General features: G+C 65.5%; 96 protein-coding genes and 4 tRNA genes (1 of these 100 running past the window's edge). 39 read left to right on the forward strand and 61 right to left on the reverse strand.

From position 1 onward, the window contains the following. Together H6A21_RS01560 and arcA are read right to left on the reverse strand one after the other, a co-directional pair. Positions 1-678, reverse strand: a 678-nt coding sequence (locus H6A21_RS01560) for an ornithine carbamoyltransferase (RefSeq protein WP_204559839.1), incomplete at its 3' end; no start/stop codon positions are given. A 105-nt stretch (positions 679-783) separates the two neighbouring features. After that, complete coding sequence (arcA, locus tag H6A21_RS01565) at positions 784-2,025, reverse strand: arginine deiminase (protein WP_204559840.1); 1,242 nt, start codon at positions 2,023-2,025, stop codon at positions 784-786. Positions 2,026-2,666: 641 nt separating this feature from the next. Between arcA and ppk1 the strand changes: the two genes are divergently transcribed. The 7 genes from ppk1 (at position 2,667) to H6A21_RS01600 (ending at position 12,172) form a co-directional block, all read left to right on the forward strand. Next, positions 2,667-5,279, forward strand: coding sequence for a polyphosphate kinase 1 (ppk1, locus tag H6A21_RS01570; protein WP_204559841.1), 2,613 nt, complete (start codon positions 2,667-2,669; stop codon positions 5,277-5,279). 1,012 nt (positions 5,280-6,291) lie between these two features. Then, positions 6,292-6,606, forward strand: coding sequence for a hypothetical protein (locus H6A21_RS01575; RefSeq protein ID WP_204559842.1), 315 nt, complete (start codon positions 6,292-6,294; stop codon positions 6,604-6,606). A 291-nt stretch (positions 6,607-6,897) separates the two neighbouring features. Continuing rightward, entirely contained in the window at positions 6,898-8,211 is a 1,314-nt protein-coding gene (rlmD, locus tag H6A21_RS01580) for a 23S rRNA (uracil(1939)-C(5))-methyltransferase RlmD (protein ID WP_204559843.1), read from the forward strand. A 217-nt stretch (positions 8,212-8,428) separates the two neighbouring features. Next, positions 8,429-8,974 (forward strand): DJ-1 family glyoxalase III, encoded by a 546-nt coding sequence (locus tag H6A21_RS01585; RefSeq protein ID WP_204559844.1) that lies wholly within the window; start codon positions 8,429-8,431, stop codon positions 8,972-8,974. A gap of 11 nt (positions 8,975-8,985) precedes the next feature. Next, the gene (locus tag H6A21_RS01590; protein ID WP_204559845.1) at positions 8,986-9,573 is read left to right on the forward strand and encodes a Maf family protein; all 588 of its coding nucleotides are present in this window, start codon (positions 8,986-8,988) and stop codon (positions 9,571-9,573) included. 41 nt (positions 9,574-9,614) lie between these two features. Then, positions 9,615-10,613, forward strand: coding sequence for a P1 family peptidase (locus H6A21_RS01595; protein WP_204559846.1), 999 nt, complete (start codon positions 9,615-9,617; stop codon positions 10,611-10,613). A gap of 92 nt (positions 10,614-10,705) precedes the next feature. Next, positions 10,706-12,172 carry a basic amino acid/polyamine antiporter gene (locus H6A21_RS01600; protein ID WP_204559847.1) on the forward strand — a complete coding sequence of 489 codons (1,467 nt, stop codon included), beginning with the start codon at positions 10,706-10,708 and terminating at the stop codon, positions 12,170-12,172. Between the two features lie 167 nt (positions 12,173-12,339). Here H6A21_RS01600 and hydF read toward each other — a convergent pair whose 3' ends face one another. From hydF to glf, 6 genes are all read right to left on the reverse strand, one after another. Further along, positions 12,340-13,581 (reverse strand): [FeFe] hydrogenase H-cluster maturation GTPase HydF, encoded by a 1,242-nt coding sequence (hydF, locus tag H6A21_RS01605; protein WP_204559848.1) that lies wholly within the window; start codon positions 13,579-13,581, stop codon positions 12,340-12,342. Between the two features lie 131 nt (positions 13,582-13,712). Next, positions 13,713-15,161, reverse strand: coding sequence for a [FeFe] hydrogenase H-cluster radical SAM maturase HydG (gene hydG, locus H6A21_RS01610; RefSeq protein ID WP_204559849.1), 1,449 nt, complete (start codon positions 15,159-15,161; stop codon positions 13,713-13,715). A 62-nt stretch (positions 15,162-15,223) separates the two neighbouring features. Continuing rightward, entirely contained in the window at positions 15,224-16,330 is a 1,107-nt protein-coding gene (gene hydE / locus H6A21_RS01615; protein ID WP_342636026.1) for a [FeFe] hydrogenase H-cluster radical SAM maturase HydE, read from the reverse strand. Beyond that, positions 16,317-16,592 carry a TM1266 family iron-only hydrogenase system putative regulator gene (locus tag H6A21_RS01620; RefSeq protein WP_239462566.1) on the reverse strand — a complete coding sequence of 92 codons (276 nt, stop codon included), beginning with the start codon at positions 16,590-16,592 and terminating at the stop codon, positions 16,317-16,319. Before H6A21_RS01620 ends, hydE begins: the two co-directional genes overlap by 14 nt. 129 nt (positions 16,593-16,721) lie before the next feature. Next, on the reverse strand, positions 16,722-17,768 hold the full coding sequence (locus H6A21_RS01625; protein WP_204559851.1) for a glycosyltransferase family 2 protein: 1,047 nt from the start codon (positions 17,766-17,768) through the stop codon (positions 16,722-16,724). Continuing rightward, positions 17,761-18,963, reverse strand: coding sequence for a UDP-galactopyranose mutase (gene glf / locus H6A21_RS01630; protein WP_204559852.1), 1,203 nt, complete (start codon positions 18,961-18,963; stop codon positions 17,761-17,763). The genes H6A21_RS01625 and glf overlap by 8 nt, the downstream gene beginning before the upstream one ends. A 158-nt stretch (positions 18,964-19,121) precedes the next feature. Between glf and pta the strand changes: the two genes are divergently transcribed. Continuing rightward, positions 19,122-20,108: a phosphate acetyltransferase gene (pta, locus tag H6A21_RS01635; protein WP_204559853.1), complete on the forward strand. Its 987-nt coding sequence runs from the start codon at positions 19,122-19,124 to the stop codon at positions 20,106-20,108. 152 nt (positions 20,109-20,260) lie between these two features. Here the strand turns inward: pta and H6A21_RS11270 are convergent, their stop codons facing one another. The 7 genes from H6A21_RS11270 to xseA all read right to left on the reverse strand — a co-directional run bounded on the left by H6A21_RS11270 (position 20,261) and on the right by xseA (position 26,413). Next, positions 20,261-20,545: a HepT-like ribonuclease domain-containing protein gene (locus H6A21_RS11270; RefSeq protein ID WP_204559854.1), complete on the reverse strand. Its 285-nt coding sequence runs from the start codon at positions 20,543-20,545 to the stop codon at positions 20,261-20,263. A 73-nt stretch (positions 20,546-20,618) separates the two neighbouring features. Then, positions 20,619-20,918: a nucleotidyltransferase domain-containing protein gene (locus H6A21_RS01645; protein WP_204559855.1), complete on the reverse strand. Its 300-nt coding sequence runs from the start codon at positions 20,916-20,918 to the stop codon at positions 20,619-20,621. 70 nt (positions 20,919-20,988) lie between these two features. Then, positions 20,989-22,470, reverse strand: a complete 1,482-nt coding sequence (malQ, locus tag H6A21_RS01650) for a 4-alpha-glucanotransferase (protein WP_204559856.1) — start codon at positions 22,468-22,470, stop codon at positions 20,989-20,991. A 212-nt stretch (positions 22,471-22,682) separates the two neighbouring features. Then, positions 22,683-23,852, reverse strand: coding sequence for an acetate/propionate family kinase (locus H6A21_RS01655; protein ID WP_204559857.1), 1,170 nt, complete (start codon positions 23,850-23,852; stop codon positions 22,683-22,685). Between the two features lie 181 nt (positions 23,853-24,033). Beyond that, on the reverse strand, positions 24,034-24,369 hold the full coding sequence (locus H6A21_RS01660) for a histidine triad nucleotide-binding protein (protein ID WP_204559858.1): 336 nt from the start codon (positions 24,367-24,369) through the stop codon (positions 24,034-24,036). Between the two features lie 295 nt (positions 24,370-24,664). Then, positions 24,665-24,934, reverse strand: a complete 270-nt coding sequence (gene xseB / locus H6A21_RS01665; protein WP_204559859.1) for an exodeoxyribonuclease VII small subunit — start codon at positions 24,932-24,934, stop codon at positions 24,665-24,667. Positions 24,935-24,949: 15 nt separating this feature from the next. Continuing rightward, complete coding sequence (xseA, locus tag H6A21_RS01670) at positions 24,950-26,413, reverse strand: exodeoxyribonuclease VII large subunit (protein ID WP_204559860.1); 1,464 nt, start codon at positions 26,411-26,413, stop codon at positions 24,950-24,952. Between the two features lie 262 nt (positions 26,414-26,675). Between xseA and H6A21_RS01675 the strand changes: the two genes are divergently transcribed. Continuing rightward, positions 26,676-26,840, forward strand: coding sequence for a hypothetical protein (locus H6A21_RS01675; RefSeq protein WP_204559861.1), 165 nt, complete (start codon positions 26,676-26,678; stop codon positions 26,838-26,840). Positions 26,841-27,122: 282 nt separating this feature from the next. Here H6A21_RS01675 and H6A21_RS01680 read toward each other — a convergent pair whose 3' ends face one another. Both H6A21_RS01680 and rnd read right to left on the reverse strand, forming a co-directional pair. After that, positions 27,123-27,836: a zinc metallopeptidase gene (locus H6A21_RS01680; protein WP_204559862.1), complete on the reverse strand. Its 714-nt coding sequence runs from the start codon at positions 27,834-27,836 to the stop codon at positions 27,123-27,125. A gap of 88 nt (positions 27,837-27,924) precedes the next feature. Further along, entirely contained in the window at positions 27,925-29,058 is a 1,134-nt protein-coding gene (rnd, locus tag H6A21_RS01685; protein ID WP_204559863.1) for a ribonuclease D, read from the reverse strand. Positions 29,059-29,150: 92 nt separating this feature from the next. On the opposite strand from rnd, the gene H6A21_RS01690 reads away from it, so the two are divergent. The 5 genes from H6A21_RS01690 to H6A21_RS01710 all read left to right on the forward strand — a co-directional run bounded on the left by H6A21_RS01690 (position 29,151) and on the right by H6A21_RS01710 (position 34,699). Further along, positions 29,151-30,068 (forward strand): diacylglycerol/lipid kinase family protein, encoded by a 918-nt coding sequence (locus H6A21_RS01690; RefSeq protein ID WP_204559864.1) that lies wholly within the window; start codon positions 29,151-29,153, stop codon positions 30,066-30,068. A 399-nt stretch (positions 30,069-30,467) separates the two neighbouring features. After that, positions 30,468-31,037 carry a hypothetical protein gene (locus tag H6A21_RS01695; RefSeq protein ID WP_204559865.1) on the forward strand — a complete coding sequence of 190 codons (570 nt, stop codon included), beginning with the start codon at positions 30,468-30,470 and terminating at the stop codon, positions 31,035-31,037. An 81-nt stretch (positions 31,038-31,118) separates the two neighbouring features. Then, the gene (locus H6A21_RS01700; protein WP_204559866.1) at positions 31,119-32,876 is read left to right on the forward strand and encodes an ABC transporter ATP-binding protein; all 1,758 of its coding nucleotides are present in this window, start codon (positions 31,119-31,121) and stop codon (positions 32,874-32,876) included. Beyond that, positions 32,869-33,615 carry a CbiQ family ECF transporter T component gene (locus tag H6A21_RS01705; protein WP_204559867.1) on the forward strand — a complete coding sequence of 249 codons (747 nt, stop codon included), beginning with the start codon at positions 32,869-32,871 and terminating at the stop codon, positions 33,613-33,615. Before H6A21_RS01700 ends, H6A21_RS01705 begins: the two co-directional genes overlap by 8 nt. 136 nt (positions 33,616-33,751) lie before the next feature. Beyond that, entirely contained in the window at positions 33,752-34,699 is a 948-nt protein-coding gene (locus tag H6A21_RS01710) for an RsmB/NOP family class I SAM-dependent RNA methyltransferase (protein WP_204559868.1), read from the forward strand. A gap of 268 nt (positions 34,700-34,967) precedes the next feature. Here the strand turns inward: H6A21_RS01710 and H6A21_RS01715 are convergent, their stop codons facing one another. Continuing rightward, positions 34,968-35,144: a hypothetical protein gene (locus tag H6A21_RS01715; RefSeq protein ID WP_204559869.1), complete on the reverse strand. Its 177-nt coding sequence runs from the start codon at positions 35,142-35,144 to the stop codon at positions 34,968-34,970. 334 nt (positions 35,145-35,478) lie between these two features. On the opposite strand from H6A21_RS01715, the gene H6A21_RS01720 reads away from it, so the two are divergent. After that, on the forward strand, positions 35,479-36,498 hold the full coding sequence (locus H6A21_RS01720; protein WP_239462568.1) for a hypothetical protein: 1,020 nt from the start codon (positions 35,479-35,481) through the stop codon (positions 36,496-36,498). Positions 36,499-36,610: 112 nt separating this feature from the next. Here H6A21_RS01720 and H6A21_RS01725 read toward each other — a convergent pair whose 3' ends face one another. Together H6A21_RS01725 and H6A21_RS01730 are read right to left on the reverse strand one after the other, a co-directional pair. Beyond that, positions 36,611-37,498 (reverse strand): DegV family protein, encoded by an 888-nt coding sequence (locus H6A21_RS01725; protein ID WP_204559870.1) that lies wholly within the window; start codon positions 37,496-37,498, stop codon positions 36,611-36,613. 92 nt (positions 37,499-37,590) lie between these two features. Continuing rightward, positions 37,591-38,037 carry an RrF2 family transcriptional regulator gene (locus tag H6A21_RS01730; RefSeq protein ID WP_204559871.1) on the reverse strand — a complete coding sequence of 149 codons (447 nt, stop codon included), beginning with the start codon at positions 38,035-38,037 and terminating at the stop codon, positions 37,591-37,593. Between the two features lie 230 nt (positions 38,038-38,267). Here H6A21_RS01730 and sufC point away from each other — a divergent pair, with 230 nt between their 5' ends. Genes sufC through sufU form a run of 5 tightly spaced genes read left to right on the forward strand, consistent with a single transcriptional unit; the run spans position 38,268 to position 43,469 of the window. Next, on the forward strand, positions 38,268-39,041 hold the full coding sequence (sufC, locus tag H6A21_RS01735; protein ID WP_204559872.1) for a Fe-S cluster assembly ATPase SufC: 774 nt from the start codon (positions 38,268-38,270) through the stop codon (positions 39,039-39,041). Between the two features lie 9 nt (positions 39,042-39,050). Beyond that, the gene (gene sufB, locus H6A21_RS01740) at positions 39,051-40,463 is read left to right on the forward strand and encodes a Fe-S cluster assembly protein SufB (protein ID WP_204559873.1); all 1,413 of its coding nucleotides are present in this window, start codon (positions 39,051-39,053) and stop codon (positions 40,461-40,463) included. Then, positions 40,463-41,737 carry a SufB/SufD family protein gene (locus H6A21_RS01745; RefSeq protein WP_204559874.1) on the forward strand — a complete coding sequence of 425 codons (1,275 nt, stop codon included), beginning with the start codon at positions 40,463-40,465 and terminating at the stop codon, positions 41,735-41,737. Before sufB ends, H6A21_RS01745 begins: the two co-directional genes overlap by 1 nt. After that, positions 41,734-42,990, forward strand: a complete 1,257-nt coding sequence (locus H6A21_RS01750) for an aminotransferase class V-fold PLP-dependent enzyme (RefSeq protein WP_204559875.1) — start codon at positions 41,734-41,736, stop codon at positions 42,988-42,990. Before H6A21_RS01745 ends, H6A21_RS01750 begins: the two co-directional genes overlap by 4 nt. A gap of 44 nt (positions 42,991-43,034) precedes the next feature. Further along, a complete protein-coding gene (sufU, locus tag H6A21_RS01755; RefSeq protein WP_204559876.1) occupies positions 43,035-43,469 on the forward strand; it encodes a Fe-S cluster assembly sulfur transfer protein SufU in 435 nt (144 codons plus the stop codon). A gap of 192 nt (positions 43,470-43,661) precedes the next feature. Here the strand turns inward: sufU and brxL are convergent, their stop codons facing one another. Genes brxL through H6A21_RS01805 form a run of 10 tightly spaced genes read right to left on the reverse strand, consistent with a single transcriptional unit; the run spans position 43,662 to position 60,427 of the window. Continuing rightward, a complete protein-coding gene (gene brxL, locus H6A21_RS01760; RefSeq protein ID WP_204559877.1) occupies positions 43,662-45,764 on the reverse strand; it encodes a BREX system Lon protease-like protein BrxL in 2,103 nt (700 codons plus the stop codon). A 9-nt stretch (positions 45,765-45,773) separates the two neighbouring features. Beyond that, positions 45,774-48,305, reverse strand: a complete 2,532-nt coding sequence (pglZ, locus tag H6A21_RS01765; protein WP_204559878.1) for a BREX-1 system phosphatase PglZ type A — start codon at positions 48,303-48,305, stop codon at positions 45,774-45,776. Positions 48,306-48,308: 3 nt separating this feature from the next. Next, positions 48,309-49,937: an RNA-binding domain-containing protein gene (locus tag H6A21_RS01770; protein ID WP_204559879.1), complete on the reverse strand. Its 1,629-nt coding sequence runs from the start codon at positions 49,935-49,937 to the stop codon at positions 48,309-48,311. Between the two features lie 15 nt (positions 49,938-49,952). After that, a complete protein-coding gene (locus H6A21_RS01775; protein ID WP_204559880.1) occupies positions 49,953-51,002 on the reverse strand; it encodes a Shedu anti-phage system protein SduA domain-containing protein in 1,050 nt (349 codons plus the stop codon). An 8-nt stretch (positions 51,003-51,010) separates the two neighbouring features. Beyond that, positions 51,011-54,424: a BREX-1 system adenine-specific DNA-methyltransferase PglX gene (gene pglX, locus H6A21_RS01780; protein ID WP_204559881.1), complete on the reverse strand. Its 3,414-nt coding sequence runs from the start codon at positions 54,422-54,424 to the stop codon at positions 51,011-51,013. A gap of 54 nt (positions 54,425-54,478) precedes the next feature. Next, the gene (locus H6A21_RS01785) at positions 54,479-55,486 is read right to left on the reverse strand and encodes an Abi family protein (protein WP_204559882.1); all 1,008 of its coding nucleotides are present in this window, start codon (positions 55,484-55,486) and stop codon (positions 54,479-54,481) included. Between the two features lie 15 nt (positions 55,487-55,501). Beyond that, positions 55,502-59,017 carry a BREX system P-loop protein BrxC gene (gene brxC / locus H6A21_RS01790; protein WP_204559883.1) on the reverse strand — a complete coding sequence of 1,172 codons (3,516 nt, stop codon included), beginning with the start codon at positions 59,015-59,017 and terminating at the stop codon, positions 55,502-55,504. Between the two features lie 12 nt (positions 59,018-59,029). Then, the gene (locus H6A21_RS10865; RefSeq protein WP_204559884.1) at positions 59,030-59,623 is read right to left on the reverse strand and encodes a BREX protein BrxB domain-containing protein; all 594 of its coding nucleotides are present in this window, start codon (positions 59,621-59,623) and stop codon (positions 59,030-59,032) included. A 2-nt stretch (positions 59,624-59,625) separates the two neighbouring features. Continuing rightward, positions 59,626-60,210 (reverse strand): BrxA family protein, encoded by a 585-nt coding sequence (locus H6A21_RS01800; RefSeq protein ID WP_204559885.1) that lies wholly within the window; start codon positions 60,208-60,210, stop codon positions 59,626-59,628. After that, the gene (locus tag H6A21_RS01805) at positions 60,203-60,427 is read right to left on the reverse strand and encodes a hypothetical protein (RefSeq protein ID WP_204559886.1); all 225 of its coding nucleotides are present in this window, start codon (positions 60,425-60,427) and stop codon (positions 60,203-60,205) included. Before H6A21_RS01805 ends, H6A21_RS01800 begins: the two co-directional genes overlap by 8 nt. A gap of 434 nt (positions 60,428-60,861) precedes the next feature. On the opposite strand from H6A21_RS01805, the gene H6A21_RS01810 reads away from it, so the two are divergent. Continuing rightward, positions 60,862-62,208 (forward strand): lysylphosphatidylglycerol synthase transmembrane domain-containing protein, encoded by a 1,347-nt coding sequence (locus H6A21_RS01810; protein ID WP_204559887.1) that lies wholly within the window; start codon positions 60,862-60,864, stop codon positions 62,206-62,208. Here H6A21_RS01810 and H6A21_RS01815 read toward each other — a convergent pair. From H6A21_RS01815 to H6A21_RS01825, 3 genes are all read right to left on the reverse strand, one after another. Then, positions 62,205-62,618, reverse strand: a complete 414-nt coding sequence (locus tag H6A21_RS01815) for a hypothetical protein (protein ID WP_204559888.1) — start codon at positions 62,616-62,618, stop codon at positions 62,205-62,207. The genes H6A21_RS01810 and H6A21_RS01815 overlap by 4 nt on opposite strands. A gap of 565 nt (positions 62,619-63,183) precedes the next feature. Further along, positions 63,184-64,188, reverse strand: a complete 1,005-nt coding sequence (locus H6A21_RS01820; RefSeq protein ID WP_204559889.1) for a GGGtGRT protein — start codon at positions 64,186-64,188, stop codon at positions 63,184-63,186. An 18-nt stretch (positions 64,189-64,206) separates the two neighbouring features. Then, positions 64,207-64,941: an iron-sulfur cluster assembly scaffold protein gene (locus H6A21_RS01825; protein ID WP_204559890.1), complete on the reverse strand. Its 735-nt coding sequence runs from the start codon at positions 64,939-64,941 to the stop codon at positions 64,207-64,209. Between the two features lie 292 nt (positions 64,942-65,233). Here H6A21_RS01825 and H6A21_RS01830 point away from each other — a divergent pair, with 292 nt between their 5' ends. After that, on the forward strand, positions 65,234-66,790 hold the full coding sequence (locus tag H6A21_RS01830) for an FAD-dependent oxidoreductase (protein ID WP_204559891.1): 1,557 nt from the start codon (positions 65,234-65,236) through the stop codon (positions 66,788-66,790). 111 nt (positions 66,791-66,901) lie between these two features. Here H6A21_RS01830 and H6A21_RS01835 read toward each other — a convergent pair. The 3 genes from H6A21_RS01835 to H6A21_RS01845 form a co-directional block, all read right to left on the reverse strand. Beyond that, a tRNA-Lys gene (locus H6A21_RS01835) sits at positions 66,902-66,978 on the reverse strand. A gap of 31 nt (positions 66,979-67,009) precedes the next feature. Further along, positions 67,010-67,086, reverse strand: a tRNA-Lys gene (locus H6A21_RS01840). Between the two features lie 27 nt (positions 67,087-67,113). Continuing rightward, positions 67,114-67,190, reverse strand: a tRNA-His gene (locus H6A21_RS01845). Positions 67,191-67,710: 520 nt separating this feature from the next. On the opposite strand from H6A21_RS01845, the gene H6A21_RS01850 reads away from it, so the two are divergent. Continuing rightward, on the forward strand, positions 67,711-69,204 hold the full coding sequence (locus H6A21_RS01850) for an S-layer homology domain-containing protein (RefSeq protein WP_204559892.1): 1,494 nt from the start codon (positions 67,711-67,713) through the stop codon (positions 69,202-69,204). A gap of 145 nt (positions 69,205-69,349) precedes the next feature. Here the strand turns inward: H6A21_RS01850 and H6A21_RS01855 are convergent, their stop codons facing one another. Beyond that, positions 69,350-69,823 (reverse strand): VanZ family protein, encoded by a 474-nt coding sequence (locus H6A21_RS01855; RefSeq protein ID WP_239462569.1) that lies wholly within the window; start codon positions 69,821-69,823, stop codon positions 69,350-69,352. Positions 69,824-69,829: 6 nt separating this feature from the next. Then, positions 69,830-71,221, reverse strand: coding sequence for a hypothetical protein (locus H6A21_RS01860; protein ID WP_204559893.1), 1,392 nt, complete (start codon positions 71,219-71,221; stop codon positions 69,830-69,832). A gap of 325 nt (positions 71,222-71,546) precedes the next feature. On the opposite strand from H6A21_RS01860, the gene H6A21_RS01865 reads away from it, so the two are divergent. Next, positions 71,547-72,323, forward strand: coding sequence for an SDR family NAD(P)-dependent oxidoreductase (locus H6A21_RS01865; protein ID WP_204559894.1), 777 nt, complete (start codon positions 71,547-71,549; stop codon positions 72,321-72,323). A gap of 223 nt (positions 72,324-72,546) precedes the next feature. On the opposite strand, the gene rho is transcribed toward H6A21_RS01865, so the two are convergent. From rho to argS, 3 genes are all read right to left on the reverse strand, one after another. Further along, positions 72,547-74,934, reverse strand: coding sequence for a transcription termination factor Rho (gene rho / locus H6A21_RS01870; protein ID WP_342636027.1), 2,388 nt, complete (start codon positions 74,932-74,934; stop codon positions 72,547-72,549). Continuing rightward, on the reverse strand, positions 74,934-75,617 hold the full coding sequence (locus H6A21_RS01875) for a transaldolase family protein (protein ID WP_204559895.1): 684 nt from the start codon (positions 75,615-75,617) through the stop codon (positions 74,934-74,936). The genes rho and H6A21_RS01875 overlap by 1 nt, the downstream gene beginning before the upstream one ends. Before the next feature lie 328 nt (positions 75,618-75,945). After that, positions 75,946-77,790, reverse strand: coding sequence for an arginine--tRNA ligase (gene argS / locus H6A21_RS01880; protein WP_204559896.1), 1,845 nt, complete (start codon positions 77,788-77,790; stop codon positions 75,946-75,948). A gap of 419 nt (positions 77,791-78,209) precedes the next feature. On the opposite strand from argS, the gene H6A21_RS01885 reads away from it, so the two are divergent. Together H6A21_RS01885 and H6A21_RS01890 are read left to right on the forward strand one after the other, a co-directional pair. Further along, on the forward strand, positions 78,210-78,713 hold the full coding sequence (locus H6A21_RS01885; RefSeq protein ID WP_204559897.1) for a CarD family transcriptional regulator: 504 nt from the start codon (positions 78,210-78,212) through the stop codon (positions 78,711-78,713). A 285-nt stretch (positions 78,714-78,998) separates the two neighbouring features. Further along, complete coding sequence (locus H6A21_RS01890) at positions 78,999-79,601, forward strand: HD domain-containing protein (protein WP_204559898.1); 603 nt, start codon at positions 78,999-79,001, stop codon at positions 79,599-79,601. A gap of 96 nt (positions 79,602-79,697) precedes the next feature. Here H6A21_RS01890 and H6A21_RS01895 read toward each other — a convergent pair whose 3' ends face one another. Together H6A21_RS01895 and H6A21_RS01900 are read right to left on the reverse strand one after the other, a co-directional pair. Next, a complete protein-coding gene (locus H6A21_RS01895) occupies positions 79,698-80,651 on the reverse strand; it encodes a carbohydrate kinase family protein (RefSeq protein WP_204559899.1) in 954 nt (317 codons plus the stop codon). 226 nt (positions 80,652-80,877) lie between these two features. After that, entirely contained in the window at positions 80,878-82,164 is a 1,287-nt protein-coding gene (locus H6A21_RS01900) for a glutamate-5-semialdehyde dehydrogenase (protein WP_204559900.1), read from the reverse strand. A gap of 329 nt (positions 82,165-82,493) precedes the next feature. Between H6A21_RS01900 and H6A21_RS01905 the strand changes: the two genes are divergently transcribed. Together H6A21_RS01905 and H6A21_RS01910 are read left to right on the forward strand one after the other, a co-directional pair. Continuing rightward, positions 82,494-83,387, forward strand: a complete 894-nt coding sequence (locus tag H6A21_RS01905; protein WP_204559901.1) for a Fic family protein — start codon at positions 82,494-82,496, stop codon at positions 83,385-83,387. Between the two features lie 405 nt (positions 83,388-83,792). Further along, positions 83,793-85,211: an alpha/beta fold hydrolase gene (locus tag H6A21_RS01910; RefSeq protein WP_204559902.1), complete on the forward strand. Its 1,419-nt coding sequence runs from the start codon at positions 83,793-83,795 to the stop codon at positions 85,209-85,211. A 261-nt stretch (positions 85,212-85,472) separates the two neighbouring features. Here H6A21_RS01910 and proB read toward each other — a convergent pair whose 3' ends face one another. The 4 genes from proB to H6A21_RS01930 form a co-directional block, all read right to left on the reverse strand. Then, entirely contained in the window at positions 85,473-86,597 is a 1,125-nt protein-coding gene (gene proB / locus H6A21_RS01915) for a glutamate 5-kinase (RefSeq protein WP_204559903.1), read from the reverse strand. A gap of 210 nt (positions 86,598-86,807) precedes the next feature. Continuing rightward, positions 86,808-88,319 carry a nicotinate phosphoribosyltransferase gene (locus tag H6A21_RS01920; protein WP_204559904.1) on the reverse strand — a complete coding sequence of 504 codons (1,512 nt, stop codon included), beginning with the start codon at positions 88,317-88,319 and terminating at the stop codon, positions 86,808-86,810. A 77-nt stretch (positions 88,320-88,396) separates the two neighbouring features. Then, on the reverse strand, positions 88,397-88,813 hold the full coding sequence (locus H6A21_RS01925; protein WP_204559905.1) for a hypothetical protein: 417 nt from the start codon (positions 88,811-88,813) through the stop codon (positions 88,397-88,399). A gap of 457 nt (positions 88,814-89,270) precedes the next feature. Beyond that, positions 89,271-89,346, reverse strand: a tRNA-Ala gene (locus H6A21_RS01930). Positions 89,347-89,714: 368 nt separating this feature from the next. Between H6A21_RS01930 and H6A21_RS01935 the strand changes: the two genes are divergently transcribed. After that, complete coding sequence (locus tag H6A21_RS01935) at positions 89,715-91,241, forward strand: GNAT family N-acetyltransferase (RefSeq protein WP_204559906.1); 1,527 nt, start codon at positions 89,715-89,717, stop codon at positions 91,239-91,241. Positions 91,242-91,373: 132 nt separating this feature from the next. Here the strand turns inward: H6A21_RS01935 and H6A21_RS01940 are convergent, their stop codons facing one another. From H6A21_RS01940 to tgt, 6 genes are all read right to left on the reverse strand, one after another. Further along, complete coding sequence (locus tag H6A21_RS01940) at positions 91,374-92,183, reverse strand: Cof-type HAD-IIB family hydrolase (protein ID WP_204559907.1); 810 nt, start codon at positions 92,181-92,183, stop codon at positions 91,374-91,376. 78 nt (positions 92,184-92,261) lie between these two features. Then, positions 92,262-92,957, reverse strand: coding sequence for a YczE/YyaS/YitT family protein (locus H6A21_RS01945; protein WP_204559908.1), 696 nt, complete (start codon positions 92,955-92,957; stop codon positions 92,262-92,264). After that, positions 92,958-93,404 (reverse strand): MarR family winged helix-turn-helix transcriptional regulator, encoded by a 447-nt coding sequence (locus tag H6A21_RS01950; protein WP_239462570.1) that lies wholly within the window; start codon positions 93,402-93,404, stop codon positions 92,958-92,960. It lies immediately after the preceding gene. A 289-nt stretch (positions 93,405-93,693) separates the two neighbouring features. Next, positions 93,694-94,476, reverse strand: coding sequence for a TIGR00730 family Rossman fold protein (locus H6A21_RS01955; protein WP_342589612.1), 783 nt, complete (start codon positions 94,474-94,476; stop codon positions 93,694-93,696). 65 nt (positions 94,477-94,541) lie between these two features. Continuing rightward, a complete protein-coding gene (locus H6A21_RS01960; protein ID WP_204559911.1) occupies positions 94,542-95,969 on the reverse strand; it encodes a glutamate synthase-related protein in 1,428 nt (475 codons plus the stop codon). 215 nt (positions 95,970-96,184) lie between these two features. After that, positions 96,185-97,324: a tRNA guanosine(34) transglycosylase Tgt gene (tgt, locus tag H6A21_RS01965; RefSeq protein ID WP_204559912.1), complete on the reverse strand. Its 1,140-nt coding sequence runs from the start codon at positions 97,322-97,324 to the stop codon at positions 96,185-96,187. A gap of 376 nt (positions 97,325-97,700) precedes the next feature. On the opposite strand from tgt, the gene H6A21_RS01970 reads away from it, so the two are divergent. After that, positions 97,701-98,297 carry a helix-turn-helix domain-containing protein gene (locus H6A21_RS01970; RefSeq protein ID WP_204559913.1) on the forward strand — a complete coding sequence of 199 codons (597 nt, stop codon included), beginning with the start codon at positions 97,701-97,703 and terminating at the stop codon, positions 98,295-98,297. Positions 98,298-98,400: 103 nt separating this feature from the next. Further along, positions 98,401-98,622 (forward strand): DUF6440 family protein, encoded by a 222-nt coding sequence (locus H6A21_RS01975; RefSeq protein WP_204559914.1) that lies wholly within the window; start codon positions 98,401-98,403, stop codon positions 98,620-98,622. Between the two features lie 367 nt (positions 98,623-98,989). Here the strand turns inward: H6A21_RS01975 and H6A21_RS01980 are convergent, their stop codons facing one another. Next, positions 98,990-100,126, reverse strand: a complete 1,137-nt coding sequence (locus H6A21_RS01980) for an aldo/keto reductase (protein WP_204559915.1) — start codon at positions 100,124-100,126, stop codon at positions 98,990-98,992. Between the two features lie 278 nt (positions 100,127-100,404). On the opposite strand from H6A21_RS01980, the gene H6A21_RS01985 reads away from it, so the two are divergent. The 4 genes from H6A21_RS01985 to H6A21_RS02000 all read left to right on the forward strand — a co-directional run bounded on the left by H6A21_RS01985 (position 100,405) and on the right by H6A21_RS02000 (position 104,965). Further along, the gene (locus H6A21_RS01985) at positions 100,405-102,162 is read left to right on the forward strand and encodes a hypothetical protein (protein ID WP_204559916.1); all 1,758 of its coding nucleotides are present in this window, start codon (positions 100,405-100,407) and stop codon (positions 102,160-102,162) included. Positions 102,163-102,244: 82 nt separating this feature from the next. Further along, positions 102,245-103,570 (forward strand): coproporphyrinogen III oxidase family protein, encoded by a 1,326-nt coding sequence (locus tag H6A21_RS01990; protein WP_204559917.1) that lies wholly within the window; start codon positions 102,245-102,247, stop codon positions 103,568-103,570. A 37-nt stretch (positions 103,571-103,607) separates the two neighbouring features. After that, positions 103,608-104,537 (forward strand): N-acetylglucosamine kinase, encoded by a 930-nt coding sequence (locus tag H6A21_RS01995; RefSeq protein ID WP_204559918.1) that lies wholly within the window; start codon positions 103,608-103,610, stop codon positions 104,535-104,537. A 101-nt stretch (positions 104,538-104,638) separates the two neighbouring features. Next, the gene (locus tag H6A21_RS02000; protein ID WP_204559919.1) at positions 104,639-104,965 is read left to right on the forward strand and encodes a putative heavy metal-binding protein; all 327 of its coding nucleotides are present in this window, start codon (positions 104,639-104,641) and stop codon (positions 104,963-104,965) included. A gap of 495 nt (positions 104,966-105,460) precedes the next feature. On the opposite strand, the gene H6A21_RS02005 is transcribed toward H6A21_RS02000, so the two are convergent. From H6A21_RS02005 to H6A21_RS02020, 4 genes are all read right to left on the reverse strand, one after another. Then, a complete protein-coding gene (locus H6A21_RS02005) occupies positions 105,461-107,374 on the reverse strand; it encodes a Tat pathway signal sequence (RefSeq protein WP_239462571.1) in 1,914 nt (637 codons plus the stop codon). Between the two features lie 67 nt (positions 107,375-107,441). Next, positions 107,442-108,626 (reverse strand): aldo/keto reductase, encoded by a 1,185-nt coding sequence (locus tag H6A21_RS02010; protein WP_204559920.1) that lies wholly within the window; start codon positions 108,624-108,626, stop codon positions 107,442-107,444. Between the two features lie 177 nt (positions 108,627-108,803). Next, positions 108,804-109,022 carry a DUF1450 domain-containing protein gene (locus tag H6A21_RS02015; protein WP_204559921.1) on the reverse strand — a complete coding sequence of 73 codons (219 nt, stop codon included), beginning with the start codon at positions 109,020-109,022 and terminating at the stop codon, positions 108,804-108,806. 117 nt (positions 109,023-109,139) lie between these two features. Next, complete coding sequence (locus H6A21_RS02020; protein ID WP_204559922.1) at positions 109,140-109,307, reverse strand: hypothetical protein; 168 nt, start codon at positions 109,305-109,307, stop codon at positions 109,140-109,142. A gap of 189 nt (positions 109,308-109,496) precedes the next feature. Here H6A21_RS02020 and H6A21_RS02025 point away from each other — a divergent pair, with 189 nt between their 5' ends. The 3 genes from H6A21_RS02025 (at position 109,497) to H6A21_RS02035 (ending at position 111,021) form a co-directional block, all read left to right on the forward strand. Then, positions 109,497-109,934 (forward strand): acylphosphatase, encoded by a 438-nt coding sequence (locus H6A21_RS02025; protein WP_239462572.1) that lies wholly within the window; start codon positions 109,497-109,499, stop codon positions 109,932-109,934. A gap of 37 nt (positions 109,935-109,971) precedes the next feature. After that, positions 109,972-110,460, forward strand: a complete 489-nt coding sequence (rnhA, locus tag H6A21_RS02030) for a ribonuclease HI (protein WP_204559923.1) — start codon at positions 109,972-109,974, stop codon at positions 110,458-110,460. 165 nt (positions 110,461-110,625) lie between these two features. Further along, positions 110,626-111,021 carry a transcriptional repressor gene (locus H6A21_RS02035; protein WP_204559924.1) on the forward strand — a complete coding sequence of 132 codons (396 nt, stop codon included), beginning with the start codon at positions 110,626-110,628 and terminating at the stop codon, positions 111,019-111,021. Positions 111,022-111,071: 50 nt separating this feature from the next. On the opposite strand, the gene H6A21_RS02040 is transcribed toward H6A21_RS02035, so the two are convergent. The 3 genes from H6A21_RS02040 to pckA form a co-directional block, all read right to left on the reverse strand. Beyond that, a complete protein-coding gene (locus H6A21_RS02040) occupies positions 111,072-111,521 on the reverse strand; it encodes a MarR family winged helix-turn-helix transcriptional regulator (RefSeq protein WP_204559925.1) in 450 nt (149 codons plus the stop codon). A gap of 84 nt (positions 111,522-111,605) precedes the next feature. Then, a complete protein-coding gene (locus tag H6A21_RS02045; RefSeq protein WP_204559926.1) occupies positions 111,606-112,334 on the reverse strand; it encodes a B3/B4 domain-containing protein in 729 nt (242 codons plus the stop codon). A 198-nt stretch (positions 112,335-112,532) separates the two neighbouring features. Further along, positions 112,533-114,122 (reverse strand): phosphoenolpyruvate carboxykinase (ATP), encoded by a 1,590-nt coding sequence (gene pckA, locus H6A21_RS02050; RefSeq protein WP_204559927.1) that lies wholly within the window; start codon positions 114,120-114,122, stop codon positions 112,533-112,535. A 459-nt stretch (positions 114,123-114,581) separates the two neighbouring features. Between pckA and H6A21_RS02055 the strand changes: the two genes are divergently transcribed. After that, positions 114,582-115,343, forward strand: partial view of a lipopolysaccharide biosynthesis protein gene (locus H6A21_RS02055; protein WP_204559928.1) — the 5' portion only. 747 nt of this gene lie beyond the right edge of the window; 762 of the gene's 1,509 nt are visible here — the first part of the coding sequence; its start codon is at positions 114,582-114,584; its stop codon lies beyond the right edge, outside the window.

Genomic DNA, 115,343 nt, shown 5'->3' on the forward strand with positions numbered 1-115,343 from the left:
GGCGCCGGTGCAGGCGGCCTTCGGGTCCTCGGTCAGGGTGATGGTGCAGCCGTTGGCCTCGGCGATGGGCTTGCAGGCCTCGATGACGTCGTCGGTGGGCATGCACTCGGCCGGGCCGCAGGCCACGAAGTTCATGCCGAGCTTGGCGCACACGACCATGAGGGAGCGGGCCACGTTGTTCTTGGCGTCGCCCATGAACACGAGGGTCTTGCCCTTGATGTCGTAGTTGAAGTTCTCCTGGACGGTCAGGATGTCGGCGAGCATCTGGGTGGGATGCCACATGTCGGTCAGGCCGTTCCACACGGGCACGCCGGACTTCGCGGCGAGCTCCTCGACGTCGGACTGAGCGAAGCCGCGGAACTCGATGCCGTCGTACATGCGGCCGAGCACGCGGGCGGTGTCCTCGATGGACTCCTTCTTGCCCATCTGGGAGCTGCCCGGGTCGAGGTAGGTCACGCCCATGCCGAGGTCCATGGCGCCGACCTCGAACGCGCAGCGGGTGCGCGTGGAGGTCTTCTGGAACAGCAGGACGATGTTCTTGCCCTCGAGGTACTTGTGCGGGGTGCCGGTGCGCTTGAGGTCCTTGAAATTCTTGGAGAGCTTGAGCAGGTACTCGATCTCCTCGGTCGTGAAGTCGAGCAGACGCAGGAAGCTGCGGCCGGAAAGGTTAACGCCCATTGATGGTTCCTTTCGGTAGAAAATCAATCGGATGCCGAGTCGAAAACGGACCCAGCGGACAAGTATGACGGCGCGCCGAAGCGCGACGCACCGTCATCGTAAGATTTAAAGATCCTCGCGCCAGAACGGCATGCTCATGCAGCGCGGGCCGCCACGGCCGCGGGAGAGCTCAGCCGAGGGCACGACGAGCAGCTCCATGCCTTCCTTGTACAGCACGTCGTTGGTGACGGTGTTGCGCTGGTAGACGCAGATCTTGCCGGGGGCGACGGCCAGGGTGTTGGAGCCGTCGTTCCACTGCTCGCGCGCCGCCGCGATCGGGTCGCCGCCGCCGCAGGGGATGAGCTTCACGGCGTCGATGCCGAGGGCCTTGGCCAGGATGTGCTCGAGGGTGTCGTTGATCTCCACGATCTCGACCTCGCCGGGGTTGGAGCCCGGGGTCAGCTTGTAGACGGTCAGCGTGCCCATGATGGCCGGATGGATGGTGAACTTGTCGACGTCGATCTGGGTGAACACGGTGTCGAGGTGCATGAACGCGCGGGACACCGGGATGTCGAACGCCAGGATGGTGTCGATCTTGGAATCGGAGTTCCAGAACATGTTCTGAGCCATGACGTCGATGGCGGCAGCCTGGGTGCGCTGCGAGATGCCGACGGCGATGGTGTGCTCGTTGATGTTCAGGACGTCGCCGCCCTCGGTATGGAAGGTGCTGTCGCGACGGTAGTACAGCGACACGTCCTTGTAGTCGGGGTGATACTTGAAGATGTACTTGCCGTAGATGGTCTCGCGGTTGCGCGTCACGGAGTACATGCGGTTCAGGTTCACGCCGGTGCCGACGACCGCGAACGGGTCGCGGGTGAAATAGAGGTTGGGCATCGGGTCGACGAGCAGGTCGCTTTCGGACTCGGTGTTCACCAGGGAGTCGAGCGTGACGGAGCTGGTCAGCGGCAGGTCGATCTCGGCCTTGGTGATGCCGGCCATCGTCTTCTTGACGAACTCGAGGTTGTCGGTGATGGAATCCAGCTTCTCGCGAACGGCAGCCGGGGCGATCTTGCCCTTGATACCGGCCTCGGCGAGCCACTGCTCGAGGAACTCCGCGCGCGCCTCGGGCACGGCGTCGAACGCCTCGGCGACGAGCTTCTCGAGGTACAGGACCTCGACGCCCTGCTCGCGCAGGATCTCGGCGAAGCGGTCGTGCTCCTGCTGGGCGACCTCAAGGAACGGAACGTCGTCGAACAGAAGGCGCTCGAGCTCATCGGGCGGCAGATTGAGGAGCTCCTCGCCCGGGCGATGCAGGCAAACCTTCTTCAGCTGCCCAATCTCACTCGTGACATGCAGTCCCTTCGTCATAGCCTCCTACCTTTCTCTATCGGGGCCGCCGGTGCGACCCGCCTATCTCAGCGCCCCTCGTGCTTGGGCGCTAACCACTGACAGTAATAGTTCTATCCAAATCCAAACATGAATTGCATGAGGCCCCCAAGCGGTATCAATGGAGGGATAAACGGTATATTTCTAGAATATCTGCATGTCATACTCTTATGAAATAAAGTGCACCGCTATACCATATCTGCAGTTCATAGTGGATTTTTTGTCTGTAAACAAATCACATCCTTACACTTCAAGATGCATATTTTTACCTTACTTACGTATATTCATTTGTATTCGACATGTGGCAGTTCTCGCCTCATCCGATTCATGAATTGCCGAAATTTATTCAGACTTTTTCTGAAATGAGCCGCTTACCGGACATATGATACCGCTCACCTCCGCCCACACGCCGCCCGCCCGCACTCCCCGGTCATCCCCATACATACCCATGCCGCACCCGTCGTGTAAGCATCCGGACAAGCTTTGCGAATCCCGGTACAAATGCGATGCGAATACGCCTATATTGGAAGTTCCCAGCAGGGGTCTTCGCGCCCTCGGAGCACGCAAGCCGACCTGCGCGGACGAGCACATCGACGAGCAACGAGTACAAAAAGGGATGGACCATGGCAGTCAAGGACAAAGACCGCAAGAAGAGCGAGAAGCGCAAGGGCGGAGATGCCGACGCCTCCGCCGAGCGCCACGACTTCAGCTATACGCAAAACCGCGAGCTGTCATGGCTGCGCTTTGACGACCGCGTGCTCACCGAGGCGTACGACGAGACGGTGCCCCTGTTCGAGCGCCTGAAGTTCGTCGCGATCTTCGAGAGCAACCTCGACGAGTTCTTCATGGTCCGCATCGGAGGCCTTTCCGACCTGGCGACCCTCAAGCACCAGCCGCGCGACAACAAGAGCAACCTGACGCCCGCCGAGCAGATCGACCGCGTCTTCGAGGCCCTGCCGACGCTCTACACGCGCCAGCAGACCGTGTTCCACAGGCTGGAGGACGAGCTCGCCAAGCGCGGCATGATCCGCATGGAGCCCGCCACGCTGGTGGGCGACGAGCGTATGTTCGTCGAGAACTACTTCAAGGCCTACATTTCCCCCATCATCTCCCCGCTCGTCATCGATCCGCGCCACCCGTTCCCCAACCTGCGCAACGAGGGCCTGTACCTCGTGTGCGGCCTTGAGGGCGCCCCCGACTCCGACGAGAGCGGCCTGCTCGGCCTCATCGAGGTGCCGCCCGCGCTACCCCGTGTCATCCAGATTCCGTGCGGGGCGGCCGAGTACCACTACATCCTCGTCGAGGACATCATCATGGCCTGCATCGACCGCTGCTTCGGCACCTACGTCCCGCTCGACCGCGCCGTCATCCGCGTCATCCGCAACGCCGATATCGACCCGGACGGCGAGGGTGTCGAGGAGGACGAGGACTACCGCCAGCACATGAAGCGCATCCTGAAGAAGCGCCTGCGCCTGCAGCCGGTCTATCTCTATATCCGCGGGGCGCTCGAGCGCAGCACGGTGAAGTTCATCCGCCGCGCGCTGGAGCTATCCGGCCGCGCCACCGCCACCGTCGACATCCCGCTCGATCTGGGATATGTGTACTCGCTTGAATCGCACATCCCCGAGGCCGCCAAGAAGGAGCTTCTGTTCGAGCCCTTCCAACCCCAGCCAAGCCCCGTGTTCGACCTTTCGCGCAGCATGCGCGAGCAGGTCATCGAGGGCGACAAGCTGCTGTTCTACCCCTACGAAGCCATGACGCCGTTTTTGAACCTCGTGCACGAGGCGGCCTACGACGACGAGTGCATCTCCATCCGCATCACGCTCTACCGCGTGGCCAAGCAGTCGCGCCTGTGCGAGTCGCTGATCACGGCCGCCGAGAACGGCAAGGAAGTCACCGTCTTGATGGAGCTGCGTGCTCGCTTCGATGAGGAGAACAACATCGAGTGGGCGGAGCGTCTGGAGGAGGCCGGCTGCACGGTCATCTACGGCTCCGAAGGCTTCAAGTGCCACTCCAAGATCTGCCAGCTCACCTATCGCGAGGGCATGGCGGTCACGCGCCTGACGCTGCTCGGCACCGGCAACTTCAACGAGAAGACCGCCAAGCTCTACTCCGACTTCATGCTCATGACCGCGCACCCCGGCATCGGCGAGGACGCGAACTCGTTCTTCCGCAACCTGTCGCTCGGCAACCTGCGCGGCGACTACCGCTACCTGGGCGTGGCGCCGGCGGGTCTGAAGCCGCTCATCATGACCGGTCTCAACCGCGAGATCGATCGTGCCCAGGCGGGGCTGCCCGCACGTGTCTTCTTGAAGATGAACTCGCTGACCGACCGCGAGGTCATCGACAAGATCTCCGAGGCGAGCTGCGCGGGCGTCCATGTCGAGATGATCATCCGCGGCATCTCCTGCCTGCTGCCGGGCATCCCGGACAAGACCGAGAACGTGCACATCCGCTCTATCGTGGGCCGCTTCCTCGAGCATGCGCGCGTCTACGCCTTCGGCGAGGACGCCGATACCGTCTACCTGTCCAGCGCCGACATGATGACGCGCAACACCGAGCACCGCGTGGAGATCGCCTTCCCCGTGCTCGATGCCGATATCCGCGCGCAGGTCATTGAATACATGGACATCCAGCTCGCCGACAACGTCAAGGCTCGCGAGCTGACAAGCGCCGGCACCTGGGCGCCTGTCGAGGTGGAGGCTGACGCCGCGCCCTTCATCGCGCAGGAGCGCCTGATGGAACTTGCGACCGAGCGTGCGAGCAAGGCGGAAAAGGCGCGGGCCAAGCGGGCGGTCGCACGCCCGTCGGTCCCCATGGGCACGCCTCCCGCCACGGCCGTCGAGGCAGGCGGCGATGACGCTGCCGCGGCCGCTCCGGCACCTGCCCCGGCAACGTCCTCGGCACCGACGCCGCAGGCGCCGACGCCGGCCGCATCTCCGATGCCCGCGCCCGCCGCGCATATGGCCGCCCCGAAGCCCGAGACCGCGCACGCCGCCCCCGCGCACGCCGCAGCGACAGCACCCGAGACAGCAGCGGCACGCACTCCCCAGCCCCAGCCGACCCACCTCAAAGCGACCCTCATCGAGCCCGAGCCGCCCCGCAAGTCGACCGCATCCGACGAGAACACCGTCGTCGTGCGCCGCCATGGCCGCGTGGGGACGGGCATCGCCCTCGTTGGCCTCGGCCTGAAGACGCTGCTGTTCGGCTCCAAGAAAGACAAGAAGCGCAGGTAGTGCTGCGCGTCGCGCTCGCCGCGCCTCGCCACCGCTACCTTTTCGGGCCGCGCCCTTCGGGACGCGGCCCTTTTCGTGTTTGTGCTTCCTGCTCCTCGGCAGGCTGATCTCCCCTGCGCTTCCTTCGTCTGCACGCGCCGCCCCAACAGCCAAAACCCTCATGGAGCTCGCTAATCTTCGCCCCACAGCCCGCCCGCCGTTTTCCCAGATAGCGCACTCCGCCGTGTTCGAAACATCATGATGTTCCGAACACTCGTCCACGTAACCGCCGCCCCTAGCAGGCAACGCTCCACGCGCTGTTTGTGCAGTGAAAGCAATATGCAAGTTTGCAAGGCTAAATTTTCGCATTGCCCCTGATATCCAAGAGGGGTGCGCTGCCCTGTCCGCATGGATTGGGTGATTTGCGACATACAGGCATTGCGGTTCTGGCTCGGACCCCAGAAGGTCACGAGGACCTTCTCGCATGGCGCGCGCTGCTCGCAGGTGAGCAACATGGGTGCGTCGAGCAAGCTCCCCATCGCCGACCTCCGCCGTCTGGGCTTCACAGAGACCCCGACGCACCTCCTCGTTCCCGAGCAGCGCTCCCATCGCTTCTCGACGCGCGTCGTCACGCACGTATGGAAACTGCCCTATCCGCCCGAGACGTTCGTCCGACTGGCACCGAACACCTACGTGCTCTCGCCCATCGCGTGCCTTGCGCGTCTGGCGCCCTCTTTGGGTATCGCCAAGACGCTCCAATACGGATACCGCCTCCTCGGTACGTATCGCCTGGACGACGAGGGCATCCACGAGCGGCCGGCACTCGCCACGAAAGACGACGTCGATCGCTACGTACAGGCCGCCTCAGGCATCCGGGGAATTAAGCAGCTGCGCCTGATGGCAACCTATCTCGTCGAGGGCGCGGCATCGCCCGAAGAGACGAACCTCACCATCATGTTCGTCATGCCCCAGCGGCTTGGCGGCTACGGCCTTCCGCTGCCGGTGCTCAACAAGCCGATCAACATCCCGGTCGGTGACGGCGTCGAGGAGCGCCGTCCCGACATCATGCGCAGAAGACACCGGCATCATCGCCGAGCACCTCGGCAATCAGCACCACAATCGCCCGGAGCGCTTCGGTCAGGACGCCGCTCGCAAGACCCATCTGCAGGGCGCGGGCTTCACCGTGATCGACGTGACGAGGCTGCAGACTGCAAGCAAGCGCGAGCTCGACGCGATCGCCGCGCTCATCCGCACGCGCCTGGGCCTCGCGCCCCTGCAGCAGGATGCGATGTTCGCCAAACGCGACGAGAAGCTGCGGGCGGAGCTGTTCGATACGCCCACAGCGTGAGGCTGTGGAACCCAACCTTGGCGCACGCGGGCGGCCGCGCCCGCCTTGCTCCCCCCGCGCATGCGCGCACAGGGGTGTCGTTCCCGCTTTCAGCACGCACCCTCCACCGGAAAGGGTGACGCACTTTGGAACATCATGATGTTTCGACAGCGCATTCGGCATTCTCCCAGATAAACTCGTTTATCACGCACGGAACATCATGATGTTCCGAAGACGCCGGGGGCATCGGGGGCGCCGGGGCGCCCCCGACCGTTACACTTGAGCCCTATGTACACGACCTGAGGGGACGATATGAGACTCACGATCGACAGCATGACCTATGGACCGGACGGATTCGCCCGCACCGAAGACGGCAAGGCCGTCTTCGTGGCAGGAGGCGTCGTGGGCGATACGGTCGAGGCCGACATCGTGAGCACGGGCGCCTCCTTCGACCGCGCCGTCGCGCGCGAGGTCGTCGAACCCTCCCGCGACCGCGTCCAGACCCCGTGTCCCTTCGTGGGCATCTGTGGCGGGTGCCCCTGGGGCGTCCTGTCCGAATCGGCACAGCGCTCCGCCAAGGAGGAGAACCTCCGCTCGACGCTGAAGCGCATCGGGCACTTCACGGAGGAGGAGATCGCGCGCATCGTGCAGCCGATCCGCCACGCGAAGGACGCATGGGGCTATCGCAACAAGATCGAACTCGCTCCGGTGCACGACGGCGGGCGCTTCCGCCTCGGCATGCACGGCACCGACCCCGACCAGATCATCCGCGTGGATGCGTGTCCCCTGTTCGACAAGAAGTACCCGAAGGCCGTGAAGTCGGTCGTGGGCGCCCTCTCCTACCTCGGGAACTCTCGCGACCTCGGCATCGAGCGCGTCGGCATCCGCGCAAGCCGCCGCACGAAGGCTCTCGAGGTCGCCCTGTGGACCCCCACCGGGCCCTTCCCGCGCGCCCAGGTCGCGCGCGTGCTCACCGACGCCGTGAAGCCGACGAGCGTCGTGCGCGTCATGTCGAAGGGCGACCGCCGGGCGCGCTGCGTGGCGGGCGTCGAAGCGCTTTCCGGCGAGGGCTCGTGGACCGAGCTGATCGCGGGCGAGACGATGCGCTTGTCGGCACCGTCGTTTTTCCAGGTGAACACCGCCGCCGCGGAGATCTTGATCGAGCTGGTGCTCGAGGCGCTCAAGCCCTCCGAGGACGAAGTGGGCATCGACCTGTACTGCGGGGCGGGAACGTTCACGCTGCCGCTCGCGCGCCGCATGGACTTCGTCTACGCCGTCGAGGCCTACGGTCCCGCCATCCGCGACCTGCGCCGCAACCTCGAGAGCGCGAACCTCACGAACGTCGACGCCATCGGCGGCGACGCCGTGCGCGAGTTCCCCGACGACGATGCGGACGTGCTCGTGGTCGACCCGCCGCGCGCGGGTCTCGACGAGGGCGCCATCTCGCTCATTGCATCGACTTCCGCCCGCGACGTCGCCTACGTCTCCTGCGACCCGGCGACCCTCGCGCGCGACCTGCGCCGATTCGCCGACGAGGGGACGTTCAAGGTGGTGTCCGCCACCCCGGTCGACCTCTTCCCCCAGACGTTCCACTGCGAGACGGTCGCCCATCTGACACGCGCCTAGGGAAGCGCCTCTGTTGGCCATCTCGCCAGGGGGCGTGCAAACAGGGCGGAAGCGCACGAGGAAAAAGAATGCTGCCGTGGCGCCGTGCCGATACGGCGCGCCCGCCGCGCAAACCGTCCGCCAGCGCCTCCCCAGCGTTTAAGTTCCCCAGGGCATGCGCCTGAAAAACTGGGTATAACAGCCAAAACCGACTACTCCGACCATGAAAGGACCCACTATGCCCGCCGTTGCCGTGCTTTGTGCCGATGGATTCGAAACCATTGAATGCCTGACCGTCGTCGACGTGCTGCGGAGGGGCGGCGTGCGCGTCTCGCTCGTCTCCGTGATGTCCACGCGCGACGTCGTGAGCGCCCAGCAGATCTCGGTGACCTGCGACTGCACGCTCGACGAGATCGACATCAACGACTACGAATACGTCGTCTTGCCGGGCGGTATGCCGGGCACGAAGCATCTGCGCGCCGACGAGCGCGTCTGCGACATCGTCCGCACGTTCGCGGCGACCAAGCACGTGGCCGCCATCTGCGCCGCCCCGTCCATCCTGGGCGAGCTGGGCGTGCTCGAAGGCCACCGCGCGACCTGCTTCCCCGGCTTCGAGGAAACCCTTCCCGAAGGTGCCTATGCCGGCCCCAAGACCGTCGTGGTGGACGGCAACATCATCACGGCGTCGGCCATGGGCCAGGCCCTGCCCTTCGCGCTCACCGTGCTGGGCGACATCGCCGGCGACGTGGCGGTCAAGAAGGTCCGCGAGGGCATCCAGCTCTAGGGGCCGCGCACATGATTCTCGCTTCGCAATCGCCCCGCCGCATCGAGCTCATGCGCGAGGCGGGCTACGATTTCCGCGTTATCCCTGCCGATATCGATGAGACGCCACGGGACGGTGAGGGACCGATCGAGCTCGTGGGCAGGCTGGCCCGCGCCAAGGCGCTCGCCGTCGCGAACCAGCACGGCGAGGCCGGCGAGCTCGTGGTGGCGGCCGACACCATCGTCGCCCATGACGATGAGGTGCTCGGCAAGCCCCGCGACGCCGCAGACGCACGCCGCATGCTGCGCGAGCTCTCCGGCCGTACGCACCAGGTGGCGACGGGCGTCTGCCTGACCATCGCAGGCGAGGACGCCACCCGCGCCGTCTCGTTCGTCGACGTCACCGACGTCACGTTCTACCCGCTCGCCGATGCGAAAATCGATGCCTATGTGGCGAGCGGAGAGCCGCTCGACAAGGCGGGCGCCTACGGCATCCAGGGCGTCGGCGGCCGCATGCTCGTCAAAAAGATCGACGGAGACTTCTACACCGTCGTCGGCCTGCCGATCGCCCGCGTCGCGCGCGCCATCGAGGAGCTCGAGCGAACCCGCACCGCACACTAGCGGAGACCGTCACCATCCATCGTCATCCGAAGGGACCAACCATGCCCTCACGTCTCACCCCTATCCCCACGACCGAGCTTACCGATTTCCGTTTCGGCCACTGGACCGACCGCGCAGGCGCCACCGGCTGCACGGTCATCGTCGCGCCCGCAGGTGCCGCCGCAGGCGTCGACGTGCGCGGCGGCGCGCCCGCATCGCGCGAGACCGACCTGCTGCGCCCCGAGAACACCGTCGACGCCATCCACGCCGTCTGCCTGTCCGGCGGCTCGGCCTTCGGCCTTGAGGCCGCCTCCGGCGTCGCCCGCGAGCTCGAGGCCCGCGGCATCGGTCTCGACGTGGGGCCCACCGTCGTACCCATCGTGTGCTCCAGTTGCCTGTTCGACCTCGCCTTCGGCGACGCGCACGCCCGGCCGGGCGTGGAGGCGGGCATCGCCGCCACCCGCACCGCGCTGGACGAAGAGTCCGCGCCGCTCGCCGAGGGCACCGTGGGCGCGGGCACCGGCGCCACTGTGGGCAAGCTGACAGGGGCCGAAACCGCCATGAAAGGCGGTCTCGGCGCACGCGCCCTAGCGCTCGGCGGCCTCAAGGTCGCAGCGATATCCGCCGTCAACGCCTGCGGCAACGTCGTCGACCCCGCGACGGGAGCGGTAATCGCCGGCATGCGCAGCGAGCCCGACGCGTACACCATCGTGAGCATGGAGGACGCCATGATCGCCAGCGCGGACACCATGGCCATGCCGCTCGACCGCACCAACACGACCATCTCCTGCATCGTCACGAACGCGCGGCTCACGAAGGCGCAGGCGACCAAGGTCGCCCAGATGGCGGCAGACGCCTACGCCCACACCATCCGCCCCACCCACACCACGAACGACGGCGACACAATCTATGTCATGGCCTCCGGCACGGCAGAGAGCGACTACCCGCTCGATCTGGTGGGCCTGGTGGCGACGCGCGCGCTTGAAGCGGCCATCTGCGAGGGATGTCGTGCCGCAGACGGAATTTGCGGCCTTCCCGCATACAGGGACCTTGCGCACTAGGCTAGTATTTCACGAGGTATAAGCTGCCCGCCGGTATCGCGGTATGCGTGCCGGCGGGCGTTCTATTCATCCTCGTTCATAGGAGCCCTCCCATGGATTCCGGAACCCCTGAGACCGCATCCGCCGCGACCCCGAGCTCCAAGCGGGGCATCGGCCTGTTCGGCCTGATCGCCCTCGTCGTGAGCTCGTCGATCGGTTCGGGAATCTTCGCCCTCTCGACCGACATCTCCGCCGCAGCGGCGCCCGGCCCCGCGCTCATCGCCTGGTTCATCAGCGGCATCGGCTTCATGGCGCTCGCCACCTCCTTCGGCCGTCTCTCCCTCGTACGGCCGGACCTCAACGGCATCGTCGCCTATGCGAAGGAGGGCTTCGGCCCGTTCGCCGGGTTCGTGTCGGGCTGGGGCTACTGGCTTTCCATCTGGATCGGCAACGTGGCGTTCGGCGTCATGCTGACCACCGCCATCGGCTACTTCTTCCCACCGTTTTCCGGCGGGCTCACCATCGGCTCCGTCGCGTTCATCTCGGTGCTCAACTGGGTCATCGTGGCGGTGGTGAACCACGGCGTCGAGGAGGCGTCCATCCTGAACGCCATCGTCATGACGTGCAAGCTCGTCCCCATCTTCATCTTCATCGCCACGATGCTGCTCGTGTTCGACCTCGGCGTATTCACCGCCGACTTCTGGGGCAACCTCGCCAACAACCTGGGCGGCGCGAGCGCCCCGGGCAGCGTGGGCACCCAGATCGTCAACTGCTTCATGGTCATGATGTGGGTGTTCGTGGGCATGGAGGGCGCGAGCGTCCTCGGGCACCGCGCCCGCAACAAGGGCGACGTCAGCCGCGCGACGATCCTCGGCTGCATGGCGCTCGTGATCATCTACATCGCCGCGTCGATCCTGCCCTACGGGTACCTGTCGCGCGAGGAGCTCATGACCATCGGGTCGCCGTCGATGCCCTACATCTTCCAGCACGTCGTGGGCCCCTGGGGCGGTGCGTTCATCTCCGCCGGCCTCATCATCTCGATCTTCGGCGCCTGGCTCTCCTACACCATCCTCGCCTCCGAGGCGATGCACGAGATGGCCCGCATGGAGCTTCTGCCCCGCACCTTCGCGAAGCTGAACACCTACAGCGCGCCGACGTCGTGCCTCATCGCCACCGGGGCCATGATCCAGCTGCTCTCCATCGTGATGCTGCTCTCCGAGGAGGCCTACCAGTTCGCCTACTCGCTGTGCACCGCGGCGATCGTCATCGCATGGGGTCTGGCCGCCGCCTATATGGTGCGCTACGCCTGGCCGCGGCGCCACGAGGGGATGATGGGGTCGTTGGTGCTGGGCGCCTTCGCCACGGCCTTCCTCGTCATCGCCATCACGCTATCGGGCCTCCACCAGCTCATGCTCTGCTGCATCGCGTTCGTGCCCGGCATCCTGTTCTACATCCGCGCGCGCCATGAGTACGGCGAGGCAACCGTCCTCAGCGGCCGCGAGAAGGTCCTCGCCGCCGTGATCATCGTCGCCGCCATCGCCGCGATCGCCATGCTCGCCGCGGGCGTCATCACGATCTAGAAACCGCTGGCCGCACGTCTTCGTTGCCGGGAATGCGGAAAGCTCTGCGAGCGCAAGCGAAAGGCGCACCGCGGCGCCACGCCGGCCCACCATGCGGTAAGCAGGCGCCTCGGCACGGCGGCATCGGGTGCCGCACCGAAGCGCGACCGCGCGCCCTCACGCGGCACCTACCTGTCGCCGTCGAGTGCGGAAAGCGCCGCGGGGATCGGCGCGAGGCTTCGGCGCAAGATGCCGTGCATGTGCGCGATCGCGACCCCGTAGTTCGTCATGGGCACACCCGCCTCGGCAGCTGTAGCCTGGCGGCTGCGCATCTCGCGCGCGTTGAGCATGCAGCCGCCGCAATGGATGACAGCCGCGTATCCGGACAGGTCGCAGGGAAACTCCACGCCGCTCGTGAACGAGAACTCGAGGTCAGCCCCCGTGTGCTCGGCGAGCCAATGCGGAATCTTCACCGTACCGATATCGCCGCACTGGCGATGATGCGTGCAGCCCTCGCTGATGAGCACGCGGTCTCCGTCGCGCAGGCCATCGAGCGCCGCCGCGCCGCGCACCGCCTCGATAAGGTCCGCCTTGTAGCGCAGCATGAGGATGGAAAACGACGTGAGCGGCACGCTTTCGGGCACGATACGCGCCACCTGGCCGAACACCTGCGAGTCGGTCACCACGAGCGCGGGCGGCGCCTGGAGCGCCCGAAGCGCGCCGGCGAGCTCGGTCTCGCGGCAGACCACGGGCACGCATCCCCCGTCGAGCAGGTCGCGGATGGTCATCTGCTGCGGCATGATCAGGCGGCCCTTGGGCGCCGAGGCATCGATCGGACATACGAGCACGACGGTGCTGCCGGGCTCCACCAGGTCGGCGACCACGCGTCGCGGGCGCGCATCGGGCGCGGCAAGGCCGGCCAGGCGCTCCTTCAGCTCATGGACCCCCTTGCCGGTGCGCGCGCTGACGGACAGCGCATGGCTCGCGATATTCGGATCGGCTCCGTAGAGCTCCGTCAACATGCGCGTCGCGCCCGCATCGTCGCACTTGTTCCACGCGATGAGATAAGGCACCTGCCGCACGGAGAACTCGCCGATCAGCCCGCGGTCCGCTTCGCTCAGACCGCGCGTGCCATCGACCACGAGCACCGCGATGTCGCAGCTCGCGAGCATGCGGCGCGCACGCTCGACGCGTTTGACGCCGAGCTCCCCCTCATCGTCGATACCGGGCGTGTCGATAATCACGACCGGGCCCATCGGTAACAGCTCCATGGCCTTTTTGACCGGGTCGGTCGTCGTACCGCGCACATCGGACACGACGGCGAGCTCCTGGCCGGTGACGGCGTTCACCACGCTCGACTTGCCGGCGTTGCGCACGCCGAAAAACCCGATATGGACGCGCTCGCCCGAGGCGGTATCGTTCAGACTCATGGTATGGCCCCTTCCGCGTCTCGACACGCAGCCGCCGTGCCGCCCCTCGTTTGCGAGCAGGCGACGCGGCGATATCGATTGAATCAGCCCCCTGTCATGATTATGACACTAAGGAGACTACATTTGTCGTGCTAAAAGCGAAAATCGCGGCGATTGGAGGTGCGGATGTCCGCGATGCGCTCCGTCGCGAGCGCGCGCGTCCGCTCCTTCGGGATGCGGGCGAGCTCGCGCTCGATAAGCGGCCAACCCACCTCGGCCGTGGCGGGCGAAGCGTAGTCGACCAGGTACTCGGCGAGCGTCATAAGGGCGTTCGGATGGCAGCAGTTCAGAATCTGGCCGCTCTTGCACAGGCTCATGAAGCGGTCGCCCGTGCGGCCCTCGCGATAGCACGCCGTGCAGAAGCTCGGGATATGGTCGAGCTGCATGAGCCAGCGGACCACCTCGTCAAGCGAGCGCTGGTCGGACACGTCAAACTGCTCGGAGTCGTGCGGGCGCACCTCCTCCTCGTAGCCGCCCACGCTCGTGCGCGAACCGCCCGAGATCTGCGAGATGCCGAGCTCGAGCGCCCGGGCGCGCACGGCCTCGTTCTCGCGCGTGGAGATGATCATGCCCGTGTAGGGCACCGCGATGCGGATGCAGGCGATGATCTTGGCGAAGGTGTCGTCGTCGATGCCGTTGTCAAACGCATCGGGGTCGATGTCGTCGGCGCGCTTCAGGCGCGGCACGCTGATGGTATGCGGGCCCACGCCATGCACCGCCTCGAGATGCTCGGCGTGCATGAGCAGGCCGGCGAACTCGTAGCGGTACTTCTCGAGGCCGAACAGCACGCCCAGGCCCACATCGTCGATGCCGCCGTCCATCGCGCGGTCCATCGCCTCGGTGTGGTAGTCGTAGTCGTGCTTGGGTCCGGTCGGGTGCAGCTCGAGGTAGCCCTTCTTGTCGTAGGTCTCCTGGAACAGGATGTAGGTGCCGATGCCCGCATCCTTCAGCATGCGGTACTCCTCCACCGTCGTGGCGGCGATGTTCACGTTCACGCGGCGGATAGCCCCGTTTTCGTGCTTGATGGAGTAGATGGTGTCGATGCACTCCAGGATGTACTCGATGGGGTTCATCTTGGGGTCCTCGCCCGCCTCGATGGCCAGGCGCTTGTGCCCCATGTCCTGCAGGGCGATGACCTCGCGGCGCACCTCGTCCTGGGTGAGCTTCTTGCGCGCGATGTGCTTGTTCTTGGCGTGATACGGGCAGTACGTGCAGCCGTTCACGCAATAGTTCGACAGGTAGAGCGGCGCGAACATCACGATGCGGTTGCCGTAGTAGGCGAGCTTGATCTGACGCGCAAGCTCGAAGATCCGCTCGTTCAGCTCGGGTATGTCGCACGCGAGCAGGACGGACGCCTCGCGGTGCGAAAGCCCCGCGCAGTGGTAGCCGCCGCCACGGCTGACCGGCTTCGCCTTTTCGAGCAGGTTCTCGATCAGCCGCCGGTTGCGCTTGTTCGCCTCGGCGTAGTCGAGGGTCTCGCGAATCTCCTCGTCGTTGATGAAGTCCTCGGCGAAGCGGGACCTCGGGTCATAGATCGCCATATGTTCCTCCCCTTCGCGGTCAGGCGGGTGCCTTTCCCCTCAGTTGCGAGCACGGGTCGCCCCTATGCTCGGGCTCGTTTCGGGTCACCGCGGGCGATAACGACGCGGTGCCCGATCTTCTCCATGCGCCGCCGCAACTCGGCGAGCCCCTCGGCTGCCTCGCTGCCGGCGCAGGCCTTATTATCGTACAGTTCGTATTTTTGTCGAACGTCGGCCGGCGAGAGGTTCGGCATCACGACGTTCGCCCCGGACAGCATGGCGCGCTCGCGCCCGTGCGCATCGATCGTGCCGAGGGCGGTCGTCGCCGGCAGCAGCACCGCCGCGTCGATGAGGCGCACGAGGCTCAGCAGGTAGCATGTCTCCTCGAGCGCACCGGCGCGCCTGCGCGCAAACGGCGTCGCGTGATGCGGGATGAACGGACCGATACCCACCATGTCGGGCCCGAAGCCCTCGATGAACTTGAGGTCCTCCGCGAGCGCGGCGGCCGTCTGGTAGGGCGAGCCCACCATGAAGCCGCAGCCCACCTGGTAGCCGATCTCCTGCAAATCTCGCAGGCAGGCTATCCGATGCTCCCATGACATCTCGGATGGGTGCAGGCGCGCATAGTGGACGGGATCGGCCGTCTCGTGGCGCAGCAGATAGCGGTCGGCGCCGGCGTCGAACAGCGCCTGATAGCTCGCGCGGCCCCGCTCTCCGAGCGACAGCGTGACCGCGCAATCGGGGTGCGCGCGCTTGATGGCGGAAACGGTATCGCACACGACCTCGTCGGTGAGCGCCGCATCCTCGCCGCCCTGGAGCACGAAGGTGCGAAAGCCCAGCGCATAGCCGACCTCGCATGAGGCGAGAATCTGCTCGCGGGTCAGCCGGTAGCGCTCCGCAGTCGCGTTCGAGCGGCGCAGGCCGCAATAGAGGCAGTCGTTCTTGCAGAAACTCGAGACCTCGATAAGCCCGCGGATGAAGACGTCGTCACCATAGACCGCGCGGCGCAGTGCAACGGCGCGCGCCGCCGCGAACGCTGCCACCCCAGGCGTGCGTCCGCGCACGAGTTCCTCGTATTCGCCGAGGTCAAGGGTATGCTCGCAGGCCAGTCGATCGATAAGCTCCCGCATGCGCGCGGGCACGGCGGCACCCTCGCCCGCGCCGGGCGCGCCCTCGCTACCCAACCTCACCGTCATCCTCTCCGATGACGTTCGAGTACAGCGTCTTCACGCTCACGCCGGAAAGCGATCCCACCTTGCCGGCGAGCGCCGACGTCACATCCTGCGGCGCGTCGAGCGCCACCGAGATCACGCTCACGCGACGCTGGCGATACGGCACGCCCATGCGCCCGATGATCCACGTCCGATACTCGTGCAGAAGCTCGTTCAGCCCCTCCACCGCATCGGGGTTCTCGACGATGATGCCCATGATGGCGACACGTGTCTGAGCCATCTGATCTCCCCTCTCTTGCGGGGCGACGCCCGCCGCGCACGCCCCAGCGGTATGAAAACGGAGCGCTGCGCGCATGCGCACGGCGCTCCGCAAACCTATCACACAGATGCCCTCCCGGGGCCATCTGGCCTAGTTGAACTTGAAGATCTTGCTCGCCAGATGATAGGCGCCGACGGTGAACTTGTTGCCCACGCGAGTCGGCAGGTTCGTGCTCACACCGAGCACGCCGTAGCGCGCGTGGCGGTACATCCGCTCGTCGTAGGTCTTGAGGTCACGCCACAGGTCGCGAGTCCACACCTTCGCCTCGGGATTGTCCGAGAGCTTCGAGAACACCGTGCAGATCGTCATCATCATCGTGAAGTAATGCATCATGTAGGAGCGCAGGCGCGTCGGCTCGACCTCATCGTAGAGGTGGTAGGCCTCCATCATGATGCGCGTGATGCGGAACTGCTGGTCGAGCCGCTTGACCATGGTCTGCTCGTTCACGCTTTGGCCCTCGCGCCCGATGAAATAGCGGTAGAGGTCGATATCTGCGTAGTAGAGCGTCTTGCAGCGCGGCAGCGGCACGTACGCGTAGATGTTGTCGACGTAGAACGTGTGCGCGGGTAGCGGCAGGTCGGCCGCGCGCAGCACGTCGGTGCGGTAGCACAGGCTGTGCATAAGCAGGTTCTGGTCGGGCCGGAAGTGGCCGACCTCCTCCCACCCGAAGATCTTCTTGCGCGGCAGGGCGCTGCGGTAGCCGATCGTCTGATGGGTGCCCTCGTGGACCTTCTCGTACACGTAGTTCGAGATGAACAGGTCGACGCGCAACCCGCGCTCCTCGAACCCGCGCAGGATGGTGAGCATGGTCGAGAGCGCGGAGGCGTCGAGCCAGTCGTCGGAGTCGACGACCTTGTAGTAGGTGCCCTGGGCCTCACGCAGGCCGGAGAGGACGGCGATGCCGTGACCGCCGTTCTCCTGATGCACCGCGCGGATGATGCCCGGGTAGCGCGCCTCCCACTCGTCCGCCTTCGCCGGTGTCTCGTCGACGCTTCCGTCATCGACGATGATGATCTCGATGTCGGGCGCATAGCCCGACCCCTCGAGGATCGACGTGATGCAGTGGTCCATGTCGGCCGCGGCGTTGTAGGACGGGATGCCGAACGTGACGACCTTGTGGGTCTCGTGGCTACGCATGGCAGGCGATGATCTCATCCGACAGCGTGAGGGCGGAATCCGTCACGGCGTCCATGTCGTAATAGCGGTACTCGGCAAGGCGACCCACCGGATGGAAGTTCGTGAGGTTCACCACGCGGTCGAGATAGCGCTCGTACAGGGCGCGGTTCTCGGGGTCGAGGATCGCGTAGTACGGGGTCTGGCCGCTGCCGGGCTCGTAGGCGTGGCTGTACTCCTTCATGATGGTGGTCTTGCCGGGCAGGACCTGACCGGTCATGTTCTTGAACTCGGTGATGCGCGTGTAGTCCTCGCTCGTGGTGTAGTTCACGGTGCCGACCGGCTGGAACTGGTCGACGTCGAGCGTCTCGAACTTCATGTCGAGCGTGCGGTAGGGCAGCGCGCCGAGGTCAAGGCCGAACAGCTCGTCGAGCGGGCCGGTGTAGACGATCTCGCCGCCGTAGACCTTGCCGCACACGCTGACGCTGGTCTCGCCGATCTCGAAGATATCGCGAGCGTCGACGTTCACGAACACGTCGATCAGGTCATGGTCGAGCATGTTCTCGAACAGGGCCGTGTAGCCCTTGGCCGGCATGCCCTGATAGGGAGCCTGCGGGAAGTAACGGTCGTCGTCGCCGATGAAGATGGGGACGCGGCCGGTGACGGACGGATCGATCTGATCTGGGGTCTGACCCCACTGCTTCATCGTGTAGTAGAGGAAGACGTTCTCGTACACGTAGTCGGCGATCTCGACGAGCTCGGGGTCATTCTTGGAGCGCAGCTCCATGATGGGGACCTTCTTGTCCTCGCCGAACGTGTCGACGAGCTTGCGGTAGAGCTGCTCGCCGCGCTCCTCGCCGAAGGCGAGCTTCATGCTCTTGTGGTTGAAGGGCACGGGCATGAGGGTGCCGTGGATGTTGGCGAGCACCTTGTGCTGATAGTCCGTCCACTCGGTGAAGCGGGACAGGAAGCTATGGACGCGCTCATTGAAGGTATGGTAGATGTGCGGACCATACATATGGACGAGAATGCCGGCGTCATCCAGACAATCGTAGGCGTTACCAGCGATGTGGTTCCTGCGCTCCAACACGGCGACACGGAATCCCGAGGTCTCCGCCAGACGACGGGCGCACACCGCGCCCGCATAGCCTGCGCCGACGACGATCATGTCGTACGAATCGGGATTGAAGTCTTGCGGTAGTCCAGACGTGACCTGCATCACAACTCCTTGTGCTATTCCCAATACCAAAAAACATCAGCGGCGCACGCGCACGCAAATTGTTTTCAGGATTATAGCGCTCAAATCATATAATGTTCATTGCCACACAAGGAAAGCTCAACACCTGTATTGTGCTGGGCCAAGATGCAAGGAGAATCATGAGCGATTTCCTTAACCGTATGAAGGCTGCCGCCAAGGCCGACCTGAAGACCATCGTGCTTCCCGAGGGCGAGGATCCCCGCACCATCGAGGCCGCCAAGAAGATCGTCGAGGAGGGCCTGGCGAAGCTCGTCATCCTGGGTAAGCCCGAGGATATCGACGTCGAGGGCGTCACGGTCATCGACCCGACGAGCCCCGATGCCCCCAACCACGAGGCCTATGCGCAGAAGTTCGCCGAGCTTCGCGCCAAGAAGGGCGTGACCATCGAGCAGGCCCGCGCCCAGATCATGGACGCCACCTACTACGGCACCATGATGGTCAAGATGGGTGACGCCGACGGCCTCGTCTCCGGCGCCTGCCACTCAACCGCCAACACCTTGCGTCCCGCGCTGCAGATCCTGAAGACGGCCCCGGGCACCAAGCTCGTCTCCGCCTTCATGGTCATGTGCACGAAGACCCCTGAGTTCGGCGCCGACGGCACGCTCGTGTTCGCCGACTGCGGTCTGAACATCGACCCGACCTCCGACGAGCTCTCCGAGATCGCCATCGCCTCGGCGAACTCCTTCAAGACCTTCATGGGCGATATCGAGCCCAAGGTCGCCATGCTCTCCTACTCCACCATGGGTTCCGCCGGCGGCGACACCGCCAAGAAGGTCCAGGAGGCCACCGCGTTCGCCAAGGAGAAGGCTCCCGAGCTCGCCATCGACGGCGACCTGCAGCTCGACGCCGCCATCGTCCCCACCGTCGCGCAGCTGAAGGCCCCCGAGTCCACCGTTGCCGGCCACGCCAACGTGCTCGTGTTCCCGAACCTCGAGTGCGGCAACATCGGCTACAAGCTGGTCCAGCGCTTCGGCCAGGCCGAGGCCTACGGCCCGATCCTGCAGGGCATCGCCAAGCCGGTGAACGACCTGTCCCGCGGCTGCTCCGCCGACGACATCGTGGGCGTCGTGGCCATCACCGCCGTCCAGGCGCAGATGGCTGAGTAACCCTCAACTCATCTGATTTGGCAGAAGGCCTCCGGGTTCGTCCGGAGGCCTTCTTTTTTGCTTCGAAGCTGTTGGCGTTCGGGTGACGCTGTTTATGCCAAATCCCTCATTGATAGGATGCTCGATATTCATCGATGACACTCACGATAAAACTAATCGTTGTCAGTGGAAATCAAGTCGCTCGGAGAAGCTGCAAGGGAAGGAATATCTTCGATAACAACCTTCCAAGCTATGGCGCGATCGATTTCCGCATATCCATGCGCCACGAAATTCCTGAAACCCCTGATGTTCTTCCATGCCACCGAAGGGCATGCATCTTGAACTCTATCCGAAAGGTGAATTGCGTCCTCAGCAACCCGATATACAGGATTCATCACGGCGTCGTACGCAAGCTCACCTTCAAACGAGCGATCATCGCAAAACGATTCCCTTGTCATTGCGAAGTATTCGATACGTTACCTGATGATGTTTGCATCGTCGATTATTCGAAGCATGATATCCATGTCGCGATCAGCTGGCAGCATAAAGCAACACCTCATCTTGCTTTATACGATCATAGAATCGCGGGCGCATCTGCGACGGAGGGGCGGTCACGATATCGAGCCGCACGCCAAGGCGATGCTCGAGCGCCACTCGTATATCATCCAGGTCCCCAAACGTGATGGTATCGCCACACAGAAACCGCAGGTCGAGATCGCTTCGATCCGATTGATCGCCACGAGCGTAAGATCCGAACAGATACGCCTCTTTAACGTCATAGTGTTCCAGCTCTTCTGAAAGGGCACGCTGAACATCCTCTCGCGTCGGCACGGGTCCTCCTCTCATCCTATTTCGCAGTATACCCATCAACAATGCACTGGCCTCTCAAGCTTAGACCCCATCAGATGCGGTAATACAGCTCCATGTTACGGCGGACGCGAGCGGCCAGCTCATCGCTGTCGAAACCGGGCACGGCGCGCCAGCACCAGTTGCCGCCTGTCGTCGAGGGCACGTTGATGCGCGCCTCGCTACCCAGCTCCAGCAGGTCTTGCATCTGGACGATGGCGAGGTCGGCGGGGCTCGCCCAGATGGCGCGCATGAAGCCCCAGCCCTCCCCTTCTGCCGGATCGAGGTGCAGATAGGCGCGCGCATGGGCGACATCGTCCGGAAGCGCCGTCACGAGCCATCCCAGGGCCGTGTCGTTGTCATGGGTACCCACATAGGCCACGCAGTTGGTGGGATAGGAGAAGGGCAGGTAGGATGCCCCGCCACCGTCGCGCGAATCGAAGGCGAACTCCAAGATTTTCATGCCGGGAAACCCGGTATCGGCCAGCAGGGCGCGCACCGAGGGCGTGAGGTAGCCCAGGTCCTCGGCAACGATATCCACGGCCCCGAGCTCCTCCTTCAGCGCACGGAAGAACTCGATGCCCGGCCCCGGGCGCCAGCGGCCGCCTGCCGCGGTCGTGCTGCCCGCCGGGATGGCGAAGTATGAATCGAATCCGCGGAAGTGATCGATGCGCACGATATCGTAGAGCGCGAACTGGGCGCGGACCCGGTCGAACCACCACCGGTAGCCGTCTTCGCGCATGCGCTCCCAATCGAACAGCGGGTTGCCCCATACCTGGCCGATCTCGGAGAACGCATCGGGCGGAACGCCGGCGATCTCATGGGGTCGCAGCTGCCCGTCGAGCTCGAACTGCTCGGGGCGCGACCACACGTCGGCGCTGTCGCCGGCCACATAGAACGGCAAGTCGCCCATGATGCGCACCCCTGCAGCCCCAGCATAGGCGTGCAGCGCCTCCCATTGGCGGAAGAACAGGTACTGGACGGCTTTCCAGAGCTGGATGTCGTCCGCATGGTCTTCCCGAGCGCGTGCGATCGCATCCGGCTGACGCCTGCGCAGACCGTCTTCCCATCGGTCCCACGGAGCGCCGCCGTGCGCGTCCTTCAGCGCCATGAACAGGGCGTAATCATCGAGCCAGGCAGCCTCGCGAACGCAAAACGCATCGAGGCCCGAGCATCCGGCCGCAAGCAGGCGGCCGGTGGCACAGCGGAGCACGTCGAAGCGCTCGCGATAGAGCGCACCGTAGTCCACCCGCTCCGGGTCGTCGCCCCACGGGCGCTCCGCGTACTCGCTGGGCTCGAGCAGGCCCTGCGCGGCCAGGTCGTCCAAATCGATCAGATAGGGATTGCCGGCAAACGTCGAGAAGCTCTGGTACGGGGAGTCGCCGAAGCCCGAAGGCACGACGGGCAGCACCTGCCACACCGACATCCCCGCCGCAGCGAGGAAGTCGACAAACCGCCGTGCCGCAGCGCCCAGGGTGCCAACGCCCCACGGCGACGGCAGCGATGTCACCGGCATCAAGATTCCCGCAGCCCTCATATGAACCTCCCGCGCGACAGATGGGTCGTATCCGTTATAGCATGCGCGCCGGAAGATAGTCAGCGGCAACGACCCCGGAAAACCCGCCGCGCGTCGCCGGCGCGATCGTGCGTGCCGGGCGCACCGCAGCCCGCTCCGATACGAACGAAGCCCCGCACATTCCGGCGGGGCTTCGAGCACATGCGACTATCGGCTGGATTCGCGCAGACCGCTTACTTGCCGAGCAGCGCCTCGACGTCGAGGGCGATCATGAGCTCCTCGTTGGTGGGGACCACGAGGACGGTGATCTTCGAATCCGGCGTGGAGATGACGCGCGGCTCGTCGGAGCGGATCTTGTTGAGCTCAGGGTCGATCTTGACGCCCATCCACTCGAGGCGCTTGGCGACACCGGCGCGCATGGTGACGGAGTTCTCGCCGATGCCCGCGGTGTAGGCCATGGTGTCGACGCCCTCCATGGAAGCGGCCATCTCGCAGAACAGCTGGGAGGTGCGGTAGTAGAACATCTCCATGGCCATCTTGCAGTTCTCGTCGCCGTTGTTCATGCCCTCCTCGATATCGCGGGAGTCGGAGGACTTGCCGGAGACGGCCAGCAGGCCAGACTTCTTGTTCATCATGGTATCGATGTCATCGATGCTCATGTTGGCGACGCGGTTGAGATAGAAGACGGTCGCCGGGTCGACGGTGCCGCAGCGGGTGCCCATGATCAGGCCGTCGAGCGGGGTGAGGCCCATGGTGGTGTCCATGCACTGACCGTCCTCGATGGCGCACAACGAAGCGCCGGAGCCGAGGTGGCAGGAAACGAGCTTGTGGGTCTTGTCGCCCATCATCTCGTGCACGGTGCGCCAGATGAAGCGGTGGCTCGTGCCGTGAGCACCGTACTTGCGCACGTGGTACTTGTCGACGATGTCGCGCGGGATGGCGTAGCGCCAGGCCTGCTCGGGCATGTTGTAGTGGAACGCGGTGTCCGGAACGATGACGTTGCCGAGCTCGGGGAACATGTCGCGGCAGATCTCGATGACGTCGGCCTCGGCGTAGTTGTGCAGCGGGGCAAGCGGCGCGACCTCGCGGACCCAACCCAGGGTCTCGTCGGTCACGACAGCGGACTCGGGGAAGTACCAACCGCCCTGAACGACGCGGTGGCCGATGCCCTCGATGGGCTGATCGACGGTCTTCAGGATCTCGAAGACATGGGAGATGGCCGTCTTGTGGTCGGGCATATCGACCTCGAGCTTGCCCTTGACGCCGTTCTCCTCGTGGCCGATGAAGGAGCCGTCGATACCGATGCGCTCGCAGTTGCCCTTGGCGAAGACCTCGCCGGTCTCCGTGTTGAGCAGCTGGTACTTAAGGCTGGAGCTGCCTGCGTTGATAACGAGAACGTTCATGTATCTCCCATCTCAATCAAACGGTACCGCCGACAGACGCCGACGGACTCACAACGTTCTTATGATACGCCCAAAAGCGCGGCGGGTGGTCAAAAGAAGCAACATGAGGACACTTCAGGTACAGCTACCATGCGCTTTTGCGCTTGCACCCGATACGTCCGCCCATGCTGCGCGCGATGTCCTACAGCAGGTTCTCGCCGAGGTCCGTGCCACCGAGCACGTGCATGTGGAAATGCATGACCGTCTGCCCGGCAGCCGCGCCCGTGTTGGCGATCACGCGGAAACCGTCTTCGAGCCCCTTCGCGCGCGCCACCTCGGAGATCGCGTGCGTCATGGCGGCGAGCACCTCGCCCGGCACGCCGTCGACGATGTTCGCGTAGTGCTGCTTCGGGATGACGAGCGTATGCACCGGCGCCTGGGGATTCAGATCGTCGAACGCCATGACGAGGTCGTCCTCGTACACGACGGTCGAGGGAATCTCGTGAGCAGCGATTTTGCAGAAGATGCAGTCGTCCATGGATGGTCCTTCTCTCTATCGGCGAAATGCGCGTCGGGAGCGCACCTCCGTGCGCCCGGCCGACGCCTGTTCCCTATTGTCGCATGACGGCCGCGGGTGCGCAGGGGAAATGCCGACGGCTGCGCGCGCACTCGCGGCACCGTCGCCAAGACGCAACCGCTTCGCTCTCGAATACGTCCCGCATACGCAGGGCCGACCAGCGCGAACGCCGCCGCGATGCGGACCGCTATCTCCGCGCGCCCCGCAGCATCCCCGCTGCGCACCCGAGACGGCAGGCGCGCGGCGGGAGCGTTCCTTAGAACGACAGGGTATCGCTCGTATCGGCCGCCTCCGCGGGCACAAGCGTGTCGGTGCCGTCGACGTCGGCAAGCAGCACGCTCACCTTCTGCTCGGCATCGGCAAGGCGCGCGCGCAGGCTGCGCAGCAGCTCCACGCCGCGCGTATAGCTCGCCAGCGAATCCTCGAGCTCCATATCGCCGGACTCGAGGTTGCGGATGATGAGCTCGAGCTCCGTGGAAGCCTCCTTGTAGGTGAGCTCCTCGACCTTCTTGTGCGAATCTGCCATGGTATGTCTCCTCATCTATCGTGTGGGCGCGTCGGCGCCCACATGGCGCTCGACCGACCCGACCTGTGCAAACACGTCGCCGTCGACGAGCCCGATGCGGACCTCGTCGCCCGGCGCGACATCACCGGCGTGCGTGACGACGCCCGCCGGACCGTACGTGATGGAATACCCACGCGCGAGCACCTTGAGCGGCGAGAGCGCGTCGAGCGAGGCGGCGGCCGCCGCAAGGTCCGCCGCGCGCGCGGCGGTGACGGCGCGCCCCTCATGCGCCAGGCGCGACGCGGCGAGGTCCAAGGCATGCCGGTGCGCCGTGAGTTCAGAGGTCGTCGCCACCAGGCGTGGAGCCGCCCCGGCGAGACCCACGGCGAAGCGCTCCTGCGAGCGGGTGATGGCGCTCGCGAGCCGGTCTGCCGTCTGCATGAGATCGGCCTCCCGCCGCTCGAGCATCCCCGTGGGACTCGCCAGGCACGGGCGGCGCGCCGCGGCGTCAAGTGCAAGCACCAGGCGCTCGAGACGGGCCGCCATCGCGCGCTCGAGGCGCGAGCGCTGGCCGTCCACATCCCCCGCGACCCCGCGCACCAGAGCCGACATCGACACGCCCAGGCGCCGCTCGCGCGCGTCCAGCACGTCGATCAGGTCGCTCATAGCCGGCGCCACCGATTCAGCCGCCGCCGTGGGAGTGGAACAGCGCCGGTCGCTCACCATGTCGCAGATGGAGGTATCCGGCTCGTGCCCGATACCCGTCACGACGGGCACCGGGCAGGCGGCCACGGCGCGGGCGAGGCCCTCGTCGTTGAACGTCATGAGGTCCTCGAACGAGCCGCCGCCGCGCACGAGCAGGATGCAGTCGGGCGCGGGCTCGATCGCGGCGGCGCGGGCAAGCCCCTCGATCAGCTCGGCCGGGGCGCCCTCGCCTTGGACCTTCGACCCCACGCAGATGAGCTCCACCAGCGGGTTGCGCCGGCGCAGCGTCCGCTTGACGTCGTCGATGACCGCGCCCGAAAGCGACGTGACCACCGCCACGCGCGTGCAGAACACCGGGATGCGGCGCTTGCGGGCGTCGTCCATCAGCCCCTCGCGACGCAGCTTCTCGGCAAGCGCCGCCACCTGCTGGCGAAGCAGTCCCTCGCCGGCCAAGCTGAACGAGCGCGCCACGAAGCTCATGCGGCCCGTCGCCTTGTACAGGTTGAAGTTGCCCGTCAGGTTCACCTGCATGCCGTCGCGCAGATCGAACGTGCGCTTGGCGTACGAGCCGCGCCAGATGATGCAGTCCACCGCGCAGCTGTCGTCTTTGATCTGGAAGTAGCAGTGCCCGCTTCGGGCGTTCGGCCCGCGAAAGCCCGTGACCTCACCGAGCACCGTGAGCTGCGGCAGCGCATCGAGCGCACCCGCGGCCATCTCGACGGCCTGCGACACCGACAGGGCATCGCCGTCCGTATGTCCGGACGAGGCCGTCCCGGTCAGATTCCAACCCGGCATGTCACACTCCCCTCTTCGTTCTCGCCGTGCATCGCAACCAGTCTATCGCATCGCCGGGACATAACAGCACGCCCGTGCGCGCACATCGAATCGGGCGTAGCGCCGTCGCGCATGCTGGCGACGCGCGCGGAGCCACGCCCTCTTCCCCTCATTCACTCCGTCTGGTATTCGCTCATTCCGCACGCGATGAGATCACGGGCGGACGTGCTAGGATTATGCCGCATGATGCCCACCACCCCCGAATCGAAAGAGGGATGTTTCTATGTTCAAGACCAAAAGCCCGGTTCCGTTCATCATCATGATGGTGATCGTCGCGATCATCGCGATCGCGCTCATCTTCGTCGTGCCCGCGCTGCTGGGCGACCCCACCGTCACCACAACGGACGGCGCGACGACCTGGAGCTGGAGCGGAAGCTTCGAGTTCTAGCGACACGCCGGCTGTCCGGCTTTCGCGGCCAGGGACGCGCAGGCGAGACGGGTGCGGGCGAGGATAGCTCCGCGCGCCCGCACCCGTGCAGCGCGCGTCCGCAGGCGCCCGGCACGGGAGCGCCGGGCGCGAGATAATGCATTCAATGGCTCCCGAGGACGTTCCGGCAACAACGGGCTGCGCCCCAGGATGTACACAGCCGAGCTGCGGACATCCTGGGGCGCAGTGCATAATCCGTGACTGTACGCGTCCGCAGGCGCGACGCCACGATGCGCAAGGCGCCTAATCCCGATCGTTACGCGTGCGGCTGAGCAGGTAGAGCAACTGCAGGATGGACGTGAGTGCCGCCGCGACGTAGGTGAGGGCGGCAGCCGTGAGCACCTTTTTCGCTCCGCGAACGTTCACCTCGCTCATGCCGGACTGCTGGATGTAGGCCACCGCGCGACGGCTCGCGTCGATCTCGACGGGAAGCGTCACGAGCTGGAAGATCACCGAGAAGGCGAACAGGCAGATGGCGAGCGTCGTCAGGCCCGCGATGTTCATGATGACGCCTAGGAGGAACACGATCATCCACACGCTCTGCGACAGGTTCACCACCGGCACGAGCGCAGTGCGCACCCGCATCATGAAGAAGCCCTGTGCGCGCTGGGCGGCGTGCCCCGCCTCGTGACAGGCAACCGCCACGCTCGCGACCGACCCGCCGGTCATGTTGTCGTTCGACAGATAGAGGTTGTTGTCGCGCGGGTCGTAGTGGTCGGTCAGGTGGCCGGCGACGCGCCTGATGCCCACGGATTCGCACCCGTTGGCGTCAAGCATCTCGCGCGCCACCTGCTCGCCCGACTCCCCGTCGCTTTTCACCTTCGACCACGTGCGGTACGTCTTGTTGATATAGCTCTGCGTGGCGAGGCCGAGCACGAGCGACACCACCACGAGCACGAGATAGGCCGGGTCGATGTACATCCCGAGCCCGTATCCATAGCCATAATACGGAAACATGTTGACTCCTTCGTCGAACCCCTTCTTGCAGGTCTGTTGGCATCCCTTGTACCCAAAGTGCGCGCATTGCGATGTCTCAGGCCTTCGGCTAGAGCGTCTCGACGCGTCCGTCTTTCACGGTAAGGCCCATGTTGCCCGACAGCAAATCGTCGAGCAGCGACCCGACGAGCTCGAAGCGCCAGCCCTCGCGCAAGGGGCTGCGCTCGGGATGCTCGATATAGCCGCACAGGTCGTCGCGGCTCGCGATGATCGAGGTCGCCACGCCGGAGCGCTCCGACACCAGACGCAGCAGGGCGTACATGAGGTCGCACACGCTGTCGGTCTCGGGAGTGGGCGCATGCCGCGCGTGCCCTGCGCTCGGCAGGTTGTCGACCGGACAGCGCGTACCGTTCCCGATGGCGATCAGCGCCGCCTCGACATCGCGCTCGGAGAGCTGGTCGGTACCGCGCACGCGGCGGAAGTCGCCGACATCGCGGGGGGCGCGCTTCACGAGCGCGACCAGGGTCTCGTCGGACATGACCCACTTGCGGGGGATGTCCTGGCGCTCGGCGCGGCGCTCGCGCCAGGCGGCGAGCTCGCGGGCGATCGCCAGCTGCCGGCGCGTGCAGGAGTTGATGCGCTTGACGCGCTTGTAGGCCTGGCGCGGCTCGACCACGTAGTGCGCGCGATCCGCCAGCGGGCGCATCTCGTCGACGACCCAGCGCATGCGGCCGAGCTCCTCGAGGCGCGCTTTGATATGCCCGTATGCGTCGATGAGGTAGCGCACGTCGTCGAGGGCGTACTCGATCTGCTTGTCGGTGAGCGGCCGGCGCGACCAATCGGTCAGCGACTCGCTTTTCGGCAGCGTCACGCCGCAGAAGGCGTGCACAAGGCCGTTGTAGGATATCTGCATGCGCTCACCGAGGAAGGCCGCGGCGACCTGCGTGTCGAAGATGGGCGCGGGAAGCGCCCCGAGCGCATGGTAGATGACCTCCATATCCTGCGAGCAGGCGTGAAAAACCTTGAGGACGGCCGTGTTCGCCATGAGGTCGGCAAGCGGCGCGAGGTCGTCGAGCACGATGGGGTCGATCGCCACGCACTCGTCGGGGGTTGCCACCTGGACCAGGCACAATTTGGGGTGAAACGTCTTCTCGCGCAAAAACTCGGTATCGATCGCGACGGCCTGGTAGGACGCCGCGCGCGAGCAGAACGATTCCAGCTCCTCGTATGTGGAGATATACATGCCTCACCTGTTGATGTTTTGGTTCAACCTCCAGTCGGAGGTAGGATAACGACATTCATAACTATACTCGGCTTCGATACATCGGGAAACTCATGCGCTGCCTCATCATCCATAACCCAGCATCCGGACCCAGCTCCGATGAGATCTTCGCGTTCGCCCGCGCGCTCGCGACGGGCGGCGATGAGATCTGCATGCGCTTCATCGGGTCGGGCATGGAGGCGGCCGACGCCACCGCCGACGCGCGCGCCTTCGACCGCATCGTCGTCTCCGGCGGCGACGGCACCGTAAGCAACGTCCTCGACTGCCTGCGCGACACCCACGTCCCCATCCTCGTGTTCCCCTCCGGCACGGCGAACCTGTTCTTCAACAACATCGGCAACGCTCCCGAGGCGGCGGCGCTCGCGGCCGCCTGCCGGCGCGGCAAGACGAAAAGCGTCGACATGGGCGAGCTGTTCTGGAGAGACGAGGCGGGCGACATCCAGCGCCACGGCTTCACCATCATCGCCGGCTCGGGCTTCGACGCCGCCATCATGCAGAAGGCGGCGCCGAGCAAAAACGAGATCGGCGAGATCGCCTACGCGCTCGCGGCCCTTGCCACCCCCGAGCCCCCGGTGGCGCACTTCACGATCGAGCACGACGGCGTCGTCGACGAGTACGACGGCATCGGCTGCATGGTGGGAAACACCGCCGTCATCCAAAACGACATCAACCTGTTTCCCGACTGCCGCATGGACGACGGCCTCATCGACGTCACGATCATCCGGCCCGCAAAGACCGTCGAGCTGCTACCGACGCTGCTCGCCGGCGTGTTCGACCCCGCGGGCAAGGGGCTCGGCCGCCCGCAGTTCACGATGTTCCAGACGCGCGAGGTGAGGATCACGGCGTCCCCGTCGCTCGGCATGCAGTTCGATGGCGAGCTCATCCCCAACAACAGCGGCGTGTTCGGCGCCCGCGTGCTGCCGAACTGCCTCGACCTCATCATCGACGACTTCTCGAAGCTGAACGGCTGACGGCAGGCGGCAACCCGCAAAAGGCGGCGGGCTTCGGCTCGGGCGGGCCGAAGCGGTAACAGTGTCGAAATAAAAATGCAGACCGTCTTCCCAGTTGGAACTCTGCTGTGCTATAGTGCCCCCAACGCGGCACACGCTGCACGATCTTCGATTATCCAGAAAGGAGCCACCAGCATGAAGAACCTCTCCTCCGCTCTCAACAACTGGTGGTGGCGTGATGTGGATCCGGTCGGTCGACGGTGAGTCCCTCACGCTCGTCTTTTCGTAGCGCGCATAGGCCTCCGGTCTGACCGGGGGCCTTTTTTCGTGCTCGACCGAACCGCCCGCATCACGCGCCTCCGCCTCGCCCCATCCCCCAACGACGCACCTTTTCCATCTCGCGAAAGAAGGATGATCACCATGACCCAGACCACCACCTCCCAGGCGCGCACCGTCACGACCTCCGACCACGGCAAGCTCGACATCAAGGCCCTCGTTCTGCTCGCGGTGCTGCTCGCCGCCGGCTTCATCCTGAACATGTTCCTCGGCAAGGCCATCGGCGCCATGTCCGCCGGCATGATCAACCCCGAGTTCATCATCTCCGCCTTCTGCCTCACCATCCTCGTCGTACGCCCGAACGCGATCCAGGCGCTCATCATCGGCCTCATCTCCGCTGCGGTCATCCAGCTCACCACGAGCCTGCCCGGCGCCGACTTTGTCGCCGAGGGCGTCGCCGCCGTCCTCATGGCCCTCATCGTCAACGCCGGCATGAAGACCAGCGCCCGCGCCATCATCCCCACGCTCGGCACCTTCGTGACCACGTTCGTCTCCGGCTTCATCTTCATGGTCATCCGCATGGTCCTCATGCAGTTCGACATGGCCATCGCCGCCGCGATGCTGCCGGTCGTGGCCATCACCGCCGTGTTCAACGCCGTGCTCGTGGGCGCTCTCTACGTGCCCATCAAGAAGGCCCTGAAGCTCAACGACTAGCGCCCTTCCGCCCGCCCGAGCACAACCGCCCGGGCGGGCGTCTTCTTGTCTTGCACCTCGACCTGTATCGGAAAGGCAACCATGGCAGCAATCATCGAGATGGACGGCGTGTCGTTCTCATACGGCTCCGATGCCGCCCACGCCCTCGACAACGTCTCGCTCACCGTGGAGGAAGGCGATTTCGTCGGCATCATAGGGCCGTCGGGCGCCGGCAAGTCGACGCTTGCCGCCTGCCTGTCGGGCGCCATCCCCCACCACTACACCGGTGAGCTGTTCGGCAGCACACGCGTGGCGGGATATGACACCTGCGACGTGTCACTCACCGACATCTCGAGAACCGTCGGCTCGGTTGCCCAGGACATCGATGCGCAGATGGTCGCGTCGATCGTTGAGGACGAGATCCTGTTCGGCCTCGAGAACTTCGGCGTGCCCCACGACCAGATCGAGGGGCGCATCGCGCACACGCTCGAGACGGTGGGCATCGCCGATCTGCGCCACCGCGAGATCGCCACGCTTTCGGGCGGCCAGAAGCAAAAGGTCGCCATCGCCGCCATCCTGGCGCTCGAGCCGCGCGTGCTCGTGCTCGACGAGCCCACCGCGGCCCTCGACCCGGTGAGCTCGAGCGTCGTGTTCGAGACGCTGTCCGACATCAACCGCCGTCTCGGCATCACCGTCATCGTCATCGAGCAGAAGGTCGCCCTGCTCTCCAGCCACTGCAGCCGCATCGTCGTCATGGACCGGGGGCGCATCGCGCTCACCGGCACCCCGCACGAGGTCTTCGGCGCATCAGAGCGCCTGCGCGCCATCGGCGTCGACAGCCCGCGCACCGTGCGCATCTCGAACAGCCTCGCCGCCTGCGGCATCGCACCCGACGCCACGCCCTGCCTGAACGTCGACGAGGCCTACCGGCTGATCGCCGGGCTCGTCAAAGACCTGCCGCACGCCGCCTCGACGCCGGCTGACGCGCCCGCGCCCTCCCCCCATGTAAGCGCGCGCCCGCACGCCGAAGGGGCCTCGCCCGTGCTCGAGCTGACCGGTGCGGGCTATAGCTACCCGAACGGCGGCGCCAGCGTGACCGACCTCGCCATGTGCGTGTACCCCGGCGAGCTCGTGGGCATCGTCGGGCAGAACGGCGCGGGCAAGACCACGATCACCAAGCTGCTGAACGGCCTCATCAAGCCCGCGCGCGGCAGCGTCGTCGTGGCCGGGCTCGACACGCGCGAGACCCCGGTGTCGCGCATCGCCGCCCACGTGTCGACGCTCTTCCAGAACCCCGATCGCCAAATCTGCAAGAACACGGTGCTCGACGAGGTCGCCTTCGGCCTCGAGCTCACCGGCGTCGACTCGGCCTCCGCGCGCGAGAGCGCCCGCGACGTCATCGAGCGCTTCGGGCTGCCCGCCACCGAGGCGCCGTTCTCGCTGTCGCGCGGCCAGCGCCAGATGGTGGCACTCGCCGGCGTCGTCGTCATGGAGCCCGAGATCGTGCTGCTCGACGAGCCCACGAGCGGCCTCGATTACCGAGAGTGCATGACCGTCATGGAGACGGTGCGCGACATGGCCGACCACGGGTGCGCCGTCGTGATGGTCTGCCACGACATGGAGGTCGTGAGCGACTTCGCCGAGCGCATCGTCGTCATGGCGAACGGCCGCATCCTCGACCGCGGCCCGGCGCGAGACCTGTTCGCCGACGCCGCCCTCATGGACGAGGCGAGCGTCACGCCGCCGCAGGTCATCGAGCTCGCCGCACGCCTTGCCCGCGACGTCTCGCCCGCCTTCGCCGGCATCACCGAGGTCAGCGATATCGTCCGTACCGTGAAGGAGCTGATGGGCCGTGCTTAACGTCATCGATTACGTCCCCGGCGACACCCTGCTGCATCGCCTGAACCCCGTCACGAAGCTCGCGCTCGCCGCGGCGATCGTGGCCGCGACGTTTCTGGCCGACAGCTACCCGGCGCTCATCGCCCTGCTGGCGCTCACCCTGGCGCTCGCCGCGTACGCCGGCGTGTTCGGACGCCTCGCGCGCCTGCTGAAAGTCCTCGTGCCCATCGCGCTCATCATGCTTGTGCTCCAGACCGCCTTCACGCGCAGCGGCACCCCGCTTATCGGCTTCGTGACCGACGAGGGCCTCATCACGGGCGGCAAGGCCTGCCTGCGCCTGCTCGGCGTCGCGCTGCCGCTCGTCCTCATGCTCATGGTCACGAAGCTGAACGACCTGGCGAACGCATGCGTGGAGAAGCTGCACATCCCCTACCGCTACGCGTTCACGTTCAGCACCGCCCTGCGCTTCGTTCCGGTCTTCTCGCAGGAGATGAACGCCATCATGGAGGCGCAGACCGCCCGCGGCGTGGAGTACGACACGCGCAACCCCTTCAAGAAGCTCAAGCTCATGCTGCCGCTGTGCGTGCCCCTGCTCATCTCCAGCGTGAGCAAGACCGACGCCTGCGCCCTCGCCGCCGAGCAGCGCGGCTTCTATCTGCGCACGCGCGAGAGCTGCTATAGACGCTATCCCTTCGCCGCCCGCGACGCCGTGGCCTTCGCGCTTGCCGTGGCGCTCATCGTCGGCGGCATCCTGCTGTAAGGCCGCCCGCCGCCCGCACGTCGTCCGGTGTGGATAGGCGCGTGCGGGCGGCACGTTTTTGGCGACGTGCGGCACACAGGCGCCCCGGTTGGTTCACAATGGGTGTGAACAGGTACCGCCACCGACAGGAGCACCCATGCCGACAACGCGCGACATCCCGGAATTTCTCGCCCAGCGCCTCGACGACGCCTACGATGCGGACACCGTCGCCCGCATCCGCGACGGCTTTCGCGCGGCATGCGACAGGCCGGTGACGCTGCGGGCGAACACCCTGCGCGCCGGCGCCGACGAGGTCGCCACGGCGCTTTCGGACGCGGGCATCCCCTGGACGCATCTCAGCTGGTACCCCGACGCCTTCATCCTCGACGGCGTGCGCGAGCGGGCTGTCTGGGACCTCGAGATCTACCGCGCGGGCAAGGTCTACCTGCAGAGCCTGTCGTCCATGATGCCGCCGCTCGCCCTCGCCCCGCGCGCCGGCGCGGACATCCTCGACATGTGTGCCGCCCCGGGAGGCAAGACGAGCCAGATCATGGCGCTCGCCGGCGGGCAGGCGCATCTGACGGCCTGCGAGATGAGCCGTCCGCGCGCCGAGAAGCTCGAGTACAACCTGGACAAGCTCGGCTGTGTCAACGTGCAGGTCATGCGCGTCGATGCGCGTCGGCTTGACGAGTTCTTCTCGTTCGACCAGATCCTGCTCGACGCGCCCTGCACCGGCACGGGCACCATCAGCACGGGCGACGAGCGCGCTGAGCGCCGCATCAGCCCCGAGCTCCTCGCCAAGGTCGCAAAATCGCAGCGCGCCCTGCTCGACCGCGCGCTCACCGTGCTGAAGCCCGGCGGCACCCTCATCTACTCAACCTGCTCCATCCTGCCGGAGGAAAACGAGCGGCAGGTCGCAGCGGCGCTCAAGCGCCACCGCGACTGCGAGGTTGCCCCCGTTGCCATCGGGGGTCTCGACCGTGCGGCGGACGACGCCCCGCAGACGCTCCCCTGCGCCCTCGACGGCGCGCTCACCATCTGCCCGACGCGCGACTACGAGGGCTTCTTCATCGCCGCGATCAAGAAGGCAGCGCGCAAGCGCTAGACATCGCCGACGGGCGGCAGGTTACCTGGAACAGACACGTAGTCGTCGCCGCCCCGCCTCATCCGCTCACCCCGGCATCAACCAACTTGTCATACATCTCGCTAAGCGACCCTCTTAGCGAGATGTATGACAAGTTGGTTGTGCTGGCATCCAGCGCGCCGGCATGAAGCCGCTCGTACTCAGAACACACAGCCACGCGTGTCGGCGAGCGGCAACGCTGGCAATCGATTAGATACAGATATAGATATGTATGAGCGATACGCCGCGGCTACCGGCTGTGCTTGCCGCGCCCGGTCCGCTGCCGGTCGCGGGCGCGCAGCGCCTCCTGCTCGCGACGACGCTCGCCACGCTCCTTGATCGCAGAGTAGATGCTATACAGCACCGCGGCAACGATAACCGCCCCGATGCACAGGGCGACTGGAGCGAGTATGTCCATGATGCCCATGCATCCCACCGCCAATCTGGTATCGGGCACCCCGAGCGGGCGCCCCGTCATGTCAGCTAGCTTACCAAAACATCGGTGACCGCACCTGAGACCGGCGGTCTTCACCCAAAAGAACAGGAGGGCACCATGCGCGAAGGGAGTGCGCAAGATCGAGCATCGCGCGCACCCCATGCAGCGCGCGGGATGTCCCCCGTGGCTTTCGGCATCGATGCGGAGCCTTTGCGATGAGGGGCGCCTTGACGTATCATGCAACACCCCGAGGGGTACATTTGGTCTGAACAGACACATTGCCCTGTTGCCCTACACACCTGAACACGATGAATACGAGGCCGCCATGAGCCATGACGATATGGATACCCAGCAGATGCCGACACCCGGACGCGATGGCGGCGAGCCGCCCCTGCGCGTGCCCGCCGAGCTGTCGGAAGACATCGTTGCCGCCGTCGACTTCTCCGAGATCGAGCTCGACCCGGCAATCACCGAATCGCCCCATGTCGTCACACCCGTGGGCGTGCTGCCGCTCGAGCCCTCCCCCATCGAGGGAACCCTGCGCAAGGCCGCGCTGCGCGTGCCGGACGAGATCGAGGAGGCGACCGGCTTCTCGCTGTTCGGCCGACGCATCCGCTCGATGCTCTACTCCACCGACGTCGCCGTCATCCGCAACGCCAACGCCGACGCGGTCTTCGCCGTCTACCCCTTCACCGCGCAGCCGGCCATCACTCAGGCGCTCCTCACGGCCGCCGAGTGCCCCGTGTTCGTGGGCGTCGGCGGCGGCACGACGCAGGGCAAGCGCTCCGTCCAGCTCGCTGCGGTCTCCGAGATGCAGGGCGCGGCGGGCGTCATCGTGAACTCGCCCGCCTCCGCCGAGATGGTCTCGCAGATCGTCGGCATCGTGGACATCCCCGTCATCGCGACCGTCGTGCGCACCGACGACGCGCACGCCAAGGTGCGCGCGGGGGCGAAGATCATCAATGTCGCCGCCGGCCGCGAGACGCCGTCCGTCCTGCGCGCGCTGCGCGAGAGCTACCCCACGCTGCCGCTCATCGCCACGGGCGGCAAGACCCCCGACAGCGTGCTGGAGACCATCCGCGCCGGCGCGAACGCCATCATCTGGACCCCGCCCTCGGCGCAGATGCTGCAGGCCGACATGATGCAGCGCTATCGCGAGCTCAAGGCGGAGGGCGAGGACCCCGTGCCCTCGATCGACCCGATGTCGGCCGGCGAGGTGAACCCGCTCGACGCGCGCCCGGACATCCCCTTCCCCGACGACGTGATCGACAACGTCGCGGTCGAGCCCGAGCCCAAGCCGGGCTTCCCGCGCTTCTTCTTCCGCAACCGCGGACGGCGCTCGTAGCCGCGCGGGACAGAACACGGCGCGATATGGAAAACGACGCGGAGCGATCCGCGTCGTTTTCCATAAAACCGATGTTGTCGAACGGACCGATCGGCCCGCCCCGTCGCGGCGCCTAGTCGACGCGCTCGTCGCCCATGAAGAACAGGGCCACGGTGCCGGGGCCCGTGTGGGCGCCGATGACCGTACCGATGTCGGAAATCTCGACCTTGTCCTTGAGCGCGGGGATGCGCTCGCCGATGAGATCGGCCACGGCAAGGGCGTCCTCCAGGCAATCGGAATGCGAGATCGCGCAGCGGCCGGTGTAGGCGGCGCCGTCCTCCACGTGGTCCATCATGTTGTCGACCACGCGCACGATCGCCTTCTTCTTGGTGCGAATCTTCTCGCGCGGGATGAGCTTGCCCTCATAGTCCACGTTCATGACCGGGCAGATCTTGAGCGCCGTGGCGATGAGCGCGCTCGTCGCGGACACGCGGCCGCCGCGCTTCAGGCAATCGAGGTCGCTCACGAAGAACCAATGGTTCACGTTGAGCTTATGCCCCTCGGTCCACTCCACGAGGTCATCGAAGCCCATGCCCGCATCGCGCTTGTCGGCCATGTACTCGACGAGCAGGCCGAATCCGGCGGAGGCGGCAAGCGAGTCGATGACGCGGATCTTGCGCTCTGGATACTTCGGCGCAAGCGTCTCGGCCGCAAGGCACGCGGAGTTATAGGTGCCCGAGATGCCGGAGGACAGCGACACATGCAGGATGTCGAGTCCCTGCTTGAGATAGGGCTCCCAGAAATCGACGTACTCGCCCGTGCCCACCTGCGACGTCTTTGCCTGGGAGCCGGCCTTGAGCTTGCCGAAGAACTCCTGCGGGGTCGTCGACTGGTAAAGGTCGTCGGTATAGGTCTTGCCGTCCATCTCGTAATGGAAGCACACGTAGCCGATGTTGCGCTGCTCGAAGAACTTACGCGGCATGTCCGCCGTCGACTCGCAGGAAATCAGGTAATCCGCCATACGCACTCCTTCGTGATGTTGCATCAACCCCCGCCGTGCGGGGTCTTCCCTGCCGGTAATCGATTATCGCACGACGAGGGGTGCGACCGGCGCTAAACTTCTACGCCCGACAGGTCGACGTCGAGCTTCAGCTCGGGTACGCGCGCGAGGTCGGCGAGCGTCACGCCGTCGACGTAGGTGTCGATGGCCTCCTCGAGGCCAGCCCAGAACTTGACGGTCGAGCATAGGTCAGAGCGCACGCAGGCGCCCTCGAGGCCCTCGCAGGCGACGGGCGCCGTCGCGCCCTCGGCCGCGCGCAGGATGTCGCCGGCGCGCACCTCGTCGGCGGGCTTGGCGAGCATGTAGCCGCCGCCCTTGCCGCGCACGCTCTTGAGGAGGCCCGCCGCCATCAGGGGACGCACGAGCTGCTCGAGGTACTTGAGCGAGATGCTCTCGCGCTCGGCGACCTCGCGCAGGGCGATCTTGCCCTCCGCATCGCCGAAGGCGGCTATGTAGATCATCAGGCGCAGCGCGTAGCGGCCCTTGGACGAAATCAGCATCGCACCCTTCCTCGTTCGCGACAGAATAGACGGACCGCATGACCATGCGTTTCGGCATGTGCGCGAGTCCTTGGAGCAATCGGCGAAGACCCTTGCGGAAGCGCTCCGTGCGGTCCTCTCATAATCTTAGTGGAATGCTCGGATTACTCCTTGACTATCATCCGGTACATCTTATCCTTAATCCGAGAGAATTCCTAGGGTTTATCCCACAAAGCGAGGAAGGACACCCGATGTCAACAGATGCGCTCCTCAGCGTAGCCGACCTGACTGCCTCGGTCGACGAGAAAACCATCCTCCACGGCGTGAACCTGCAGGTCGCCGCCGGTGAGACCCATGTCATCATGGGTCCGAACGGCGCCGGCAAGTCCACCATGGGCCATGTCATCATGGGCGACCCCGTCTATACCGTCAACAGCGGCTCCATCATCTTCGACGGGGCCGACATCACCGAGCTCTCCTGCGACAAGCGCAGCCGCGCCGGCCTGTTCCTGTCGTTCCAGGCGCCCGTCGAGATCCCCGGCGTGCCGCTGTCGAGCTTTTTGCGCGCGAGCATCGCGGGCCGTCCGGGCCTCGAGATGCGCGGCAAGGAGTTCCGCCGTCGCGTGAAGGAGCTCGCCGCCCAGCTCGACATGGACACCGCCTACCTCAACCGCGAGCTCGGCGTGGGCTTCTCCGGCGGCGAGAAGAAGAAGGTCGAGATGCTCCAGCTGCTGCTTTTGCAGCCGAAGCTCGCCATCCTCGACGAGACCGACTCCGGCCTCGACGTCGACGCGCTGTCCGTCGTCTCCCGCGGCATGGACGCCTACCGCTCCACCTGCGACGGCTCGCTTGTCATCATCACCCATAACACCCGCATCCTCGAGCACCTCGACGTCGACCGCGTCCACGTGATGGTGTCCGGCCGCATCGTGCGCGAGGACGACGCGAGCCTCATCCCCTGGATCGACGAGCACGGCTTCGAGTCGTTCGAGCGCGAGGCGGACGAGACCGCCGACGCGTGCTAAGGGGGACCCATGGCGAAAAAGCGCACCGAGGTCGCGGACATTGACCGCAGCCTCTACGATTTCAAGGATTCCGAGGAGGGATTCGAACGGCTCGACGCGGGCCTCACGCCCGAGATCGTGACCGAGATCTCTCAGCGCAAGGACGAGCCGGCCTGGATGCTCGACTTCCGCCTGAAGTCGCTCGAGATCTACAACTCCATGCCGAACCCCACGTGGGGGCCGTCGATCGCCGGCCTGGACATGGACCACATCGTCACCTACGTGAAGCCCAACACCGACCAGAAGGCCGATTGGGACTCCGTGCCCGATGACATCAAGAACACCTTCGAGCGCCTGGGCATCCCCGAGGCCGAGCGCAGCTACCTCGCGGGCGTGGGCGCCCAGTACGACTCCGAGCTCGTGTACCACAACATGCAGGACACCGCCTCGAAGATGGGCATCGTCTACTCCGGCATTGAGGAGGCGCTCCACGAGCCGAAGTGGGAGGCGATCATCCGCGAGAAGTTCATGACGCTCATCCCGCCCACCGACCACAAGTTCGCCGCCCTGCACGGCGCGGTGTGGTCCGGCGGCTCGTTCGTCTACGTGCCCGCCGGCGTGAAGCTCGACTTCCCCCTGCAGAGCTACTTCCGCCTGAACGCCGCCGGCGCCGGCCAGTTCGAGCACACGCTCATCATCGTCGAGGACGACGCTGACCTCCACTTCATCGAGGGCTGCTCGGCGCCCAAGTACAATGTGGCCAACCTCCACGCCGGCGCGGTCGAGCTGTTCGTGGGCAAGCGCGCGCACCTGCGCTACTCCACGATCGAGAACTGGTCCAAGAACATGTACAACCTGAACACGAAGCGCGCCCGCTGCGACGAGGAGGGCGAGATCGAGTGGATCTCGGGTTCCTTCGGCAGCCACGTGGGCTACCTCTACCCCATGAGCGTTCTCGCGGGCAGGAAGTCGAAGTCGAGCTTCACCGGCATCACGTTCGCCGGCGCCGGCCAGAACCTCGACACCGGTTGCAAGGTCGTACTCGGCGCGCCCGAGACCACGGCGACCGTCGAGACGAAGGGCATCTCCAAGGGCGGCGGCATCCAGACGTTCCGCAGCTCCATCGTGGCCACGCCCGCGGCCGAGGGCTCCGCGGCGACCGTCTCCTGCCAGTCGCTCATGCTCGATGACGAGAGCCGCTCCGACACCATCCCATCGATGGACATCCGCGCGAAGAACGTCGACATCGGCCACGAGGCCACGATTGGCCGCATCGGCGACGACAAGGTCTTCTACCTCATGAGCCGCGGCATCTCCGAGGAGGAGGCCCGCACCATGATCGTGAACGGCTTTGCGAACCCGGTGTCCAAGGAGCTGCCGCTCGAGTACGCCGTCGAGATGAACAACCTGATCAAGCTCGAGATGGAAGGGGCGATCGGTTAATGGATGCCCTGAAGATCAAACAGGCTAGCGCCATGCCCGCCCCCACCTGGGGCTGGCTGCGCATGAACGATACCGCCATCGAGATCCCCGCCGGTCTCGAGCGCGCCCGTGCCGTCACGATCGAGGCCGACGAGGACCTCACCGAGACCCACGCGAGCTTCGAGGGCGCCGTGGAGAAGCTCCAGGAGCGCCTGGACGCCGTGCGGGCCGACGCCCCCGACACGCGTGCCTGCGTGCGCGCCGCCGAGCGCGAGCAGGAGCTGTTGGACGACCTCGATACCCCCGCGCTTTCGGCCTACCAGCTCGCCGCCACGCGCGAGGAGATCGCAGGCGACGTGGCGCACGCCTTCGAGACCGGCATCGGCATCGATGCCCGCTCCTACCTGAACTTCCTCGCGGGCGGCACCGTCGTGCTCGCGACCGAGGAGGGCGCCTGCGAGCAGGCTATCGTGCGCGTCGCCGGCACCTCCGGGCACATGGCGGGCGCCGCGGTGGACGTCGTGGCCGCGAAGGGCTCCACGCTCGATGTCGTCATCTCGCTCGACGGCGTGGCCGACAGCAGCCGCGCGGCCGGCCTTATCGGCTCGGAGCTACGTGTGTTCGCCGGCGAGGGCGCCCGCGTGAACGTCACCGTCTACATCACCGCCGACGACGTGTTCACCGTGCTCGACGACGCGGGCTACGTGCTCGATGAGGGCGCCCGCGTGAACGTGCGCCACGTGGTGCTCGGCGGCGCCCACACCTACACCGGCCTCGCCTCCGACCTGCGCGGCGACACCGCCCGCATGGAGATCGACACGCGCTACCTCGCCGCAGGCGACGACACGCGCGACTTCAACTACATCATCCGTCATCGCGGCCGCCGCACGTTCTCCAACATGGATGCGAACGGCGTGCTCACCGGCACCTCGAAGAAGGTCCTGCGCGGCACGATCGACCTCATCCACGGCTGCAAGGGCGCCGAGGGCTCCGAACGCGAGACCGTGCTGCTCGCCAACAAGGGCGTCGACAACAAGACCGTTCCGGTTATCCTCTGCGACGAGGACGACGTCGCGGGCAACCACGGTGCGACCATCGGCCATGTTCGCCCCGAGCAACTGTTCTACCTTGGCTGCCGCGGCCTGTCCCAAGAGCAGGCGGAAGCCCTGTTCACCGCAGCCAAGCTCGAGGACGCCGCTCTTTCGGCCCCCGACGAGCAGATCCGCGCCAACGTCATTCGCCTCGGCTCCGCCCTCATCGAGGACTTCGCCGACTTCGAAGAGGAGATTGCATGATCGACATCGCGTCGAACCCCTATAAGGCCGACTTTCCCCTGCTGGCCGCCAAACCCGAGATCGCGTTTCTGGACAGCGGCGCCACCGCGCAGCGTCCCGCCTGCGTGCTCGACGCCCAGCGCACCTTCTACGAGACCATGAACGCGAATCCGCTGCGCGGCCTCTACTCGCTGTCCGTGGAGGCGACCGAGGCCATCGAGCGGGTGCGCGCCCAGATCGCGCGCCTCATCGGCGCTGTCGACGACCGCGGGCGCGCGCTCGCGCGCGACGTCGTGTTCACGCGCAACGCGAGCGAGTCACTGAACATCGTGGCGAAGTGCTTCGCGCCGTGCGTGCTCGAGCCGGGCGACGAGGTGGCCATCACCATCATGGAGCACCACTCCAACCTCATCCCCTGGCAGCAGGCCTGCCGCGCGGCGGGCGCCACGCTCGTCTACCTCTACCCCGAGACCGACGGCACGCTGACCGACGAGGAGATCGCCGCCAAGATCGGGCCGCGCACCAAGATCGTGTCCGCCGCCCACGTCTCGAACGTCCTCGGCGTCGAGAACCCCATCAGGAAGCTCGCCGACGCCGTGCACGCGCAGGGCGGCTACCTTGTCACCGACGCCGCGCAGTCCGTGCCGCACATGGCGGTCGACGTGCGCGCGTTGGGCGTCGACTTCCTGGCGTTCTCCGGCCACAAGGCGCTCGGCCCCATGGGCATCGGCGTGCTGTGGGGGCGCCACGAGCTGCTCGAGATGATGCCGCCCATGCTCACCGGCGGCGAGATGATCGACTCGGTGACCGAGCAGGACGCCGTCTGGGCGCCCGTGCCCGAGAAGTTCGAGGCGGGCACGCAGGACGCCGCGGGCATCTTCGCCACCGGCGCCGCCCTCACCTACCTCACCGAGACCGTGGGCTACGACGCGGTGCGCGAGCGCGAGGAGGCGCTTATCGCCTACGCCATGGAGCGTCTCGCCACCCTCCCCTACGTGCAGATCATCGGACCTGCCGAGGCCAGCCGCCATCACGGCGTCATCAGCTTCAACGTCGAGGGCATCCACCCGCACGACGTCGCGAGCATCCTCGACATGAGCGGCGTGTGCGTCCGCGCCGGTCACCACTGCGCCCAGCCGCTGCTCACGTGGCTTCGCGTCGAGAATCTCGCGTGCTGCCGCGCAAGCCTCGCGTTCTACAACGACGCGTCCGACATCGATCGCTTCATCGATGCTCTCGGCAGCGTCTGGTCCACCTTCCACGGCGACAACTAGGACCCGTCCGGCTGCCGCCGTCCGCACAGCAAGGAGTATCCCGCATGGGCAACCTCTACACGTCAACCACCTTTATGGAGCACAACTCGCATCCCGACTACAAGTACGAGATGGACGCCCCCACCCACGAGCACGATGGCATCAACCCCAGCTGCGGCGACGAGCTGACGCTTCAGCTGCGCGTTGAGGACGGCGTGATCGAGGAGGCGAGCTTCACCGGACACGGCTGCGCCATCTCCCAGGCGTCGGCCGACATCATGGCCGAGCTCATCACCGGGGAGACGATCGAGGAGGCCCTCCGCCTCTCGAACCTGTTCCTCGCCATGATCCGCGGCGAGGAGCTGAGCGAGGAGGACATAGAGGTCCTCGACGAAGCCGCGCAGCTGAAGGACATCTCGCATATGCCCGCGCGCGTGAAGTGCGCAGAGCTCGCCTGGCGCACCCTCGACGGCATCCTTGTGCCGGAGCAGGACGCCTAGGCGCATCTATCCCGGTTGCGCGGACCGCGCCGGAGCACCCCGTCCCGATAGCGCGGGGTGCTCCGGCGCGGTCGGGACGGTTCGAGGTGGAAACCGCGGACTCCCAATCGGGCTTAATCGGCGTTTCCCTAGCGGTACAAATTGCGGCTGTCTCGATGTACCGGGTCGCCCATCTATCGGGATGGGCACCGCTCACGCAAGCCTACGATATGTGATCTCGAACTGCTTCACGCGACGCCTCTCGGGCATAAGTGCTTCGAGAGAGAATGCGTTCCCGCCGTCGAACTTCTGCCAGATGTCGAGTCCGCGATCAAGCTGGATGTCCCAACGGTCATCCACGTAGACATGGCGCGCATGGAGCGTGCCCGTCGCGTCCAGCTCCCATGTGAATTCGATTCCCACGGGGGCCACCGCATCGGCGACCTGCTGAAGATAGCCGACCTGTTTTTGGACGCCCCGCTCATCGGGACAGGTCACAAGATGCACCTCGACTTTAGGTATCGCATCGCCGCGATGCCTCAGCACGACCTCGACGAACTCCATGACGTTGCGGCACTGATGAAACGCGCGCACATACGGATCAACGATGAGCACACATCGCGCTCCTTCAAGGTAGGGGCCGAACAGAGCTTCAAACGACGCACCGCGCTGATTCTCGCGATACGCCTTGAATCCCTCGAACAGTTCAGCCGCCGGCTCCCCACCGTGGCGCGCAGCGGCATCACCAGCTTGGTCCCCAGAAGCGTCACGGGGCGCCGCGCCGTCCACCCGTAGCGGAGCCTGCGCCGCCTCGGCCGAAACCGACCCGGCATCCACCAGATCGCGCACATGATAGGTCGACGGATACTCCGCCTCCTCAAGCGTCCGCACCGCGCGCACCTCGCCGGTCGCCTTATCGGTGTAGGAGAACTCCACGCGCTCAAACGTGCCGTCGATGCGATACAGCTGGTCCTTCACGCGCTCGCGCATCTCCATGGCGATCTCGAGCAGCTCGCGCGCCTGCTCCTTGTCCATATCCTTGCTGGGGAACAGGATCTTCGCTAACCCGCTGAACGTCTTGTTCACGCCGTCGCGGTCGCGCGTCGAGATGCTCTCGGACACCGAGAACCACCGCTCGTAGAGCCCCGAATAGTCGAGTGCGCGCAAGGCCCGCAACGCCTCGGCCAGGTAGTCCACGATGAGGCCGAACCCGTTGCTGAACATATCCCCCCGGATGATGGACATCTCCCAGCCCGGCACATAGGCATGGATGCGGTCGATGAACGCGGGGTCGTGGTAGAGCGCCGGCAGGTCGTCGAAGAGGTCGGCGTTCTGGATGAGGTAGCCCACGTCATGGCTCGTGTTGCCGATGAACGCCATGGATGCCTCCGCCGTCACCTGCTCGATGCCGCGCGAGAAGCTCTTGTTGGCCATATAGTTCTTCATGATGTCCACGACATCAGGCTTGGGGCGCTTGTTCTTGCCGGCGAACTCGTCGAACGCCACCGCGTCCCAGTAGCCGACCAGCCCGATCTTGCCCGTCGAGTTGTTCACGAAAAGCTTGGCCGGCGTCACCTCTCCGCCCGAGATGAGGATGCCGTGCGGCGAGAACTCGCTGAACACGTGGCTTTTACCCGTGCCCTTGGGCCCGAGCTCAACATAGTTGTAATTGCGCTCGCAATAGTTCACGAGACGCGTGAGCAGATAGAACTTCTCGCGGCGGCCGAGCTGTGCCGGCTCGAGTCCCACCGTGCGCACGATGACGTCCGTCCACTCGTCCATGGTGAACGCCGCACGCGCTTGCACGTGCTCATCTATATCGAACCCGGCCATCTGGATGGGCTTGAGCGCCTGCAGCAGAAACGGCGATTCGTCCTTGGCCTCGTTGGCGCTGTAGGTGAGGTCCGCGATGCACCATACGCCCGAGACGAGCAGGCGGCGATTGGCCTTCACCACGTCGGAGCTGACGAGCACGCGCGCGATGCCCAGATTCTCAAAAGCGGCCTCGTAGGCATCGCGTTTAAGATTGAGCTCCACCGAAACCTTGTCAATCACCCGCTTGTAGCCAGACTGCTTGATGTCCGACCGCACGGCCCCCGCCTCGGCGCGCTGCACGTAATGCTTGGCAAGGATGTCCTTGACGCGCTCGACACCCGTCTCGATCTCCGCCTCATCGTCGGTGGCGCAGTTCTGTCCCAGCAGAAATTCCAGCACGTAGCTCGGCACGGCGGCGTTGCCGCGCACGCGCTTCACCAAGTCCTTGCGCACCGCGTATCCGGGAAAGGCCTCGTTTATCTTTCGATCAAGATCGTCCATGTCACACCCTTAGAAGTCCATGCCGAAGTTGCGGCGCACCTTGAACGTGCGCTCGTCGGCCGTCTCGTAATGCGTCGTGCGCTTGATGCGCCGTTCGGTTCGCAGCGTCAGCTCCTCTCCGTTGAGCACGTTGCTGCCGACGGCGATCGTGACCGCGAAATGCCGCTCAAGCTCCGATACCGAGGCGCTCGCAAGCTCGAGGTTCACCAGCTCGGAGACGCGCGTCCCATCCTTGCGATAGAGCGCCGTCCGAATATGGGCGGGCAGAGCATCCTCCCCTACCGGCTCGCTTTGGTAGACCTCGAAGGAGAGCACCGCACCCGTGATGGTCTTGTGCCCGCCCGTGAGCACGTCGAAGCCCACGGTATGCTGACGACCGGCCTTGCCCTTGACGGGAGCGACCTCGATGCAGGGCACCACCGTCTCCTGCAAGGTCATGCCGCCATGCACGTAGCGGGCGCCCGACCCTTGGAGCTTCAGGCGGCGCGTCCCCTTGGGGACGGCCACCTCGAAGTCGCCGGCAAGTCCCAAATCCTGTGCGGAAAAGCGCATGAGGTCGGCATGCTGGGGAAGCTCGGCTCCCATCAGATACCGGCGCGCGTGCTTCGCGGAGCCCGCCGACACGATGGTCGGCAGCAGCGGGAAGTCGACCAGGTCGAAGAAGGCGGAATCGTCTTGATACAAAAAGCCGTGATCCGCCGTCACGAACACCCGCGAAAAGCCGTCGCGCAGCAGCTTGGCGACGATGCGGTCGAGCTCCTTAAACGCATCCTCCACCGCCTCGAAAGCACGCCGCTCGGTGGTCCGGTCGTCACCCACCGCATCGATGCGGTCATGGAACACATACAGCAGCGGAATGCCCGCAAGGTCCTCGCGCGGCTGCGCCAACAGCTCGTCTGCGGCCATCGCCCTGGCACCGGGCACGGCGGCATCAAGCAGCTTCTCGCGATTCGCCGTTCCGACCGTGGGCTGCCCGTCGGATGAGACGTTATGCGTTGCCGGATCGATGGACAGCGCGCCATGCGGAAGCAGTGCCGCCATGCCCAGCTGCGTGTACGAGGGCAGCGCTGCTAACAGGGCGGACACGACGATGCGGCATCTGGATCGCAGCTCGGTGCGCTCCGCCCAGGAAGCACCGACCTCGAACCGCAGCGCATCGGAGACGACCACGGCCGCTCTGCCGGGAGCGATGTGCGGATAGCGCTGGTAGAAGTCCGCCTGGAAGGGAAGCTCATCGCTCGGCGGCCACCGCACGGCATCCGCAACCGCGCGCTGCCATGACACGGCCAGTTCGTTGACCACATGGGCATAAGCCACCTCGGCAGGCCGGTACAGCGCCTCGATGCCGGAGAACCCGAGGTCCTGGATGCTGTCCTTGAGGCGTACGAGCACGCGATACGAGGTATCGTAGCGGAAAAGCTCCTCCGTATAGCGCGCGAACAGGGCGTCCGCACCGTCTGCTCCCGCGATCTCGGCGAGGACACGCTGCTCGCCGGCAAGCAGCTCATCGGCCGCGCGCAGCGCATCGTAGGCAGGAAGCCACGAGCGCGCGATCACCATCGGGGCGCGCCGCACGCGGATGTTGTCGATGCGCTCGACGATGTCGATACGCTGCGCAACGTCCGCCGTCAGGCGCCTGAGCAGCTCGGTATCCGCATGCGGCAGATACGAATGCTCGGTGAGCACCTCAAGGGGCAGCGTCTCCCATGAGCACTGGGTGGCCACGCCGTCGCCCGTCTTGTCGAGAAGGCCGAGGTAGACGCTCCCCTTCCGTGCATCGTTTTCCATCTCGCTCAGCAGCACGTTGGCATCGGGCGTGAGGACGGGCTCGGCCCCGGTCACATCGGCGCAAGCGGAAAGCATGCATGTGAACGCGAAGTCCTCGACACTCGGGTCATCGCTGGCGTAGCCGAAACCGTCACGGAGCGCCTGCCAGAGGGCATCACTCAGTCCGAAACGCGCTATGCTCCTCCATACCGTGTCGACGCTTTCGGCATACTGCTCAAGCAGCCGACGGGCGATGGCACGGTTGGCATCCACGCGATGCGCGCTCTTCGACCCGCAGCACACCGCGAGCATCGCGAACTCCACGACCTCGAGAGCATCATCGCCACCATCCAACCAATCCGTCGCGGCCATAAGGTCCTTCAGGCCGCTTCGCCGGTCTTTTGCGTTGAAGAACTCGGCATGGCGGGCGAGTCCCTCGGTGCATGAGAGCGGAATCCCCAGCTCCTCCGCCCAGGAAGCCGCCTGTGTGGCGGCAAAGGGCTTAGCGAACGCCTTGATGTCGGCAAGGAAATCCTCATCGAGTTCCGGCGCCCCGCCTGCGCGGTACACCAAGAAGCGCGCGTCGGCATCGTCACGCAGGATACGGCGCTTGAGCGCCATCTCGTTACCCTGCGCAACTGCAACCGTCACACCCGGAAGCTCAAATCCGGCTATGTCCTCAGCAAACTCCCCCGCTGTGTCCTCCCAGAAGACCACACGTACCTGTGCGCACGCATCGGCGAGCTTCGCGGTAATGTTCTCATCGAGTGCCATGGGTCAGTCCTTATCGTTAAGCCTGTAGCGGGTTGATCGGCTTGTCCCCGTCCGAACGATAATGCCCTCGGCAACCATCTGGGACAGGATTTCCCTTGTTCGAGAAAGGCCAAGACCAAGCTCGTCTGCCAGCGAAGCTATCGGCAGTGAACGCCCACTGGAGAGACACTGGACAACATGCTGCTTAGTTATTGCCGATTGCCGCCGTTTTTCATGTATAGCCGCCGGTTCTTCATCAATTTGTCGCCGGTTGAAGCTGGTTGCCGCCGGTTTATCGTCGATTGAGGCCGTTTGCCGCCGGTTATAGGGATTTGTCGCCGGTTCATCACCGATTGCCACCGGTTCTTCGCCGGTCTCCGCCGGTCGGCGCTCGCCCGTCTCCCGCTTTCCGTTCATGGCAAGCGACAGACCACCCGTCGCGAGCGGCAACGCGAGCGTAACGCGGTCGGGGTCAAGGGACTCTGTGAGGGTCGGAGCACCAACGCCCGCCCATTCTGCAGATCGCCGCAGCACGTCGAAGCCGCTCCCCGCCTTATCGCCCATACCGATAAGGTTGAACATGGTGAGCATCGTGAGGTTGCGCGGATCGGACACGCCGCCGCCCTCGATCACATCGAGCGGCAGACGCAGCGTGCCGGGGTTCGTAAGCTCGATGCCCTTCGAGGTGCGCAGCGCCACGAGCCCGGTGCGACCGTAATAGTCCGCGTGGACAAGCATGTTGGTCAGTGCCTCGCGCACCGCTTTATGCTGCGGCGTGTCGTCGATGCGCGTCATACCAGGCCCCAACTCAAAAGGAACCGGCAAGCCCTCGCTCAGCATGGGGTACGCCTTGTACCAGAAATCGAAGACGTTACCGCTCCACTCACCGCTTGCCGAGGTAACGCGGTTATCCCATCGACGGTGCGAGAACTCCTGACGACAGTCGAGGAAAAACTGTGGGAACTCCTCGACGATGCGCCATGCGTGGCCGAACATGAGAAGCCCTGCCCGCGTGGGATGGAGCCTCCCGTCTTCCCGTGAGCGCCCGACAGCCCCCAGGCGAACGAGCAGCTCCTCGTTGTCAAGGTCGCGCCACGGATGGTCGGGGCGTTCCGCGCGCAATGCATTCCGGTACCGCTGCACGGTATCCATGCAGAACGCATCCAGCCCGAGCTCGGGCAGCACCAACCGATCCGTAGCCCCCTCGGCGCTGTCGCGTATGAGGGATCGCACCGTCTCGGGTGTACAGCGATAATCGCCCTCGCCGTTACGGCGAAAGGTTCCCGTGTTGGGATTGTTGTTGATGTAGACCGGGCGGAGCGTGCGATCGGCACGCGGCACGCGCACGACAACGATGGGCGAACCGTCGAACTCTTCGATAGACACATCGCCATCAAGCAAGAGATTCGCGCTCACGCGTAGCGGATTGTTGAGCGCGTTCCAGAGGTCTTGCACCAACGTGTCGGGGCTCGCGATGCCGGAGGGATGCGGACTGCCATCTGCAGCCTCCATCACACCGAGTACGATAACCCCGCCGTTGGTGTTAGCGAACGCTGAATAGGTCTCCCAGAAGCTGCGCGGCAACCCACCGCGCGCGTCCTTGAACTCAAGGCGGTTGTCCTCGCGATAGCCTAATAGCGATTTACGATCCATGGGGGCAAATCCTATCTAAAATGGAATCTCATCATCGGTTTCGTCTTGATAGCTTACGACACTGAGAAGTTGCTCACACTGAGCCAGTAGGTTGTCATAGGTCATAATTTGAATACCGTTAAGCCGGCTGTTTAATCCATGAAGCGCTTTGCGCTTTTCCTCATCCCAAATATGTGATCGGCCAATAACTACTATAGCCCTAGGACAATAGGAAACTATCTCGCTGTGATCACGTAAACCGCCTGACGCCTCTTCAGAAAGAACGTCTAGATAACGATGACACTGGCCAATGACTTTGGATACCTCCGCTGAAAAGTAATAGTCTCTATGAGAGTCGTCAAAGTGAAGAACCTCAAACTTTGGACTTTTTAGCTCGACAATGTCTCGATAGCCGCTCATAAGGCGAGGTAACAGCATGTCAACTGAGTCACTTGTCGAAATGTTTCTTACCTTATCCCGAACAATATACGCGCTACCAAATGCCCAAGAATTATTGAAGCACCACTCTTGATAGAAAGATTCACTTATTTCACCAGAATCCAATAAGCCTCTGAGAACAGAAATGGCACTACGCATTTCCGCCAAATGGATAGATGTTTTAATTGCTGAAACAAATTCATTCGTCAACTCAACAGCTCTTAAATGCTCGACTATTATTTTATCTTCCAAAGCCGCAATCAACGCTTTGGCAACAAGCTCTGGGGAAAGGTCGCTGTAGTCAACCGTGCCATCAGATAGTCTCACGACGAGATAATCGCCTGCGTCTTCATTGCGCAGCTTAAGACCGCTCCCGATTAATTTGGAGAGCTTTTCACAGGACTCGTGATCGAGACTTATCGATTTTTCGTCAACTGGAATCGGATATGCAGAGTTCGGACTTTTTCGATAAGTGGTTATCTTACATGACAGCTCATCCGGACCAGTGTTATGTGGAATGTAGAAAAGGACAGCTTCAACTCGAGTCTTGCTATTGTCCTTTAGAACAGCCGTCTCGCTGTGGTCAACTTTGGGATTGTAAAGCGACGCCTTCCTTGAGGTAACTGTAAAGTCATCGTTATGAGCCATATACCCTCCTAGCTCAATCCCTGAACCTTAGCGAGCGCACGGCCGAACTTCTTGTAGTTGACCTTGACGCCATCGTCGAGATCGATCTCCACGTGCTGCTGCGAAAGCGGATAGAGCACGTCGCGCTCCCATTGCTCTACCTCGGCGACCATCTGGCGGTAGCGGTTGGCCTTTGAGGCGTCACGCGCGTTGCCGGTGGCCACGAGCTCGGCCGCACGAGTGGCAAGCCCCGTGCGGAAGGGGCGCACGTACTCGGTGAGCACAACGGACACCGTATCGCGCGTCATGCGGTGCATGTAAACGAGCGCCTGGAAGCTGCCCTTGGGGCTCGCGAACAGCCAGTAGATGGGCCGCTTTCCGGAACCCGTCACCTGGTAGGTAGCGCAATGATCCTTGTAGAGATCCTTGGCGAAGTAGGTGCGCAGGTCCATACCGAGCGCATTCTCGATGAAGGAGATATTGTCGTCGAGCGTATCGGGGCCATAGGTGTCTGCAAGCCATGCGCGGAACACGCGCGCCGCATCGTCGGCAAAGCTGAAATCCTCGACGTTCGTGATGGGCAGCACATTGGTCTCGGCGGGCATGAAGGAGGCCTCGGGCACCTTGGCCGTGAAGTCGTCGACCGTCTGCTGCGCATCGGCAAGCACGAGGCCGGGCGCAGAGGTTGAGTATCGCCCGAATATGCAGCCCACGCCATAGGAGATGAGCGATTTGACGTCGCGCACGAGATCCGCCCGACGGACGGACACTTTGTCATCCGGCACCTCGATGGGCACCTCGCCCTCCATGCCGTAGATGCACGCGAAGATGCGATTCAGCTCTTCCTCGTTGGCTTTGAGCTGACTAAAGCGCTCGTCGCACTCTTGCTGCCAACGGGAGAATTGGTTCTTGATGAGGGGTTCGCCCGGCTGTGTGAGAGGGTGGGTCGAGAAGTCCCACGAGGTTTCGAAGGAGTCCCAGTCGATACGAGAGAGATTTATACATTCCTCAGTCAACCCGATAGATCTTTCTTGCTGAAATACAGCATCAAGAACAGGAATTGAGCATGCCTGACCTACCCCGTAGTGCAATGTAGGGGACAAAATCGAAAGTGCTTCCCGAATCACCGTCGAGTTCAACAATCCCAGTAGCGACAGTTGTTTGTCACCGGTAACAGGAATTGCATTGGCGCAGTGTTCGATAATCATTCCTATACCCCGGTACCTAAAGGACGGAGTGCCAGAAGAAACATCGGACCAGGCAATGTACGGCTTGAAGTAAATATCAGGATTCCTTATGACAGAGTTTTGAAAGCCATTGAGCTCCTTGCCATCGTTCTGCCAGTTAATCAGATAGAGAAGGTTGCCGTACCATTTTCTAAACTGCCCGCCTTTATCGCATGGAAACCACTTGGCGCATGACGAAGATGCATCATCCCTTGATTTAATATTGAAATCCATTGTTGAGAGCATAGGCTCCCACCACATTCTCATAAAACGATTGTTGTCAGCAGTAGCAAGCCCCTGCCTTGGCGCCGCAATCGCCTCCAAAGGGCTCCCCAAAGAAAATGCCCTCAACAAATCATAACTCGCCCAATACGCAATCGGACTGCCGGGGATGACGTCGAACTCGCCCTGATCAGCGCGGTAACGCCAGGGGCAGTCGGGGTTCTTGATGGCCTTAGACAACGCTGCGGCCTTCTCATCCCCGCCGACCACATCAACAAGTCGCACGTAGGCTCCTTGACCCTCGTAGTGCGCATTCCAAAACGCGGCAGCGCTCACTTGCACGACCTCGCCAGCAATCTGATCGAACGCATGCGCACCGAGATGCGCCATCGTGAGGATGCCCTTGTTCTGAATAAGCCAGGTGCGCATCTTCTCGTACCCACCGAGGAACATCCACGAGTGCATGGTGACCATGGCGCTGTACCCGCGCGCGCACGTCAGCGTGAATCCCCGCCGGATAAAGCACGTGCACAGATCGTTCTTCTCATCCGGATAGTTCTCACGGGCCCATTTCGCCATGAAGGGGTTGAACTTGCCCGATCCCAGATACGGCGGGTTGGCGACTACACAGGTATAGGGGCCGGTAAGCGCATCGAGCGCCGCGCGCATGCGCGCGAGCTTGTCGATGGTTGTGCCGGCAAACATGCCCTCGGCTTGGGTCAGGTTGTCGATGGCGATGTCCACCAGCTCTTTATCACCAGAATCGGGCACGTAGAGACTACCGATCTCATCCAGATGCGCAAACGCTTCGAGCAGACGCGTATTGCCCACGATGAGCCCCGCTTCATCCAGCTCACCCTCATCGAAGCGCACGGGTTCCAGCACCGCAATATGCGCGTCCACGCCCTTCTCGAAGAAGCGCGGATCCTTCTCGCGGGCGCACATCTCCAACGCAAAGCAGGCGATTTCCGCTGCGCGACGGTCGATCTCCATGCCGAAGAGGTTGTGCTCCAAAATGAGCTGGGGGATCTCCTCCGGCAGATACCCCTCTTCCTCGTAGATGGCGTAAAGCAGCTCAAACGCGTAGACCAAGATGTGCCCGCTGCCGCAGGCCGGGTCGCAAAGCGTCAGCTCCTCGGGGCCGTCCACCTTGAGAAAGCCCTCGGTATCCTCGGGATCGGGCGCGATGCAATACTCCATGCGCTCCGCGAGCGCACTCCCGGGGTTGTTGAGCATCCAGAGGCGGCCGAGCGAGTTCTCCACGAGGTAGCGCACGATCCAGCGAGGCGTGAAGAGCTGCGTCGCCGCCGGGATGTCCTCGGCAGCGGCCTTGCGCTTGCTGCCGTAGAACTCGTCGTGCTGCTCGGCGATATAGAACTGGTAGAGCCAGCCCAAAACCTCGACGGACTGGCAGGTCTCCGCATCCATGCCCTGGGTGATGCGCTCAAGCACCGAACCCTCGTTGAGAAGGCCGGCCGGCGCGAGGAGACGCATGGCATGGCGAAGCCCCACGTCGCCACCAAAAAGGTAGCCCATGGGAACGGCGTACTCATCGCACGCGGCGAGAAGCAGTATGAGATAGGCTTCGCCCAGAGGATCGCGCGCAGCGCGGCCTCCATCCAGCAATTCCGACACCTGGTGTCGCTGACCCTCGCTCAGGCGAAGCCCCTCGGTGAAAAGCCCCCGCCGCGCATCGGCCAACACGGCGGGAAGAGTCTCCCCCGCTCGCGCCGTGACGATGCCCACGGGCGTGTAGCCGCGCTCGTCCATGAAACGCAGGGCGCACAGGCGGTTGAACCAGGTATAGGCCACCCGCTCCACGAGCACTTCGTGCCCAAGACGGCCGGCAAGCGCCTCGACACGCGCCACCACCGTGGGCTCGGATAGGCGCGCCGGACTCTCGGAACGCAACACGCGGTCGAGCGAATCCCCCACCTCTTTGACGAGGGCCGTGCGCACGCCCTGCGCGAGCTTCTGGATGCGGTTGGAATCCATGCCATGCGACCTTTCTCTTACTCTATCGCCAGTACGAGATGCTGGACCACGCCTTCACGAGGCACCCATGAGGACGTCTTTCCAATCGGAAGGGAACCCCATGGGGTTCAGCGAAACATCCGGGTGGTGCCCGATGATACCTGCCAAGCGCTCAACCAGCTCAGGCCACTGGTCCGACCATGACCGTTCATACATCCGCTTGAGCACCATAAACGTAGGGAACTCCTTGCTGCCGCTATACTGCACATCGCGCCGGAGCAGCTTTGGCCTGATGCGCATGATTCGGTTATAGAAACGATTGTGATGCCCGCAGATGTTTCGGATGCTGCACAAATGGTGCATCCAGCTCTTTACATTACGCGGACTCAAGCCAAACGAATCAGCAATTTCTCTCCTTGCTTCTGCAGCAGCAGAATCCACCTCCTCGTCGTGCTGAAGGTTCCCAAACAGATTCGAAACAAGTCCCATGCTCATTATTTCAACGGCAGCCCAAACGGGAAGCTCTCCGTACTTTGTAAGGTTGTGCAGAACGCAGGGTTCCCCAGCTTGCCTGGCCCTGTTGAGTTCTCGCCAAAAGTTATCCATAGACTTGGAGTGATCTGCCTCGTTCGCAAAGTGCCCAGCATCGAGATAGGCAACTGGTCCGCATTCCTTGGCGAAGCAATAGGCAAACTGCGTCCTAAACTTCAACTCAATCGGTTCTATTGCATTCCAAAGCCATGACCTCACATCGCGGTCAAGGCAATAGATGTCCCAAATATCTTGAAAGGTTGTGCCCGGGGCAACGACATCATCGTGCTCGAACGTCATCCAGTAGGCTCGCAGCCGATAATAGTTGAGATTCCTGAGACATTGCGCGGCAAACGCAGGATCTTCAACGCGTATTCCATGGCTGTTCAAGCGTTCGAGTTGCTCATCTATAGTCAGAAAAGGCTTCATCGAGACAAAAAAGGACCCAGCCTGGTTCGCTGCATCGCTGCGCGCGTGCTGGGTACTATCGTTTGATAGTTTACCCGCATTCGCCTTCTCGTTGCAAGCGGAATTCTTGCCCTCGGAAACCATGTCTGCCACCTCGCCCTACAGGATGATCTTCTCGTTGCGGTCGATGCGCTCCATCAGGTCCACACGGAGCGCATCAATGAACGCATCGACCTCTTCCTGCGTAGAGAGACTGCCGTTCTTGTAACGCGCAGGGATGCTGACCTGCTGGTACGGAACCGTCTTGACCGGCGGCTTCGGAGACACGGGGACGTCGGGGTCATCATTCGGTGCAGGCTCCGGCTTGGGCTCGACGAGCGAGTACAGCCGCGATGCCTCACGGTTCTTGAAATCCTGCACCAATCCGCGCACGACGGCAATCTGGTTTTGAGCATCGATGCTCTGCGCGCAGGCAGCAATGATGCTGTCGACCTGGTGCTTCACTTCATCCGTTGCCGCACGATACGCATCACCCAGGCGGAACTTGAGCGAGAAGTCGTCCAGATCGCGGTGCGCATCGCTGCGGGCTCCGGCAAGCGCCTCGTCTATCTGGGCGCTCATGTTCTTGACCAGGCTGTTGGCCTTCGGAGCGGAGCTGTAGGTGTAGCAATCTTCATCCGCAAGAAGCGCTCGGAGCTTGGCCTGATCGTCGTTTGCCCCTGGCACAGCAGCGATGTTGGCGGCCTGCTCCATGAGAAAGCGACTAGCTCTTGCAAAGATCTGCCCGGGCTTGCCGTTGGCGAACGCCTGCATCCTGCCCAGGTCCTCCAGGGTCTTCGCCATATCATCGATGACCGTCTCGATGTTCTCAATGAACCACGCACAACCCTTGTCGGCCCATACGCGGAGCTCGGACACCGCGTCGCGGCAGAGCTTCTCAAACGGAAGCCCCTCTATGTGCTCGGGCACGACCGCGCGCTGCCTCAGCTGGTCTGCGAGGGCGTCGGCGAGCTCCCGGGGATCAGTGGAGACGGGATCCATACCGGTGACGCGATGATAGGCCGCGCGAAGCGCTTCGACCTTTTCCGGCGAGGTCGCTGTGACCGGCTTGACCCGGATGCTGTCAAGCTGCTTGCCCGTCGAGAGCGCTGCCGCCAAATCGGGGCCCTCAAGAGGTTCATCGCCTCGCGTGCACTCCACGAGGTTATTGAGCGCCAAGATGCCGACGGCCTGGCGCACGGACTCGACAGGCCAGCCATGGTCACCCGTGCGGAAGCGCGCCTCGAGAGCGTTGTCGGTCGTCCCGCCCACGATGCAGTGGGCTGATGTGGCTTGTACGCGCCTGATGTCTTCCAGCACCTCGCGGCAATACTCGGCAAGCGGCTCGCCCGGCAACAGCTTGGTGCCGGTCGACGCGTCGTAGACGGTCTTGCCGCTGAACGCCATGTCGAGCATGCGCAGGTGGGGGTAGGACGCCTTGACCATCTGGAGCGCCGCGCACTCGAAGCGGTCCTTACCTTGACCGGTAAGCTCGTCGGTCACATCGCGCATGGCCGTACCGTAGAGCGCGCGATCGAGCTGGTCGGTGAGCATGGCGATCAGCTCGCGGCGACGCTGCTCGTTGGTGGTTCCCTTCTCCTTGATAATATTCTTCTTGCGGCCTTCGTTCTGGTGGTTCAGGCTCACGTAGCTCACCGTCTGCCTCCAGAGGCGCGCCTCCTGTGTGAGGCGCGTATTGCGCGGAAGCGCCACATGGAGCTGCTTGACTTGCGCGAACTTGAAGTTCTCATCGGCCCCCGGTGTGAGGTCGGTGAACACGTTTACTTTGAGCTCGCTGCGCCGCGCGCCGATGGCCTGGCCGTCAACCAGCAAATCGTAGGAAAACGTTGTGGAGAAATCGCCGTTAGCGTAACGCACCTTTGTCTGACCGATGACCTCCTGGAGCATCTTACCGATCTCCTTGGACACCTCGGAATCCGAAACCGCCTCGCGCTTGATTTCCTCCTCCACGTCCTTCTCGTCATCGGTCAGGTATTCGTATGCGTCACCGTTGCGACGAATATAGGTCTGTGCATCCAGTTCCTGGCAAACTTCAACAACCTGCTCCTCGAGTTCCGCCTGGTTCTCAGAGAAGCTGCTATAGAGAAGCACGGCAAGGTTTTTGGGTGTCGCCCTGAAGCCGTTGCAGTATTTCACCAAAAGCAGCGCCTTGAGCACCCGGACACCCAGCCTATGAGGGAAATGCTCCTCAGCTTGGCTGATGGCGTTGAAGACCTCGCTTTTGAGCTCGTCGCGCAAGCCCTCGAACATCGCGTCGAAGGGAATGAGGTCACCCTTGTCCACCTCGCCTACGTCCTTGCGCGCGACGAGCACTCGGTGCGTCGTGCCCAACATATTGCGCGCGCCGGTGGAGACGTATTCGCCGGTAAAGGCCGCATGCTCGGAAAGGCCCGTCAGGGCCTCATGGAACAGGTCGAACTGGTAGCCCACCAAAGGGTAGGTCGATGTAAAGTCCTCGCGGTCCGCATAGGCCCGGTAGTGCTTGGCGCCGTCGGGAAAATCGAGCAGGACCTTAAAGTCACCCGAATAGGCGTCGTACAGGCGATCGAGCGCCGGCAGCGCGTCGTCGCTTTTGGCCAGCAGACGCTCGCGCACCACGGTGTTGGCGTCGTTGGAGGGAATCTTCATGAGCACGGTGAAGCGCGCCTGGATCTTTGAGAACTGCCCGGCGGCGTTTTGCTCCAGCCGCCCGGTGATATCGGCCATCTCCTCCTGGGAGACCACCACGAGCCACGCCCTGCGGCCGCAGCGCGTGTTGAGGTTCTCGACGATATCTTGCAGCATCTGCAGAAGCGGAACGCTGTCGGCGATGTACTGGCCCATCTCGTCCACGAAGAAGTTCAGACGAAAGCCGGGCTCGTCCTGTTCGCGCTTCTCGATGTATTCCAGGCACCATTGGGCGAAGTCCTCCGGCGTGGGGTGATAGCTGTCGAGGTAGTACTTGAAGATGTTGGGACTGGTGCCCTCGGCGTTGCCGCAGACCCGGTCGTATACCGCGCTCACCTTGCCAGCGAAGATGGCCGGGTTCTTGCGAACCGTCTCCCATGAGCGCCCCATGGACCGCTGGATCTCGTCCTTGAAGCTCTCATAGAGCCCCGCGCGATCGAGGTCGCGCTCGAGCGCCGCCACATGGGCCTGCTCGCCCGCAAAGTAGCCGCATTGCTCGTTGAGGACCTTGATGAAGGCGTTAAGCAGACTCTCGCCCGTGTCGCGGCGCTGCGCATCCGACTTGCCGCCCACGTTGAAGAGGATCGATTCGCTTGGCGTGCGCGCGCAGGCCCGCTCGAGGGCGGAGGCAAGCATGGCATCGTTTTGAATCTTCGGGAGAATGAAGTCGAGCGCGCTCTTGTCGCCGACGGTCTGGTTCTCCAGCAGATAAGAGAGCATCTTGAGCAGGTGCGACTTGCCCGAGCCGTAAAAGCCCGAGATCCATGCACCGTTACCGGCGGCGCGCGGGTTGTTGTACTCGTCACAGAAGCGCGTGAGGAAGCGCCTCACCTCGGGCGTGAGCACATACTCCTCGAGCTCATCCGCCACGTAGCGGCCGTCGTCGGACTTGATGACGGAGTCCATGTGCCGGTCGATGTCCCTGGCGAAGATATCTTTGAACTTCATGCGTCAGCCCTTCTAGAAGTCGAAGATGTTGCGTGCGCGGTACTTGCCGCCGCCCGTGCCGGCGGGCGTGGTGAGGACGTCGAGCGTGCGCTTGCCGTTGGGAAGCGTGGTCTGCCGCCCGGGGAACATCACCACCACGGGCACACCGGGGTTCAGCAGCTCCACCAGGCGGTGCGCGCGGATGATGGGATGGCATGCCCCCATACCGGTAACGATGAGCAGCTCCGCCCGTGCGCTCCGCACCGCCTCGTGCATGCGCGGAACGAACACGTTCTCGATGTCAACGGCGTCACGGAGCGCATTGATGAACTCGGCTGGCGGCATGTCCCGCTGCGCCTCGGCATAGGGTTCCCAGATCTCGTCCTCGTCCATGATTTGGAGAAAGAGGTCATAGGCGTTGACCACGCACGCGATGTGCCCGCGGGTGGCGAGGTCATGTACGAGGGCAGCGACCATCTGCTCGCATTCGGGCTGCTGGGCCGGATCATAGGGCGCAACGAAGCAGGAGGAGTTGGAGAAGTCGTCAGCGCTCTGCAGGAAGCGGGTGCTGGAAAGCGTGTCCGCCAGGTAGGGCTCGCCCTGCGTGATGTGGTCGAAGGTGAACACGGCTATCTCACCGCCGTAGGGAAGAGCGCGAGGTCGTCATCCGAGAGCAGGGCGGCCACGTCCGAGGGGATGAGATACGGAAGCAACGAGCCGCCTTGCGAGAGGAAGCCCATCGTCCGCAGCATGGTGAAGAGCTGCGAGCGCAGGCGCGCAGCAGTCTGCTCCTTGAGTTGTGAGAGCTCGGGGTGGAGAGCGGCCTGCTCCGTCACGAACGCCTCGTATACGCCATCGTTGAGGGTCGTCACACCGTCGTGCCAGCGCTCCCTGACGACCTCCGTCGTAAACGATGCAATGAACGGATACGTGCGACAGATGGCGAGCCAGATGACCGCATCCGCCGACGCAGACGCGGGGACGTTCGCGAGAAACGCACACTCCGCAGGCGCGAGGTTCTTGAGGCGGCGAATAAGCTCGCCTGCCACCCGGCGGCGCGAAGACACTTGTCGAATCATGAGGAGGTCGTCATCAACCGCCTGCCGGCGCACCTCGTCCCAGTCGCCCAAACGGGAAAAAGCCTGAGCAAGGGCCACGGTCTCGTCTCTCCTGAGCCCTGCGGCGGTATAGGAAAGCGGATAGATCTTAGACATGATCAGCATCCTGTTCACAGTTCGAATCGTGCTTGCCGGCTTGGAGGCGCACCACGTCATCGGCAATGAGCGCCGAAATGTAGGCCGAAAGGCTCATGCAGCGCTCCTCCGCCATGGCGGTGGCGGCATGTTTGAGCTCAGGCGAGGCAGCGAAGATGATTCGTTCGCTCTTCCTGCCGTTGAGAAGGGCCATCCGCAAGCTGCGATTGTCTGCCATGGGCGCTCCCGTCGACGCTTGTATAAAAGTTATATAAATAGAGTATATCGATGCTCCGCTTGATTTAACAGTCCACCCCCGAAATACTGAATCGAGGGAGAACCGCGAAAGCCGAACGAAGCCGTCCTCCTGAAGGGCAACTCCGCACGCTCGCCCGTGTGATATGCTCCGGGCTCGCCTGGAAACGTGCTCGGCAGTGCGCTTTTGATAGATGCGGGCGACAAACCCGCTGTCTATGCGCCGCCCTATGGAGCATCCCCTCATATACCAAGCGCTGGAACCGAGAGGGGCGTCCGGTGCCGAGGGGGGGCGGCTGGCGACAACGTGGGCCGCAGTCGCCTCGCTATTCATTCTGTAGGCTCGCTGTACTACATGGCGCGAAAACCGGCTTGCGGCTACACTGCTTTGGAGACATCGAATCAACGGGAGGCCGCATGGCGCAAGAGCACACAGGTGACACCGACACCGCGCGCCCCGGCGCCAAGGGGGCCGCATCCGCCGAGCCCCGTCGCGGCGGCGCGCCCAAGCTGCATGTCGGCAGCACCGATGCGGCACGCGACCGCGATGCCGATCGTTCCTCGATGAAGCAGGTCAGGATCACCTTCGTCTTCCTCGGCATCGTCGCCTTCATCTACGTGGGCTATCTTTTCATGAGCGGCCAGATCGACGACTTCTTCCGCGCCCTGGTGGGTGTCGACCTCGGCTGGATCGTCTCGGGTGTCGCCTGCTTCCTGTGTTATTACGTCTTCGGCGTCCTCGCCTACGCCGTGCTCGCCTCAACCGATCACGACTCCCCCGTCGGATTCCGTGACCTCATGAGTGTCGAGGCCTCCGGCGTCTTCTTCATGCGCCTCACCCCCGGCGGCGCGGGCGTCATCCCCTCGCAGATCTACCGCCTCACGCGCGCGGGCCTCTCGCTGACCGACGCCTCGGCGTTGCAGTTCGTCCGCTTCACGCTCTACGAGGCGGGCGAGGGCATCTTTGCCGGCCTCATGCTGCTATTCTGCGGCAGCTACTTCCTCGAAACGTTTGCCGACGTCAAGATCCTCGGTCTGAACGTGACCCTTATCGGCATCTTCATGTTCGCCTACAAGTTCGTGCAGGTGGGAGGTGTGCTGCTGCTCTGCCTGCTTCCCGGCCCGATCCAGAAGGTCGGCGGCGTGGCGCTGAAGATCGGCCGCGCGCTGCACATCCTGAACGCCACGCGCTACGAGAAGTTCCAAAACGTGCTCGACACCCAGGTGACCACGTTTTCCAGCGCCTTCCGTGCCGCCGCCCGGCACGGCCGCGCGCTCATCGCCGCCGAGATCATCACCCTGCTGCAGCTCGGGTGCATGTACGCCCTGCCCTATTTCGTCCTGCGCTCCTTCGGCCTCGAGGCGAACCTGCTCATCTGCCTTGCCTCCGGATCGATGGTCGAGCTGCTCGTGAACGCCATCCCCCTGCCCGGCGGCGCGGGCGGCGCCGAGGTCGGCTTCTCCTACCTGTTCGGCGGCATGTTCGGCTGGCACCTGTCTGCCGGCCTGGTCATCTGGCGCAGCATCGAATACCTGCTGCCGGTGCTCATCGCCGCGCCCTGCATGGGCATGCGCTCCACCACAAGCGAAAGCATCTACCGCCGCTGGACCCGTCGCTTCAGGAACCTGAAGCGCCTCTTCCGCGGCGGCAAGGGCGCGCTGGAGCGTCCCGCCGGCATCGAGTACCACCCGAAGCGCAAGCCTGTAGCATCGTCTTCGTCCGACAAAGATTCTAAGAGCGCGGAGGACACGCGCTCCTCTTAAGCGTCAGAGCCCTTGAGCGTAAAGCCCGTCAGTGCCCCCAGCAGCGTCGTTGCCCACGGAAGGATTGAGCTGCCGATTTGCCCTAACGCGAGCACAAGAACACCACGAACCTCGCCGGCAGGCAGCACCAAACATGTAGCATACAGCGCGATAGGCGCCACAAGCACTACCGCATCCGCAATCCGAACCAGTCGCCGGGCGCGCTCTCCCCTGCTCGATGCACCGAACAGCGAGGCGACAAACAGCGCCGATGAGAAGCAAAAGGCGGGACGGAACACGAGAAGTTGGAGCACCGAGGGAAACAGCCAGTAATGCACCGTCATCCAGTCGGTCAGCACAAGCTTGTACAACACCAGATAGACAAGCGAAATGACAGCGATGAGCGCCGAGACAAGACGAACGCGCCTCATGATGCACCTCCCGGTTCCTGTTGTCGGGATTATACCCGGGATTCCGCGTGCGCCCCATCCTCGTGCGTCCCCATCCACTCCAAGCCAAGCGACTGACACCAGGACTTTGAACCCGGACGATAACCCCTGATGCGCTACACACGGACGAACTGTAGAGCGTCAGTCTCACGACACCGCCCCAAACGCCACCAACCGTCAGCGCAGGCGTTCTGACAGAAGGTATTCGCAAGAACAACCGCATCCGAGAACGTGAAGGTGCCACTTTCGGTACTTTTTCAGAACCCTCCTGAGTAGACTTAGAAAACGGCCAAAACGATATAACCTTCTACCTGCAGGTTTGTTCTTTCAGCCTCAGCCAGATACGCCGTCTTCACCGAACGGCTCGAAAAAGTACTGAACGTGGCACCTTCTCGTTTTGGCGAGGTTGATCTCGCTGCGTCGGCATGGAAATTCGTCGTCCGAGGCCCTTCCTTGGGTCCGCCGGCCATGAAAAAAACCGCCCGGGCAGCGAGAGCTACCCGGGCGGCACGATGACAGCAGATGCCGTCAGCCAGTTGTCAATCGCTTACGCGTTCAGCGCGGCGTTGATCGCGACGGCGCAGGCGACGGTGGCACCGACCATGGGGTTGTTGCCCATGCCGATGAGGCCCATCATGTCGACGTGCGCAGGCACCGAGGAGGAGCCGGCGAACTGGGCGTCGGAGTGCATACGACCCATGGTGTCGGTCATGCCGTAGGAGGCGGGGCCGGCAGCCATGTTGTCCGGGTGCAGGGTACGGCCGGTACCGCCACCGGAGGCCACGGAGAAGTACTTCTTGCCGGCGGCCAGGCGCTCCTTCTTGTAGGTGCCCGCAACGGGGTGCTGGAAGCGCGTGGGGTTGGTGGAGTTACCGGTGATCGAGATGTCGACGTTCTCGTGCCACATGATGGCAACGCCCTCGCGGACGTCGTCGGCGCCGTAGCAGTTGACCTCGGCGCGCGGGCCGTCGGAGTACGGGATGGTCTCGACGATCTTGAGCTCGCCCGTGAAGTAATCGAACTGAGTCTTCACGTAGGTGAAGCCGTTGATGCGGGCGATGATCTGAGCGGCGTCCTTGCCGAGGCCGTTCAGGATGACACGCAGCGGCTTCTTGCGGGCCTTGTTGGCGTTCATAGCGATGCCGATAGCGCCCTCAGCGGCCGCGAAGGACTCGTGACCGGCCAAAAACGCGAAGCACTCGGTGTCGTCGCCGAGCAGCATGGCGCCCAGGTTGCCGTGGCCCAGACCGACCTTGCGGTCCTCGGCGACGGAGCCGGGCACGCAGAAGGCCTGCAGGCCCTCGCCGATGATAGCGGCGGCCTCAGAAGCGGTCTTGGCACCCTTCTTGATGGCGAGAGCGCAACCGAGGGTGTAGGCCCACTTGGCGTTCTCGAACGCGATGGACTGGACGCCTGCGACGATCTCGCGCGGGTCGATGCCCTTGTCCTGGCAGATCTGCAGAGCCTCCTCGAGGGAGGAGATGCCGTTCTCGGCGAGGCAGGCATTGATCTTGTCGATGCGGCGCTCGTAACCTTCGAAGCTAACAGCCATTGTTCTTTCCCTCCCTTTCTACTCGTGAACCGGGAACACGGACTCGACGGTGTGGGTCTCCTCGTCGGTACGAGGATCGATGTACTTGGCAGCGGCCTCCCACTGACCATAGTGACCCATAGCGCCAGCGATGGCGTCCTCAGGCGTGGCGCCCTTCTTGAGGGCGTCGGTGAACTTGCCGAGGTTCAGGAACTCGAACGCGATGATCTCGTTCTTGTCGTTGAGTGCCATGCGGGTGACATAGCCCTGGGCGAGCTCGAGGTAACGAGCGCCCTTGGCCTTGGTGCCGAACATGGTGCCGATCTGGGAGCGCAGGCCCTTGCCGAGGTCGTCGAGGGAGGAGCCCACGGGCAGGCCGCCCTCGGAGAACGCGGTCTGGCTGCGGCCGTACACGATCTGCAGGAAGATCTCGCGCATGGCGACGTTGATGGCGTCGCAGACGAGGTCCGTGTTCAGGGCCTCGAGGATGGTCTTACCGGGAAGGATCTCGGAGGCCATGGCCGCGGAATGGGTCATGCCCGAGCAACCGAGGGTCTCGACGAGGCACTCCTCGATGATGCCCTCCTTGACGTTCAGCGTGAGCTTGCAGGCGCCCTGCTGGGGAGCGCACCAACCAACACCGTGCGTGAGGCCGGAGATGTCGGAAATCTCCTTGGCCTGCACCCACTTGCCCTCCTCGGGGATGGGCGCGGGGCCGTGGTATGCGCCCTTGGCGACAGGGCACATGTTCTCCACTTCTGCTGTGTACTGCATGCCTCTCCTCTCTTTCGTGTTCAATCCCCATCGGCTCAAGGCGACCTGAAACCGACGGGGCACTGACATGCATATTCATTTTACCGCGAATACGGGCCGGCGAATTCGTGGAGAGGCGTCGAATTTGAGGCGGAAGGTCGGATTCCGGTCGGGGGCGCACGGCACCTGCGGCGACGCGGCCCGCCGCTCACGGGGCGGTGGGCGCCGCCGCGAGGTTCCCTGGCACCTTTCGCCCCCATTCGGGCACAATGGGAACCGGCAAGGACCGCCCCGACCGCAAAGGACCCACGCGATGCCCCATGACCACGACCGCATACGGACCGGCACCACCGACGTGCTCGTCATCGGATCCGGCATAGCGGGATGCTGCGCCGCCGTCGAGGCCGCGCGCGCCGGCGCGCGCGTGACCATCGCGTGCGCCGGCGCCCTCTTCTCGGGGTCGAGCTTCTTTCCGGGAACCTGGGGGCTGGGCCTGATCGGCCCTGTGGACGATGGGGACGCGGGGGACCTCGTCGACACCATCTGCCGGGTGGGCTGCGGCGCGGCGGACCGCGACCTCGCGGAAACGCTCGTCGACGGCATCCGGCCGTCCATGGCGTGGCTCGAGGGGCTCGGCGTGGAGCTCAAGCGGCCCCAAAGCGAGCGGTCGGCGCGCGAGGCCGCCTTCATCCCCTGCTTCGACCATAAAAGGCGCCTGTGGCGCGGGCTTACCCGCGACAGCATGCAGCGCGCCTTCGCCCGGGCCTTCGAGGGACTGGGCGTGCGCATCCTTGCGCGCTGCGAGCTCATGGACCTCATCGAGTCCGACGGGGACGCGGGGGCGCGCATCGTCGGCGCCGTGCTGCTCGACCGCGACGGAATGCGCTTTCTCGAGCTGGGCGCACGCGCCGTGGTGCTCGCGGCGGGCGGTACCGGCGGCCTGTTCGAGCGCAGCCTCACCTCGCGCGACGCTCTGAGCTCATCCCACGGCATCGCGCTCGCCCACGGATGCGGGCTCGTGAACATCGAGTTCATGCAGATGATGCCAGGGCTCATCGCGCCTAGGCGCGGCATCGTGTTCAACGAGAAGAGCTTCCGCTTCGCCCGTATGGACCCGCAGCCCGACGCGGACCTGCTCGAGATGCGCGCGACCTACGGCCCCTTCACCTGCCGCCTGCCGTCTTGCGCGATCGACCTCGCCATCGACCGCGCGGGGGCCGAGGGCCTGGCGGTGCGCTACCGCTTCCCCAAAGACGATGTTCCCGAGTTCGTGAGGACGTTTTGCGACTGGCTCGAGCGTGAGCAGGGCATAGCTCCTGACGAGGAGCTCCGCATCGCCATGTACGCGCACGCGGCCAACGGCGGCATACGCATCGACGCGGACGGCTTCACCGGGGTCGCCGGCCTGTACGCCGCCGGAGAGGTCTGCGGCGGCATGCACGGGGCGGACCGCATCGGCGGCCTGTCGAGCGCCAACGGCCTCGTGTACGGCAGGCGCGCGGGGCGCGCGGCGGCCGCGTGGGCGACGAGCGCGCCGGCGCCCGCCCGGGGAGCTTCCCGCGGCGTGCCAGCAGAGGGGCTGGACGACGAGGCGGCGCGCGCCCTCACCGCCCGCATGCGGCGAACCATGAGCGCGCACGCCATGATCTTCCGTACGGACACGGGCCTCGCGCAGGCGCTCGCCGACATCGATGCGATCGGCGGGGAGCTCGAGCGCAGAGGGGTACCCGCGTCGGGCGATGCGGCATCTGTCGGCCGTGCCATCCGCCTGCGCTCGCAGCTCACCCTCGCCCGGGCGATGCTTACCGCCATGCGCGAGCGCACCGCGAGCGCAGGATCGCACTACCGCGCAGACGAGCCGCGCCGATGACCGCCGGCACGAGGCCCCCGCCCGGCACACCCGTGCATGCCGGGCCGGGGCCTCGTGCATACGCTCGAGCGGCATGAAAAAAGCCCCGTTGCCGGGGCGTTAAATCGAAGATGGTGGACCGTCAGGGATTCGAACCCTGGACCTTGGGATTAAGAGTCCCCTGCTCTAGCCAGCTGAGCTAACGGTCCATATATGACCTCGTCGAGAGGAAAGCATGGATGGTGGACCGTCAGGGATTCGAACCCTGGACCTTGGGATTAAGAGTCCCCTGCTCTAGCCAGCTGAGCTAACGGTCCATGACATGCTGTGCGCAAGAGAGAGGATGGGGTGGGTAAAGGGACTCGAACCCTCGACCTACGGGACCACAACCCGTCGCTCTAGCCAACTGAGCTACACCCACCATGTGCCCCTCTTGCAAAGCGCTTGATTATTATGCACGCAGAACCGTGGCGATGCAAGCATCTTTTTCAAAAAAGTTCACGTGCTGCATACAGCACCCACCGATCCGCCCAAACACCCTGTTTTACCTGCTAGAACCTTTCCTTCTGCCGACATCTCGCCCAGCGCGGCGCGACGGACGTCCGCCCGACCTCGCCCGCAGCCGCAAGCCCGGCGCCGCCCGCACGTGCCGGGGGCGTACATTCATGGCCCGTGCCCAGACGAAGCGCGACGGAGGTCCGCCCGCACGCGCAGGGGTGCGGCCCGGGCGCCCCCTGCGCGCGCCTGCGCCCCGCGGGGCCCCGGCGACCGCCTCCCCACCCAAATTGGCGCCCATTCGGCGGTGCTGGACCCAACACTCCTTCGATATCGTGGGACATGGCAGGACAATACCCGACGATGCGCCGCCCCTGCCATGCGGGTCCGTCCATCGGCACGCCTGACCTCGCATGTCGCGCGCATCCACGACGAGAGGAGACGATATGGGAAAACGATTCCTTGCCGCCCTGGCGTGTATCGCCGCGATACTCGCCATGATCCCGTCGTTCGCCGTGGCGAACGATACCGCGGAGAAGACGTATCTCGCGCTGGGTGACAGCATCTCGACCGGATACGGGCTCGACGGCGAGGGCGCCGTCTCGTTCGTCAACATCTTCTCCGGCGAGAACGGTCTCACCGCAGACCCCACGTACGCGCGCGACGGCATGACCTCCTCCGAGCTCTGCGCCCTCATCGCCGATGAGGACGCGGCCGCGCGCGTGGCGGCGGCCGACGTCATCACCGTCACCGTCGGGAGCAACGACATGCTCGGCGCGCTGTACGGCTATGTCGCGAGCGCCTGGAGCGCCGCCAACCCCGACGCGCCCCTGACCGGCGACGAGATCCAGCAGATCCTCGCCGGCGACCGCGACCTGCAGACCAAGCTCGCCCTCATCGAGTTCGCGAGCGGGCAGCTTGCGACCTTCGCCGCCTCGGACGAGGCGAGCTCGGCGCTCGCGGAGCTCACCGCCAACCTGACGGCCGTCGTCACGGGCATCCGCACCCTCAACCCCGACGTGCGGCTGCTCGTCGCCAACCTGTACAACCCCTACGGCCATCTCGCGCAGAGCATGGCGGGAAGCGCCTGGGCGGAGACGGGCCTTGCCATCTCGGCCGGCTTCGACGCCGCCACGTCGGCCGTGAACGCCGTCATCGAGGCGGGCGCCGCCACGGGCACCTATGCGGTGGCCGACCTCCACACCGCGATCGCCGACGCCTCCGAGAACCCCTGCAACGCGGGCATCGAGATCGTCTCGTACGACCCGTCCGCCATCGACATCGACCTCGACTTCCACCCCAACGCCTACGGCCACGGCCTCATCGCCGATGAGTTCACCCGCGCGCTGCACCCCTCCTACGCCTATGCCGACGTCGAGCCCGGCGCCTGGTACGTCGACGCCATCGACTGGGCGATCGCGGCAGGCGTGCTCGGCGGGTACGGCGACGCCGGCGTGATGGGCCCCACAGACCCGCTCACCCGCGCCCAATTCGCCGAGATGCTCTGGCGCATCGCGCAGAAGCCCGAGGCGGACAGCTCCGTGCTCGAGGGCTTCGCCGACGTCGACCTCGACGCCTGGTATGTCGACTCCCTCTCCTGGGCGATCTCGATGGGCCTTCTCGGCGGCTACACCGACGGCTCCGGCCTCATGGCGCCCGACGCCGCGCTGACCCGCGAGCAGCTCGCGGTCGTGCTCGAGCGCCTCGCCGCCTCGAGCGGCCAGGACACCTCCGCGCGCGCCGACCTGAGCGCGTTCCCCGATGCCGACACCGTCTCCACGTGGGCCGTCGACGCCGTGTCCTGGGCGGTCGCGACCGGCGTCGTCCAGGGCGTCGAGACGCCCGACGGCACCCGCGTGCTCGCGCCGCTCAACACGACCCGTCGTGCGGAAGCGGCCGCGGTGCTCATGCGCATCATGACCGTCACCGACGTCGAGTAGCGTCTGTGAGATAGCGCCCGCGCGCATCTGAGCGAATCGACGGGCTGCAGCGGCGGCGCCCCCGGAAGGCGCCCGGCTGCAGCCCGTCTTCCGTGCGCATGGAAACCCGGCAGGGCGCGTCCCTTCGCGCCCTGCCGGCGCGCCCCTACGACGACTCCCGCCGACGCCGCAGGCGATAGAAGGCGCCCCGGATAAGGACGCCGGCAGCCGCGCCGCCACAGTCGAGCGCGACGTCGGTCACCTGGCCGGACCTACCCGGCACGAACAGCTGGATGCCCTCGTCGATCGAGGCGACCAGCACCAAGACGGCGGCGATCACCAGCGCGCGGCCGCCCGTGCGGCGCGCCCCCGGGTCGATCGCCTGCGACACCAGGACGCCGAGCGCGGCGTACTCCATCGCGTGGGCGCATTTGCGCACCGCGAAGTTCGTCACCCAGCCGCTGGCCAGCCCCAACGCATCGAGCGCCGAGCGCAGGCCGTCGACCACCGACAGGCTCAGCGCGGAGCTGCCGGTGCCGGGCACGAGCGACGCGCCCCAGATGCAGGCGACCATCGCGCAGGATGCGATGCAGAACGGCAGCGAGATGCCACCGGGCATATGGAAGGTTCGGCGGGCCAAGAGTGCTTACGCCTCGGCCGTATAGCGCGGCATGGCCATCGTGCCGCCCTGGATGACGCGCAGGTACTCGCGCCCCGTGGTACGCACGCTCTGCGAGGGGACGCGCCCGAGCTCCTCGTTCAGGATCTCGTTCACATGACTGTGCACGCCCGTGGCGTTTGCACCCTCGGCCAGAGCGCCCATGCGGGAGCGGGCGATGCCGTCAGTATCCTCGAGCATCGCGTCATACTCGAAGGAAGCGGGAATCTTGTCCAGACCGTCGAAGATCTTCTCGATGGGCTCGTCCTCCTCCGCCTTCGCAGGTGCGCTCGCGACCGGAGCGGGTGCGGGCGCGACCTCCTCGGCGAGGATGGCCAGCGCCTCAGCCCACATGCCCTCGTGACCGCTATAGTCGACCATGGGTGCCTCGACCTCGGTGACAGGTGCAGGCTCGGGCTCGGGCACCGACCCCGCTGTCGTCGCAGCGGGAACGGAAACGCTCGGCACGCGGGCACCGAGTGCGTTCGTATCGCCCGTACCGGCAGATTGGACGGCCTGCGGGACGGAGGCGGGTGCCTGCCCCATATCGAGAGAAATGGACGGCACGCTCGAGGCGGGCACCGCGGGCATGACACCGGAAGCCTGCGCCGTCGTCACGAAGACCGCCGGGACGACCGGTACCATGGGTACCGCCGTCGTGCTCGGCGACATGGCGGCACCAGGCGCCACGGCAGCGCGAGCGGCAGTGGCCTGCGCCTGCGCGCGGGCAGCAACCTGCTGGATGCGCATATAGGTCGCCGTCACTTCCGGCCCCGCCTGCGCCATCGGGCGCGCGGACGCGGTCTGCTGGGCGGGAGCGGTATACATCGACCCCATATCCATCGTGGCGGTCGTTTCCGCACCTTGGGCGGTCGCGCTTGTTCGGTATGCGGTCTGCGCGGTCGCGTCGGCACTCGCAGTGCCGCGCGCCATCTCCTCGAGGGCGATCTCGTAGATGTCCTTCGATTTCAGCGGGTCGCAGCTCACCGGAGAGTCGGACGTGAGCAGCGAGTCGATCTCGGCCCACGCCTCCGCCTCGGACAGCGCATCCTGGGCGCGCGCGATCACGGGCACGCCCTTCGGGGTGGCCTGACGGCTCGCGGCGAACGAGACGGGAGCCGTCGCGCGGGCGGACGAGCGCTCGGCTGCTGCAGCAGCGTATTCAGGCGAGGACACATGGTCGTCGATCGCCGTCGCGACCGCATGGATGCCCACGCCGATGATCGATCCGGCGGCAAGCGGCAGGATCACGGGCGCGATCGCCTCATGGACACCCTCGAACGGGATGGTGGCGGCGAACGCGACGGCGGAGAGGGCGATGCCGCCTCCGATCGAAAGCCCGGCTGTCAGAGCGCGATGCGTGTGCGTCGAAGAGTCCATATGCCGCTTCCTTCTGCTTCGGATACGTGTCCAACCGAGGCGCTGCCGACGCGAGAGCCGGCGCACCTGCACGCGTTCGCGGGAAACGAGGACTGTGAAGCGTGGGGGCCGAAACCCCCAGCAACGGATGTGGTTCGATTCATCTGCGTTTTCCGTCGCGACCGTTAGAGCTATTATGCGATAACGCCTGCATACATGCAATATCGACCCGCCGAGTGTCAACGACGCTTTGGGTCGATTCGCCGAGCGGCGCACCATCGGTTTTCTTACCCGTGTTTTGGGGAACAAGTCAAGCAGCATCACCGCGACACAAAGGAGATCAGCCATGCCCACTATCGCCATCGTCACCGGTGCCTCGTCCGGACTCGGCAAGGAGATCGTCCGCCGCATCGACCATGGCGAGGCGGGCTCCGTCGACGAGATCTGGGTCGTCGCCCGCAGGCCCGAGCGCCTCGACGCCCTCGTGCGCACCTGCTCGTGCACCGTGCGGCCGTTCTGCCTCGATCTCACCGACCCCGATTCGTTCGACATCTTGGAATCGGCGCTGCTGGAGACCCCTGCCGCGCGCGTGCGGCTTCTCGTCAACAATGCGGGCGCCGCTTCGTTCGGCGATTTCGCCGGTATCCCGCGCGACGAGGTGAGCCGCATGATGGCCCTGCTCATGCTCGCCCCCGTCGAACTCGCCTACCGCACGCTGCCGTTCATGCGCGCCGGCTCCCGCATCATCAACATCGCGAGCGTCGCGGCGTTCCTCCCCCAGCCGCGCCTCGCCGTGTACGCGGCCGCCAAGCGCTTCGTACTCGACTTCTCCCGCGCGCTCGACACCGAGCTGGGCGACATCGACATCCATGTCACCGCCGTGTGCCCCAAGTTCATGAAGACTGAGTTCCTCGACGCCCCGGGCGATGCCGGGTGCGCGCAGCGCATGACCCGCATCGGCTTCGACAACGTCGGGCACGTCGCTGAGGCCGCCCTCGCCGCCGCGCATGCCGGACGGAGCCTCTGCATCCCCTCGCTCGACATGAAGGCGCTCTATGCGGCAACCCGTGTCGTCCCCTACCGCGCCGCCATCGCCCTCGAGCGCGCACTGGGCATCCTCTAGATTGTCGAGGCGCCCCACCACGCCGCTTCCGTCCCTATCACGAACTTGCCAACAGTCTCGCTAACGCAAGCTCTTAGCGAGACATTTGACAAGTTCGTTATCGCGGGAGAGCTTCCGCCGTCAGCATTTCCGCAGACCCGCGCACAACGGATGAAACCGAACGAAGGCCGGCGCCCTCGGGACACCGGCCTTCGTGCATACAAAGCGATCTGGAAAGCGAAGCCTACATGGCCTCGGGATAGTCCGCAGCCTTCTTGGCGGTGCGGATGAGGAACTCCTCGTTGGAGTTCGTGCCCTTCAGGCCCTTGATGAAGGACGCTGCGGCGCGCTCGGTGTTGTTCATGCCGGCGAGCACGCGGCGGATGCCCCACACGAACGGGCGCATGTTCTCGGGGATGAGCAGGTCCTCGTTGCGCGTGCCGGAGGCGACCGGGTCGATGGCCGGGAAGATGCGGCGGTCGGCCAGGTCGCGGTCGAGCTTGAGCTCCATGTTGCCCGTTCCCTTGAACTCCTCGAAGATCACCTCGTCCATCTTGGAGCCGGTGTCCACGAGCGCGGAGGCCAGGATGGTGAGCGAGCCGCCGTTCTCGATGTTGCGCGCCGCGCCCAAAAAGCGCTTGGGCGGGTAGAGCGCCGCGGAGTCGACGCCGCCGGAAAGGATGCGACCCGAGGCGGGCGCAGCCAGGTTGTAGGCGCGAGCGAGACGCGTGATGGAATCGAGCACGACCACCACGTCACCGCCCATCTCGACGATGCGCTTGGCGCGCTCGATAACGAGCTCGGAGACGCGGGTGTGGTTGTCGGCGGGCATGTCGAACGTGGAGGCCACGACGTCGCCCTTGATGGAGCGCTCCATGTCCGTGACCTCCTCGGGGCGCTCGTCCACCAGTAGGCAGATGAGGTGCACCTCGGGATTGTTCACGGCGATGGATTGGCAGATGTGCTTGAGCACCGTCGTCTTGCCCGCCTTGGGCGGCGAGACGATCAGACCGCGCTGGCCCTTGCCGATGGGCGAGACGATATCGATGGCGCGGCCGGTGATGGAATCGCGACCGTGCTCCATCTTGAGCGGCTCGTTGGGGTAGATGGGCGTGAGCTCCGAGAACTTCGGGCGCGTGCGCATCTGCTCGGGATCGAGGCCGTTCACGGTGTGGATCTTGGCGAGGCCGGGGAACTTGTCGTTCGCACGGCTCGGCCTCAGCGTGCCGGAGATGAGGTCGCCCGGACGCAGGCGCGCCGCACGGATGAGGTTCGCGGGCACGAAGGCGTCGTCGCGGCTCGGCATGTAGCCGTGCGCGCGGATGTAGCCGAAGCCCTCGTTGGTGATATCGAGAATGCCCTCGATGTCGCGGAAGCCCTCGGCGCGCGCCGCGACCGTATAGACCTCCTCGACAAGCTCCGCCTTCTTCTTGCCGGTGGGGTCGATATCGAGCGAACGCGCCTTCTCGCGCAGCTCGGCAACCTTCATGCCGGAGAGCTCATCGCGCGACAGGCTCGGCTCGGTCGGCGCGTTGTAGCGGTTGTTGCGCTTGTTGTTGCGGCGATCGTTGCGGTCATTGCGATCGTTGCGGTTGTTGCGACGGTCCCGATCCTTGCGATCGCTACGGTCTCCGCGCTCGTCGCGGTTCTTGCGGCCGTCGCGCTCGCCGTGATCCTGCTCATGGCGCTGCGTCTGGCTGCGACGCTCGCGCTTCTCGCCCTCAGCCGCCTTGCCCTCAGCCTGCTTGATGCGCTCCTGGTCAGAGGCCTCGGCAGGCGCCTCGACAGCATCCTTCTCCGGTGCGCGTGCGGTCTCCTCGGAAGCCTCTGCCTGCTTGGCCTTGGCGCGACGACCGCGGCCGGGGCGAACATCCTGCGCCGCGGAAGCCTCGTCGGCAGCCTCGGCGGCTCCGCCCCCGGCGCGCTGCGCCGCTGCGGGTTCGGAGGTTGTGCCCTCTGCAGGCGCGGCAGCCGCCTGTTGCTGGGCGAGCAGAGCCGCAGCAGCTGCTGCAGCGGCGCGCTCGGCCTCGACGTAGGCCTTGGGCTTGCGTCCGCGGCGATGCGGGCGCAAGGCGGGATCGACCTTCGGAAGCGCAGCCAGCAGCTCAGGGGTCATACCCTCGGGCAGGGCAGCGGGAGCCGCAGCGGTCTCGGAGGCCTCGCGCTTCTTGCGCGTACGGGTGCGCTTCGGCGCCTCGGCAGCAGCGGGCTCAGACGTCGTCTCGGCAGCGGATGCGGCGGCCTCAAGCAGCTCGAGCGCATCTTCTGCAGCCCGACGCTGCTTGCGGGCGACCTGCGCCTGCGACACCTGGGCAAGCGCGCGAGCCTGGGCAACCTCGGGAGAGACCTCATGCTCGCCCGCATCCGCGCTCTTCGCCGCCGTGCGGCGGGCGCGGGTGCGGCGCGGGGCCTCTTCCCCATCCGCCGCCGGAGCGGAAGCGGCATCGGCCGCCTCCGCCTTCGGCTTGCGCGTCCGGCGCGTGCGCGGGGCCTTCGCCGCCGCCTCGTCGGACGCCTCGTTCAGCGGCGCGGCGGCAGGCGCCTGCGCACGCTTCTCTTCGGTGGCCTCCGGTGCCTGGGGCACCGGGGCCGCCGTCTCAATCGGGGTGATTTCGTTATGATCTTCAGCCACTATGCCTGCTCAACTACTTTCTTCCAGTCGGCCTCGAAGCTTGCGAGACCCTGATCAGTAAGGGGATGGCGCACGCACTTCTTGAGCGCCGCGAACGGCACGGTCGCGATGTCCGCGCCGAGCAGCGCCGCCTGCGTGACGTGGTTGGGGGTGCGCACCGAGGCGGTGATGATCTCGACCTCGCCGTCGACGTTCCTGCCGGCCCAGTCGTAGTTCTTCACGCAGGCCACGACGTCGGCGAGCTGGGAGATGCCGTCCTGCGCGATGTCGTCGAAGCGGCCGACGAACGGCGAGATGTAGCGGGCGCCGGCATTGGCGGCCAGCAGCGCCTGCGGGGCGGAGAACACGAGCGTCATGTTGATGCGGACGCCCTCGTCCGCGAGCGCGCGGCACGCGGCCAGACCGGCCTCGCAGACCGGCAGCTTGACGACGATGTTGGGGGCGAGGCCTGCCAGGCGGCGGCCCTCCTCGATCATGCCCTCGGCCGTGGTGGCGGTGGACTCGGCGGAGACGGGGAGCCCCTCGCAGAGCTCGGCGATCTTGAGCATGTGGGGCTCGAAATCGGCGAGTTTGCCGCCCGTGCGGGCGTACAGCGACGGGTTCGTGGTCACGCCTGCCAGGCAACCCCAGCTCTTCGCCTCGGCGATCTCGTCCAGATCAGCGGTGTCGATGAAGAATTTCATTCCCATACCTCCTTATAGGTTGCCGCGGCGCGGCATGTACACAAGATTGGAGAAAAGGATATCGCCCGCGTGACGAACGGCACACCGCCATGTCGGCGGCAGCGGCACAATGGGGCGTGCAACATGTATCGGGATATGCAAACAGATGCAAGGCAACTATACCACATTGGTAATCACGCGCCCCCATCTGCCAAAGCTGCCACGAAAACCCACGTGAACGGTAGCTCACCGGGACGCCAGCGGTTGCAGGCGAGCCGTCCGTCCGCCCGCGCATGAAAAAAGGACCCCGCCGGGCGGGGTCCTTTCGCGCTCATTTTCGCGAGGCGCGCTACATCTGCATCGGCGCGGAGACGCCGATGAGCGACAGCACGAGCTGCAGCACGGAGCGCACCGCGTCGCAGGCGGCAAGGCGCGCGCGGGTGAGCTCGGGGGCGATCGGACGGCCCTCGCTCGGCAGCACCTGGCAGGCAGCGTAGAAGCTGTGGAAGAGGCCGGCGAGCTCCTCGAGGTAGTGGGTGAGGCGGAACGGCGCGCGGTCGCGGGCGCAGCCGGCGATGAGGTCCTCGAGCTCGGAGAGCTTGCGGGCGAGCGCCAGCTCGGTCGGGTCGGTCAGCAGGCCGTAATCAACGTCGCTGCCGATAGCCTTCACCGCGACGGCCTCCATGCCCATAAGCTCGGCCTGCTCAGGCGTGACGCCGGCGGCGCGGCGCAGGATGGAGCAGATGCGGGCGTGCGCGTACTGCACGTAGTACACGGGGTTGGACTGGCTCTTCTCCTTGACGGCGTCGATGTCGAAGTCGATGGTCTGGTTGGAGGAGCGGGAGACGAGCGTGTAGCGGGCGGCGTCGGCGCCGACCTCGTCGATGAGCTCGCGGAACGTGATCATCGTGCCCTTGCGCTTGGACATGCGGACCGGCTTGCCGGAGCGCAGCAGGTTCACGAACTGGCCCAGCGGCACCTCGAACTGCCCGGGGTAGCCGAGCGCGTCGCAGACGGCCTTCACGCGGGCGATGTAGCCGTGGTGGTCGGCGCCCCAGATGTCGATGACGTGGTCGACGCGCTGGAACTTGTTCCAGTGGTAGGCGATGTCGGAGGAGAAGTAGGTGTAGTCGCCGTTGGACTTCTTGATGACGCGGTCCTTGTCGTCGCCGAAGGCGGTGGACTTGAACCACAGCGCGCCGTCATCGGTGGTGTAGAGGTAGCCCATCTCGTCGAGCTTGGCGTAGGCGCGCTCGACCGGCGAGGTGCCCGTCCAGTCCTTCTGGTACATGGTGCGTTCGCTCATCCAGACGTCGAAGTCGCAGCGGACGTCATGGCAGGTGTCACGCATGTCCTTGAGCATCTTCTGGTAGCCGCGCTCGCGGAACGACAGCATGCGCTCCTGGGGATCGGCGTCAACCCACTTGTCGCCATCGGACTTCCAGAAGGCAGCGGCCTCGTCAATGATGTAGGTGCCGCCGTAGGAGTCCTTGCCGAGATCGGCCGTGAACTCATCCATGTAGGGATGGCTGTCGGGACGCTCATCAAGCTCGTCCTGGACGTAGTTGTCGCGATCCTGGGCGAGGAAGTCGCGGGCGGCGTCGATGTCGCAGCCCTGCTTGGCCATGATGTCGGCGAGCTGCATGTAGCGCTTGGAAATGGAGTTGCCGAACGTGTTCATCTGGTTGCCGTGGTCGTTGATCCAGAACTCGCGCTCGATGTCGTAGCCGGCATGCTCCATGACGCGGCACATGGAGTCGCCGAGCGCCGCCCAGCGGCCGTGGCCCACGTGCATGGGGCCCACGGGGTTGGCGGAGACGAACTCGACCTGGGTCTTGAGGCCGCCGCCGACGTTGGACTTGGCGAAGTCCATACCCTGCTCGCGCGCCTCGGCGAACACGGAGTTCTTAGCGGCGACGGACAGGTAGAAGTTGATGAAGCCGGGGCCGGCGACCTCGACGCTGTCGATGACCTCGTCGGCGGGCATGTGGGCGCAGATGGCGTCGGCGATCTTGCGCGGGGCGCAGTGCGCGAGCTTCGCGGACTTCATCGCCATGGTGGACGTCCACTCGCCGTGAGAAGTGTCCGCCGGTCGCTCGATGCCGCAATCGTCCAGCTCGAACGCGGGAATCTCGCCCGCCTCGATCGCCGCAGCGAGGGCTGCGCGCACCAGCTCTTCGATCTTCTCAGGCATGGGTCCTCCTCCATGTAGGGTCTCGCCGCGCCCTTTGCGGCGAGCTGCAGGTATACACATGGCCCATACTCTAACACACCGCATCGGCAAACCCGACGGCCGTACACCCAACTGCGGCGATCATGGGAAAAAACCGCCTAAGACGGGGCGCCCAGACAACAAAAACCAAGGTTATCGACGGGTTGCGGGCGGTGGTACACGGGGCCGGGCAGACGCTGCGGACCCGCTTCGAGCTGCCCGAACGACCGCGCGCTCCCCTTGGGTGCGCCGGAGCACTTTATGCATCGAGCGCACGTGCCCAAAACCGACAGGACGGCCACCTACCTGCGCAAATGTGCTCAAAATGTGATGCACGCCAACAAACGCGCACGTACGCGTGGTATTCTTATCTTCGGTACAGCTTATGAGTTGGAGGCAGCATGTTCAGCATCGGAGAGCACGTTATCCACCCCGGCCAGGGCGTCTGCACGGTCATGGACTATGAGGACACGCCTTCGCCGATGATCGTTCTGGAAGCCAAATCGGGCCACGCGAAGACCCGTCTTCTCTACCCCGTCGCCCAGGCGGACCGTCTGCACACCATCATCTCCCGCGAGGAGGCCGAAGCCCTGATCGCCGATTACGGCGACCTGGAGTGCGACCCCTTCACGGAGCGCAACAGCTCGCTTGAGGAGAGCTATTTCAAGGGGCAGATCAAGCTCGGCGCGCCCGAGACGCTGCGCGTCGCCAAGACCATGCGCCGGCGCATCAACGACGCCGAGGCCCATGCGAAAAAGCCCAGCAGCTATTACCTGCGCGTGCTCAAGGAGGCGCGCCGCCGCTCCGTCGAGGAGATCGCCGTCGCGCTCGACGTGAGCGAGGAGGACGCCGACGCGCGCCTCCACGCCGCCGCCGTCGCCGCCGGCGAGATCTCCGACAACTGATATCCCAATTGTCCTCATCGGGGACGGGGTAGTTTGAGGACATCCGCCGCGCCGATCGCCGCAAGGAGCACCATCCGCCGAATACCGGCGCGCAGGCGCTGCCGTGTGGTACAGTACAGCCATGAAGCCTCCCCCTTCACCGGATGGGGGATCGAAGGTGTCCGGTCCCTGCCGTAGGTACGGCGCTCACGCGCTATAAGGCAGGGTCCCGGGCACCTTTTTGCATAATGTTCGCGGGCGCGGCGCGGGCGACGCCGCACCTGCAGCGACGGTTTGGAGGAAACCATGGCGGAAGCGCTTTCTGCGGGACTCAGCCGCGAGCAGGCATACGAGCTGCTCTGCGAGCACAACAAGGACCCCTTCCACATCGAGCACGCCGAGACGGTCGAGCAGACCATGCGCTACTTCGCGCGCGAGTACGACCCTGAAAACGAGGAGTTCTGGGGCATCGTCGGGCTTCTGCACGACCTCGACTGGGAGGAGCACAGCGACGACCCGATGAACCACACCATCTACGCCGCCAAGGACATCGAGGCGGCAGGCGGCACGCCCGAGCTCATCCGCGCCATCCAGACCCATACGAGCGACTTCAACACCACCCTTCCCCGCCCCGAGCTCATGATGGAGAAGATCCTGTTCGCCACCGAGGAGCTCACCGGGCTCATCGGCGCCGCCGTGGTGATGCGCCCCTCCAAGAGCGTCATGGACTTCAACGTGAAGTCGCTGAAGAAGAAGTTCAAGGACAAGCGCTTCGCCGCCGGCGTGAACCGCGACGTGATCCGCGAGGGCGCCGACATGCTCGGATGGGACCTCGACGAGCTGTTCGCCCGCACGATCGAGGCCATGCAGTCCTTCGCCCCCGACCGCGACACCTTCGCCCAGGAATAGCCGGACCCCTCTGGGCACCATATCGAAAAGAAGGCCGCGCCGCGAACCCCATGGGATTCGCGGCGCGGCCGTTATTCATACGGGATATGATGCGCGCTATGCGCCGAGCAGCTCGAGCACCGTCGCGCGCGCAGGCATCGAGGGGATGCCGCCGCGGCCGCGCACGCACAGCGACGCCACGGCGTTGCCCATACGGGCGAAATTGGCCGCATCGTCCAGGGTCACCTGGGCAGCCGTGAGCCCGCTCTCGAGGAACGCCGCCAGAAAACCGCCCCAGAACGAATCGCCGGCACCGGTCGTGTCCACGACCTCGGCCGGGAAGCCCGGCACCTCGCGCGTGCCCTCGCGGGTCGCCACCAGCGCGCCCGACCCGCCGAGCGTCACCGCGACGACCTTCGGGCCGCGCTCAAGGAGCACGCGAGCCGCCGCGACCGGGTCGCTCTCGCCTGTCATGAGCCCGCACTCCTCGTCGGAGATCTTCATGAGGTCTATGCTGGAGACGATGCTGCGCATGTGCTCGCAGGCGACCTCCACGGACGGCCAGAGGTTCGCGCGGTAGTTGGGATCATAGGACAGCGTGCACCCCGCATCGCGGGCGCAGGCGATGGCCTCGAGCGTGGCGGAACGCGCCGGCTCATCGGTGAGCGACAGCGAGCCCACATGGAAGACCCTCGAGTCCGCGATGACATCGCGCGCGAGCTCACCGGGCTCGATCTGGGTGTCGGCGCCCGGCTTGCGGGCGAAGGAGAACGTCCGCTCGCCGGTGGGCGCGAGCGCCACGAACGCGAGGGTCGTGAAGTACTTCGGGTCGCTGATGAGACCCGTGCAGTCGATGCCCTCGCCCTCGAGCACCCCGCGCAAGAAGTCGCCGTGCATGTCGCAGCCGACCTTGCCGATGAAGGCGGTGCTGTGCCCCAGGTGCTGGAGCGCCACGAGCACGTTGGCCGGCGCGCCGCCCGGGTTGCGCTCGAACAGCGACATGCCGCCCTCCGAGGCCCCCGCCTCGGTGAAATCGATCAGAACCTCGCCCAACGCCGTCACGTCGTACATGGTGCCTGCCTTCCGCAAAGAGATGTGATATCGATACCACCATAATAACCGTCAACGAGGGCAACTGATATGAGCATATGCGTCATGTATGCATCGGGGCCTGGATGCGCAGGAAGCTTCCGCAAGGGGCGTAACGCACGCGGCCCTCCGACCCCCGAAGAGGTCGAAGGGCCGGCAGATGACACAGCCAGACGCGCTCACGCGCGCAGCGCGTGCGTCGTAACCCCTAGGGGCGGACCTGGCCGCACCCGCGGATGACGTACTTGTAGGTCGTGAGCGCCTCGGCGGCAAAGGGCCCGCGCGCATGCAGCTTCTGCGTGGAGATGCCGATCTCGGCACCCAGGCCGAACTCGCCGCCATCGGTGAAGCGGGTGCTCGCGTTCGCATACACCGAGCTCGCGTCCACCTCGCGCAAGAAGCGCTCGCATGCCTGCTCATCTTCGGCGACGATGGCCTCGGAGTGCATGGTGCCGAAGCGGTTGATGTGGGCGATGGCCTCGTCGAGCCCGCTCACGCACTTCGCGGAGATCTCCATCGCCAAATACTCGCGACCCCAGTCCTCCTCGGTGGCGGGAACGAAGGCCGACCCCTCCTCGAGCCCGAGCTCGCGACAGATGGCGCACACCGTCTCGTCACCATGGACGAGCACACCGGCGTCCGTGAGCTCGCGAAACATACCGGGCAGAAACGCGGGAGCCACGGCCTGGTCCACCAGCAGCGACTCGCAGGCGTTGCACACACCCACGCGCTGCGTCTTCGCGTTCATGACAATAGCGCGCGCCTTATCGAAGTCGGCGCTTTCGTGCACGTAGATATGGCAGTTGCCCGTGCCCGTCTCGATCACCGGCACGAGCGACTCGCGCACGCAGCGCTGGATGAGGCCCGCGCCGCCGCGGGGGATGAGCACGTCGACGACGCCACGCAGGCTCATGAGGACACCGGTCGCCGCGCGGTCGGTCGTCTCGATGATGCTCACGGCCGCGCGCGGGAAGCCGGAGGCCTCGACCGCGTCGGCGAGCGCGTGCGCGATCGCCACGCAGGAGCGCTGGGCGAGCGAGCCGCCGCGCAGGATGCAGGCGTTGCCGGTGCGGATGCAGATGCCCGCGGCGTCGGCGGTCACGTTCGGACGCGCCTCGTACACCATCGCCACGAGCCCGAGCGGCACGCTCACGCGCGTGAGGTCGAGCCCCTGGTCGATCGTGCGGTGCTCGAGCACGCGTCCCACCGGATCGGGCAGGTCGGCGAGCTTATCGAGGCCGGCCGCCATGCCCTCAATACGCGCGGGCGTGAGCAGCAAGCGGTCGAGCAGCCCCTCGCTCGTGCCCGCCTGACGGGCAGCCTCCATATCCTCGGCGTTCGCCGCCAGGATGTTGTCTTCGTGCTCCCGCAGCGCCTGCGCCATCGCGCGCACCGCCGCCTGCCGCGCCTCGTCGGACGCGAACCCCAGCGGGCGCGACGCCTCCTTGGCCGCACGCGCGAGCTCTTCCACATAGGTCTTGATATCCTGCGCCATGCCGGCACCTCCTTGGTAATTCTTTTGCCCCCATCCTACCCGAAAACGGCAGTAATGAGGACAGGTCCCGCTGTTCGACACGACGCTCATCCACGCCCGCGGGGCCGCACGGGCGGTGCCGAACGGTTTATGCGGCAAACGGAGCAGGCGGGCGGGAACGGGCCCGCTTTATCCCGTTTCCGCTTGCGCCGAGTATATGGGCGGCGGGCACGGCTTGCCATCTCATGTGGGCGAGATACTGCCCCGGAGTTCCGTTATCGGCAGATTATACGGGTGTAACATGTAACTCATGAGTCTCTTTTTTTGCCGATAACGGAAGGTGGTGCACGATGGCCCTTACAGTTGCGGAAATGGCGCGACGCTGGGGTGTTTCCGAGCGCACGGTTCGCGCCTACTGCGCCGAGGGGCGCATCCCCGGCGCCGAACTGATCGGCAAAACCTGGGCGATTCCCGAGGATGCCGAGAAGCCCGCGCGCAGGCCGCGCTCCTCCTCGCGAAGGCGCACACTGCTGGAAGCGCTTCGCGAGGAAAAGGACTCGGGCATGCCCGGTGGCATCTATCATCACATACAGATCGAGCTGACGTACAACTCGAACCACATCGAGGGGAGCCGGCTTTCGCACGAGCAGACCCGTTTCATCTTCGAGACCAACACGCTCGGTGTTACCGAATCGGTGCGGGTCGACGACATCGTAGAGACGGCGAACCATTTCCGCTGCATCGACATGGTCATCGATGCCGCCAACCGGCGCTTGAGCGAGCGCATGATCAAGAGCCTCCACGCCCAGCTCAAGCAGGGGACAACGGACAGCCGCAAGAGTTGGTTTGCGGTAGGCGACTACAAACGGCTGCCCAACGAGGTGGGCGGGCGTGAGACGACGCCCCCCGAACACGTCGCGTGGGACATGTCGCGCCTCATCGCCGCATATGAGGCGAAGTCGGTCAAGACGTTCGAGGATATCGTCGCTTTCCACAAGGCGTTCGAGGCCATTCATCCCTTTCAAGACGGCAACGGTCGCGTCGGGCGCCTCGTGATGTTCAAGGAATGCCTCCGCTGCGGTGTCACGCCGTTCATCATCACTGACGAGATGAAGCTTTTCTACTATCGCGGCCTGTCCCAGTGGAATCATGAGCCGGGCTACCTGCTCGACACGTGCCGCGCGGCACAGGACGCCTTCGGCGAGCTCCTTGCGCGCTTTCGCATCGAGCCGGCTGCGGGCTGAGGAGTCCTGCGGAAGCCGTTTCACCCCGTTATGACCGTAAACCTCCCCTTCCTCGCTTAGGCGCTTGCCCTCTATGCCGGCACGCCGTGGACGTGCCCTGCGCGCCATCGTTGACGAGGGGTCCATGTGCTGCCCAGACTTCTCGGTCGGCCGCCTTGAGACGCGCTACGATGTTGAGCAGGTCTTGCGCACCGCGTTCTTCCCCAACCGTTCGGGGGCGCCTGACGATGCCTTTGCCTACGCGCCCTGCCCCGGCGCGTCAGAGGCGCACGCGCGTGCTGCTTGACGTGATGACCCCGGCGCTCGTGGGGTGAACGGGAACGGGTTCGCCTCAACCCGTTTTTGCGAGCACCAAGCGTCATCATGGTGAGAGACCGCATCCCACACGCTTCCCGAGGAGGGTTCATGACCAAACTTGCCAGCTATTTCGTTCCCGGCCTGTACGTGGAGGACCACAGCATCGACGTGCCGCTCGATTGGCGCGGGCTCGAGCCGGCGCTGCTCGCCATGGGCCTCACTATGCGCGCCGGCGCCTTTCCCGACCCCATCTGCGGCGTACCGGAGAGCATGAAGCTGTTCTATCGCGTGGTCTGCGCACCGGAGCACGTCAACGACGACCTGCCGCTGCTCGTCTTCTTCCAAGGCGGACCGGGTGGCGCCTGTCCGCGGCCCCTGTCGCCTGCAAGCGACGGCTGGATCGCCGAGGCCATCAAGCACTATCGCGTCGTCCTGCCCGACCAGCGCGGTGTGGGCCGCAGCTCGCGGGTGAGCGCACGCAGCATCGCCGCGCTCGGGCAGCGCGCCCGCACGGCGGGCGCCGATCCCGCACGCGCCCAGGCCGATTTCCTGAAGCGCCTGCTCGCCGGCTCGATCGTGCGCGACTTCGAGTACCTGCGCCTGACTGAGTTCGAGGGCAGGCCCTGGACCACGCTCGGCCAGAGCTACGGCGGCTTCATCACGCTCGCCTACCTGTCGCTGTTCCCCGAGGCCATCACCGCGAGCTTCACCTGCGGCGGCATCCCGCACGTCCCCGCCAGCGCCGCCGAGGTCTATGCGCACACGTTCCCGCGCATGGCCGAGAAGACCCGCCGTTACTACGAGCGCTACCCCGACGACGTCGAGCGCGTGGCCGCCGTGGCCGACCTCGTGGAGGCAGGCGGCATCGACCTTCCCGACGGCAGCCCGCTGACCGTCGAGCACCTCCAGCTGCTGGGTTCGGACTTCGGTATGAAGCCGAGCTTCGAGCGCATGCACTGGCTCTTCGACACCGCCTTCGAAGACGGCGACGGGAACGTGGACACCGAGCCGCACCTCTCAGACGCTTTCCTTATGGGCGTGCTTGACCGCACGACCACGCGCGCGAACCCGCTCTACTGGGTGCTCCAGGAGTTCATCTACGCCGACGGCTCCGTTGCGCCCATCGGCTGGGCGGCTGCGACCGAGAAGGCCCATCGCCCCGAATTCGACGGCCTCGCCCGCCCGCTGCTGTTCACCGGCGAGGCGTGCTTCCCGTGGATGTTCACGCAGATGCCCGAGCTCGCCCCCTTCGCCGAGGCCATGGACCTCCTCATGGCGGACACCGACTTCGATCGCATCTACGACCCGGTGCGCCTGGCGGCAAACGAGGTCCCGCTGCACGCGGCGGTCTATTTCGACGACATGTACGTCGACGCGGGCCTGCAGCTCGACACGCTCTCGCGTGTGGGAAACGCGCATCCTTGGGTCACCAACGAGTTCGAGCACGACGGCCTGCACGGCGACACCGTGTTCCGCACGCTCTACGAGCAGGCGCGCGACGCCGGCCATCTCATGGCACGCGCATAGGCAGCCGGCGGCCGCATGGCGAAGCAGCCCGGTCGCCCGTCCGCCTGCCCGCAGCCCCTCAACCGCATGCGAGCGGGGCGATGGACACCCCGCTCGCCCCATCCGCACCTAAGCGCGACAGACGGCCGGCACAGCAGCGCCTCGGCGCATCCGGATCGCACCGGTTGCGCCAAGGGCGCGTCTTTCGCGAATCTATGCCCGGCTCCCGGCGGCGCGGCAGCGGGCCGCGGAGCAACCAGGCCGCGTCGCCTCGCGCCCGCCCTACGCGAAGACGATCAGCTCGTCGCGATGGATGGCGGGCTTGCCCGCAAGCGCCGCGAGCAGGCGGTTCGCCGCGATCTCGTCCTGATGGCGACCGGCGGCGAGCTTGAGCTCGTCCGAGCCCGCCTGCGCGAGGCCGCGCGCGATGGTAAGGCCGTCCGGGTCGCGCACGTCGAGCGTCGCACCGGCGGTGAACTCGCCCTCCACCTTCGTGATGCCCACGGGCAAAAGCGACGACCCGCGGCGCACCAGCGCCTCGGCGGCACCGGCATCCACCGTCACCGTGCCGTGCGCAGCGTCGCCCAAAGCGATCCAGAGCTTCCTCGGCGCGATCTCGCAGCGTCCCGCCGGCGGCACGAACAGCGTTCCCACCGACTCCCCCGCCGCCAGGCGCGACAGCGCGCGCTCCTCGGCGCCGCTGCAGATCACGCTCGCGATGCCCGCCGTCATGAGGATGCGGCTCGCGCGGATCTTCGTGATCATGCCGCCCGTGCCCACCGCCGACGACGAGTCGCCCGCCGACGCGATGATGGCGGCATCGATCCTCTCCACGCGCGGGATGAAGCGCGCGTCAGGGTCCTCCATGGGATTCGCCGTGTACAGCCCGTCGATATCCGACAGCGTCACGCACAGGTCCGCCGACACGAGGCAGCTCACGAGCGCGGCGAGCGTGTCGTTGTCGCCGAAGCGGATCTCGTCGACCGTGACGGTGTCGTTCTCGTTGACGACCGGCACCACGCCGAGTTCCACCAGGCGCATGAGCGTGTCGCGCGCGTGCAGGTACGACGAGCGATGCGCCGTATCGTAGCGCGTGAGCAGCACGAGCGAGGTCAGCAGGTCGCGAGCGCGGAACTCCTCGTCGTAGACGGCCGAGAGCACGCACTGCCCCACCGAGGCGCACGCCTGCAGGCTCGGCATGTCGGTCGGGCGCGCGGCGAAGCCGAGCACCGGCGCGCCGCACGCGATGGCGCCCGAGCTCACGACCACCAGGCGCCAACCCATCGCGCGCAGGCGCCGCGCCTCATCCGCAAGGCCCGCGATGAACGAGCGCCGAAGCGCCCGATCGGGTCCCACGAGCGTCGAGGAGCCGATCTTCACGACCATGGTCTTATAGTCGGTGGCCATAAGCTTGATGCCTTTCGCACGAGATGTTCCGTTCAAGCCGCGCCGCGCACGAACGCGCGGCGAAAAAAGGGCCGCGACGCCTCGCGCCACGGCCCGCCTATCGTATCAAAGCGCATGCGGCACGTGCCGCCGATGCGCCGCGCGGCACCATCTCTGCATGCCGCGTCAGCGCTTCCCGTCCGCGCAGCCGCTCAACCGCGCGCGGTCCCCCTAGACGCGCTTCCAGGGGATCGCGGAGCTCGTCTGCGCCATGCGCTCGCGTACGAGCTCGTCGCGCACGCGGGCAAGCCCGAGCTCCATGCCAACCATATAGGTCTGCGGGTACAGGAAGCGCTTGTAGGCGGCGTCGAGTGCGCCCAGCTCGGTTTTGCAGCGCTCGCGAGCGACCTCGATGGACTCGCGCGGACCGACCGCCTGGCCGTCGCGCACGACGGGCTCGAGCAGCTCATGGTAACTCAAGCCGGCAACGCTCGTGACGAGCGCCGCGTCGTTCACGGCCACGAGCGTCGTGCCGCGCGTCGCACCCTCGCCCTCGAGATAGGCCTCGTCGAAAATCATGTCGCATACCGGGCTGCCCGCGCCGTCCACGTAGCGGCGCACCTGCTGGATACCGGGAATCGTGCGCTTGTCGGGCTGCTCGGAGAGCTTCAGGACGGGCGTCCAGGGGTCGTCCGCCGACGCGCGATGCGCCGCGAGCTTGTAGACGCAGCCGAGTGCCGGCTGGTCGTAGCAGGTGGCGAGCTTCGTGCCCACGCCGAAGCTGTCCACCGGCGCGCCCTGGTTCAAAAGCGACTGGATCGTGTACTCGTCGAGGTCGTTGGACAGGACGATCTTCACGTAGTCGAGCCCCTCCTCGTCGAGACGGCCGCGCACGTAGGCGGAGAGCTTCGCCAGGTCGCCGGAGTCGATGCGGATACCCGCCAGACGCTCGCCGGCGGCCTCCATCTCGCGCGCGACGATGATGGCGTTCTCCACGCCCTCGCGCACGTCGTAGGTATCGATCAGCAGCGTGCAGTTCTTGGGGCTGCTCTGCGCGAACGCGCGGAACGCCTCGAGCTCGGAATCGAACGCCATGACCCAGCTGTGCGCATGCGTGCCCGACACCGGGATGCCGTACTTGCGGCCGGCGAGCACGTTGGAGGTCGACGCGCAGCCCGCGATATAGCTCGCGCGCGCCACGGCCATGCCGCCGTCGGGACCCTGGGCGCGGCGCAGGCCGAACTCGGCCACGGGACGGCCCTTCGCCGCCGCCACGACTCGCGCCGTCTTGGTGGCCACGAGCGTCTGGAAGCCGATGGCGTTCAGCAGCGCGGTCTCGAGCAGCTGACACTCGAGCATGGAGCCCGTCACGCGGACCATGGGCTCGCGCGGGAACACGAGCGCGCCCTCGGGCACGGCGTCGATGTCCACATGGGGACGGAATGCGCACAGGTACTCGAGGAACGCCGGGTTGAACATCCTGCCGCCCGCGGGCGCCGAGAGGCCAGCCAGGTAGTCGATGTCCTCATCGGTGAAACGCAGGTTCTCCACGAGGTCCGCCAGCTCGGCGCTGCCGCACATGACGGCGTAGGCGCTCTCGAAGGGATGGTCGCGGTAGAACGCCGTGAAGCACCCCTGCTCGTCCTGCTTGCCGTTCTCCCACAGGCCCTGAGCCATCGTCAGCTCGTAGAGGTCGGTGAGCATCGCGACGTCAGTCGGTCGCGAAACGTCTGTCAAAGCCATGGTCGCTCCTTACCATATGCAACAAGGCGCCGGGCAAGGCACCGGCGCCACAGGTTCCGAAAAGCTATAGGGCGAAACTACACCATTCCGCTGTTGGAGAGAAAGATCCAGACCGCGCCGATGATCACGAAGGCGAACACCGCGGCGATGATGATCTTCTGCGCCGGCGGCATGCCGGGGATCTCATCGGGATCGTCTGACTGCGGGGTCATGACCATGCGCTGGCCGAACGAGAGGTGGTCGGGGTCGACCACGGGCGGACGGTCGTCCGCACGGCGTGCAGCCTGGGCGGCAGCCTTCGGGGCGACCGCGCTGACAGGGGCATCGGTGGCCTCGTCGACACGGGAGGCACGGGCCTCTGCACGCAGGGCCTCGAGCTCGGCGCGCTCCCTCCGGGCGCGCTCGGCCTCCTCGCGGGCCGCCTTCTCGGCACGCAGGGCCTCGAGTTCGGCGCGCTCGTCATCAGAAAGCGGCGCGGTTTCCTGCTCGGCCATCGCGGACCTCCGATCTGTCGCGCCAGGCGATCCCGGCGCTCGTAGCTTTTCTATCGACCGTCAGTATAACCGTTTGACCCTCCCGCGACGAAGCGGCATGGGCGATGGAACCCGATTGTTCACAGGTGCGGCGCGCGTCAGCGCACGCGGCGACGCAGAGGGCGGCAAGATGGCAGCAGAGGCGGGCGGACCGCTGGAAACCGGCGCAGATGGCAGGTCGAACACCGCTGACAGACAAAGACGGCAGCGCGCCTGCGCGGACGGTGGACGACCCGAAACGGCTCTCCGGCGACCGCTGGGCGGCGGGGCGGTCGCCCTCCCCCGCACAGCCGATCCGGACAGGAGGCCGCAAAGCGCGAGTGCCCGCCGATGTGCGCCACCGCGCATCGGTTGCAAACGGAGCCATCTGCAAACGAAAACGGGCACCTACCGAAGTAAGTGCCCGTTGCGAATCCTGTGGTGGAGACGAAGGGAATCGAACCCTCGGCCTCTGCCATGCGACGGCAGCGCTCTCCCAGCTGAGCTACGTCCCCAAGACGAGTTTCTATAATAGCGACTAAATGGACGCTGTCAACAAGAAACTTGCCAAAAATGGGCCGCCCCACGCTTCACGATAATGAACCCACCTCTACAAGGTGGGTGCCCTCATCGGCCCCTCCAGCGTCCTTAACAACGAAGGATACCTGTACTAGGCACGACTGTGTGGGCTCCCTAAATAAACTCGACGGTTCACCCAGTTGCTCCGCGTGGGGCGGAACATCTTCATCATAGGGCACGCCGTTCGCATTACCAGTCTTGACTTCAACCGAACTGTGGTGGAAGATGGAGGCACACGCCTGTCTCAGGACCCCACTTTAAGCGCCCTACCGGCGCTTTTTTAATACCGAAAGGGCTTTTCGCCATGCATGTCTCACCCGCTACCGCAGACGATCTCCCCGCGCTTACACATATGTACGCAGCCGTGGCGGACGCCATGCGCGACACGCCCTACGACGCCCACTGGGACATGGCCTACCATCCCACCGAAGAGCACCTGCGCGCCACCATCGCGGCGGGCGATCTGTTCATCTGCCGCGAGGAGGCCTCCGCGCGCGGCCCCATCCTCGGCGCGTTCGTGCTCGATGCCGATGAGGACGAGGCCTACGCGCAGGCCTCCTGGGCGGTCCTTGGGGCAGACGGCATCGCCGTCATCCACCTGCTTGCCGTCTCCACGGGCGCCCGCGGCCGCGGGGTCGGGCACGTCCTCGTGGCGGCCGCGAAAGAGGCTGCCCGGAAGCGAGGCGCCCGCTCGCTTCGACTCGACGTCCTGGCAAGCAACGCCCCGGCGGTCGCGCTCTACCGCAGCGAGGGCTTCGTCGACCTCGGCGTGTTCACCCTCGCCTACGACGGCGGCTTCATCGTATCCGCCCATCTCATGGAGTTCGATCTCGCGAACACGGAGACATCTGGGCGCGCGGCCGCAGGCGCCGAGCGCACGCTTCTGCGCCCCGCATCCCTTGCCGCCTGCGAGCTGTGCCCTCGGCGCTGCCGGGCAGAGCGCCTGGACGGGCGTGCGGGCATCTGCGGCGCGACCGATACGCTCAAGCTCGCCCGTGCCGCTCTCCACATGTGGGAGGAACCGCCCATCTCGGGCGAAGCCGGTTCGGGAACCATCTTCTTCAGCGGCTGCCCGCTCAAGTGCGTCTACTGCCAGAACCACGAGATCTCGACCGGCAACTTCGGCATCGAGGTCCCGCCTGAGCGCCTGGTCGAGATCATGCTCGAGCTTGAGGGCCAGGGCGCGCTGAACATCAACCTCGTCACGGCGACGCACTACGCGCACCTGCTGCCCGAAGCCGTTGCGCGCGCTCGCGCGCGGGGGCTCTCCATCCCCATCGTCTACAACACGAGCGGCTACGAGCGCGTGCGGGCGGTGCGCGAGCTCGACGGCATCGTCGACATCTGGCTCACCGATTTCAAGTACGCCGATGCGCGCCTGGCGTCGCAGCTCTCGCACGTGCCCGACTACCCCGCGGTCGCCCGCGCCGCACTTGCCCAGATGGTGCGCCAGATCGACGCGCGCGGCGGCGAGCGCGTGGACGAGGACGGCATCATGCGACGGGGCATCATCGTGCGCCACCTCGTGCTGCCCGGGCATGCGGACGACTCGTGCGCCGTTCTCGACGCCATCTGGGAGACAGCCGGCGACGTGCCCATCTCCGTCATGAGCCAGTACACGCCGAATGAGCAGATGCGCAAAGCGGGCGGCGAGCTGGCGCGCGCCGTGACGACCGAGGAGTACGAGCTCGTGCTCGACCACGCCGACGACCTCGGCTTCACGCAGATGTTCTGGCAGGAGGGCGGCGCGGTCGACGAGAGCTTCACGCCGGCTTTCGACACCTCCGGCGTGCTCACGTGCGCAGACGGCCCCATCCGGCCGCGCGCGTAGGGCCGCAATGCGCGCATGCGGCATCCTCATACGCGAAGGGGCCCGCCCAGACGCCGGACGGCATCTGGGCGGGCCCCTCTTCATATGGGTGCCGGTTTCAAAAGGCGCGATACCGCGTTGCGTGCCGGACGCTCAGGACAGGTAGCCCAACGCGCGAAGCGTGAGCACGATGCCGTCGCGGTCATTCGAAGGCGCGATGAGCGGGTAGCTCGCGGCGAGCTCCGCGGGCGCGTTCGCCATCAGGTAGCCGTGCCCCACCGCATCGAGCATGGGCACGTCGTTGTAGTTGTCGCCGAACGCGAGCGCATCCGCGGGGTCGATGCCGTACAGGTCGCAAAACGTGCGGACCGCGCTCGCCTTGCTCGTGTCGGCGCGCATGACCTCGATGAGCGTCGGCGATGACTGGGCGATGGCGAGCTCCGGGAAGCGCTCGCGCAGGCGCCGCTCGACCTCGTAGGTCGCGCCGGCGCTGCACAGGCACATGATCTTCTGCACCTCGTCGCGCTCGATGGACGACACGGCGCCCTCGCGCGCCCGTGCGCACACGATGCGCTCCTCCGCCTTGATGCGGGGGTCGTCCACCCGAGGCGCCACCCAGTCCTCGAAGGAGTAGGCGCTCCACGTCGCGTCGAGGTGCTCGCCCTCCACGAACGCGACGACCTCGGCGGCCTGGGCGCGCGTGAGGCCATGGTGGTGGATGATGGAGCGGTCCGCGTCCATGATGACGCCGCCGCTGTAGGTGACGACCGGGCAGACGAGCCCGGTGCGGTCGAGCAGCGGGAAGGTCCCCTGCATGCCGCGGGCGGTCACGATGACAAACGGGATGCCCGCCGCCTGCACCGCATCGATCGCCTGCCGGGTCGCGGGCGTGAGCTCGCTTGCCGAGTTGAGCAGTGTGCCGTCGATATCGCTGAAAATCGCCGTGCTGGGCGCACCTGCCAAGGGAACCTCCTCGTGTGGACGCTACCAGCGATGGTAGCGCAACTCCGGGCAAGAGCGGCTGAAGAGCCGGCTGCCCCCCTACATCGCGGCCTCGGGGGCTCCCATCTCGCTGCGCGACAGGCCGGCGATGGCGGCGAGCAGCGGCACATGGCGGTTCACGAGGTTCACGATCCTGCCCACGAGCAGCGCCGAGATGACCGTGCCGATGCCCAGGCCCTGGATGCCGTGGAAGAACACGAGCGACAGCGTGAGCGCAATGAGGACGAGCGTCACGTCGAAGGCGACCTTGCAGCTGCCGAACGGCTTGCCGGACACCGACGAGATCGCGCGCACCGCGCCCTCGCCCGGAACCACGATCACGTTCGGCGCAACCTCGATGGCGATGCCGAGGGCGAGCACCGTGCAGCCCGCGAGCAGCAGCACGATCTGCGAGACGGGGCCTGTGGGCGCCAGGCCGTCGAGCAGCATCATGCTCACGTCGATCAAGGCGCTGAACACGACGTTCACCACGAGCTGCAGCAGCTGGATCGGCTGGAAGTCACGGCGCAGCAGCACGATCTGGAGCGCGATGAACAGCAGGTTGACGGCGAAGGTGAACTCGCCGAGCGTCGGGGCGAACGCGAGGTCGAGCACGTAGGCCACGCTCGAGATCGGAGAGGTGCCGAGCGCCGCTTTGGTGATGACGGCGATGCCGAATGAGTTGATGGCGACGCCGATGACGAAGAACAGATAACGAAGCGCGAGGCGGCGCTTGTGGCCAACCGAGTATTCCATTTACTCCCCCATCTCCTCAGAGGCGGCCAGGTTCGAGATCACGCGGCCGAGCAGCCCCTTGAGCTGCTCGGCCTCCGACGCGGAAAAACCGGTCAGGCAGGTGTCATCGACCTGGTCGCCGAACACCTGGACGCAGCGCCCCGCCTCGCGGCCCAGCCGCGTCAGCTGCACATGCACGCGGCGGCGGTCGGCCTCATCGGGCACGCGCTCGATGAGGCCGCCCTCCTCCATGCGCGCGAGCACGCTCGCCACGGTGGACTTGTCCATCACACACGCCTGCGCGATGTCGCGCTGGCTGCAGCCATCGTTGACCATAAGGTGCTCGAGCACCTTCGGCTGCCCCGGCATGAGCCCGACCGCGCGCGTGCGGCCGAGCATCGCCCGGTTGGAATGGCTGAACGCCATGAGCAGCAGATGGTGAATGGAATCGTTCGTACGGCACTCCATGGCACGGCGCTCCAGATTGTTCGTATACCAACAGTTTGCATACATACTATCTGCTGTGCACGCGCTCCTGTCAAGATTCGAAACCCGCTCTTCACATCGGCGCGCATCGCGCGCAGGCACGCGGTGCGCACCTCAACACGAGCTCTTGCACCCGAGTGCGCTCTGAATGCAAAACGACGAACTTGCCGATAATCTCTCTAAGAAGAGCCCTTAGAGAGATTATCGGCACGTTCGTCGATGTCGGGCAGCTGACTGAAGGCCCCGAGGGACCGAAGCGCGCCACGCGCCGTTAGCGCTCAGGCATGCCGGAGAGCGCGACCGCCACGGCCTCTTCCACGTCATCGGTGATCTGCACGAGCGCGGGGTCGAGCGGCGAGATGTAGCCGCTGTCGAGCATCGTGCCCGAGATCCAGTCGAACAGCCCGTGCCAATAGTCGGCGCCCACGAGTGCGGCGGGCATGCGCTTCACCTTATGGGTCTGCACGAGCGTGAGCAGCTCGAACAGCTCGTCGAGCGTCCCGAAACCGCCCGGGAATACGATGGCGCCCGAGGAGTACTTCACGAACATCGTCTTGCGCACGAAGAAATACCGAAACGTCATGCCGAGGTTCACCCAGGCGTTCAGCTCCTGCTCGTGCGGAAGCTCGATGCCGAGCCCCACCGACGTGCCGCCCGCCACGGCGGCCCCGCGGTTGGCGGCCTCCATGATGCCCGGGCCGCCGCCGGTGATCACGGCCACGCCGTGTGCCGCGAGCAGCTTGCCCGCGCGCCGCGCCGCCCGGTACATGGAGTCGTTGCGCGGCGTGCGCGCCGACCCGAAGATCGCCACCGCGGGCCCGAGCTCGGCGAGCGCGCCGAAGCCGTCCACGAATTCCGCCTGGATGCGCATGACGCGCCAGGGGTCCATATGGAGCCAGTCGGTGGAGTCCTCGGTGGCGAGCAGGTTGCCCGTCGTCGTCTGCTCCGGAATCATCGGGCCGCGCAGGATCACCGGACCCTTGTGGTAGGTCTGCGCGAACAGCACCGACTCGACCTCCTGCGCGCCCGGCGCGTCTTTGCTCTCGTCCGCCACGGGACATCCCTCCATCCGCTCGCGCGCCGCAGCCCGACAGGAGGGCGCGGCGCGCACACGTTCGTTTATGCGCGCGGGATCCCGCAGCGCTCGGCGATCGCGGCGTCACACGTCACCAGGTCGTCGGCACTCAGATCCCCGACGCTGTTATGCCCCATCACGCGGCAGAACATGCGCAGGTCGTCGAAGGTCGCGCGGTAGAAGTTCTCCACGCGGCGCGCGGCGCGGTCCACGTCGAGGCGCGCTCTGAGCTCGGGGGCCTGCGTGGCGATCCCCATGGGGCACAGACCGCTTCCGCAGATGCGGTACTGCTGGCAGCCGAGCGCCATGAGCGACGCGGTCGCCAGCGCGACGGCGTCCGCGCCCATTGCGAGCGCCTTCACGATATCGGAAGCGACGCGCAGCCCGCCGGTGATGATGAGGCTCGCCGGCGAGCCCAGCTCGTCGAGGACACGGCGCGCCCGGGCGAGCGCAAAGATCGTGGGTACGGAGCTCGCATCGCGCAGCATCACGGGCGAGGCGCCCGTCGCCCCGCCGCGACCGTCGATGGTGATGAAATCCGCGCCCGCGGCAACCGCGACGGCGATGTCGCGCTCGATGTGGCCTGCGGCGAGCTTGATGCCGACGGGCGCACCGAGGCTCCGCTCGCGCAGCTCATCCACGAGCGCGGTGAGGTCATCGGTGCTCGCCACGCCCGGGATGGTAGAGGGCGAGATGATGTCCTCCCCCGGCTGGCGCCCGCGGATGTGTGCGATCTCCTCGGTCACCTTCTCGCCGGGCAGGTGCCCGCCCATACCGGGCTTCGTGCCCTGGCCGATCTTGATCTCGATGGCAGCAGCTGCCCGCAGGTTCCCGTCGGTCACCGAGTAGCGCAGCGGCGCGAACTCGAAGATGTAGCGGCTGCCCGCCGCCTCGAGCTCCTCGGGCAGGATGCCGCCCTCGCCCGAGCACATCGCCGTACCGGCCGCCGCCGCCCCGCGCGCAAGCGCGATCTTCGCCTCGCGCGACAGCGCGCCGAAGGACATATGAGACACGAACGCCGGCCCCGCAAGCACGAGCGGACGCGCCGCCTGCGCGCCGATGGTCACGGAGATGTCCGGCGTGTCCCCCTCCTGCAGAGGCATGGGGTCGAGCTGCGCGCCGAGCACGAGGATGTCCTCCCATGCGGGCAGCGGCAGCGTCGTGGCCATCGCGCCGTCGGCGAGCCTGCCGTGCTCGGCGAGCGCGTGGATGGTGTCCATATGGCGAATCGTCGGGTCGACCCGGCGCAGCTCCGCGGGAACGGCAAGCGACGCGTCCGCCTCCTCGGTCGCGGGAGCGGGCGCGACATCCGCCTCCCCGTCCGGCAGCGGCGTCACCCCGTCATCGGCCACCCGGTAGAACCCCGACGCGTCGGCGCCGCACATGGGACAGCGCTCGAGTGTCGAAAACGGCGCCCCCTCAACATCCTCGTCATAGACCCAACCGCACATCGGACACCGATACTTCGCCATGAGACCTCCCCCGCTGCGACATCTTTCGAGGTCATCGTATCAACCGGACAGACGGGACCCGGACCTCATCGGCCCGGGCGCCCGCAGACGGTCGGCTTCGCGTCGCAGACGAGAAGCCAGCGGCAGGGCAATCACGGCGTGACCAAAAGCAACTGAGGACCCGGATTCCGCAGGAACCCGGGTCCTCAGTTCGAAACCCTGTGGCAGACGGCACCTTAGTAATCCTGCGCCGCGGGGCTCTCCATCCAGGCGCGCTCGAACTCGGCGTAGCGCCCCTCGATGATGGCCTGACGCGCCTGGCGCATCAGGTCGAGCAGGAAGTAGATGTTGTGCATGGACAGCAGGATGCCGCCGAGCATCTCCTTCTGCGTGACCATGTGGCGGATGAGCGCGCGGCTGTAGCCGCCGGTGCACACCGGGCAGGTGCACTGAGGGTCGATGGGGCCCGCGTCGCGCGCGAAGCGGGCGTTGCGGAAGTTCAGGCGCCCCTCATGGGAGAACGCCGTGCCCATGCGGCCGGTACGGGTGGGCAGCACGCAGTCGAACATGTCGATGCCGATGCCGACGCCGCGCACGAGCGTGGTGGGGTTGCCCACGCCCATAAGATAGCGCGGCTTGGTCCGCGGCATGTGCTCGGAGACGAGCGGTGTCAGCGACTCGAACATGGTCTCGTGGTCCTCGCCCACCGAGTAGCCGCCGATGCCGTAGCCCGGGAAGTCGCCGCACTCCTCGAGGTGGCGCAGGCTCCTCAGGCGCAAATCGAGATGCATGCCGCCCTGCACGATGCCGAACAGCGCCTGGTCGGGACGGGTGTGCGCCTTGTAGCAGCGCTCGGCCCACATGCTGGAGAGCTCCACGGCGCGCTCCACGTAGGCGCGCGTGGCCGGGTAGCCCGGGCACTGGTCGAGCTGCATGCAGATGTCGCTGCCGAGCTTCTGGGCGATGGCCATGTTGTCCTCGGGCGTCCAGAAGATGTGGCTGCCGTCGTAATCGGTGGCGATGAAGCGCACGCCGTCGTCGGTGAGCTTGACGGCGTCGCCGTGGGAGAACACCTGGAAGCCGCCCGAGTCGGTGAGGATCGGCCCGTGCCAGTTCATGAAGGCGTGAAGGCCGCCGAGCTCGTCGATGAGGTCGGCACCGGGGCGCATGGCCAGGTGGTAGGTGTTCGCGAGCACGATCTGGGCCCCCAACTCGCGCACGGTCTCGGTGGGGATGCCCTTGACGTTCGCCTTCGTGCCCACCGGCATGAAGATGGGCGTCTCGATGTCGCCATGCGGCGTGTGCAGGATGCCTGCGCGCGCGTGGGTCTTCGGGTCCTCGGCGACGATATCGTAGGTGAAGAGCTTCTGGTCCATGGGGCTCCTTGGGGTTACGTGCCTGGCGCCGTCAGCATCTCGTGACGGCCGATGTATCCGGACCAGTATAGCGTGGCCCACCAGCCCCGCCGTCCCCTCAACGGCTTCGCCACAAGCGGCGGCGCGTGACGGCGACAGAGCTCGCGTTCCGCAGGCGGGGCGCATGCCGTCACCACGATCGCGGCCGGATGCCGCGCGGGACGGCCAGCACCCCTCGGTCCGCCCCGCCTGTTCGCATTCGGCAGGCATACAGAAACGCCCAGGTAGAGCGGCTGCAAAAAACATTTGGCACGGCTTTTTGGCCGATTTCGCATCCCGCCGACGCGCCTGGATGCTACCGTGGGGGCGCCAGGACCCCCGACGCGAAAGGAACCGCGTGGAACTCGGACAACGCATCAAAGAGCACCGCGCCCGCCTGGGGATGTCCCAAACCGATCTGGCCCGCGAGGTGTTCGTGACGAGGCAGACCGTATCCAACTGGGAGACGCAGCGCACCTACCCGGACGCCCAGAGCCTCCTGCTCATGAGCCGCCTGTTCGGCGTGAGCGTCGATGCGCTCCTCGAAGACGACACGAGCGAGATGCACGAGGCGCTCGCCGCGGGCTCGAAGCGGATGGGGAGGCTCGGCATCGCCATGGGGGCCTTCGGCCTCGCATGCGGGCTGTGGGTCTTCGCCGGCATCGTGCTCGACCTCGACCTCATCGCCATCGCGGTGCCCGCCGCGCTGCTGTTCATACCCGCGTCGTCGGCCGCCTTCATGATCGACAAGATGCGCCACGACCATCAGCTGTACGCCTACCAATCGGTCCTGGCGTTTCTCGCAGGCGAGGACCCCGATGTGAACAACCGCCACAACCGACGCGTACGCGACCACTGGGTCGCGCGGCGCGTCGTGCAGACCGTGCTCGCCATCATCGTCGGCATCTGCTGCGGCTGGGGCGCCGCGAGCATCATCTCCGCCCTGGTGGGTTAGCGGCACCCCCGCCCCACACGGCAGCGCGACCGGCGGCGAGCCCTCGATATCAGTCAAACATGTTTGAACGATAGAACGCATCCGCTTTGAGGAAAGGAACCCCATGGCACACGAACGCTTCGTCGAGACGTACTCCCAGGGCGTGACCAACGTCCGCAAGATCATCATCGACACGCTCACCGGCGTGAACTACCTGTTGCTGTCGTCAAACATGACGGGCGGCTGCGGCGTCTCCATTCTGGTCGATGCCGACGGCAAGCCAATCGTCACCCCACTTGACGAAAACGACCCGGTCGCACTCGGTCAGCTGCTCGACCGCGACTAGATCGCGACGGAGCAACGGCCCTCGATGTTGATCGGGGGCGCATAATGCGCCCTCGAAAACGAGGAGGGCCCACTTTCAGTACTTTTTTGGAGCCGTCGTGGGAAGAGACTGCAAACGGCCAAAACGATACAGCAATTTACCTGCGGTTTTCTTGGTGGCGTTCCAGCCCGGTACGCGCTCTTCACCAGACCCCTCGAAAAAAGTACTGAAAGTGGGCCCTCCTCGTTGCGAGAAGCCCCAGCTGAACGCATCTGCGTACGCAACGCCGCCCGCCACCGAGCGCCTCGGGCGCAAACATGCTCGATAACGTCCCGATCGATGCATTCCGCGCCCGGGCCCGCCGTGACGGGCCCGGGCGCAGCGGCGTCTATTTCGCCAGGCGCGCCGCGAAGTCGGCAAGCGCACCCGGGATGTCGATCTGCTGCGGGCAGACCGCGGCGCAGCTGCCGCACCCGATGCAGGCGCTCGGCTGCTTGTCCTCGGGCAGCGAGGCAAGTGCCATCGGGGCGATGAAATCACCCGCGCCGGTCACGACGAGCTGGTTATACATAGAGAGCAAAAACGGGATGTCGAGGCCCTGCGGGCAGTGGCTCGTGCAGTAATGGCAGGCCGTGCACGGCACGGTCTTATGACCGAGCATGCCGTCAGCGACGCCCTGAAGGACCTGGCGCTCCTCGTCAGTGAGCGGCTTTTCCTCCTGAAAGGTGGCGATGTTCTCGCGCAGCTGCTCGAAGTTGGACATGCCGGACAGCGTCACGCACACCTCAGGGATGCCCTGAATGAAGCGGAACGCCCAGGCGACCGGCGCCTCGTCGGGACGCGCGGCGGCGAGCTTGGCGGCATCGACCTCGGAGAGGTTCGCGAGCTTGCCGCCGCGCACCGGCTCCATGACCCACACCGGGAGGTTCCACTTCTTCAGCAGCTCCACCTTGCCGCGCGCATCCTGGAACTCCCAATCGAGGTAGTTGAGCTGGATCTGGCAGAACTCCATGTGCTCGCCGTACGCCTCGAGGAAGCGCTCCATGACGGGAATGGCACCGTGCGCCGAGAAGCCAAGATGCCCGATACGGCCGGCAGCTTGCTGCTTGAGTAAGTAGTCGACGATGCTGTGCTCGGGGTTCAGGTACTCGTCGATGTTCATCTCGCACACGTTGTGGATGAGGTAAAAGTCGAAGCGCTCCATGCCCGTCTTCTCGAGCTGGCGCTCGAAGATCTCCTCGACCTTGTCCATGTTCGCAAGGTCATAGCCCGGAAACTTCGTGGCGAGGTAGAACGAGTCGCGCGGGTGGCGGGCAAGCGCCGCACCCAGGGCGATCTCGGAGTTGCCGCCGTGATAGCCCCACGCGGTGTCGAAGTAATTCACGCCCTGCTCCAGCGCGTAGTCAACCATCGTGTTGACCGCATCCTGGTCGATCTTGGTGTCGTCCCCGTCGATGACCGGCAGGCGCATGGCACCGAAGCCGAGTGCAGAGAGCTTCAGATCCTGGAAATCCCGATACAGCATGAGCATGCTCCATTCCCGTCGCGCACCGTGGAGGCGAAGCGCGCGATGCGCATCCAATCGCTTCACGGTGACCATGGTAGGTCTTGGAGCACACTCCAGGTCAAGCACCGGCAAGCGGAAGTCATGGTTACAGGACCACGTGAGACGGACCCGTCGAACACGTTTTAAACGTCACGTGACCGCACGCGCGAGCACCTCTCGCGTCCATGCGAGGGTATATCATGGGAGCGGAAAACGAAGCGCGGGCGCAAGTGCCCGCGCATATGAATGGAGCCAGCATGAGCGACGAGCGCATTGAGACAGAGCCCGGCGTGAACAGCGACAACACCGCCATGGAGGATACCGAGGGGACGAAAGCGCAGAGCCCCTCGGATATCCAGGCAGACGAGTCCCGCAAGCCCGCGGACGACCAGAACGACGATGCGCCCGAGGAGGAGCCCACCGAAACCGATGCGGCCGGGGATGGCGAGGAGCCCGGAGACGGCGCCGACGGCGAGAACGGCGCCGACGCGCCTGCCGCCATCGAAGAGCCCGATAAGGACGACGGGGATGCTCAGACGCCTGCGGAGGCAGCCGAGGACAAACCCGATGCCGAGAAGGTCGACGAAGTCGAAGAGGGCAGCGAAGAGGACCTGCCCTCCGCAGAGGATGCAGACGAGGATACCGCCAGCTCGCTTCCCGACTTCCTCGTTCGCGACGAGGACGGGAACTTCGGCGACGACCCAGAACCGCTGCCCGAGGGCTTCGAGGTTATCGAGGGCGGTGCCGCCACGTCGACGGCCGCTCCCGCCGCAGCCGCGCAGCCCGAACCCGAGACCGCTCCGCACGAACCCGAAGAGCCGAAGGGCCCCTCTGCCGCCGAGGCCCTCACGCACGCTGCCGCCGAGGCGGCGAGCACCGTGGGCACCTATATCTCCCAGGGCGTGGGCGCGGTGCGCGAGATGAGCGCCGCCAAGCGCGCACACGCCGAGGCGCGCGACATGCTCGAGGAGCTCGAGCAACGCATCGCCGACCAGACCGACGAGCTGGCGCACCGCCGCGACGTGACGGAGCGCTACCCGCAGATCGTCAGCGACCTCACCACGCGCAAGAAGGGCGCGCAGGCGTCCATCAACGCCGCCGTCGCCCTGCAGAAGACCATCCAGGCCCAGATCGAGACGCTCAAAAAGCAGCTTGACGACATGAAGGCGGCCGACGCCGCCACAGAGAAGCGCCTGAAATCCGCCCTCGAGGCGGCCGAGCGCAAAGAGGAGGAGGCGCGCGACTCCGCGAACCGTATGAAGCGGCGCCTCGCCGATGCCCAGCGTGGCGTCGAGAAGGCCCGCGAGGCGGCCACCTCGAGCATCGAGACCGCCCAGCACGCCGTCGAGGCCGCGTCCGCCCACCTGAACACCCTGCGCGAGGAGTACTCCGAGATCCAGCGCAACCCCTCGGCGAACTCGGCCGCATACAGCATCCGCGACACCGAGCTCTCCGGCGAGATCGCCGACGCCACCGAGGCGCTGCGCCGTGCGAACGAAGAGCTCCCGCGCGTGCAGAAGGCCGCCAAGGCGTCGCTCGAGGCCGCGCAGGCCGCTGTCGCCGAGGCCGAGCGCCCCATCAACGAGGCGAAGGAGGCCTTCCGCCTGATCTGCGACCAGACCGCCGCCGCGCGCGACGAGCTGGAGGCCGCGCGCAAGGACGCCGCCGACCGGCAGAAAGCCGCAAAGGCGAAGGTCGCCGAGCAGGAGCGCAGCCTGAAGGAGCAACAGGAGCAGCAGACCGCCGGCGAGCGCGAGATCGAAGAGACGGACCGCGCCATCGCCGACGCCGCGAGCATCCACGATCACCCCGAGGTCACCGAGCGCATCGCCGCCGCACTTTCCGCCGACATCGCCGAGCGCGACGAGCTGCTGCCGCAGGTGGAAACGCTTGCCGCCACCGAGGCGACGGTCCGCGAGCGCACGCGCGCCTCGCGCCTGCGCTTCATCGGCATCATCGCCGTCGCCGTCGCCATCGTGCTCGTCATCGTCGCCATCGTCCTGCTCGTTTTCTAGACCTTATCGCCGCGGGTGCGCGCTGCCACCTCTGCGCGCGCCCGCGGCATCTGTGTATCCCCCACCCTGAAAGGATCAGGTTTTGCTTTCGGAACGCATGCTCACCGGTGTCATCAAGACCATGACCAAGCACGAGCTCCAGATGGAGCCCGTGACCGAGAAGATGATGCCGGGGCCCAAGCCCGGCATGCACTACATGCTCTACATGCATATCCCCTTCTGCGAGCGACTCTGCCCGTACTGCAGCTTCAACCGCTATCCGTTCCGCGAAGAGATCGCGCGCCCCTACTTCAAGAACCTGCGGCGCGAGATGCTCATGCTGAAGGACCTCGGATACGATTTCGAGAGCGTCTACTGTGGCGGCGGCACGCCGACCATCATGATCGACGAGCTGTGCGAGACGCTCGACATGGCGCGCGACCTGTTCTCCATCCGCGAGGTCTCGAGCGAGACAAACCCCAACCACCTGACGAAGCCGTATCTGGAGAAGCTGACCGGCCGCGTGCAGCGCCTGTCGGTGGGCGTCCAGAGCTTCAACGACGACCTGCTGCGCCAGATGGACCGCTATGAGAAATACGGCAGCGGCGCCGAGATCTTCGAGCGCATCGGCGAGGCGAAAGACTACTTCGACATCCTGAACGTCGACATGATCTTCAACTTCCCCTCGCAGACCCCCGACGTCCTCATGCACGACGTCGAGATGATCCGCGCCTGCGGTTGCCAGCAGACCACGTTCTCGCCGCTGTATTTCTCGCGCGCCACGACCAAGAAGATGCTCGACACGCTCGGGCACCCCGCCTATGCGCGCGAGTACGAGTACTACCTCATGCTCGACGAGGCGCTCGCCGAGGGCGCAGACGCCGCGTTCGACCGTCGCACCGTCTGGACGTTCAACCGCCGCGGGCAGGACCTGCACGCCTGCGGCGAGGTGCCGGTCGACGAATTCGGCGTGACCTATGAGGAGTACCCCGCCATCGGCAGCGGCGCCGTCACGCACCTGGACGGCACGATCTACGTGAACACGTTCTCGCTCGCGCAGTACAACGCCGACATCGAGGCCGGCCACATGTCGCTCATGGGCAAGACGAAGATGAGCAAGCGCGACCTCATGCGCTACCGCTTCATGCAAGACCTCTACTCGCTGCGCCTGGACAAGCACCGCTTCGAGGCCGATTTCGGCGAGACGGTCGAGCACGGCCTGCCGGTAGAGATGGCGTTCATGCGCGCGAACGGCGCCTTCGCCACCGACACCGCAGACGAGCTCACGCTGACGCCGAAGGGCCGCTACTACGCCCTCGTCATGCAGCGCCAGTTCCTCTCCGGCTTAAACGAGCTGCGCGACCAGGCGCGCGCCGCGCTCACCGGCCCCGAGCACGAGCTGCTCTTCGGCGACGGCACGCCGGCGTAGCCGCGCGGCTGCCAGACGTTTACGGAAAGGAGATCCGATGCGCTGGCTGGGCGTTGACGGGGGCGGCACCAAGACCGCCTTTGCCCTGTATGACGAGCGGCTGCAGCCACTCGACCGCCACGTGCTGCCCACCTGCCATTACGCGCAGGCGGGCGTGGACGGCATGCGGCGCGTCCTCGAAGAGGGGCTCGCCTGGGCACGCGGCGCCGGCAAGCTCGGCGATGCGTTCGGCATCGGGTTTTCCATCTGCGGGTATGGCGAGAACACCGCCGCGGACGCCGCGATCGAGGCCACCGCGCGCGACATCGCGGGCAGCAGCCCCTATGCGCTCGTGAACGACGTCGAGGCAGCGTGGGCGGCGGGGCTCGACATGGCCGACGGCATCGCGCTCATCGCCGGCACGGGCTCGATCGCCCTCGGCGTGCGCGCGGGGCGCCAAGTGCGCTGCGGTGGCTGGGACTATGAGATCGGCGATGAGGGCAGCGGAGGTTGGATGGGCCGCGAGGTCCTGCGCGCCTTCACGCGCCAGGTCGACGGCCGCGATGCGCGCGGCGCGCTCTACGACCTGGTGCGCTCCGAGCTCGCGCTTTCGAATGATTTCGACATCATCGCCTTCGCGCAGAAGCACATCGCCGACCGCACGCGCATCGCCGCCCTCTCCGTTCTGGCAACCCGGGCGGCACGTGCGGGCGATACCTGTGCGCGGGCGATCTTTACGCGGGCAGCCCGCGAGGAGGCCGACCTGGTCGCCGCCATCGTGCGCGCACTGTTCGCCGACCAGATGGACACTGCAGCCGCCGTCCCCGTGACCTATATCGGCGGCACCTTCCAGGCCGGACCGCTCATCTTGGAGCCGCTCGCCGCCGCCCTCCCCTCCTGCTGCCGGCTCGTCGCCCCCGCACACGAGCCCGACCTGGGCGCCGTCCTCATCCTGCGCAGCCGCCCGCGCGCAGAAGGCCGCCTTTAGCGATTCTTTACGCTCTCTTTAGGCCCGCTCAAGCTGCGGTACGGCCCGTGCGTCTACCATAGGGGTGAGTCCGATCACCTTGGAGCGAGAAAGGTCCGTGCATGATCATCACCACCACCCCCACCGTCGACGGCTACCGCATCACCGGCTACTACGGCATCGTATTCGGCGAGGTCATCACCGGTATCGACTTCCTGAAGGATATCGGCGCGAGCCTGCGCAACTTCGTGGGCGGCCGAAGCAAGGGCTACGAGGACGAGCTCATCCAGGCACGCCGCGAGGCACTCGACGAGCTGGAGCAGCGCGCAGCCGAACTCGGCGTGCACGCCGTCGTGGGCGTCGACATCGATTACGAGGTGCTCGGCCAGGGCGGCATGCTCATGGTCACCGCAAGCGGCACCGCCGTCACGCTCGAGGCTGTGCGCTAGGCACTCTTCGGGTCAATCGCCCGTCCACGCCAAGGCAGCCGATACCAAAATCGGCTCGATCATCTGCCGCATAATCGACCCGCGAGCACTGCACCCCAATGCCTGTATATACCTCCGGCATTGGGGTGTATTTTTGCATAAAACTCCCCGCGTGAGGGAACGCCATTTGAGACGAATAATAGAAGATATTAACCGGGGTACGATTATTCGGTGCCATTCGCCCACCGACCGGAGACCCTCGACAACACCGCAGGTACCAACTGGGCTTTTGCTGACGGTCTCCCGGCGGTGACGGACTCGCACCGAAAAATCGTACCCCGGTTAATATCTTATGTATATTCATGGGTTTCTCGGCTTCACATTCCGGAACGGATTGCCGGCATCGGCATACACGCGGGTGGAACCTGGCGCCAACAAAACGAAAGGGTCCCGGCGCCGCGAGCCCATCTCGGGTCGCAGCATCGGGACCTATCCCATGCGTCTCACACGCGCCTGTTACTCGATCGAGGTGACCTGCCTCACGGCCTCACCTGCCGCGCCGCCGGCATCCCCTGCCGCAGCATCCCCCTCGGAATCGCCCGCATCGGCAGCGGGCTCCTCGGCCATATAGGTGAAGGAGATGGTGTCGCCCACGCGGTAGCGCACGATGCCGAGCAGGTCGGGCAGTGCGAAATCGTAGATCTCCGGCGACCCCTCGAGCGTCACGTAGAAGTGCGAGTTGCCGTCGATGACCGCCTGCGCAATCGTGGCGATGGCGCCGCTCACGTCCTGCTGCGCGCCGGATGCGGCGGCCTGCTCGTCGGACAGCGTGCCGTCAGCCGCGAGCATCGCCAGATAGCTGTCCTGGCAGGCGGCGACGGTGTTGCCCGTCGCGACGTTCTGATAGTGCTCTACGTTGATCATCGCGTACATCTTCACGAGCCCGGCATCGTCCTTCATCGACATGAAGTACGTGGGCTCGCCCGCCACGTTCAAAAGCAGCGGGAACGTCGCCTGGTAGCGCAGGTTCTGCAGCTCGCCCTCCGCGCTCGCCATGGCCGAGTCCTCCGTCGCGCCCGCGACCGGGTAGAAATGCGACTCGCCGGTGCGCTGGTTCACGAGGATGAAGCCGATGATCGAGCTGTCGGCCGTGACGCTCGACACGCCCGTGTACAGGTAGATGTCGTCGCCCTGCGCGAGGTAGTTGTAGCCGAGCTCCCCGTCGGTTCCGCTCGTGGTGCGCACGACGTCGCGCTGGCCCAGCCACGAGTTCAGCCAGCCGTGCACATAGGCACCGCTCCAGTTGTACTGCTCGATGAGCAAATCGCTCGGATAGGCGCGGTCGACCCAGGCGGGCACATCCTCGATGGCATAGTCCTGCGTCTCGCCCGTGCAGGCGTTCACGAGCACGACGCGCTGGATGGTTGTGCCCTCAAACAGGCCGATGGTGCGGCGCTGGACGGGATAGACCCACCAGGGCGTCCCCTCCTCATCGAGCTCAAACGACTTCTGGTCGAACATATAGGAGGGGTAGGCGAGCTGCACGTAGCGGTCGATGTTGCGGGAGAGCGGCTCGGACTCGCTGTACATGATCGGCTCGTCCAGGCGCACGACCTCCGCCTGCTGCGTCACCATGTCCACGAGCACATAGGCGGGTATGCCCGTCTCGCGGTTGGAGAGCCACTTGAACAGGTCGGCGTAGACAAGCGGGCTCACGCGCACCGGGCGGCCGTGGTAGTTGATCTGGCTGTAGGCGTCCGAGATCTCGAACTGGCTCACGTACTCGGGAATGGAGCCCATGGCGCGCGCACCGAGCAGGATGGCCGACGCGCGGTCGATCACCGGCACCTCGGAGTAGTCGACCTCCTCGATATCGGCGGCGAAATCGCCGTTGGTCGTCTGGAGCACTGTGGCGTAGCGTTCGGCGTTGCCCGGGATGATGGGCGTGCCGGCGATCACGCCGACCACGAACGCGGCGACGACGGCAACCGGCACGATGATGAGGCGACCGAACAGCTTCGCGTGCGCGTCCGAGCGCAGCGAGGCCACCTTGAGCGCGACCGCGGCCACGACCGCGATGATGAGGATCCAGCTCCACACCTGCGGGCTCTGCAGATTGAGCGCCGGATGGAACCACCAGTAGCTCACCGCGAGCAGAATGACGAGCACCACGACCGCGATGATGAGAGCGCGCCTGCTCCAGCGGGCGATGGTGTCGAAGAGCTCCCCGCCGGGGCGCCCCGGGCCCGGAGCGCCCGCATGCTTCGCCCGGCTGTGCCGCCCTCCCGTACCTGGGCCCGCGGTATCGCCGTCCGTCGCGTCACCGATGACGGCGTCGACGGGAATCGCGTCGTCCGTCTCGTCGCTCCCGGGCACGGGAATGCCCATCATCCGCAGCATGCGGAGCAGATCGTCGTGGTCACGTGCCATGGAAGGCCTCCTTTTTCTATCGTGCGCGGTGATGCTTCTCCTCCGGGGCAAAGCACCACCATGCGAGTCATTTCCTTGTCATGAGCCTGAGCGCGAGGTCAACCGGGCCGGGCTGCAGACGGCGGCGCACGTCACCCAGGCGCTCGGGGATGTCGATATGCTGCGGGCAGTGCCGCGTGCACGCCCCGCAGCCCACGCACATGCTCGCCAGGCGCGGTTTGCCCGTGCGGATGGCGCTCGCGGTGAAATACTGCTGCATGCCGGTGAACCAGCTGTGGGCGAAGCTCGCGTTGTAGGCCGCGAAGCACCCCGGGATGTTCACCCCGTGCGGGCACGGCATGCAGTAGCTGCAGCCCGTGCACGGCACGCGGTTCGCCCGCTCGAATAGCTCCACCACGCGCGCGACCGCATCGAGCTGCGCCGCGCTCAGCGAGTCGGGCAGCGCGCCCTCGGCGATGGCGGCGTTTTGCGCCACCTGCTCGGCACTCGTCATGCCCGAGAGCACCATCGTCACCTCGGGATGGTTCCACACCCACGCGAGGCCCCAGGCGGCGGGCGTGCTCAGCTTCGGGTCGGCCGCCTCACGAAAGACGCGCTTGGCGGCATCGGGCAGCTTGTCGGCGAGCCTGCCGCCGAGCAGGGGCTCCATGATGAAGACCGCAAGGCCGCGCTCGGCCGCCCGTATGAGTCCCGCGGTTCCCGCCTGGTAGTGCTCGTTGGCGTAGTTGTACTGAATCTGGCAGAAATCCCATGCGTATGCGTCGAGCAGCACGGGGAAGTCCCCCTCGCTGCCGTGGAACGAAAAGCCGATCTGGCGGATGCGCCCGTCCGCTTTCCGCCGCGCGATCCAGTCCTCGATGCCCAAGCCGCACAGACGCTCCCACTGCGCCGGGCTCGTAATGTTGTGCATGAGGTAGTAGTCGATATGGTCGGTGCGCAGGCGCCGCAGCTGCTCGTCGAAGAAGCGGTCGAAATCGGACGCGCGCTTGCAGGAGGCATGCGGCAGCTTCGTGGCCAGAAGCACGCGGTCGCGGGCGCCGAGGCGCGCAAGCGACGCCCCGACCGCTTCCTCGTTGCCCGGGTAGAGATACGCGGTGTCCAGATAGTTGATGCCCTGCTCCAGCGCCGCAGAGATCACGGCGTCGGTCGCACGGGCGTCGGGTCTGCCGAGGGCGAAGCCGGGCAGGCGCATACAGCCCAAGCCGAGGGCGGAGATGCGGTTGCCGCTTGCGGGATCTGTCCGGTACTGCATGGGAAGCCTCTCGACGATGGCGCGCGCTGCGCGCGGATCGGGTCTGCGTTCCGCTATTGTACCCTGCGGACACGGTGAACCCCGCGCCCGTCCGCCGAAGGATCACCGCACGGGATGCAGCGCCACCGCGACCGCACCCCGAGCGTCTGGGCCCCGCGGCCCGCCGGCCGGACGCGTCTAGGCGACGGCCGCCTTCTTCAGCTTCTTGATGAGCTCCTTTTTCGAGTCGCACATGACGAGCTCGCCGTCGATGCGCGCGAAGGGACAGGTGGCGCGCTTCTTCACGCAGTGGTGTATGCAGCCCTCTTTCCACGCATCCTTATCCAGCTCGCCCTTCAGATCTTTCGGCTTGATGCCCGAGCATTTCTTGCAGAACTTAACGTGCGGCTTTCCCATGGCGGGTTTCCTCCGAAATCCGTCGAATCTATATGCTGCAAGCATTGTTACATATCTAGTTACCTAAGGCAAACAGAATCGAAAACCCCGGCGAGCGCCCCGTCGCCTGCACGCCCTTCAGCGCCGGTCGCGATACCACCGCACGAACACGGCGATGGCGAGCGCGGCGAGCACCAGCGGCAGCAAGCGCAGCGCGCCCACGAGCACCGTGCCGACAAACGACAGCACGAGCGAGATGATCGCGGCGATCACCAGCAGGATAGCGAGGTATACGAGCAGTTCCATTCGATATATCCTTCACAATCGATTCCCCGCAGCCATTATCCCCCATCGGCGCGCACAAGACGCGCCCCGCCTGAACTTTCCCGTGCTTTTCGAGGACCCGAACCCCCGCGACACCCTGAGCGGTGCTTCGCCACGCGTGCCGTCCGCAGCGGGTACACTGGAGGTGAGGACACGGCGGGAGGAGCACACATGGGACTTATGGACCGCATCAGGCAATGGGGATCGAAAAACGGCGCGCACGACGCCGCGCCGAGCGTGCGCAGCCCGCTGGAGCTCGAGCTGATCGAGCGCATGCAGGACGCTATCGGCGACCCGTTGCGCCAGGAGGCGCCCATCCGCCTGCGCATGCGCTTCACCGGCGAGGTGCAAGGGGTCGGTTTCCGCTGGAACAGCACGGCCATCGCGCGCGAGCTCGACATCACGGGCTGGGTCTGCAACCTCGACGACGGCTCGGTCCTGATGGAGGCTCAGGGCACCCCGCGCCAACTCATCCAGCTCTTCGACCGCGTACACGCCTACTACCAGCGCTTTCGCAACCGCATCTGGCTTGAGAGCGCCGATGGGCTCTCGACCGTGAGCGACGAGGGGAAATTCGAGGCGCGCTACGAGCCGGGCATCGACCTATAATGGTGCGCCCGAACGCATCGACGAAAGGACCGACCGCTTGAACGTCACGATTTTCACCGACGGCGCCGCGCGCGGCAACCCCGGTCGCGGCGGCTATGGAGCCGTCCTGCGCTACACCGCGCCCTCGGGCAAGGTTCATGTGCTCGAGCTCAGCCGCGGCTACGAGCGCACGACGAACAACCGCATGGAGCTCATGGCCGTCATCGCCGCGCTCGAGGTGCTGAACCGCCCCTGTGACGTCGAGGTCCATTCCGATTCCCAATACGTGGTGAACGCGTTCAACAAGCACTGGATCGACGGCTGGAAGAAGCGCGGCTGGAAGACCGCGGCCAAGAAGCCGGTGAAGAACCCCGACCTGTGGAAGCGCCTGCTCGCCGCCATGGAACCGCATCGGGTCTCCTTCATCTGGGTGAAGGGACACGCCGGTCATACGTTCAACGAGCGGTGCGACCAGCTCGCCACGACCGCCGCCGACAACGGTCCGCTCCACACCGACGAGGGGTTTTCCGACAGCGATATCGATTAGCGCCACGGGCCGCATCGGCTCGCCGCCCCCGCAGCGCGCGATTCGCCCATCAGAAGGCTACCGGACAGCTAGCATTTTATGGAAACCGCGTCGCTCGCTTGATTCACGACCTCCGTTTTGCTGAAATGCAAAATAGGAACCGATATCGATGAGGAGGTCAGGGCAGTGCAACGCCGAAACACAAGACAGCGCACCCTGGTGCTCGACGCCGTGCGCAACCGCCGCGACCACCCCACCGCAGAGGACATCTACCTCGACGTCCGCGCCCACGACGAGCACATCAGCCGGGCCACCGTCTACCGCAACCTGCGGTTCCTGGAGGGTGAGCGCGCCATCACCTGCGTGAAGGCGCCGGGCGGCGACCGCTTCGATCTTCGTCTCGACTCCCATGCGCACGTGGTCTGCACAAGCTGCGGTGCCGTGATCGACGCGCCCGCCCCCTACGACGCGGCAGCCGATGCAAACGTCGCGGCGGGTACGGGCTACACCATCACCTCGCACAGCACGATCTTCGAGGGCCTCTGCCCTGCCTGCCAGCGATCGCAGCAGAAAACCCGATAGCACGCAACCCATCGATAGCGAACGGCTCGGGTCATGCCCGGGCCGTTCGCCTATTCACGTGAGATGCCGCGCAGGCGCTCCAAGATGAGGTTCAGCGAGCGATACATCTGGACGCGCTGGATATCGCCCAGCTCCTCGCCCACCTCGGTGACCACCCGGCGGATGATCTCGTTGGCCTCGGCATTCACCTGCCGGCCCTTTTCGGTCAGGCGCACCGGCGCACGATAGCGCGAACCGGTTGCCTGCTCGCCGCACACCTCGACGAACCCGTCTTCCTCCAGATGCGCCAGCGTGCGCGACACGGCGGCGCGCGTCACGTCCGACTCGCGCGCGAGCTCCGCGCCGGTGAGCCCCTCCTCGTTTTGCCCAAGGTAGTACAGGCACATGATGTCGGAGCCCCGAAGGCCCAGCTTTGCCGCCTCGACCGTCTTGATACGCGAGATCTCTTTGGAGATGAGCGTGACGAGACCGACGAAATCCTCGAACCGCGACTGCTCCATAGCGGCCTCCTTGCAAATGTTAACCAGTCAACATTTTATCGGCCGCCATGGCGCTGTCAACGAGGACCCCGACATCTCCAAACGTCACTGCGCGATGACGACCTCGCGGTTGTCGCTCGTGATGAGCTCCTTCACGACGATGTTCGCGCCCAGGTAGCGCTCGACAAGCTCGGCCAGCTCATCGATCGCCGCGCGGCAGTCGTCGACGCGCTCGGGCTCAACGCACTCGATGATCAGAAACGCGTTGCGCGACATGTCGGTGAGCGCCGTACGCTGGCCGTCGCGCCAGTTCCAGCAGCGGCAGACCGCGCCGGCATCATCCAGGTAGGCGAGCTCGCCGGCAAGCGTGGGGTCTTCGGTCTCGCCCTCGCCGAGCGGCAGGAACGCGTCGCCTCCCTCGGTGACAGCCAGGCGCAGGTCGCCCGCGAACGCGTCGATGTCCTCGCCGCCCACGGGCAGCGCGTACTTGAGCGAGATGGCGTTGTAGATGTCCACCGACGGCGTGATGGTGCCGACCGGCTTGCCCTTGAGCACGCGCTTGAGCAGATTCTCGATCGAGCAGCGCGCGCCCTTCTTCGTCTTGAACCGACGATACGCCTCGCGCCATGCCTTGACCGGCGCGTTCTCAGAGATGGTGTCGCTCGTCAGATGGCTCTCGGCCAGCACATTCGCGCGGTCGAGCAGGCCCTCGAGCGCCGTCTTGTCCTCGTCGCTCACCTCGTCGGCGCTTTTCATCCCCTCGGCCACGACGACACCGATCGCCGCCTCCGGGAACAGCTGCCAGAAGGAATCCTCCGCAACGAAGCGCTTCATGTCGCCCCCTTTCCGCGAGCCCCGCACCTGCCGGGGCGCTCGCACCGTTATGCAAAAGGCGCCCAGGCGCCGGCCACCTTCTCAGTCCTACGGTGCCGGCACGTGGACGCCACATGCGCCGCCCCCATCCGGAGATGGGGGCTCTCTGTCATACGTCGGGCTCACCGCCCTGAAGGCAGTGTACCCCAGCGCGGTATTCTAGCGCTTGATGTTCGCCAGGTCCTCCAGCGAAACACCCGGATACCGCTTGGTGAAGTTCTCGCGGAACTTGTCGGCGAGCGACTGGGCCTCGCGGTCGTAGGCCTCGGGATCCGCCCAGGTGTTGCGCGGGGTGAGCAGGTCGGTCGGCACGCCCGGGCAGGCGATCGGCACGTCGACGTCGAACACGTCGTCGTGACGGTAGCCGGCGACATCGAGCTCACCGGTCTGCGCGGCCTTGACGAGCGCGCGGGTGTGGAACAGCGCGATGCGGTGGCCGACGCCGTAGGGGCCGCCGGTCCAACCGGTATTCACGAGGTACACGCGCGTGTTGTTCTGCGCGATCTTCTCGCCCAGCAGGTAGGCGTAGGTCATGTGGTCGAGCGGCATGAACGGCTCGCCGAACAGCGCGGAGAACGTGGGCTGCGGCTCCTTGACGCCCAGCTCGGTGCCGGCAACCTTCGCGGTGTAGCCGGTCAGGAAGTGGAACATGGCCTGCTCGCGGGAGAGCTTGGAGATCGGGGGCAGCACGCCGTAGGCGTCGGCGGTCAGGAACAGCACGACGCTCGGGATCTCGCCGGTGCCGGACTCGACGACGCGCTCGATGTGCTCGAGCGGGTAGGCGGCACGGCCGTTCTCGGTGATGGAGCTATCGGAGTAGATCGCCTCGCGGGTCTTGCGGTCGAGCTTGACGTTCTCTGACACGCTGCCGAAACGGATGGCGTCGAAGATGTCCGGCTCGCGCTCGCGCGTGAGGTCGATGGTCTTGGCGTAGCAGCCGCCCTCGATGTTGAAGACGCCGCGCGGGCTCCAGCCGTGCTCGTCGTCGCCGATGAGCAGACGCTCGGGGTCGGCCGACAGCGTCGTCTTGCCGGTGCCGGACAGGCCGAACAGGATGCAGGTCTTGCCGGTGTTCGGGTCGACGTTGGCCGAGCAGTGCATGGGCAGCACGCCGTCCTCGATGGGCAGAAGGTAGTTCATCATCGTGAAGACGGCCTTCTTGATCTCGCCGCAGTAGCCGGTGCCGGCGACGACGATCTTCTTCTTGTTCATATCGAGGATGACGGCCGCGGGCTCGACGCCGTCGCGGTCACGGGAGCACACGTAGGTGGGAGCGGCGAGCACGAGGATGTCGGGACGGCCGAAGACCTCGAGCTCATCGGCGGTCGGGCGCACGAGCATGTTCTGGATGAACAGCGCCTGGTGGGCGCGCTCGCACACGACCATGACCTTACGGGAATACTGGCGGTCGGCGCCGGCGTAGCCGCGGATGACGAACAGGTGACGGCGCTGGGACATGTAGCGCGCGACGTTCTTGCGGACGCGCTTGTAGGTCTTCTCGTCGATGGGCCTGTTCGTGGAGCTCGACCAGTTGACGTTGCGCTCGGCGTCGCCGGCATCCACGATGTAGCGGTTCTCGGGCGAGCGGCCGGTGAAGGCGCCGGTGCTGACGGACAGCGAGCCGGTGGAGGTGAGGTACGCCTCGTGGTGCGAAATCGCGTGCTCGATGAGCTTTGCCGGGCTCCAGTCGACATGCACGCGATCGAAATCGCAGTCGATGCCAGCCTCCAACAGGATGGTCTCGATCATAGACCCTACCTTTCATACATCTGACGCGCAGCGCGAGGCGACGCGCCCATGTCTTATAACCCGTAGTTGGGCAGTGCATCGAGCTTGGTCGCTGACACACTATTCACATAGTAATCACAACCCAATCAACAAGTACAGAGCCGAACCGGCGAAAGAACAGCAGAAAAGCGCCCAACGTGTGTGCTGGAGACCAATTAAAAATGCCCAACGTGTGTGCTGGAGACCATTTACGTGCTCCAGGTCGAACGCGCGCGGCGCGCGTTCCCAAAGGAAAACGCGCATTTCCTCCGGGAACGTGCACGCCGCGCATGCCGCGCCGGAACATGCAGATGTAACGAAACCGATGCGCGCCGCCGCTGCGGCGATGCCCGTCGTTCGCGCGACTATAATCGGGCACAACCGATACCGGAAGCGCCGCCGCGCGCCCGGCACCCATCCGCAGTCCATAAGTGAGGCAGCGTGTCCAAAACGCCCTTCGACCATCTCCGCCACCTGCGCGCACGGCGCGACGACGTCCGCGGCGACGCGCCCCACTTCCGCGAGGCGCCCGACCGCGGCGAGGCCGTATCCGCACCCGCGCGCGCCCGGCGCGAGCCGGGTCCTGTCGCCCGGCTCGTCAACCGCTGGTGGACCCGCCTGCTCGAGGCGATCTACCAGGGGTCGCTCTCCGAACAGGAAGCGCAGTATCAAGGCGGCAGCACCGGGCGCGACTACCTGTGGAACACCCTCGGCACCACCATCTGGGGCGTGACGTTTCCCCTCCTCACCGTCATCGCCACGCAGCTTGCCGGCGCCGAGGGCGCGGGCATGTTCTCGCTCGCCTTCGTGGCGGGTACGCTGCTCATGATCGTGTCGAACTACGGCATCCGAAACTTCCAGGTCTCCGATATCGACGAGCGCTGCTCGTTTTCGTCGTACCAGGTGTGCCGCTGGGTCACGGCCGCCATCGCGCTTGCCGCCGGCGCCGCCTACTGCGCGCTGCGCGGGTACGGCCCGCAGATGATCGCTATCTGCCAGGGCGTGTTCGTCTACAAGGTCGTCGACGGCATCGCCGACGTCTACGAGGGCCGGCTCCAGCAGGAGGACAAGCTCTACCTCGCTGGCATCAGCCAGGCGCTGCGCTCGGTGGTCGCCGTCGTCGCCTTCGCGGTGCTGCTGTTCATCTTCCGCTCGCTCGAGGTCGCCTCCATCGGCATGGCGCTCGCCGCCGTCGCCTCGCTC

Origin of the sequence: Collinsella tanakaei (assembly GCF_016902615.1) — a bacterium.
GTDB lineage: Bacteria > Actinomycetota > Coriobacteriia > Coriobacteriales > Coriobacteriaceae > Collinsella > Collinsella tanakaei_A.

Coding starts and splice junctions, on each gene's coding strand:
- arcA (WP_204559840.1), bottom strand. CDS start 2,025: ATGACGAAGGGACTGCATGTCACGAGTGAGATTGGGCAGCTGAAGAAG.
- ppk1 (WP_204559841.1), top strand. CDS start 2,667: ATGGCAGTCAAGGACAAAGACCGCAAGAAGAGCGAGAAGCGCAAGGGC.
- rlmD (WP_204559843.1), top strand. CDS start 6,898: ATGAGACTCACGATCGACAGCATGACCTATGGACCGGACGGATTCGCC.
- H6A21_RS01585 (WP_204559844.1), top strand. CDS start 8,429: ATGCCCGCCGTTGCCGTGCTTTGTGCCGATGGATTCGAAACCATTGAA.
- H6A21_RS01590 (WP_204559845.1), top strand. CDS start 8,986: ATGATTCTCGCTTCGCAATCGCCCCGCCGCATCGAGCTCATGCGCGAG.
- H6A21_RS01595 (WP_204559846.1), top strand. CDS start 9,615: ATGCCCTCACGTCTCACCCCTATCCCCACGACCGAGCTTACCGATTTC.
- H6A21_RS01600 (WP_204559847.1), top strand. CDS start 10,706: ATGGATTCCGGAACCCCTGAGACCGCATCCGCCGCGACCCCGAGCTCC.
- hydF (WP_204559848.1), bottom strand. CDS start 13,581: ATGAGTCTGAACGATACCGCCTCGGGCGAGCGCGTCCATATCGGGTTT.
- hydG (WP_204559849.1), bottom strand. CDS start 15,161: ATGGCGATCTATGACCCGAGGTCCCGCTTCGCCGAGGACTTCATCAAC.
- H6A21_RS01620 (WP_239462566.1), bottom strand. CDS start 16,592: ATGGCTCAGACACGTGTCGCCATCATGGGCATCATCGTCGAGAACCCC.
- H6A21_RS01625 (WP_204559851.1), bottom strand. CDS start 17,768: ATGCGTAGCCACGAGACCCACAAGGTCGTCACGTTCGGCATCCCGTCC.
- glf (WP_204559852.1), bottom strand. CDS start 18,963: ATGCAGGTCACGTCTGGACTACCGCAAGACTTCAATCCCGATTCGTAC.
- pta (WP_204559853.1), top strand. CDS start 19,122: ATGAGCGATTTCCTTAACCGTATGAAGGCTGCCGCCAAGGCCGACCTG.
- H6A21_RS11270 (WP_204559854.1), bottom strand. CDS start 20,545: ATGACAAGGGAATCGTTTTGCGATGATCGCTCGTTTGAAGGTGAGCTT.
- malQ (WP_204559856.1), bottom strand. CDS start 22,470: ATGAGGGCTGCGGGAATCTTGATGCCGGTGACATCGCTGCCGTCGCCG.
- H6A21_RS01655 (WP_204559857.1), bottom strand. CDS start 23,852: ATGAACGTTCTCGTTATCAACGCAGGCAGCTCCAGCCTTAAGTACCAG.
- H6A21_RS01660 (WP_204559858.1), bottom strand. CDS start 24,369: ATGGACGACTGCATCTTCTGCAAAATCGCTGCTCACGAGATTCCCTCG.
- xseB (WP_204559859.1), bottom strand. CDS start 24,934: ATGGCAGATTCGCACAAGAAGGTCGAGGAGCTCACCTACAAGGAGGCT.
- xseA (WP_204559860.1), bottom strand. CDS start 26,413: ATGCCGGGTTGGAATCTGACCGGGACGGCCTCGTCCGGACATACGGAC.
- H6A21_RS01675 (WP_204559861.1), top strand. CDS start 26,676: ATGTTCAAGACCAAAAGCCCGGTTCCGTTCATCATCATGATGGTGATC.
- H6A21_RS01680 (WP_204559862.1), bottom strand. CDS start 27,836: ATGTTTCCGTATTATGGCTATGGATACGGGCTCGGGATGTACATCGAC.
- rnd (WP_204559863.1), bottom strand. CDS start 29,058: ATGTATATCTCCACATACGAGGAGCTGGAATCGTTCTGCTCGCGCGCG.
- H6A21_RS01690 (WP_204559864.1), top strand. CDS start 29,151: ATGCGCTGCCTCATCATCCATAACCCAGCATCCGGACCCAGCTCCGAT.
- H6A21_RS01695 (WP_204559865.1), top strand. CDS start 30,468: ATGACCCAGACCACCACCTCCCAGGCGCGCACCGTCACGACCTCCGAC.
- H6A21_RS01700 (WP_204559866.1), top strand. CDS start 31,119: ATGGCAGCAATCATCGAGATGGACGGCGTGTCGTTCTCATACGGCTCC.
- H6A21_RS01710 (WP_204559868.1), top strand. CDS start 33,752: ATGCCGACAACGCGCGACATCCCGGAATTTCTCGCCCAGCGCCTCGAC.
- H6A21_RS01715 (WP_204559869.1), bottom strand. CDS start 35,144: ATGGGCATCATGGACATACTCGCTCCAGTCGCCCTGTGCATCGGGGCG.
- H6A21_RS01720 (WP_239462568.1), top strand. CDS start 35,479: ATGAGCCATGACGATATGGATACCCAGCAGATGCCGACACCCGGACGC.
- H6A21_RS01725 (WP_204559870.1), bottom strand. CDS start 37,498: ATGGCGGATTACCTGATTTCCTGCGAGTCGACGGCGGACATGCCGCGT.
- H6A21_RS01730 (WP_204559871.1), bottom strand. CDS start 38,037: ATGCTGATTTCGTCCAAGGGCCGCTACGCGCTGCGCCTGATGATCTAC.
- sufC (WP_204559872.1), top strand. CDS start 38,268: ATGTCAACAGATGCGCTCCTCAGCGTAGCCGACCTGACTGCCTCGGTC.
- sufB (WP_204559873.1), top strand. CDS start 39,051: ATGGCGAAAAAGCGCACCGAGGTCGCGGACATTGACCGCAGCCTCTAC.
- H6A21_RS01745 (WP_204559874.1), top strand. CDS start 40,463: ATGGATGCCCTGAAGATCAAACAGGCTAGCGCCATGCCCGCCCCCACC.
- H6A21_RS01750 (WP_204559875.1), top strand. CDS start 41,734: ATGATCGACATCGCGTCGAACCCCTATAAGGCCGACTTTCCCCTGCTG.
- sufU (WP_204559876.1), top strand. CDS start 43,035: ATGGGCAACCTCTACACGTCAACCACCTTTATGGAGCACAACTCGCAT.
- brxL (WP_204559877.1), bottom strand. CDS start 45,764: ATGGACGATCTTGATCGAAAGATAAACGAGGCCTTTCCCGGATACGCG.
- pglZ (WP_204559878.1), bottom strand. CDS start 48,305: ATGGCACTCGATGAGAACATTACCGCGAAGCTCGCCGATGCGTGCGCA.
- H6A21_RS01770 (WP_204559879.1), bottom strand. CDS start 49,937: ATGGATCGTAAATCGCTATTAGGCTATCGCGAGGACAACCGCCTTGAG.
- H6A21_RS01775 (WP_204559880.1), bottom strand. CDS start 51,002: ATGGCTCATAACGATGACTTTACAGTTACCTCAAGGAAGGCGTCGCTT.
- pglX (WP_204559881.1), bottom strand. CDS start 54,424: ATGGATTCCAACCGCATCCAGAAGCTCGCGCAGGGCGTGCGCACGGCC.
- H6A21_RS01785 (WP_204559882.1), bottom strand. CDS start 55,486: ATGGTTTCCGAGGGCAAGAATTCCGCTTGCAACGAGAAGGCGAATGCG.
- brxC (WP_204559883.1), bottom strand. CDS start 59,017: ATGAAGTTCAAAGATATCTTCGCCAGGGACATCGACCGGCACATGGAC.
- H6A21_RS01800 (WP_204559885.1), bottom strand. CDS start 60,210: ATGTCTAAGATCTATCCGCTTTCCTATACCGCCGCAGGGCTCAGGAGA.
- H6A21_RS01805 (WP_204559886.1), bottom strand. CDS start 60,427: ATGGCAGACAATCGCAGCTTGCGGATGGCCCTTCTCAACGGCAGGAAG.
- H6A21_RS01810 (WP_204559887.1), top strand. CDS start 60,862: ATGGCGCAAGAGCACACAGGTGACACCGACACCGCGCGCCCCGGCGCC.
- H6A21_RS01815 (WP_204559888.1), bottom strand. CDS start 62,618: ATGAGGCGCGTTCGTCTTGTCTCGGCGCTCATCGCTGTCATTTCGCTT.
- H6A21_RS01820 (WP_204559889.1), bottom strand. CDS start 64,188: ATGGCTGTTAGCTTCGAAGGTTACGAGCGCCGCATCGACAAGATCAAT.
- H6A21_RS01825 (WP_204559890.1), bottom strand. CDS start 64,941: ATGCAGTACACAGCAGAAGTGGAGAACATGTGCCCTGTCGCCAAGGGC.
- H6A21_RS01830 (WP_204559891.1), top strand. CDS start 65,234: ATGCCCCATGACCACGACCGCATACGGACCGGCACCACCGACGTGCTC.
- H6A21_RS01850 (WP_204559892.1), top strand. CDS start 67,711: ATGGGAAAACGATTCCTTGCCGCCCTGGCGTGTATCGCCGCGATACTC.
- H6A21_RS01860 (WP_204559893.1), bottom strand. CDS start 71,221: ATGGACTCTTCGACGCACACGCATCGCGCTCTGACAGCCGGGCTTTCG.
- H6A21_RS01865 (WP_204559894.1), top strand. CDS start 71,547: ATGCCCACTATCGCCATCGTCACCGGTGCCTCGTCCGGACTCGGCAAG.
- H6A21_RS01875 (WP_204559895.1), bottom strand. CDS start 75,617: ATGAAATTCTTCATCGACACCGCTGATCTGGACGAGATCGCCGAGGCG.
- argS (WP_204559896.1), bottom strand. CDS start 77,790: ATGCCTGAGAAGATCGAAGAGCTGGTGCGCGCAGCCCTCGCTGCGGCG.
- H6A21_RS01885 (WP_204559897.1), top strand. CDS start 78,210: ATGTTCAGCATCGGAGAGCACGTTATCCACCCCGGCCAGGGCGTCTGC.
- H6A21_RS01890 (WP_204559898.1), top strand. CDS start 78,999: ATGGCGGAAGCGCTTTCTGCGGGACTCAGCCGCGAGCAGGCATACGAG.
- H6A21_RS01895 (WP_204559899.1), bottom strand. CDS start 80,651: ATGTACGACGTGACGGCGTTGGGCGAGGTTCTGATCGATTTCACCGAG.
- H6A21_RS01900 (WP_204559900.1), bottom strand. CDS start 82,164: ATGGCGCAGGATATCAAGACCTATGTGGAAGAGCTCGCGCGTGCGGCC.
- H6A21_RS01905 (WP_204559901.1), top strand. CDS start 82,494: ATGGCCCTTACAGTTGCGGAAATGGCGCGACGCTGGGGTGTTTCCGAG.
- H6A21_RS01910 (WP_204559902.1), top strand. CDS start 83,793: ATGACCAAACTTGCCAGCTATTTCGTTCCCGGCCTGTACGTGGAGGAC.
- proB (WP_204559903.1), bottom strand. CDS start 86,597: ATGGCCACCGACTATAAGACCATGGTCGTGAAGATCGGCTCCTCGACG.
- H6A21_RS01920 (WP_204559904.1), bottom strand. CDS start 88,319: ATGGCTTTGACAGACGTTTCGCGACCGACTGACGTCGCGATGCTCACC.
- H6A21_RS01925 (WP_204559905.1), bottom strand. CDS start 88,813: ATGGCCGAGCAGGAAACCGCGCCGCTTTCTGATGACGAGCGCGCCGAA.
- H6A21_RS01935 (WP_204559906.1), top strand. CDS start 89,715: ATGCATGTCTCACCCGCTACCGCAGACGATCTCCCCGCGCTTACACAT.
- H6A21_RS01945 (WP_204559908.1), bottom strand. CDS start 92,957: ATGGAATACTCGGTTGGCCACAAGCGCCGCCTCGCGCTTCGTTATCTG.
- H6A21_RS01950 (WP_239462570.1), bottom strand. CDS start 93,404: ATGGAGTGCCGTACGAACGATTCCATTCACCATCTGCTGCTCATGGCG.
- H6A21_RS01960 (WP_204559911.1), bottom strand. CDS start 95,969: ATGGCGAAGTATCGGTGTCCGATGTGCGGTTGGGTCTATGACGAGGAT.
- tgt (WP_204559912.1), bottom strand. CDS start 97,324: ATGGACCAGAAGCTCTTCACCTACGATATCGTCGCCGAGGACCCGAAG.
- H6A21_RS01975 (WP_204559914.1), top strand. CDS start 98,401: ATGGCACACGAACGCTTCGTCGAGACGTACTCCCAGGGCGTGACCAAC.
- H6A21_RS01980 (WP_204559915.1), bottom strand. CDS start 100,126: ATGCTGTATCGGGATTTCCAGGATCTGAAGCTCTCTGCACTCGGCTTC.
- H6A21_RS01985 (WP_204559916.1), top strand. CDS start 100,405: ATGAGCGACGAGCGCATTGAGACAGAGCCCGGCGTGAACAGCGACAAC.
- H6A21_RS01995 (WP_204559918.1), top strand. CDS start 103,608: ATGCGCTGGCTGGGCGTTGACGGGGGCGGCACCAAGACCGCCTTTGCC.
- H6A21_RS02000 (WP_204559919.1), top strand. CDS start 104,639: ATGATCATCACCACCACCCCCACCGTCGACGGCTACCGCATCACCGGC.
- H6A21_RS02005 (WP_239462571.1), bottom strand. CDS start 107,374: ATGGCACGTGACCACGACGATCTGCTCCGCATGCTGCGGATGATGGGC.
- H6A21_RS02010 (WP_204559920.1), bottom strand. CDS start 108,626: ATGCAGTACCGGACAGATCCCGCAAGCGGCAACCGCATCTCCGCCCTC.
- H6A21_RS02015 (WP_204559921.1), bottom strand. CDS start 109,022: ATGGGAAAGCCGCACGTTAAGTTCTGCAAGAAATGCTCGGGCATCAAG.
- H6A21_RS02020 (WP_204559922.1), bottom strand. CDS start 109,307: ATGGAACTGCTCGTATACCTCGCTATCCTGCTGGTGATCGCCGCGATC.
- H6A21_RS02025 (WP_239462572.1), top strand. CDS start 109,497: ATGGGACTTATGGACCGCATCAGGCAATGGGGATCGAAAAACGGCGCG.
- H6A21_RS02040 (WP_204559925.1), bottom strand. CDS start 111,521: ATGGAGCAGTCGCGGTTCGAGGATTTCGTCGGTCTCGTCACGCTCATC.
- H6A21_RS02045 (WP_204559926.1), bottom strand. CDS start 112,334: ATGAAGCGCTTCGTTGCGGAGGATTCCTTCTGGCAGCTGTTCCCGGAG.
- pckA (WP_204559927.1), bottom strand. CDS start 114,122: ATGATCGAGACCATCCTGTTGGAGGCTGGCATCGACTGCGATTTCGAT.